111 protein-coding genes and 6 pseudogenes (2 of these 117 cut by a window edge) are annotated in these 113,059 nt (G+C 63.8%); 67 read left to right on the top strand and 50 right to left on the bottom strand.

The window, feature by feature from the left end; translation table 11 throughout:
* The 4 genes from Q4G14_RS05145 to Q4G14_RS05130 form a co-directional block, all read left to right on the top strand.
* On the top strand, window positions 1-297 hold the 3' portion of the coding sequence (locus tag Q4G14_RS05145) for an MFS transporter (RefSeq protein ID WP_303360669.1). 1,074 nt of this gene lie to the left of the window's left edge; the window shows 297 of its 1,371 coding nt (coding positions 1,075-1,371); its start codon lies off the left edge, out of view; the stop codon is at window positions 295-297.
* Window positions 294-1,181 (top strand): penicillin-insensitive murein endopeptidase, encoded by an 888-nt coding sequence (mepA, locus tag Q4G14_RS05140; protein ID WP_303360650.1) that lies wholly within the window; start codon window positions 294-296, stop codon window positions 1,179-1,181. Before Q4G14_RS05145 ends, mepA begins: the two co-directional genes overlap by 4 nt.
* The gene (locus Q4G14_RS05135; RefSeq protein WP_303360649.1) at window positions 1,154-2,038 is read left to right on the top strand and encodes an esterase-like activity of phytase family protein; all 885 of its coding nucleotides are present in this window, start codon (window positions 1,154-1,156) and stop codon (window positions 2,036-2,038) included. Before mepA ends, Q4G14_RS05135 begins: the two co-directional genes overlap by 28 nt.
* A 153-nt stretch (window positions 2,039-2,191) precedes the next feature.
* The gene (locus Q4G14_RS05130; RefSeq protein WP_303360648.1) at window positions 2,192-2,794 is read left to right on the top strand and encodes a VUT family protein; all 603 of its coding nucleotides are present in this window, start codon (window positions 2,192-2,194) and stop codon (window positions 2,792-2,794) included.
* A 262-nt stretch (window positions 2,795-3,056) separates the two neighbouring features.
* Here Q4G14_RS05130 and Q4G14_RS05125 read toward each other — a convergent pair whose 3' ends face one another.
* The 4 genes from Q4G14_RS05125 to Q4G14_RS05110 form a co-directional block, all read right to left on the bottom strand.
* A complete protein-coding gene (locus Q4G14_RS05125) occupies window positions 3,057-3,986 on the bottom strand; it encodes a DNA/RNA non-specific endonuclease (protein WP_303360647.1) in 930 nt (309 codons plus the stop codon).
* Entirely contained in the window at window positions 3,986-4,240 is a 255-nt protein-coding gene (locus Q4G14_RS05120; protein ID WP_303360646.1) for a hypothetical protein, read from the bottom strand. Before Q4G14_RS05120 ends, Q4G14_RS05125 begins: the two co-directional genes overlap by 1 nt.
* Before the next feature lie 11 nt (window positions 4,241-4,251).
* Window positions 4,252-5,793: a S8 family serine peptidase gene (locus Q4G14_RS05115; protein ID WP_303360645.1), complete on the bottom strand. Its 1,542-nt coding sequence runs from the start codon at window positions 5,791-5,793 to the stop codon at window positions 4,252-4,254.
* Between the two features lie 68 nt (window positions 5,794-5,861).
* Window positions 5,862-7,331, bottom strand: a complete 1,470-nt coding sequence (locus Q4G14_RS05110; RefSeq protein WP_303360644.1) for a tetratricopeptide repeat protein — start codon at window positions 7,329-7,331, stop codon at window positions 5,862-5,864.
* Window positions 7,332-7,517: 186 nt separating this feature from the next.
* On the opposite strand from Q4G14_RS05110, the gene Q4G14_RS05105 reads away from it, so the two are divergent.
* From Q4G14_RS05105 to Q4G14_RS05095, 3 genes are read left to right on the top strand one after another with little or no spacing between them, the layout of a single operon-like run.
* Complete coding sequence (locus tag Q4G14_RS05105) at window positions 7,518-8,597, top strand: phosphatase PAP2 family protein (RefSeq protein WP_303360643.1); 1,080 nt, start codon at window positions 7,518-7,520, stop codon at window positions 8,595-8,597.
* Window positions 8,588-8,851, top strand: coding sequence for a hypothetical protein (locus tag Q4G14_RS05100; RefSeq protein WP_303360642.1), 264 nt, complete (start codon window positions 8,588-8,590; stop codon window positions 8,849-8,851). Before Q4G14_RS05105 ends, Q4G14_RS05100 begins: the two co-directional genes overlap by 10 nt.
* On the top strand, window positions 8,848-10,587 hold the full coding sequence (locus Q4G14_RS05095) for a hypothetical protein (protein WP_303360641.1): 1,740 nt from the start codon (window positions 8,848-8,850) through the stop codon (window positions 10,585-10,587). The genes Q4G14_RS05100 and Q4G14_RS05095 overlap by 4 nt, the downstream gene beginning before the upstream one ends.
* Window positions 10,588-11,293: 706 nt before the next feature.
* Here the strand turns inward: Q4G14_RS05095 and Q4G14_RS05090 are convergent.
* From Q4G14_RS05090 to Q4G14_RS05060, 7 genes are all read right to left on the bottom strand, one after another.
* Window positions 11,294-11,932, bottom strand: coding sequence for a membrane integrity-associated transporter subunit PqiC (locus Q4G14_RS05090; protein ID WP_303360640.1), 639 nt, complete (start codon window positions 11,930-11,932; stop codon window positions 11,294-11,296).
* A gap of 4 nt (window positions 11,933-11,936) precedes the next feature.
* Window positions 11,937-13,997, bottom strand: a complete 2,061-nt coding sequence (locus Q4G14_RS05085; protein WP_303360639.1) for an intermembrane transport protein PqiB — start codon at window positions 13,995-13,997, stop codon at window positions 11,937-11,939.
* Window positions 13,998-14,021: 24 nt separating this feature from the next.
* Entirely contained in the window at window positions 14,022-14,669 is a 648-nt protein-coding gene (locus Q4G14_RS05080; protein ID WP_303360668.1) for a paraquat-inducible protein A, read from the bottom strand.
* Window positions 14,670-14,713: 44 nt separating this feature from the next.
* Window positions 14,714-15,388, bottom strand: a complete 675-nt coding sequence (locus Q4G14_RS05075; RefSeq protein ID WP_303360638.1) for a paraquat-inducible protein A — start codon at window positions 15,386-15,388, stop codon at window positions 14,714-14,716.
* A gap of 135 nt (window positions 15,389-15,523) precedes the next feature.
* Window positions 15,524-17,314, bottom strand: a complete 1,791-nt coding sequence (locus Q4G14_RS05070) for a sensor histidine kinase (protein WP_303360637.1) — start codon at window positions 17,312-17,314, stop codon at window positions 15,524-15,526.
* A 36-nt stretch (window positions 17,315-17,350) separates the two neighbouring features.
* A complete protein-coding gene (locus tag Q4G14_RS05065) occupies window positions 17,351-17,941 on the bottom strand; it encodes an RNA polymerase sigma factor (RefSeq protein ID WP_303360636.1) in 591 nt (196 codons plus the stop codon).
* Complete coding sequence (locus tag Q4G14_RS05060; RefSeq protein WP_303360635.1) at window positions 17,938-18,090, bottom strand: NepR family anti-sigma factor; 153 nt, start codon at window positions 18,088-18,090, stop codon at window positions 17,938-17,940. Before Q4G14_RS05060 ends, Q4G14_RS05065 begins: the two co-directional genes overlap by 4 nt.
* A gap of 103 nt (window positions 18,091-18,193) precedes the next feature.
* On the opposite strand from Q4G14_RS05060, the gene Q4G14_RS05055 reads away from it, so the two are divergent.
* Window positions 18,194-18,997, top strand: a complete 804-nt coding sequence (locus tag Q4G14_RS05055) for a response regulator (RefSeq protein ID WP_303360634.1) — start codon at window positions 18,194-18,196, stop codon at window positions 18,995-18,997.
* Window position 18,998: 1 nt separating this feature from the next.
* On the opposite strand, the gene Q4G14_RS05050 is transcribed toward Q4G14_RS05055, so the two are convergent.
* The 4 genes from Q4G14_RS05050 to Q4G14_RS05035 all read right to left on the bottom strand — a co-directional run bounded on the left by Q4G14_RS05050 (window position 18,999) and on the right by Q4G14_RS05035 (window position 22,094).
* Entirely contained in the window at window positions 18,999-19,883 is an 885-nt protein-coding gene (locus Q4G14_RS05050) for a YihY/virulence factor BrkB family protein (RefSeq protein WP_303360633.1), read from the bottom strand.
* Between the two features lie 69 nt (window positions 19,884-19,952).
* On the bottom strand, window positions 19,953-20,663 hold the full coding sequence (dnaQ, locus tag Q4G14_RS05045) for a DNA polymerase III subunit epsilon (protein ID WP_303360632.1): 711 nt from the start codon (window positions 20,661-20,663) through the stop codon (window positions 19,953-19,955).
* A complete protein-coding gene (gene coaE, locus Q4G14_RS05040; protein WP_303360631.1) occupies window positions 20,656-21,243 on the bottom strand; it encodes a dephospho-CoA kinase in 588 nt (195 codons plus the stop codon). Before coaE ends, dnaQ begins: the two co-directional genes overlap by 8 nt.
* Entirely contained in the window at window positions 21,240-22,094 is an 855-nt protein-coding gene (locus Q4G14_RS05035; RefSeq protein WP_303360630.1) for a shikimate dehydrogenase, read from the bottom strand. The genes coaE and Q4G14_RS05035 overlap by 4 nt, the downstream gene beginning before the upstream one ends.
* A 487-nt stretch (window positions 22,095-22,581) precedes the next feature.
* Here Q4G14_RS05035 and Q4G14_RS05030 point away from each other — a divergent pair, with 487 nt between their 5' ends.
* From Q4G14_RS05030 to Q4G14_RS05000, 7 genes are all read left to right on the top strand, one after another.
* Window positions 22,582-23,028: a CopD family protein gene (locus tag Q4G14_RS05030; RefSeq protein WP_303360629.1), complete on the top strand. Its 447-nt coding sequence runs from the start codon at window positions 22,582-22,584 to the stop codon at window positions 23,026-23,028.
* A gap of 121 nt (window positions 23,029-23,149) precedes the next feature.
* On the top strand, window positions 23,150-24,421 hold the full coding sequence (rho, locus tag Q4G14_RS05025; RefSeq protein ID WP_303360667.1) for a transcription termination factor Rho: 1,272 nt from the start codon (window positions 23,150-23,152) through the stop codon (window positions 24,419-24,421).
* Between the two features lie 11 nt (window positions 24,422-24,432).
* On the top strand, window positions 24,433-25,686 hold the full coding sequence (gene mnmE / locus Q4G14_RS05020; protein WP_303360628.1) for a tRNA uridine-5-carboxymethylaminomethyl(34) synthesis GTPase MnmE: 1,254 nt from the start codon (window positions 24,433-24,435) through the stop codon (window positions 25,684-25,686).
* Between the two features lie 11 nt (window positions 25,687-25,697).
* A complete protein-coding gene (gene mnmG / locus Q4G14_RS05015) occupies window positions 25,698-27,554 on the top strand; it encodes a tRNA uridine-5-carboxymethylaminomethyl(34) synthesis enzyme MnmG (protein ID WP_303360627.1) in 1,857 nt (618 codons plus the stop codon).
* Window positions 27,551-28,138: a 16S rRNA (guanine(527)-N(7))-methyltransferase RsmG gene (gene rsmG / locus Q4G14_RS05010; protein WP_303360626.1), complete on the top strand. Its 588-nt coding sequence runs from the start codon at window positions 27,551-27,553 to the stop codon at window positions 28,136-28,138. Before mnmG ends, rsmG begins: the two co-directional genes overlap by 4 nt.
* Window positions 28,135-28,917, top strand: a complete 783-nt coding sequence (locus Q4G14_RS05005) for a ParA family protein (RefSeq protein WP_303360625.1) — start codon at window positions 28,135-28,137, stop codon at window positions 28,915-28,917. The genes rsmG and Q4G14_RS05005 overlap by 4 nt, the downstream gene beginning before the upstream one ends.
* 1 nt (window position 28,918) lies before the next feature.
* Complete coding sequence (locus Q4G14_RS05000) at window positions 28,919-29,794, top strand: ParB/RepB/Spo0J family partition protein (RefSeq protein ID WP_303360624.1); 876 nt, start codon at window positions 28,919-28,921, stop codon at window positions 29,792-29,794.
* Here Q4G14_RS05000 and Q4G14_RS04995 read toward each other — a convergent pair.
* Genes Q4G14_RS04995 through rph form a run of 5 tightly spaced genes read right to left on the bottom strand, consistent with a single transcriptional unit; the run spans window position 29,736 to window position 32,981 of the window.
* A complete protein-coding gene (locus Q4G14_RS04995; protein WP_303360623.1) occupies window positions 29,736-30,146 on the bottom strand; it encodes a YbaN family protein in 411 nt (136 codons plus the stop codon). The two genes, Q4G14_RS05000 and Q4G14_RS04995, sit on opposite strands and share 59 nt — an antisense overlap.
* Window position 30,147: 1 nt before the next feature.
* The gene (gene hemW, locus Q4G14_RS04990) at window positions 30,148-31,305 is read right to left on the bottom strand and encodes a radical SAM family heme chaperone HemW (RefSeq protein ID WP_303360622.1); all 1,158 of its coding nucleotides are present in this window, start codon (window positions 31,303-31,305) and stop codon (window positions 30,148-30,150) included.
* The gene (locus Q4G14_RS04985; RefSeq protein WP_303360621.1) at window positions 31,302-31,676 is read right to left on the bottom strand and encodes a RidA family protein; all 375 of its coding nucleotides are present in this window, start codon (window positions 31,674-31,676) and stop codon (window positions 31,302-31,304) included. Before Q4G14_RS04985 ends, hemW begins: the two co-directional genes overlap by 4 nt.
* The gene (gene rdgB, locus Q4G14_RS04980; protein WP_303360620.1) at window positions 31,669-32,274 is read right to left on the bottom strand and encodes an RdgB/HAM1 family non-canonical purine NTP pyrophosphatase; all 606 of its coding nucleotides are present in this window, start codon (window positions 32,272-32,274) and stop codon (window positions 31,669-31,671) included. The genes Q4G14_RS04985 and rdgB overlap by 8 nt, the downstream gene beginning before the upstream one ends.
* Entirely contained in the window at window positions 32,271-32,981 is a 711-nt protein-coding gene (gene rph / locus Q4G14_RS04975; RefSeq protein ID WP_303360619.1) for a ribonuclease PH, read from the bottom strand. The genes rdgB and rph overlap by 4 nt, the downstream gene beginning before the upstream one ends.
* 72 nt (window positions 32,982-33,053) lie before the next feature.
* On the opposite strand from rph, the gene hrcA reads away from it, so the two are divergent.
* From hrcA to Q4G14_RS04930, 9 genes and pseudogenes are all read left to right on the top strand, one after another.
* Window positions 33,054-34,109, top strand: a complete 1,056-nt coding sequence (hrcA, locus tag Q4G14_RS04970) for a heat-inducible transcriptional repressor HrcA (protein ID WP_303360618.1) — start codon at window positions 33,054-33,056, stop codon at window positions 34,107-34,109.
* A 6-nt stretch (window positions 34,110-34,115) separates the two neighbouring features.
* Window positions 34,116-34,646: a nucleotide exchange factor GrpE gene (locus tag Q4G14_RS04965; protein ID WP_303360617.1), complete on the top strand. Its 531-nt coding sequence runs from the start codon at window positions 34,116-34,118 to the stop codon at window positions 34,644-34,646.
* Window positions 34,647-34,731: 85 nt separating this feature from the next.
* Window positions 34,732-35,313, top strand: a complete 582-nt coding sequence (gene gfa / locus Q4G14_RS04960; RefSeq protein WP_303360616.1) for an S-(hydroxymethyl)glutathione synthase — start codon at window positions 34,732-34,734, stop codon at window positions 35,311-35,313.
* Window positions 35,314-35,415: 102 nt separating this feature from the next.
* The gene (locus tag Q4G14_RS04955) at window positions 35,416-36,543 is read left to right on the top strand and encodes an S-(hydroxymethyl)glutathione dehydrogenase/class III alcohol dehydrogenase (RefSeq protein WP_303360615.1); all 1,128 of its coding nucleotides are present in this window, start codon (window positions 35,416-35,418) and stop codon (window positions 36,541-36,543) included.
* Between the two features lie 76 nt (window positions 36,544-36,619).
* Window positions 36,620-37,261: an ATP-dependent Clp protease proteolytic subunit gene (locus Q4G14_RS04950; RefSeq protein ID WP_303360614.1), complete on the top strand. Its 642-nt coding sequence runs from the start codon at window positions 36,620-36,622 to the stop codon at window positions 37,259-37,261.
* 163 nt (window positions 37,262-37,424) lie between these two features.
* On the top strand, window positions 37,425-38,258 hold the full coding sequence (gene fghA, locus Q4G14_RS04945; RefSeq protein ID WP_303360613.1) for an S-formylglutathione hydrolase: 834 nt from the start codon (window positions 37,425-37,427) through the stop codon (window positions 38,256-38,258).
* A gap of 139 nt (window positions 38,259-38,397) precedes the next feature.
* A pseudogene (locus tag Q4G14_RS04940) lies at window positions 38,398-39,569 on the top strand (PQQ-dependent dehydrogenase, methanol/ethanol family); the annotation flags it as partial.
* Between the two features lie 10 nt (window positions 39,570-39,579).
* Window positions 39,580-40,164, top strand: coding sequence for a c-type cytochrome, methanol metabolism-related (locus tag Q4G14_RS04935; protein ID WP_303360612.1), 585 nt, complete (start codon window positions 39,580-39,582; stop codon window positions 40,162-40,164).
* Window positions 40,165-40,196: 32 nt separating this feature from the next.
* On the top strand, window positions 40,197-40,922 hold the full coding sequence (locus tag Q4G14_RS04930; protein ID WP_303360666.1) for a transporter substrate-binding domain-containing protein: 726 nt from the start codon (window positions 40,197-40,199) through the stop codon (window positions 40,920-40,922).
* Between the two features lie 106 nt (window positions 40,923-41,028).
* Here Q4G14_RS04930 and Q4G14_RS04925 read toward each other — a convergent pair whose 3' ends face one another.
* Genes Q4G14_RS04925 through Q4G14_RS04915 form a run of 3 tightly spaced genes read right to left on the bottom strand, consistent with a single transcriptional unit; the run spans window position 41,029 to window position 43,305 of the window.
* A complete protein-coding gene (locus Q4G14_RS04925; RefSeq protein ID WP_303360611.1) occupies window positions 41,029-42,195 on the bottom strand; it encodes a YncE family protein in 1,167 nt (388 codons plus the stop codon).
* A gap of 28 nt (window positions 42,196-42,223) precedes the next feature.
* Window positions 42,224-42,775 carry an SRPBCC family protein gene (locus Q4G14_RS04920; protein ID WP_303360665.1) on the bottom strand — a complete coding sequence of 184 codons (552 nt, stop codon included), beginning with the start codon at window positions 42,773-42,775 and terminating at the stop codon, window positions 42,224-42,226.
* Window positions 42,776-42,783: 8 nt separating this feature from the next.
* Window positions 42,784-43,305 carry a DUF3280 domain-containing protein gene (locus tag Q4G14_RS04915; RefSeq protein WP_303360610.1) on the bottom strand — a complete coding sequence of 174 codons (522 nt, stop codon included), beginning with the start codon at window positions 43,303-43,305 and terminating at the stop codon, window positions 42,784-42,786.
* 257 nt (window positions 43,306-43,562) lie between these two features.
* Here Q4G14_RS04915 and Q4G14_RS04910 point away from each other — a divergent pair.
* The 7 genes and pseudogenes from Q4G14_RS04910 to Q4G14_RS04880 all read left to right on the top strand — a co-directional run.
* Window positions 43,563-43,940 (top strand): annotated as a pseudogene (locus Q4G14_RS04910) (branched-chain amino acid ABC transporter substrate-binding protein); the annotation flags it as partial.
* A 54-nt stretch (window positions 43,941-43,994) separates the two neighbouring features.
* Window positions 43,995-44,905: pseudogene (locus Q4G14_RS04905) on the top strand (YVTN family beta-propeller repeat protein).
* Window positions 44,906-44,977: 72 nt separating this feature from the next.
* Window positions 44,978-45,298: pseudogene (locus Q4G14_RS04900) on the top strand (hypothetical protein); the annotation flags it as partial.
* A 60-nt stretch (window positions 45,299-45,358) separates the two neighbouring features.
* Window positions 45,359-45,976 carry an ATP-binding cassette domain-containing protein gene (locus Q4G14_RS04895; RefSeq protein ID WP_303360664.1) on the top strand — a complete coding sequence of 206 codons (618 nt, stop codon included), beginning with the start codon at window positions 45,359-45,361 and terminating at the stop codon, window positions 45,974-45,976.
* Complete coding sequence (locus Q4G14_RS04890; protein ID WP_303360609.1) at window positions 45,973-46,668, top strand: ABC transporter permease; 696 nt, start codon at window positions 45,973-45,975, stop codon at window positions 46,666-46,668. The genes Q4G14_RS04895 and Q4G14_RS04890 overlap by 4 nt, the downstream gene beginning before the upstream one ends.
* Window positions 46,665-47,300 carry a hypothetical protein gene (locus tag Q4G14_RS04885; RefSeq protein WP_303360608.1) on the top strand — a complete coding sequence of 212 codons (636 nt, stop codon included), beginning with the start codon at window positions 46,665-46,667 and terminating at the stop codon, window positions 47,298-47,300. The genes Q4G14_RS04890 and Q4G14_RS04885 overlap by 4 nt, the downstream gene beginning before the upstream one ends.
* Before the next feature lie 35 nt (window positions 47,301-47,335).
* Entirely contained in the window at window positions 47,336-48,772 is a 1,437-nt protein-coding gene (locus Q4G14_RS04880; protein ID WP_303360607.1) for an amidase, read from the top strand.
* 11 nt (window positions 48,773-48,783) lie between these two features.
* On the opposite strand, the gene Q4G14_RS04875 is transcribed toward Q4G14_RS04880, so the two are convergent.
* From Q4G14_RS04875 to Q4G14_RS04855, 5 genes are all read right to left on the bottom strand, one after another.
* Window positions 48,784-49,632, bottom strand: coding sequence for a hypothetical protein (locus tag Q4G14_RS04875; RefSeq protein WP_303360606.1), 849 nt, complete (start codon window positions 49,630-49,632; stop codon window positions 48,784-48,786).
* A 39-nt stretch (window positions 49,633-49,671) separates the two neighbouring features.
* Window positions 49,672-50,970, bottom strand: coding sequence for a glycosyltransferase family 2 protein (locus Q4G14_RS04870; RefSeq protein ID WP_303360605.1), 1,299 nt, complete (start codon window positions 50,968-50,970; stop codon window positions 49,672-49,674).
* 18 nt (window positions 50,971-50,988) lie between these two features.
* Window positions 50,989-51,993, bottom strand: a complete 1,005-nt coding sequence (locus Q4G14_RS04865) for a glycosyltransferase family 2 protein (protein ID WP_303360604.1) — start codon at window positions 51,991-51,993, stop codon at window positions 50,989-50,991.
* Window positions 51,994-52,102: 109 nt separating this feature from the next.
* Window positions 52,103-53,269, bottom strand: coding sequence for a nucleotide sugar dehydrogenase (locus Q4G14_RS04860; protein ID WP_303360603.1), 1,167 nt, complete (start codon window positions 53,267-53,269; stop codon window positions 52,103-52,105).
* 357 nt (window positions 53,270-53,626) lie between these two features.
* The gene (locus Q4G14_RS04855) at window positions 53,627-54,562 is read right to left on the bottom strand and encodes a LysR family transcriptional regulator (RefSeq protein ID WP_303360602.1); all 936 of its coding nucleotides are present in this window, start codon (window positions 54,560-54,562) and stop codon (window positions 53,627-53,629) included.
* 713 nt (window positions 54,563-55,275) lie between these two features.
* Here Q4G14_RS04855 and Q4G14_RS04850 point away from each other — a divergent pair.
* Genes Q4G14_RS04850 through Q4G14_RS04825 form a run of 6 tightly spaced genes read left to right on the top strand, consistent with a single transcriptional unit; the run spans window position 55,276 to window position 62,602 of the window.
* On the top strand, window positions 55,276-56,709 hold the full coding sequence (locus Q4G14_RS04850; protein ID WP_303360663.1) for an ABC transporter substrate-binding protein: 1,434 nt from the start codon (window positions 55,276-55,278) through the stop codon (window positions 56,707-56,709).
* Window positions 56,710-56,768: 59 nt separating this feature from the next.
* The gene (locus Q4G14_RS04845; protein WP_303360601.1) at window positions 56,769-57,743 is read left to right on the top strand and encodes an ABC transporter permease; all 975 of its coding nucleotides are present in this window, start codon (window positions 56,769-56,771) and stop codon (window positions 57,741-57,743) included.
* A gap of 12 nt (window positions 57,744-57,755) precedes the next feature.
* Window positions 57,756-58,595 carry an ABC transporter permease gene (locus Q4G14_RS04840; protein ID WP_303360600.1) on the top strand — a complete coding sequence of 280 codons (840 nt, stop codon included), beginning with the start codon at window positions 57,756-57,758 and terminating at the stop codon, window positions 58,593-58,595.
* 13 nt (window positions 58,596-58,608) lie between these two features.
* The gene (locus Q4G14_RS04835; RefSeq protein ID WP_303360662.1) at window positions 58,609-60,195 is read left to right on the top strand and encodes an ABC transporter ATP-binding protein; all 1,587 of its coding nucleotides are present in this window, start codon (window positions 58,609-58,611) and stop codon (window positions 60,193-60,195) included.
* A complete protein-coding gene (locus Q4G14_RS04830) occupies window positions 60,192-61,583 on the top strand; it encodes an FAD-binding oxidoreductase (RefSeq protein ID WP_303360599.1) in 1,392 nt (463 codons plus the stop codon). Before Q4G14_RS04835 ends, Q4G14_RS04830 begins: the two co-directional genes overlap by 4 nt.
* The gene (locus Q4G14_RS04825) at window positions 61,580-62,602 is read left to right on the top strand and encodes a histone deacetylase family protein (protein WP_303360598.1); all 1,023 of its coding nucleotides are present in this window, start codon (window positions 61,580-61,582) and stop codon (window positions 62,600-62,602) included. Before Q4G14_RS04830 ends, Q4G14_RS04825 begins: the two co-directional genes overlap by 4 nt.
* A 201-nt stretch (window positions 62,603-62,803) precedes the next feature.
* On the opposite strand, the pseudogene Q4G14_RS04820 reads toward Q4G14_RS04825, so the two are convergent.
* From Q4G14_RS04820 to Q4G14_RS04810, 3 genes and pseudogenes are all read right to left on the bottom strand, one after another.
* Window positions 62,804-63,066: pseudogene (locus Q4G14_RS04820) on the bottom strand (mandelate racemase); the annotation flags it as partial.
* A 58-nt stretch (window positions 63,067-63,124) separates the two neighbouring features.
* Window positions 63,125-64,192, bottom strand: a complete 1,068-nt coding sequence (locus Q4G14_RS04815; RefSeq protein WP_303360597.1) for a hybrid-cluster NAD(P)-dependent oxidoreductase — start codon at window positions 64,190-64,192, stop codon at window positions 63,125-63,127.
* Window positions 64,189-65,424 (bottom strand): aromatic ring-hydroxylating dioxygenase subunit alpha, encoded by a 1,236-nt coding sequence (locus Q4G14_RS04810; protein ID WP_303360596.1) that lies wholly within the window; start codon window positions 65,422-65,424, stop codon window positions 64,189-64,191. The genes Q4G14_RS04815 and Q4G14_RS04810 overlap by 4 nt, the downstream gene beginning before the upstream one ends.
* A gap of 117 nt (window positions 65,425-65,541) precedes the next feature.
* On the opposite strand from Q4G14_RS04810, the gene Q4G14_RS04805 reads away from it, so the two are divergent.
* Window positions 65,542-66,417 carry a LysR substrate-binding domain-containing protein gene (locus tag Q4G14_RS04805; RefSeq protein ID WP_303360595.1) on the top strand — a complete coding sequence of 292 codons (876 nt, stop codon included), beginning with the start codon at window positions 65,542-65,544 and terminating at the stop codon, window positions 66,415-66,417.
* 297 nt (window positions 66,418-66,714) lie between these two features.
* Here the strand turns inward: Q4G14_RS04805 and Q4G14_RS04800 are convergent, their stop codons facing one another.
* The 5 genes and pseudogenes from Q4G14_RS04800 to Q4G14_RS04780 all read right to left on the bottom strand — a co-directional run bounded on the left by Q4G14_RS04800 (window position 66,715) and on the right by Q4G14_RS04780 (window position 71,230).
* The gene (locus Q4G14_RS04800; protein WP_303360594.1) at window positions 66,715-66,969 is read right to left on the bottom strand and encodes a proline racemase family protein; all 255 of its coding nucleotides are present in this window, start codon (window positions 66,967-66,969) and stop codon (window positions 66,715-66,717) included.
* Window positions 66,970-66,979: 10 nt separating this feature from the next.
* Window positions 66,980-68,119, bottom strand: coding sequence for an FAD-binding oxidoreductase (locus Q4G14_RS04795; protein ID WP_303360593.1), 1,140 nt, complete (start codon window positions 68,117-68,119; stop codon window positions 66,980-66,982).
* Window positions 68,116-69,006, bottom strand: a complete 891-nt coding sequence (locus Q4G14_RS04790) for a dihydrodipicolinate synthase family protein (RefSeq protein WP_303360592.1) — start codon at window positions 69,004-69,006, stop codon at window positions 68,116-68,118. Before Q4G14_RS04790 ends, Q4G14_RS04795 begins: the two co-directional genes overlap by 4 nt.
* A gap of 11 nt (window positions 69,007-69,017) precedes the next feature.
* A pseudogene (locus tag Q4G14_RS04785) lies at window positions 69,018-70,498 on the bottom strand (aldehyde dehydrogenase).
* Between the two features lie 21 nt (window positions 70,499-70,519).
* Window positions 70,520-71,230 carry a GntR family transcriptional regulator gene (locus Q4G14_RS04780; protein WP_303360591.1) on the bottom strand — a complete coding sequence of 237 codons (711 nt, stop codon included), beginning with the start codon at window positions 71,228-71,230 and terminating at the stop codon, window positions 70,520-70,522.
* Window positions 71,231-71,445: 215 nt separating this feature from the next.
* Here Q4G14_RS04780 and Q4G14_RS04775 point away from each other — a divergent pair, with 215 nt between their 5' ends.
* From Q4G14_RS04775 to Q4G14_RS04755, 5 genes are all read left to right on the top strand, one after another.
* Window positions 71,446-72,297, top strand: a complete 852-nt coding sequence (locus Q4G14_RS04775; protein WP_303360590.1) for a glycine betaine ABC transporter substrate-binding protein — start codon at window positions 71,446-71,448, stop codon at window positions 72,295-72,297.
* A gap of 80 nt (window positions 72,298-72,377) precedes the next feature.
* Window positions 72,378-73,454, top strand: a complete 1,077-nt coding sequence (locus Q4G14_RS04770; protein ID WP_303360589.1) for a glycine betaine/L-proline ABC transporter ATP-binding protein — start codon at window positions 72,378-72,380, stop codon at window positions 73,452-73,454.
* Between the two features lie 5 nt (window positions 73,455-73,459).
* Complete coding sequence (locus Q4G14_RS04765) at window positions 73,460-74,305, top strand: proline/glycine betaine ABC transporter permease (protein ID WP_303360588.1); 846 nt, start codon at window positions 73,460-73,462, stop codon at window positions 74,303-74,305.
* The gene (locus tag Q4G14_RS04760) at window positions 74,302-75,195 is read left to right on the top strand and encodes a proline/glycine betaine ABC transporter permease (protein WP_303360587.1); all 894 of its coding nucleotides are present in this window, start codon (window positions 74,302-74,304) and stop codon (window positions 75,193-75,195) included. Before Q4G14_RS04765 ends, Q4G14_RS04760 begins: the two co-directional genes overlap by 4 nt.
* Window positions 75,196-75,589: 394 nt before the next feature.
* Complete coding sequence (locus tag Q4G14_RS04755) at window positions 75,590-76,306, top strand: peptidoglycan peptidase (RefSeq protein WP_303360586.1); 717 nt, start codon at window positions 75,590-75,592, stop codon at window positions 76,304-76,306.
* 237 nt (window positions 76,307-76,543) lie between these two features.
* On the opposite strand, the gene Q4G14_RS04750 is transcribed toward Q4G14_RS04755, so the two are convergent.
* The 9 genes from Q4G14_RS04750 to Q4G14_RS04710 all read right to left on the bottom strand — a co-directional run bounded on the left by Q4G14_RS04750 (window position 76,544) and on the right by Q4G14_RS04710 (window position 85,648).
* Window positions 76,544-77,809: an amidase gene (locus Q4G14_RS04750; protein ID WP_303360585.1), complete on the bottom strand. Its 1,266-nt coding sequence runs from the start codon at window positions 77,807-77,809 to the stop codon at window positions 76,544-76,546.
* A complete protein-coding gene (locus tag Q4G14_RS04745; protein ID WP_303360584.1) occupies window positions 77,806-78,474 on the bottom strand; it encodes a DUF2848 domain-containing protein in 669 nt (222 codons plus the stop codon). The genes Q4G14_RS04750 and Q4G14_RS04745 overlap by 4 nt, the downstream gene beginning before the upstream one ends.
* 11 nt (window positions 78,475-78,485) lie before the next feature.
* The gene (locus Q4G14_RS04740) at window positions 78,486-79,766 is read right to left on the bottom strand and encodes a TRAP transporter large permease (RefSeq protein WP_303360583.1); all 1,281 of its coding nucleotides are present in this window, start codon (window positions 79,764-79,766) and stop codon (window positions 78,486-78,488) included.
* Window positions 79,763-80,275 (bottom strand): TRAP transporter small permease subunit, encoded by a 513-nt coding sequence (locus tag Q4G14_RS04735; protein WP_303360582.1) that lies wholly within the window; start codon window positions 80,273-80,275, stop codon window positions 79,763-79,765. The genes Q4G14_RS04740 and Q4G14_RS04735 overlap by 4 nt, the downstream gene beginning before the upstream one ends.
* 48 nt (window positions 80,276-80,323) lie before the next feature.
* Window positions 80,324-81,358, bottom strand: a complete 1,035-nt coding sequence (locus Q4G14_RS04730) for a TRAP transporter substrate-binding protein (RefSeq protein WP_303360661.1) — start codon at window positions 81,356-81,358, stop codon at window positions 80,324-80,326.
* A gap of 24 nt (window positions 81,359-81,382) precedes the next feature.
* The gene (locus Q4G14_RS04725) at window positions 81,383-82,201 is read right to left on the bottom strand and encodes a putative hydro-lyase (protein WP_303360581.1); all 819 of its coding nucleotides are present in this window, start codon (window positions 82,199-82,201) and stop codon (window positions 81,383-81,385) included.
* A 95-nt stretch (window positions 82,202-82,296) separates the two neighbouring features.
* Window positions 82,297-83,181 carry a LysR family transcriptional regulator gene (locus Q4G14_RS04720; protein WP_303360580.1) on the bottom strand — a complete coding sequence of 295 codons (885 nt, stop codon included), beginning with the start codon at window positions 83,179-83,181 and terminating at the stop codon, window positions 82,297-82,299.
* Between the two features lie 105 nt (window positions 83,182-83,286).
* Window positions 83,287-84,549, bottom strand: a complete 1,263-nt coding sequence (locus Q4G14_RS04715) for an SLC13 family permease (RefSeq protein WP_303360579.1) — start codon at window positions 84,547-84,549, stop codon at window positions 83,287-83,289.
* A 184-nt stretch (window positions 84,550-84,733) separates the two neighbouring features.
* On the bottom strand, window positions 84,734-85,648 hold the full coding sequence (locus Q4G14_RS04710; RefSeq protein ID WP_303360578.1) for a LysR family transcriptional regulator: 915 nt from the start codon (window positions 85,646-85,648) through the stop codon (window positions 84,734-84,736).
* 94 nt (window positions 85,649-85,742) lie between these two features.
* Here Q4G14_RS04710 and Q4G14_RS04705 point away from each other — a divergent pair, with 94 nt between their 5' ends.
* Both Q4G14_RS04705 and Q4G14_RS04700 read left to right on the top strand, forming a co-directional pair.
* Window positions 85,743-86,816 carry a tartrate dehydrogenase gene (locus Q4G14_RS04705; protein WP_303360577.1) on the top strand — a complete coding sequence of 358 codons (1,074 nt, stop codon included), beginning with the start codon at window positions 85,743-85,745 and terminating at the stop codon, window positions 86,814-86,816.
* Between the two features lie 6 nt (window positions 86,817-86,822).
* Window positions 86,823-88,076, top strand: coding sequence for a glycerate kinase (locus Q4G14_RS04700; protein WP_303360576.1), 1,254 nt, complete (start codon window positions 86,823-86,825; stop codon window positions 88,074-88,076).
* Here the strand turns inward: Q4G14_RS04700 and Q4G14_RS04695 are convergent.
* On the bottom strand, window positions 88,036-88,719 hold the full coding sequence (locus Q4G14_RS04695) for a GntR family transcriptional regulator (protein WP_303360575.1): 684 nt from the start codon (window positions 88,717-88,719) through the stop codon (window positions 88,036-88,038). The two genes, Q4G14_RS04700 and Q4G14_RS04695, sit on opposite strands and share 41 nt — an antisense overlap.
* Window positions 88,716-89,378, bottom strand: coding sequence for a GntR family transcriptional regulator (locus tag Q4G14_RS04690; RefSeq protein WP_303360574.1), 663 nt, complete (start codon window positions 89,376-89,378; stop codon window positions 88,716-88,718). Before Q4G14_RS04690 ends, Q4G14_RS04695 begins: the two co-directional genes overlap by 4 nt.
* A gap of 150 nt (window positions 89,379-89,528) precedes the next feature.
* Here Q4G14_RS04690 and Q4G14_RS04685 point away from each other — a divergent pair, with 150 nt between their 5' ends.
* The 8 genes from Q4G14_RS04685 (at window position 89,529) to Q4G14_RS04650 (ending at window position 97,898) form a co-directional block, all read left to right on the top strand.
* Window positions 89,529-90,482: a tripartite tricarboxylate transporter substrate binding protein gene (locus Q4G14_RS04685; RefSeq protein WP_303360573.1), complete on the top strand. Its 954-nt coding sequence runs from the start codon at window positions 89,529-89,531 to the stop codon at window positions 90,480-90,482.
* 59 nt (window positions 90,483-90,541) lie between these two features.
* Entirely contained in the window at window positions 90,542-91,114 is a 573-nt protein-coding gene (locus Q4G14_RS04680; RefSeq protein ID WP_303360572.1) for a tripartite tricarboxylate transporter TctB family protein, read from the top strand.
* A gap of 11 nt (window positions 91,115-91,125) precedes the next feature.
* The gene (locus tag Q4G14_RS04675) at window positions 91,126-92,649 is read left to right on the top strand and encodes a tripartite tricarboxylate transporter permease (RefSeq protein WP_303360571.1); all 1,524 of its coding nucleotides are present in this window, start codon (window positions 91,126-91,128) and stop codon (window positions 92,647-92,649) included.
* Window positions 92,650-92,672: 23 nt separating this feature from the next.
* The gene (gene araD / locus Q4G14_RS04670) at window positions 92,673-94,409 is read left to right on the top strand and encodes an L-arabinonate dehydratase (protein WP_303360570.1); all 1,737 of its coding nucleotides are present in this window, start codon (window positions 92,673-92,675) and stop codon (window positions 94,407-94,409) included.
* Between the two features lie 11 nt (window positions 94,410-94,420).
* On the top strand, window positions 94,421-95,320 hold the full coding sequence (locus Q4G14_RS04665; RefSeq protein WP_303360569.1) for a dihydrodipicolinate synthase family protein: 900 nt from the start codon (window positions 94,421-94,423) through the stop codon (window positions 95,318-95,320).
* A 3-nt stretch (window positions 95,321-95,323) separates the two neighbouring features.
* Window positions 95,324-96,049 carry a ribonuclease activity regulator RraA gene (locus tag Q4G14_RS04660; protein ID WP_303360568.1) on the top strand — a complete coding sequence of 242 codons (726 nt, stop codon included), beginning with the start codon at window positions 95,324-95,326 and terminating at the stop codon, window positions 96,047-96,049.
* 1 nt (window position 96,050) lies between these two features.
* Entirely contained in the window at window positions 96,051-97,568 is a 1,518-nt protein-coding gene (locus Q4G14_RS04655) for an aldehyde dehydrogenase (NADP(+)) (RefSeq protein ID WP_303360567.1), read from the top strand.
* A 165-nt stretch (window positions 97,569-97,733) separates the two neighbouring features.
* Entirely contained in the window at window positions 97,734-97,898 is a 165-nt protein-coding gene (locus Q4G14_RS04650) for a hypothetical protein (RefSeq protein WP_303360566.1), read from the top strand.
* Between the two features lie 280 nt (window positions 97,899-98,178).
* On the opposite strand, the gene Q4G14_RS04645 is transcribed toward Q4G14_RS04650, so the two are convergent.
* Window positions 98,179-98,946: an HpcH/HpaI aldolase/citrate lyase family protein gene (locus tag Q4G14_RS04645; RefSeq protein ID WP_303360565.1), complete on the bottom strand. Its 768-nt coding sequence runs from the start codon at window positions 98,944-98,946 to the stop codon at window positions 98,179-98,181.
* 222 nt (window positions 98,947-99,168) lie between these two features.
* Here Q4G14_RS04645 and Q4G14_RS04640 point away from each other — a divergent pair, with 222 nt between their 5' ends.
* From Q4G14_RS04640 to Q4G14_RS04575, 14 genes are all read left to right on the top strand, one after another.
* Window positions 99,169-99,942 (top strand): urease accessory protein UreD, encoded by a 774-nt coding sequence (locus Q4G14_RS04640; RefSeq protein ID WP_368661313.1) that lies wholly within the window; start codon window positions 99,169-99,171, stop codon window positions 99,940-99,942.
* A 10-nt stretch (window positions 99,943-99,952) separates the two neighbouring features.
* A complete protein-coding gene (locus tag Q4G14_RS04635) occupies window positions 99,953-100,255 on the top strand; it encodes an urease subunit gamma (protein WP_303360563.1) in 303 nt (100 codons plus the stop codon).
* Window positions 100,256-100,264: 9 nt separating this feature from the next.
* The gene (locus Q4G14_RS04630; RefSeq protein ID WP_303360562.1) at window positions 100,265-100,822 is read left to right on the top strand and encodes a HupE/UreJ family protein; all 558 of its coding nucleotides are present in this window, start codon (window positions 100,265-100,267) and stop codon (window positions 100,820-100,822) included.
* 3 nt (window positions 100,823-100,825) lie between these two features.
* Window positions 100,826-101,140, top strand: coding sequence for an urease subunit beta (locus Q4G14_RS04625; protein ID WP_303360561.1), 315 nt, complete (start codon window positions 100,826-100,828; stop codon window positions 101,138-101,140).
* Window positions 101,130-102,833 carry an urease subunit alpha gene (gene ureC, locus Q4G14_RS04620; RefSeq protein WP_303360660.1) on the top strand — a complete coding sequence of 568 codons (1,704 nt, stop codon included), beginning with the start codon at window positions 101,130-101,132 and terminating at the stop codon, window positions 102,831-102,833. The genes Q4G14_RS04625 and ureC overlap by 11 nt, the downstream gene beginning before the upstream one ends.
* 7 nt (window positions 102,834-102,840) lie before the next feature.
* Window positions 102,841-103,320, top strand: coding sequence for an urease accessory protein UreE (locus Q4G14_RS04615; RefSeq protein WP_303360560.1), 480 nt, complete (start codon window positions 102,841-102,843; stop codon window positions 103,318-103,320).
* Complete coding sequence (locus Q4G14_RS04610; protein WP_303360559.1) at window positions 103,292-103,972, top strand: urease accessory protein UreF; 681 nt, start codon at window positions 103,292-103,294, stop codon at window positions 103,970-103,972. Before Q4G14_RS04615 ends, Q4G14_RS04610 begins: the two co-directional genes overlap by 29 nt.
* The gene (gene ureG, locus Q4G14_RS04605) at window positions 103,969-104,589 is read left to right on the top strand and encodes an urease accessory protein UreG (protein WP_303360558.1); all 621 of its coding nucleotides are present in this window, start codon (window positions 103,969-103,971) and stop codon (window positions 104,587-104,589) included. Before Q4G14_RS04610 ends, ureG begins: the two co-directional genes overlap by 4 nt.
* A gap of 233 nt (window positions 104,590-104,822) precedes the next feature.
* Window positions 104,823-106,106 carry an urea ABC transporter substrate-binding protein gene (urtA, locus tag Q4G14_RS04600; RefSeq protein ID WP_303360557.1) on the top strand — a complete coding sequence of 428 codons (1,284 nt, stop codon included), beginning with the start codon at window positions 104,823-104,825 and terminating at the stop codon, window positions 106,104-106,106.
* 57 nt (window positions 106,107-106,163) lie between these two features.
* Entirely contained in the window at window positions 106,164-108,077 is a 1,914-nt protein-coding gene (gene urtB / locus Q4G14_RS04595; protein ID WP_303360556.1) for an urea ABC transporter permease subunit UrtB, read from the top strand.
* Window positions 108,078-108,080: 3 nt separating this feature from the next.
* Window positions 108,081-109,304 carry an urea ABC transporter permease subunit UrtC gene (urtC, locus tag Q4G14_RS04590; protein WP_303360555.1) on the top strand — a complete coding sequence of 408 codons (1,224 nt, stop codon included), beginning with the start codon at window positions 108,081-108,083 and terminating at the stop codon, window positions 109,302-109,304.
* Complete coding sequence (gene urtD, locus Q4G14_RS04585) at window positions 109,301-110,041, top strand: urea ABC transporter ATP-binding protein UrtD (RefSeq protein WP_303360554.1); 741 nt, start codon at window positions 109,301-109,303, stop codon at window positions 110,039-110,041. The genes urtC and urtD overlap by 4 nt, the downstream gene beginning before the upstream one ends.
* A gap of 3 nt (window positions 110,042-110,044) precedes the next feature.
* Window positions 110,045-110,752, top strand: a complete 708-nt coding sequence (gene urtE / locus Q4G14_RS04580; protein WP_303360553.1) for an urea ABC transporter ATP-binding subunit UrtE — start codon at window positions 110,045-110,047, stop codon at window positions 110,750-110,752.
* 55 nt (window positions 110,753-110,807) lie between these two features.
* Window positions 110,808-111,764: an acetamidase/formamidase family protein gene (locus tag Q4G14_RS04575; RefSeq protein WP_303360552.1), complete on the top strand. Its 957-nt coding sequence runs from the start codon at window positions 110,808-110,810 to the stop codon at window positions 111,762-111,764.
* Between the two features lie 152 nt (window positions 111,765-111,916).
* On the opposite strand, the gene aroQ is transcribed toward Q4G14_RS04575, so the two are convergent.
* On the bottom strand, window positions 111,917-112,357 hold the full coding sequence (aroQ, locus tag Q4G14_RS04570; protein WP_303360551.1) for a type II 3-dehydroquinate dehydratase: 441 nt from the start codon (window positions 112,355-112,357) through the stop codon (window positions 111,917-111,919).
* A gap of 18 nt (window positions 112,358-112,375) precedes the next feature.
* A protein-coding gene (locus Q4G14_RS04565) for a 3'(2'),5'-bisphosphate nucleotidase CysQ (RefSeq protein ID WP_303360550.1) crosses the window boundary here: on the bottom strand, window positions 112,376-113,059 show its 3' portion. It continues 129 nt past the right edge of the window; only the last 684 of its 813 coding nucleotides appear in the window; the start codon falls outside the window, past its right edge; the stop codon is at window positions 112,376-112,378.

Raw genomic sequence — 113,059 nt, 5'->3', positions numbered from 1 at the left:
CTGCCCGACCTGATCTTTTTCGGCTGCGGCGTGGCGATTGGCGGCGCGGGCGGCGTGCTGCAATCGGCCAGCCGCACGATGATGGTCCGCCACACCACCGAAGAACGCGCCACCGAAGGATTCGGCCTTTACGCCCTGTCGGGCAAGGCCACCGCCTTTGCCGCCCCGTTCCTGATCGCCGTAACCACCGACCTGACCGGCAGCCAGCGGATGGGAATATCTCCGCTGATCGTGATCTTCCTGTTGTCGCTGTTGCTGCTAATCTGGGTCAAAGCAGAAGGAGAGGACGCCCCGTGATCCGCAAACTGTCCCTGATCGTCGCCGCCCTGATCGGGCTGGCCATCCCCGTCGCGCCAGCCGCCCATGCCGACCCGCTGGCCAAGGATGTGTTCGGCAGCTTTCGCAGCGCCAATGCCGGGCCAAAGGGCGCCATCGGCAGCTATTCCCGCGGCTGTGCCTCGGGCAATGTGCAGCTGCCCGAAAGCGGGCCGACATGGCAGGCCATGCGGCTGTCGCGCAACCGCAACTGGGGCCAGCCCGAACTGATCGACTTTCTGGTGGGGCTGTCGCGGGCGGCCACGCAGGTCGGCTGGCCGGGGCTGTATATCGGCGATCTGTCGCAGCCGCGCGGCGGGCCGATGGTGTCGGGCCACGCCAGCCACCAGATCGGGCTGGACGCCGACATCTGGATGCTGCCGCCGCAATCGCTGCGCCTGTCGCCGCAGCAGCGCGAAAACATCTCGTCCGTGTCGGTGGTGGCGCAGAACGGCCTTGGCATGTCACGACATTGGAGCGCGGGCCACGCCGCCCTGATCCGGGCCGCCGCCATGGACCCGCGCGTGGACCGCATCTTTCTGGACGCGGCCATCAAGGTCGAAATGTGCCGCATGAACAACAATCGCGGCGCATGGCTGCAAAAGCTGCGCCCGACGCCGAACCACGATTATCATTTCCACGTGCGCCTGCATTGCAACAGCGGGTCGTGCAACAATCCGGCAACCCCGGTGGCGCAACTGTCGGGCAATGACAACGGCTGCGGCGAGGCGGCGCAGGAACTGCGCTATCGCGCCAACCCCTCCACCCGCCCGCGCGGCACGCCGAACCCGGATTACCGCCACCCCCGCACCTTCCGCCTCAGCGAGCTGCCGCGCCAATGCACCAACGTCGCTGGCGCGCGCTAGGCCTTGCGCTGGCGCTGGCGGCCCTGCCCGCCAGCGCATCGGCACAAACGCTGGATCACATCGGCACATGGGTCTGGCGGGTTCCGGGCGACACAGATTTCGGCGGCTTTTCCGGTATCGAGCTGACCGCGGACGGGACCGGCTTTCACGCCGTCACCGACCGGGCGCATCTCTATTGGGGCACCATCCAGCGCAACGATAACGGCCAGATCACCGGGTTCAGCATCACCGGCCGCACCCATCTGACCGACAGCCGGGGCAACCCGCTGCCACCCGGACGGCTGGGCGATTCCGAAGGCATCGCCATCGCCCCCGATGGCACGATCTGGATCAGCTTCGAGGGCCTTGACCGCATCGCCGCCTATGCCACGCCGCAATCACGCGCCACCCGCATTCCGCCGCCGCGCGCGCTGGCCGATCTGCGGATCAATTCCGGGATGGAGGCGCTGGCCATCGCCCCCAACGGCGCCATCATCGCGGTGCCGGAACGATCCGGCCACCCCGACCGGCCCTTTCCGGTGCTGCGCTGGCAGAATGACGCATGGGACGTGCCCTTCACCATCCCGCGCCGGGGCCGGTTTCTGCCGACCGGAGCCGACATCGGCCCGGATGGCCGCCTTTACCTGCTGGAACGCGACTTTCGCGGCCTGCTGGGCTTTTCCTCACGCATCCGCCGCTTCAACCTCGATGGCACGGGCGAACAGGTGCTGCTGGAAACCCGCCCGCTGCAATATGACAACCTCGAAGGCATCAGCGTCTGGAACGACGGCACCGCCCTGCGGCTGACCCTGATCGCGGACGACAATTTCAACATCCTGCAACGCACCGAAATCGTCGAATACCGCCTGACCGAATAACCCCGCAGGCTTCCTGTTTGCCCAAATACGCATCTTGGGGCGATCCCGCACCACCAGATCAGCCTTGACACAGCACCCCGCGCCCGCGTATGCGCCGCGCTTGCCCGCCCATGGGCCGAGTTGTTCCGCCACCTTGTCAAAACGGAAATCCGCATGACCCGCTTTTTGCCCGGCATCATTGCCATGGCCATCATTGTGCTGGCCGCCAATATCCTCGTTCAATACCATATCGGCGCCTATCTGACCTGGGGCGCCTTTACCTATCCGTTCACCTTTCTGGTCACCGATGTGATGAACCGCGTCTATGGCCCGGCTGCCGCGCGCCGGGTTGTCTATGCCGGCTTCGTGACTGGGGTGTTCTGCTCGTTCATCGCCTATGGCTTTGACCTGACCACCGTCCGCATCGCCATCGGATCGGGCCTCGCCTTCCTTTCTGCGCAATTGCTGGACGTGGCGGTGTTCAACCGGCTGCGCGACGGGGCGTGGTGGCGTGCACCGCTGACCTCGACCACGCTGGGGGCGTTGCTGGATACGGCGCTGTTCTTTACCATCGCCTTTACGACCGCCCTGCCCCATGATGCCAACACCGGCTGGGCGAACGAGGCCGCGCCGCTGCTGGGGTTTGGCCCGGATGCGCCGTTCTGGCAATCGCTGGCCATCGCCGACTGGCTGGTGAAAATGAGCCTCGCCCTGCTGGCTCTTGTGCCATTCCGGATCATCGTGCGCAATTTGTTGCGTCGGCAGCAAGAAACCTGATTGACAGATTCTCGATCTGTGGCACCCTGTCCTTGCAACGGCAACTTATTGAAAGGAGGTGGTCCAGTGTCGAGAGTGATATTGGAGAGAGGTGTCGGAACAGTCAGGGGGGCCGTGGCCTGAGGGCAAACCCAAAGGTCGTAAACCCTGATTGGGACGGGGCGGACTTCCATCCCTAACCGGACCATCTCCGTGGATCTCGCGGGCCGTTCCTCCTCGGGCGGCCCGTTTCCTTTTGGACGGTCCCAACGCGGACGGGCGATTATCGCATCAGATAAAAATCACCAACCCCGGCCAAGCGGATTTCCAGATCGGGCGATGCCCCGGCCATCACGTCGCGTTCCGCCCAAGGCGTCAGATCAAGGCCGGTTTCAGCGGCAATGGCGGCGACGGGCACCTGACTGTCGTGGAAATCGCCAAAGACAAAGCGCCCGCCCGACGGGCGCGGCAGGTAATCCATTTGCGACCGGCGATAGCCGATGGTGGTCAGCTCGCCCGAATGGGCATGGACAAAGGCAATCACCTTCCAGAAGGCGGTCGGAATGCGACGGTTGTAATAGACCGGATCATCGGGCGACAGCACCGGGCCGGTGACAACCGACACCCGCATATTGCTGCGGTCGGTATTGTCCAGAACGTAATCCTCCAGCCGCAACCAGATGCCGCCGTTGAACCCCTGCCGCTGCGGCGCGACATTGGTGATGTGAAACGTGTCGGCATCGGCCTGCCGGGCGGTGTCGCGGTCGCCCCAGTTCGGGTCTTCGCGCCGGGTCATGTGGCCACGGCTGAACAGGCCCTGCCCCTGATGGCCATAGGCTTCGCGCAGGTTCTGGTATTCGGGCGCGATGCGCGGATCGCGTCGCCATGTGTTGCTGCGCGGAATGGTGCGATCGGATTGGCTGCCGTCGATATTGCAGGCACTGAACAGCGGCAGCGCCCGCGATTGCGACATGCGCACGGAAAAATGCGTATAGCGCAGCTCGGTCGGGTCTTGTCCGGGCGACAGCGCCTCGGGGATCAGCGGCACCAGATCGCCCGACCAGCGCCCCGCACCGGGCAAGGGCAAAGGGTCAGCCGCCTGAACAAAGGCCGGGTCATAGCCGCCACGCCCGGCATAACTGTCCAGCGGCAGTTGCGATTCCGTCACGCGCAGCGCGTCCAGCCCGCTATCTGGGCCGAAACGGCGGGTCATCAGCGGCGCATCGCCTTGTGCGGCGGGTTCAGGGACAGGATCTTTTCCTGCGACAGCCGCCAATGCGCCAATTCGCCGGCGCAGCGGCGCACCTCGCGGGCGGGGCCTTGGACGCGGATGGTGCCGGGCAGGATTTCCTCGGCCGGCAGGGGGCTGAGATGATCCAGCACCTCGGCCGTTTCCTCGCGCGAGGGGTCGCAGTCATCGGAATAGACCAGCACATAGCTGTGGATGTTCTTGCGTTGCGCCTTCATCACCTTTCCCCTTAACCGATCAGCCCTGCCCCTTCGTATCTGTTGCCGAACCCGATCGGCACTGCATGGCTGTTCGCCATTCTGATAATGTCGTCGGATCGCTGTTGGTTTCGGTCCGCCGACAAAATTTCCGCATTGGCCGACAGCAACCGCGCAAACAGCCCGGCCACCGCCGGACAGGCCATCGAGGTGCCGTCCATCACGCCTTTCGAGGTCTTGTTCACCCAAGATATAATACCGACGCCCGGCCCGATAAAGTCTACTTCTGGCCCGATATTGCTGAAAGAGGCGAAAAAGCGGCCATTCACCGGCGCCGGATCGTCGGCGACATTGCGGCGGGTGGCCGCGCCCTCGGGCCATGCGTCCAGCATCCCGCCCGCCGATACCGCCACCACCACGCCGGATCGCGCCGGATAGGATACCGGCGACATGTAATCATTGCCGGTGGCGGCGATACAGACCACGCCCATGGCCCGCGCCCGCCGCACCTCGCGCGAGATGGCGATGGGTTCGGATGCCTGCCCCAGGCTGAGGTTGATGATGTCGCAGCCATCCTCGACCGCCTGACGGATGGCGCGGGCGATGGAAAACTCGCTGGCGCCACCGGCATCCTTTTCGAACACGCGATAGGAATGCAGAACGGCGGCGGGGGCCACCCGCGCCACGATCCCGGCGACATGCGTGCCATGCCCGCTGCCATTGTCGAACCATTCATCCGCCGGTTCCGACCCGGTGGTGTTCAGCCCTTTTTCAAGGTTCAGCCCCTGCGCCGGATCAACGCCGGTGTCGATGATGGCCACCCGCACCCCCTGCCCGTCCGCCGGCTGCGCCGGGGTCAGCATCCGGTCCAGCGAATCGTGGAAATCCCCCGCCAGCGAGGTCAGGGCGATGGTCAGTTCCGTCGCGCCGGTTTCGCGCACCGCAACCGATTCCGCGCCACCCGGCCAATGGCCGGAAAAAGGCTGACAGATTACCGCGTCGATCACGCTTTGCCCGGCGGGCAGCGGGGTGCGATAGCGCCCGTCCTCATCCGTCACCACATCCGAAATGCCAAAGCCCCGGCGGGCATCCAGCACGATCACCAGCGACACCCCCGCCACCGGCTGGCCGGTTTCCGCATCGACGCAGCGCAGGTCCAGCTCCTTTGCCGAACGAAAGGCCGCTGGCCGGGCCTGACGGCGGATCAGATGCGCCGCCTCGGGCCACAGCGGCACCAGCCGCAATTCGCGCCGCACCCGCAGGCCGGGATAGTTGCGCTGCAATTCCTGCGCCTGATCGGCGGTCATGGCGACCAGCGATGCCTCGTTTTCGCCAATGGAATCAATCAGGCGGATGCGCCCGACATCGGTATCCATCATCCGCAGCGGCGGGCGCAGCGCCGGGACCGAGCCATCATCGCTGCCCCGTGTCAGGCTGCCCATCGGGCGCAACCCGCGCCTGTTGAACAGGCTGTGGTGCATCGACCGGAACAGGCGAAAGCTGGTCGTGTCCATGCTGTCGTTGAACACATTGTCATCGGGAACGATCACATAACGGGCGGTCTTGCGCGGCATCCTCGGCTCCTTGCTGCAACCACAAGGCTACACGGCTTTGCCCCGCCCACGCCAGAGGGGATGCCCGCCTAGATCAACCCCGAGCGGGTGATCGCCAGCATCCCGGCATTGCGCAGTGAATCGACCGGATAATCATCGCCGGCCATCAGATCCAGGGTGAAATCCGGCTCGATCTCCTTCAGCTTTAACAGCGCCTGCCGCGCGCCGTCTTCATCGCCCTGATGATACAGCAGCGCCGCCAGAAACCGCAGCGCCGGGCGGTTGTCGGGGGCCATCTCATGCGTGGCGGTAAAAAAGCGCCGCGCCCCGTCCAGATCGCCATGCCGGAACGACGCCGCGCTGCGTCTTAACAGCCATGTCGCCGGGTTCAGCGCCGACAGCGCGCTGTTCATGCCGTCGCTGGCGAGGCTGGCGGCCTCTTGATGGCGGTTCAGATCGCTCAGCACCAGCGAATGGGCAAACATCGCCAGCGGGTTCAGCGGATCGGCCCGCACCGCCTGTTGCACCAGCCAGTATTCGGTTTCCTTGTGGTTGCGATAGGATGCGATCACCGCCGCCACCGCCAGAACCGTGGCGTTATGCGGCGCCAGTTCCAGCGCGCGGCGGGAAAATTCGTCGGCCTCGTCCAGCGTGCGCGCCGGATCGCTGGTCAGCCGTTCAATCAGCAGGGTGTTGCGGATATAGGCCCGCAGCGACAGCGCCACGGCGGGCCTGAACTGGTCATAGGTGCTGGCCAGCACCTGATCGGCCAGCATCAGCCGCGACCGGGAATAGCTGAAAATATCCCCCAGCGGAAAGCGCCGCGTCTGGTTCAGCGCATCCGCCGCCTCGGCCGCCTTGAGGATCGCAAAGGTAATATCGGCGGCGCACAGATGCATCTGGATACGGCTGCTGCCGGTTTCGATATGGAACGGCTGGCTCCAGATCACCTGCCCGGTGGCGGTCTGCACCAGCGACACCGACAGCATGGTGCGGCCAGCCCCGCGCAGCGCCCGCACCCGCAGCGCCAGATCGGCCTGCATATCGCCGCCGCTGCCCGGCTGCACCACGATCAGCGGCGTGATGTCCGAGGCGCGGACGGCGGCCTCGATCATCAGCATTTCGGCCAGCAGCGCGGCATCCGGGTCGGCCGAAACGGCAGGCTGAACGATCAGCCGGGGCGGGCCGACCGGCAGCGGATCGGCCAGACCCGTGGCCCGGCTTTCGAAATGCATCCGCGTGTCGCGCAGCCAGTCTTCGAATTCGGGGTCGGGAATATCCAGATCCGCCGCAAATTCCAGCGGGCGACCATCGGGACCGGGCCGGGGCGTCAGATCGACCGTCACGCTGTTTGGGTCCAGCCCCACCCAGCCCGGCCCCGACAGCAACACATCGCGCCGGTCATCCAGCGCCAGCCGGATTTCACGCAAAAGTTGTCGGATGCTGGCCGCGCCCTGTTCCGGCCTGCTGCGGCTATACAGCAGATCCTGCACATGCGCCCGGGTCTGCCGCAGCCCGCGCGACACACCCAACACCGCCAGCAACCCGCGGCCCTTCATGCTGCGAGGCGTCCGTTCACGTCGGTCCGAACCAACCATGGTCACAGAACCGATAAGCCCGAGCGTCAGGTGTGTCACAATTGATAAAAGTTGTTGCGAGCGTCGCCGCATGCTATTGATGCGCCGCAAAGAAGGCCAGCATAATCAATGCCAAGGCCCGTTCCTGGGGGCAGGGCAGGTGCATATATGTCGATCCTGAACGCGAAAAATGCGAAAAACGCCAAGAATGCAAAAAATGCCAAGGCATTGGGCGATGATGCCCTTGCAGACAGCCTGCTGGCCGAAGCCTTGCTGCGCGCCCGTGATGGCATTGTCGGATCGGTTCAGATCACCGGACAGACCCCCGGAACTCCGGCTCTGAATCAGGGCGAACGGCTGGCGCGTCTTTCTGCCGATCATCGCGGTGCGGTTGTGATCGCCGAATTGCTAGAGGATATGGCCTTTGAATCCGATCCCGGCGCGGGGTCGCCCGTGGCGGGTGCCGCCCGCTGGCTGCGCCGGACGGCGGCGGGCGGTCTGGCACCGCTGGCCGAATTCATCGCCCCCAAAGCCACGGATTTCCAGCGCGCCATTCCCCTGGTCGGGGGATATGCCGATCTGCGCGACGACCGCATGGCCGAGATTCTGGCCCAGACCACCGACCTGAGACCGTTCTTTGCCACGATCCTGCCACTGGAAGCCGAACGCAGCCGCCGCATCGGCGACCTGCTGTCGATCGCGCTGGATCTGTCGGATTGCACGGTGATGCGGGTCAAGCTGGCATTGGGCTGCCCGCGACCCAACCAATTTTCCAACCGGATTCAGCCTGTTATCAACACGCCCGCCCATGGCGCCTTTCCATCGGGCCATGCGACGCAGGCCTTTCTGCTGGCCACGCTGCTGACGCTGCTGGACGATCCGGGGGCTACGCTGGCCGCCGACAGCCAGTTGTTCCGCATGGCCAGCCGCATCGCCGTGAACCGCACCGTCGCCGGGGTGCATTACCCCGCCGACAGCGCCGCCGGGGCGATGCTGGGGGTGGTGCTGGGGCGCTATCTGGCGGCGCGGGCGGATCAGGCCGGACAGGCGGGCGGCGTTCGGATGGACGGCAACGGCTGGGGGCAGGGCGACCAGCCGCGCGATTTCCACCTGGGCGAGTTTGCGCAGATGATGACCGGCAACGACCCTGCCGCCGCATTCACCCCCGCCAGCCCGGTGCGCCCCGCGCCGCTGTGGGGCTGGCTGTGGGCGCAGGCGCGCAAGGACTGGTCCGACAGATGGAGCTGAAGCCCGGCGCCACCCTGACCTTTTCCCCGCCGCAGCCGGCATTTGCCGGTCACGCGCCGGGCATGTCGCCCTATGTGCATCGCTGGCTGGACCTGCGCCACAGGCTGACCGATCCGGGCGGCGATGCCGCGCCCGTTTCCGCCCAAACCGAAGCCGCACTGCGCGATCTGATCGACAGCGCGCTGGGCCTTGATCGGGGAGACGGCCGCTTGGCCCCCGGCAGCGATCTGACCGCAACCGGGTCCGCGCCGTGATTGCGCAGGCCATCGTTTCGGCCTTTTCCGCCTTTCTGGCCGATCCGGGCGGCCTGTTGCCCGCCGATGCGTCAAGCGATGATCCGGGGAATGAAAGCTGGGGCACCGCCAGATCGGGCGATTTTCTGAGCGATGCGGCTCTGCCCGATGATCCGACCCGCGCGGCGATCATCGCGGTGATCGACGACGCCATTCCCTTTGCGCATCAGATGCTGCGGGCGGGCGATCACAGCCGGGTTGCCGCGATCTGGGCGCAGGATGCCCGGCCCGGCCCCGGCGGCGGGCTGCCCTTTGGCCGCGAATGGCGCGGGCAGGGGATCGACGCGCTGCTGGCCCGTCTGCGCGACGGCACCCTGCCGGACGAAGATTCGCTGTATCGCACCGCCGGAGTGCTGGATTACGGGCGCGGGCTGCGGCCCTCGGCCGGTTATACGGGCGGGCATGGCGCGGCGGTGGCGATGCTGGCCGCCGGTTTCGCCCCCGATGACCCGGCGGGTCGCGATCATCCGGTGATCGGCGTCAGCCTGCCCTCGAAACTGACCGAGGACAGCATGGGCGTTTCCGCCCCGCCTTATATTCTGGCGGCGATCCTGTTCGTGGTGCTGCGCGCGCGCCAGCTTTGCCGCCAGACCGAGGAACGGCGCGGGCTGGCACCGGGCACGGTGCGGATGCCGCTGGTCATCAATATCAGCTATGGCCTGACTGCCGGGCCGCGTGACGGTTCTAGCCTGCTGGAGCGGTTCATGGATGCGCTGTCACACTCTGGGCCGCACGATCTGGGACCGATCCGCTTCGTGCTGCCGATGGGCAATCACCGGCAGGCGATGCTGTGCGGGCGGCTGCGGCGCGGGCAGGGACTGACATGGCGGCTGCAACCGGGCGATCACACCGACAGCGCCGTAGAGATTTGGGGGCCGCGCCTGCCCGCACCTCCGACGCGCCCCTTTGTGCTGCATCTGGCCGCGCCGGGCCAGCCGCCCGTGCCGACCAGCTTTACCGCCGATGGTCAGATCAGCCTGCTGCGCGACAGCACCGGGGCTGAAATCGCCCGCGCCTATTACATGGTGCAGCGCAGCGGCGATGGCCGCATCTGGCGCGAGGGGATCATTCTGATCGCCATGCCGACCAGCCCCGACAGGCCCGGCGCCCCCTGGGCACCGCCGGGCGACTGGCAAATCCGCATCGACCCGCAGGCCCGCAACGGCATTTACGAGATCAGCGTGCAGCGCGACGAAGCCGTGCCCGGCTATCCGCGCGAGGCACGGCAAAGCACGCTGATCTGCCCGCATTACCAGATTTTTGACGACACGGGCCGGATGCTGCCCGACGATCCGCCGCGCGGCCGGTCACGAGTGCGGCGGCGGCAGACGCTGAACGCCTATGCGGGCGGCACGGAAATACTGCGGGCAGGGGCGGCGCAACTGCATGGCGGGGCAGGGACCGGCTCGATCTACAGCGGGCTGCTGAGGCGCGGGCGCAACGGCGACATTCAGGCCGTGGCAGACCGCAGCGGCGCGGTGTCGGGCATTGCGGTTGCCGGGCGCGACAGCGGATCGCTGCGCATCACATCAGGCACTTCGCTGGCCGCGCCACAGCTTGCGCAATGGCTGGCGGGGCAGATGGCAGCCGGCTTGCGGCCTGCGACTCGGGATGTTGTTATTGCATATGCTGCATCGAAATTCCCGCCTGCCACGGTGCCGGTGCTGCCATACCGACCGAAATTTCCCGAATACTGACGCAGGATCGCGCAGACATAACAGTCGTATGACACCATCTGCGCGAAATTTTTTCGCTTCCCCTGCATTTTTCACGCCCAGCGGCCGGTTTTTTCACGCTGCATTCACGCCCACCGTTCACAACAGCATTCATGGCAAAAGACGGAACGCGGCCAAATCGCCAAGGCCCATACCGTCACAGACATCAGGGGGGTCGGATGCCATGACGGATCGGAGAGAGGATAATGTTGTCATTGCCGCCCTCAGGGCGTTGTGCGCGGCTCCTGGGGGGATCGTCAGCGATACGGCGACGCGCGCAGCGGGGCAACCACGGGTGGCATATACCGGACAGACGGGGGCATGTGTCGCCGCCGACCGCCCGGATCTGAACGATTACCGCAGGGTTATGCGGGAAAATACCGTGCTGACCGATCACGCTGAAATGTTGGCTTGTGCGCTGGGGGCCTGCCCAAATTGTTGGGGCACGATTCCAGATTGTGAAGATTGCGGCGGTGTCGGTCGGCCGGGGGCCTTTAACCCCGACCCGGATATGTTCGCCAGATTTGTCAGGCCGGTCATTAACCGGATGAATCTGGCTGCCTCTGGCCGGGGCGCAAAGCGGCGGCCCGGTAAAAATCGTCCTATGGGTTATTCCGCGTAATCAGTGCCTCCTCAACCATTTCACCCACAGGACAGGGGCGGGCGGCCAGCAGGTCGCCCGTTTCCGTTACAGCAACGGCGGCAGGTCGAACGGATCGGTGGCCGCGGGGCGGCGGGTGACAAAGCTGCTGCCCGGCCCGCCCAGCGTGGCGATCTGCCGGGCCAGTTGCGTGATTGCCGCCGATTGCGCCAGCGAAACCGCCCCCGGCCCCGACCCTGACAAGGGCACCACAATATCAAAGCTGCGCGCGTGATTGCCGCCCGCCGCGCCGGTTTCATCCGAAACGTAATAGCTGCCCGCCAGACGATAGGTGCCGTTTGCCTGCGCCAGTGCCCGTTCCACGCGCACGTCGATCTTGCGGTCGGGCGTGGTCATCAGGGGCCACGGCTCGGCGATGACGGTGGCACCGGACAGTTCAGAAATCGACCGCGCCAGCACCAGCGTAAAGGCGCGCTGCGGATTGTCGGCCCAGATATTGCGCGGATTCGACCGCACCGCGCCATCGGGCGTCTGCCACGCGATTTCATCATGCGCCGCATATTCGGGCAGGGAAACATCGCGCAATTCGGCGGCACCCAGCCTGTTGGGCAGTTCGCGCGCAGCCGTAGGCGGATCGACCAGATAGCGCGCGGTCTTTTCCGGGTCGGAACAGGCAGCCAGCAGCATCAGCAGCGCGACCAGCGGGGCAAGGGCGGTTCGGATCATGCGGTCATCGTCCCAGAATAAAGGCGCGGGGGTTGCGTTCAATGGTGCGCGCCAGCGAACCGAACGCCGCCGTCGCCCGGCGCAGTTCGCGCAGCATCGTCACCGCTTCGGTATTGAAGGACGAGCGGTCGCCATAGGCGGCGATCACCGCCTCGGCCCGTCCGGCGGTCTGTTGCAGGCGCTGGACAAGCTGCGGCAGGTCGCGCACGGCCACCGCCACTTCGTCCGCCGCGACACGGGCCGACCCAAGCGCGGCATTCAGGCTGCCTGCGGCATTGCCATCGCGCAGATCGTTCAGCAGCCCGGACGCCGCCTGCAAGGTATCCGACAGATGGCGCGGCAGTTGTTCGGCATCCTCGGACCCCAGCATCACGCGCAGATCCTGCAAGATACCCTCGGCCTGCGCGCTGATTTCGGCAAAGTTGAATTCCTCGATCCTGGCCGCCGCACGGTCCATCTTTTCGATCATGTCAGGCGCGTTCGCCGCCGCCTCGCGCAGCGATTGCGCCGCAGCGGATGCCTCGGACAGCAGGGTGTTCAGATTGTCCACCGCGCCGCTGCCTTTGAAATCCTGCACCATGTCGCGGATGTCAGAGGAGGTGCTTTGCGCGTCATCCAGCGTGCGGCGCAGGGTTTCGGGGATGGCGCGCGTATCGGGACTGCTGGCCAGATGAGTGATGCTGTTCATCATGTCAGTGGCGGATTTCAGCACCTCTTCGATGGGCAGATTGCCGATGCGCGACAACATCCCCTGCGCCGTATCGCTGAAATCCGACAGATCGCCGGAAACCGAGGGGATGATCGGGTAAGGATCGCCCGCCATATCCAGGGCCAGAGGCTGCTGCGGGGGTTCGGGCAGTTGGAACAGTTCGATCATCAGCGAGGCGCCAAGAAAGCCGGCACTGGCCGGGCGGGCGCGCAGGCCCTGTTCCACGGCGGATGCGATGAACGCCGTCACCTGATCGCCGGTCGCATCGGGGGCCAGACCCAGACGGGCAGGCGACAGCGCGACCGTGACCTGCTGGAACACCTCGCGCGCCTGACCGGGCTGATCGGTCCTGACCCGGACCGACAGATCGGTCACACGCCCGACGCTGAGGCCCTGAAACTGCACATCGGCCCCGCGCTCCAGCCCGCGCACGCCCTGTTCCAGCAGCAGCGTGAACCGGGGCTGGCCGGATTCGTCACCGGCAAAGATATTGCTGCGCGCCGCGTCCTCATCAGCGTTCAGCGCAAAGACATGGCCGCGTTCGACCGGCCTGCCGCCGCTGACGAAAGTGCCGAACTGGATGCCCCCCTGCAACAGCGACGCCAGCGAGTTGACCCCCACCGACACCCCTTGCGTGCCAAGGCTGACCGATACGCCGCCGCTGTCCCAGAACACGCTGGCCGTGGTCAGCCGCCGATCATGGGGCGCCTCGACAAAGACATCGGCCTGCACGCCCTCGCCATCGGGCGAGATGCGCAGGTTTTCCATCCGCCCCACGGGCAGGCCGCGATACATGACCGGCGCGCCTTCGGACAGGCCCTCGGCATCGTCGGTCTGCACGATCACCCATGTGCCCTTGGCGTCGTCGCGCGTCAGCGGTGCGCGGTCCATCCCGATGAAATCGCTGCGGGGTTCGGTGACATCGGCATCCCAATAACCTTCGATAAAGGCCCCGGTCAGCACCGTATCCAGCCGGGTGATCCCCCGCGCCGTCACCTGCGGGCGCACGATCCAGAATTCGGCCTGATCGTCGATATATTGCGCCAGATCGCGGTCCACCCGAATATCGACGATGACGGATGACAGGTCTTCGGTAAAGCGCACCGCCTCGACCTTGCCGACGTTGATTTCACGGAATTTCAGCGGGGTTTCGCCCGGATTGATGCCGGTGGCGTCGCGAAAGGCCACATGGATCAGCGTGCCCCGGCCCATATAGCTGTTCCAGCCGATAGCCAGCGTCACGATCAGCGCAAGGATCGGCACCAGCCAGATGATGTTCACCCCCGCCTGCGCCGCACGACGGGCAGTGCGGCGAACCGGGCTGGCAGGTTGCAGGGGGGGAGGTGTGTCGGTCATGCAGGTCCGCGCGGGTTGTCGGTGTCAGGTGCTGCGGGTTCGCAGCGGCAAACCACGCCAGATCAGTCGCGGATCAAAGCTTTGCGCCGAAAGCATGGTAAACGCAACAGAAAGCGCGAAACAGACCGCCGCCGGGCCGGGATGGATCGAGGCGACAAAGCCAAGCTGCACCAGCGCCGACAGGATCGCCACCACGAAAACGTCGATCATCGACCAGCGGCCGATAAATTCGACCACCTCGTAAATCTTCAGCCGCAGATGCGCGTCATGCACGGTGGCAGGGCGCCCCGCCACCAGCGCCAGCCAGGCGATGGCGATGAACTTGCCAATCGGCACGATGACCGAGGCAACAAAGACGATGATGGCAATGTCGTAATTGCCATGTTCGATCAGTTGCACCACGCCGCCAAGGATCGTCGCCTCGCCGCTGCCTTTCAGCCCGGCAAAGGTGCGGGTGCTCATCATCGGGTAAAGGTTGGCGGGGATGTAAAAGATGATCCCGGCGGCCATCCACGCCCAGACGGCGGCCAGCCCGCGCCGGTCGGGCCGCACCAGCGTGGCGTGACAGCGGCTGCACTGATCCTGATCCATCGGCCAGACGCGCCCGCAACTGCGGCACCCGATCAGCCCGGCGCGGCGCGCGGTCATCACCGGCGCGACGGCATCGGCCATATCCGGGCCGCCATCGTGGTCATGGTCATGGGGCAAGCTATCGCTCATCCGCGATCACCGGGGGCAGGCAGGGCGTTGCCCTGTTCGATGGCATCCCAGACGGTGGTCTGGCACATGAAGGCGCGGGCAGCGACATTGACAAAGATCAGCCCGCAGAACGCCCAGAAGGCCGGGCCAAGATGCACGCTGGCCAGCCCCGCCACCTTGACCAGCGCGACCGATGTGCCGATCACGAAGATTTCCGCCATCGACCACGGGCGCAGCGCCTCGGCCATGCGGAAGGCGTCGGCGGCATGGGCATGGGGCCGGTGCCCCTGCGCCAGCGGCATCAGCGTGTATAGCAGCAGAAACGACCGGAACACCGGCAGGGCGATAATCATCGCCAGCACTGCCAGCACCAGCGGCAGCAACACCCCGTCGGCAAAGGCCAGTGCCACCCCGAACAGCGATGTGGCATTGCCGATCCCCATGCGCGAGATTTCCAGAAACGGAAAGAACACCGCCCCGATCAGCAGCACGATCGAGGTAAACGACAGCGCGATCAACTGCACAAAGGCCCCGGCGCGCGGCCGGGCCAGCACCGTGTTGCAGCGGATGCAGCGGGCGGTTTCGCCTTGATCCAGATCCTCTTCGATATGCAGCGCATCGCAGCGGGGGCAGGCGATCAGCCCCCGTCCGGTCGAAAGATCATAAGTCGGGTTCGCCTGCGTCGCATCCATGCCGCAAACATAGCTGCGCCCGTGCCGCAATCAAGCCGGGCTTTGGTGTGTTTTTTCTGCCATCTGACATCCGGGGCCAGCAGCGGCATCGCCAAGGCCCGGCCGCGCCGCCGCAACTGACGGCAGCCGCCGTGGTTAATGCCGCGATCCTTCGCGCGGGGTCGAGGTCAGCACCACCTTGCGCAGATCACCCGCCTCGGGGGTGTTCTGGGTATCGACGCGGAACAGCAGGCGCAGGAAATAGCGGTGGCCTTCGATGCCGGTTTCAGCCTCGCCGTCAAGCTGGGCTGAAAATGCCTCGATCAACTGACTGCCAAGACCAGTGCTTTCGGCATCAATGATCGCATCGCCCATGGTGTTTTCAACCGAAAACAGCGCCCGGCCCGGTTCCGGCACCGACAGCGTTACCCGCACCGTGGCCGCATCCGCGCCGGGGGGAACGCCCGCATATTTCAGCGCATTGGTCACAGCCTCGGTCGCCAGCAGCGACAGGGGCACCGCCTGATCGGGCAACAGCGTCAGCGGCTGAAAATCGGTTTCCACCTTCAGCGCGGTGCCCGGCGCGACCGAGATATTCACCATCTGGTTGATGATGTCACCGATCAGCCGGTCGGCGTTCACGGCATCCAGATGTTCAGCCTGATACAGATTGCGATAGATCGTCGCCAGCGCCGCCACCCGGTCCTGAACGGATCGCAGAACCCGCTTGGCATCTTCGTGGTCGATCATCCGGCTTTGCATGTTGATGATCGAGGCGATCAATTGCAGGTTGTTCTTGACCCGATGGTGAACCTCTTTCAACAAGACGGTTTTTTCGGCCACCGCCTCTTCCATCGCTTCTTCGTCGCGGATCAGAATGCGGGCCATATTGTGAAAGGTCTGGCTGACATCGGCGATTTCTGCCGGGGCGTCGCGCAGCACCGGCGGCGGGGCATCGCGGTTGCCGATGGCAAACCGGCGCATCTGCCCGCGCAATTCGCGGATATGGCGCAGAACCAGCCGGTAAACGGCGAAATAGGACACCAGCAGCGACACCGCCCACAGCGCAATCGGAATGGCGATGGCGGCCAGGCGCGTTGTCTTGAACCCGGCAATACCGGCGGTCTGCGGGCTCCAGCTGCCAAGGGCGTAAACGAGACCGGGCACCACGGTGACGACGGTAAAGGCACGCTCTTCGCCGGTGCTGGTGACATCGCGGAAGGTGGCGTCGGTATTGCCCAGCAGATCAGTCAGCGCCATGCCACGCGGCAGAATGCCCGACACGTCCTGATCGAAGGGCCGATCCAGCGTCAGCACATCGCCACGGACGGAAAAGGTCAGAATGCGGGCACCCTCGGTGCCGAAATTCAGCGAATGGGTGGAATACAGCAATTCCTTGGACAGGCCGACGACAACATAGCCGATCAGTTCGCGGTCGTTATACAGCGGCTGCGCCACCACGACGACAGGACGCCCGGTAATGCCGCCACGTTCCAGCGAGGTGACAACGGTGCCGGGACTTTGCAGGAAAAGCTGGTAAGCCTCTGATCCGCGAAAGTCGATCGGCCCCGTCGCATTCGACGAAGCACAGCCGGACATCCCCGACAGTGGCACATAGGCGGCAGAAATGAACGTCGCGCTGCGTTCGACAAAGCCGCGCATCACCTCGCTGCACGCGGCGGGGCTGGCGATGGTTTCCAGCACCGCCGGACCCAGCGCATCGGCGGCCCCCAGCGCACCTTGCAGCAGCGCGCGTTCCCCCGCTGCCGCCGAAGCGGTGCGGCCCAGCAGCGCGATTTCGGCGCTGCGTTCAGCCTCGCGCAGCAGATGCAGGGTCTGCACCAGCGAAATCAGCCCCAGCGGCAGAATGGCCACCGTCAGCAGGGTGGCCAGACGAAAGCCCAGACCCTTGGTGAATTCCAGCCTTTCGCGTAACGCCCTTAACACGCCAGACCGTCCCCCGTCTTTTGTTGCGCCCTGCGGTCAGCGGCTGACGGGCTGGTTCGTGGCCATTACCGCCAAGGTCGCACGGTCGGTCATTTCCAGTTCCTCGCCCTCGTCCAGCTGCAACAGCTCGGCCAGGCGGCGGCGGCCCCGGTTTGCGCGGGATTTCACCGTGCCGACGGCCACGCCGGTCATACCAGCGGCTTCTTCATAGGAAAAGCCCGAGGCCCCGACAAGGATCAACGCCTCGCGCTGTTCGTCGGGAAGCTGGTCAAAAGCGCCACGGAAGTCGCGCATGGCCAGACGGCCATCATGTTCCGGGCGGGTGGCCTGACGGGCGGCGTGAATGCCGTCGCTGTCAGACACCTCGCGACGGGTTTTACGGCGGGCGGAATAGAAATTGTTGCGCAGAATGGTAAACAGCCACGCGCGCAGATTGGTGCCGGGCTGGAATTTATCCATATTCGTCCACGCCTTGACGATGGTGTCCTGCACCAGATCGTCAGCCGCGGCCCCTTCGCGGGTCAGCGACAGCGCAAAGGCGCGCAGCGCGGGCAGATGTTCCACCAGCTCATCACGCGGGTCGGCGGCGTTCGCGGCCTGATCCGGCCGTCGGGTCGTTCCGGTCATGCCTGATCCTGTTCCCGCAATTGCTGAAGAAGCTGAAGCAGTTTGTCGGGAACCTGCTGCTGCACATCCTGTTCATAGGTGCGGCGCAGATTTTCGTCGATCTGCTTTTCAAGGGCGACCCGCCGCCGTTCATCGCGTTTGGTTGGCATAAGTTTGTTAGTCCTGAAATTCTTGTGCGCACCTTGCCCAACATGTAGGAGCCTGCCAAGGTTCCCGACGGACCACAAAATTCTCAACAGGGGTCAAAGCACCATGTCTTCCGCAGATCTTGCCCAGTCCATCGGACGCGAACTGCCCTATCTTCGCCGCTATGCTCGCGCCCTGACCGGCAGCCAGACCGCTGGCGACAATTATGCGGCCGCGACGCTGGAGGCAATTCTGACCGACCGTTCCGTGATCGAGGGCGAATCCGACATGCGGATCGGTCTGTTCCGCACCTTTCACGCCATCTGGCAATCCAGCGGCCAGCCGGTGGAAAACAGCCTGGGCGACAGCCGCGAGGCGCGGGCACAGGCGCATCTGCGCGGCCTGACGCCCAATTCGCGCGAGGCGCTGTTGCTGAAAACCATCGAAGAGCTGCGCTATGACCAGATCGCGCGGGTGATGCAGATCGAACAGCCCGAGGCCGAGGAACTGATCCAGATCGCCCTGAACGAAATGGGCCGGGCGATCCGTGGCAAGGTGATGATTATCGAGGATGAAACCATCATCGCCATGGACCTGAAAGGCATCGTCCAGACCATGGGTCACGAGGTAACGGGCGTGGCCCGCACCCATACCGCCGCCGTCGAACTGGGCGCGGCCAAGCGGCCCGATCTGATCCTGGCCGATATTCAGCTGGCTGACGGGTCGTCGGGCATTGATGCCGTGAACGATCTGATGGGCACGCTGGGCGATGTGCCGGTGATCTTTATCACCGCCTTCCCGGAACGGCTGCTGACCGGCGACCGGCCCGAACCGGCCTTCCTGATTTCCAAGCCCTATTCCGAGGAACAGGTGCGGTCTGCGGTATCGCAGGCGATGTTCTTTGCCTCGACCGAGGGGATGGACGCCTGACCTAGCCCTGCTTTGCCGCCGCCAATGCGCTTTGCCGGGCCTGACGGGCGGCACTGATGCGGCGGCGGCGGGCGATCTCGACATTGATGAGCGCGCCCAGCAGCACGGAAAACCCGGCCAGATAGAACCACATCAGCAAGGCCACCACCGCACCGATCGAACCATAGATGCGGTTATAGCTGTTAAAGCTGCTGAGATAGGCCGAAAACGCCATCGAGGCCGCCGCCCATGCCAGTGCGGCAAACAGCGCCCCCCATGTAAAGATCGGTGTGCGCGGGGTTTTGACGTTGGGGCCATAGCGATACAGGATGCCAATGGCCACGATCACGATCATGAACATCGCCACCCAGGGCAGGGCCGTCACCAGCCATGCCCGCAGCGGGCCAAAGGTCATGAAGTTGATGATGATCGGCACGATGACGATGGTGGCCAGCCCCATCAGCACCACGCCGACGATGGCCAGCGTCAGCCCATAGGCCAGAATAAACCCAAAGATCGTCGAATGCGACCGCACCCCATGGGCGGCGTTCAGCCCGCGCACCAGCGCGTCGATGCCCGCGCGGGCGGCAATGGTGGCGATCATGAACGATACGAAAGACGCCCAGCCGATATTGGTGCGCCCCGCTGACAGCAGGGCGTTGATTTGCGTATCCAGAATATCCTGCGCGCTGTCGGGGATGAATTCATGCGCGACATTCATGTATTCGTTGATGACATTGGGATCGAACCACAGGCTCCACAATGCGATGATCGCGGCAAGGCCGGGGAACACCGCGAACATGGCGTAAAAGGCCACGCCCGCCGCGATCAGGCCCATATGAATCTTGTCGATCCGTTCGCCGATGGCAGCGATGAACGCCCACAGATCACGCAGCAGATTCAGCACCTGTCCCCCGTTCCGGCTGTTGCCGCCAAGATGCGGGCTAATGCCGGGGGGCGCAACCCCGGCGCGATCCTAGCCGGGCATCCATCGCCGCCAGATCGCGTTTTCGCCCAGCTTGGACACGAATTCGGCATGGGCAGCGGATTCGGATTCGGTCAGGCGCGGGGGCAGGGGGGACGGGCGTGGGCCGGCGGGCATGGACGCGACTGGCGCGGCGATGGTCTGTTCTTCGGATTTCTGCGGCTGCGGCGCGAGGATCAGGTCGGGCTGGCGGCCACCGATCAGTTCCAGATAGACTTCGGCCAGCAGGTGGGTGTCGATCAGCGCGCCGTGCAGGTCGCGGTTGGAATTGTCGATGCCAAAGCGGCGGCACAGCGCATCCAGCGAATTGCCCGCGCCGGGGAATTTCGCCCGCGCCATGGCCAGCGTGTCGATCATCCGGCCATTATCGAGCGGCGGCTGACCAATGCGGCGGAACTCGGCATTGATGAAGCCAAAGTCAAATCGGGCGTTATGGGCGATCAGCTTGGTGTCAGGGCCGATAAATTCTATCCAGCGGGCGGCGATCTGGGCGAATTTCGGCTTGCCGCGCAGAAAATCATCGCCAAGGCCATGAACGGCGAATGCCTCGGCCGGCATTGGGCGTTCGGGGTCGATGTATTCGTGAAAATGTCTGCCGGTGGGCAGGTGGTTCAGCAACTCGATCGCGCCGATTTCGACGATGCGATCGCCCTTGTCAGGTTCGGTGCCGGTGGTTTCGGTGTCGAAAACGATCTCACGCATGGGTAATGTCTTGCAGGATCGCATCCACAGCGGCAAGGGCGGATTCGGGCGTATCGGTCGGGATGACCCAACGGGCACGGGTGCGGCGTTCGGCATCGGTCAACTGGCGCGACAGGATCTGGTTCAGCATCGCCTCATCCATGGTGCCGCGCGACAAGACGCGGGCGCGCTGGGTTTCTGCATCAACGGATACGGTGGCCGTGCCATCCATATCCGCATCAGCGCCCGTTTCGAACAGCAGCGGGATGTCGAACAAGGCCACCGGCGCATCAGGATGGGCGGCCAGAAACCCCGCCCGGTCATGGCGCAGCAGCGGGTGAACCACGGCTTCGAGCCGGGGCAAAAGCGCCGGATCAGCCGCCAGTGCGGATTTCAGCGCAGCGCGGTTGATGCTGCCGTCGTGGGCCGCAGCGGCAGGGACCAGCGTGATGACAGCGGCGACGGCGGCCCCTTGGGGGGCGTAAAGGCGATGCACGGCGGCATCGGCATCCCACACCGGCACGCCGCGATCTGCAAACATCCGGACAGTGGTGGATTTGCCCATGCCGATGCCGCCGGTCAGACCCAGACGGAAGGTCATGACAGCGCGGCGTCGCGGGCGGCCTGGTCGATTTCGGGCCGGGTGCCGAACCAGCGTTCAAAACCGGGCGCCGCCTGATGCAGCAGCATCCCCAGCCCATCGACGGTGATGCAGCCGCGCGCCCGCGCCTCGGACAGGAAGGGAGTGTCGAGGGGGGTATAGACCAGATCGGTGACAAGGGCAGCCGGATCGAGCGCGTCCAGCGGAACCCGCAGCGCTTGTTTGCCATCCATCCCCAGCGAGGTGGCGTTCACCACGGTTGCCGCGCCATCCAGCATGTTTCCGGCCTGCGCCCAATCGTAAACGACGATGCGCGCGCCAAATTCAGCCTTGATCTGTTCCGAGCGGATGCGCGTGCGATTGGTAATCCGCAATTCCTGCACCCCGGAATCCAGCAGCGAGGCGACCACGGCCCGCGCGGCCCCGCCCGCACCCAGAACCGCCGCCGGGCCTGTGGCCGGGTTCCAATCGGGCGCATTCTGGCGAAGATTGGCAATGAAACCGTAACCATCTGTATTATCGGCATGAATCTTGCCATCGGGGCGAAAGATCAGGGTGTTTGCCGCGCCGATCAGCGCCGCGCGGTCGGTGACGACATCGGCCAGCGTCAGCGCCGCCTCTTTATGCGGAATGGTGACATTGACGCCGACAAAGCCGGTGCGGGGCAGGATGCGCAGCACCTCGGCCAGATGTTCGGGCAACACATGCAGCGGCACATAATGGCCGGGGATGCCATAGCGCGCCAGCCAGTGCCCGTGCAGACGCGGCGAACGTGAATGCGCAACCGGCATCCCGATGACGCCTGCCAAGGGGATGGCGGGCGATGGCGTGGTTGATTCGTCGTCGCTCATGCTTGGGTGGCCGCCATGTGATCTGATCGTGGTCAGATTAGACGGCGTAAGGTTTTGGGGAAAGGGGGTCTGTGGCCAATGTGCCTCATCTGTTGCACAGACGGCTCGGTTTTTTCGGCCTGTGGATAAGTCGGTGGGGAAAGCCGCGTGGCGTGCGGGGATCAAACCCGGTGCGGCAAGGGGCTGAGGATAACAGGGCAGGTCATAACGGGAACGCGAGGCAGTCTTCCACAGGTGGACAACCAGGCAGACCAACGATGGCTGGCTGTGGATAGGGACATCATGGCGATTTTATCCACAGGGTTATACATAGTTAATTTATTGATATTTAAAGAATTTAGAAGGTGTCGTGGGAAATTTTTAGCGGTTCCCGTAATCGGGGATAAGATCGGGTGAACGGCAGTCATCCCGTTATCCCCAAGACCTATAACATCATCATTCCTTTCTTCTTCTTTTTATTCTTTAAGAGAGCGAAACGGAGGGTCGGATGAGCAGTCTGCTGGCGACGATATATCCTTGGGTGAAATCCCTGCATGTGATGGCAGTCATCGCCTGGATGGCAGGGTTGTTCTATCTGCCGCGGCTGTTCGTCTATCATATCGAGCGCGGGCGGCAGAGCGGTGAACCGGCGGACAGCTTTGTCATCATGGAGGACAAGCTGCTGCGGATGATTATGCGGCCCGCGATGGTCACGGCCTGGCTGGCGGGGCTGACGCTGGTGCTGACGCCGGGCATTGTCGTGTGGTCGATGGCATGGCCATGGGTCAAGGCTGCCGGGCTGCTGGGGATGACCGGGTTTCATCTGTGGCTGGAACGGCAGCCTGCGGCGATTGCCGCCGGGCGCGGGCTGAGCGGGCGGGGGTATCGGATCGCCAATGAATTGCCGACGCTGTTCATGGTTGCCATTGTGCTGGCGGTGATCGTCAAGTTCTGAACCGTTGACTTGGACGGGTTTGACGTCTATAGGCAGTCGACCCCGGCCGTCCGGTGCGGGATTTTCCTTTGACATGACATGACTGCACGGGCCGTTAGCCTGTGCGATTGCGGGTAAGATGATGAGTGCCGAACGGCTGAACCTGTCCGATCTGAAAGCGAAAAGCCCGGCTGAGCTGCTGGCATTGGCTGAAGAATGGGAAATCGAGAACGCCTCGACCATGCGTAAGGGCGAGATGATGTTCTCGCTGTTGAAAGAACATGCCGAAGATGGCTGGGACATCGGCGGCGATGGCGTGCTGGAGGTGGTGCAGGACGGGTTCGGCTTTCTGCGGTCGACCGAGGCAAACTATCTGCCCGGTCCGGATGATATTTACGTCAGCCCCGACATGATCCGGCAGCATTCCTTGCGCACGGGTGACACGGTTGAGGGCGTGATCCGCGCGCCGGGCGAGAATGAGCGCTATTTCGCGCTGACCAGGGTGGAACGGATCAATTTCGAAGACCCAGAGAAGGCGCGCCACAAGGTGGCCTTTGACAACCTGACGCCGCTTTATCCTAATGAACGGCTGAAAATGGAGATCGAAGATCCGACGATCAAGGATCGCTCGGCCCGGATCATTGATCTGGTTGCGCCTATCGGTAAGGGGCAGCGGTCGCTTATCGTGGCGCCGCCGCGGACGGGTAAGACGGTGCTGTTGCAGAACATCGCCCATTCGATCGAGCGCAATCACCCGGAATGCTATCTGATCGTTCTGCTGATCGACGAGCGGCCGGAAGAGGTCACGGATATGCAACGCTCGGTCAAGGGTGAGGTGGTGTCCTCGACCTTTGATGAACCGGCAAGCCGTCACGTCGCCGTGTCGGAAATGGTGATTGAAAAGGCCAAGCGGCTGGTCGAACACAAGCGGGATGTGGTGATCCTGCTGGACTCGATCACTCGTCTGGGGCGCGCGTTCAACACTACCGTGCCGTCTTCGGGCAAGGTTCTGACCGGCGGTGTGGATGCCAACGCCTTGCAGCGGCCCAAGCGGTTCTTTGGTGCGGCGCGGAACATCGAGGAAGGCGGGTCGCTGACCATCATCGCTACGGCGCTGATCGACACCGGTAGCCGCATGGATGAGGTGATTTTCGAAGAGTTCAAGGGCACTGGGAACAGCGAAATCGTGCTGGATCGCAAGGTTGCCGACAAGCGTGTGTTCCCGGCCATGGATATTCTGAAATCCGGCACGCGGAAGGAAGAACTGCTGGTCGATGCCAAGGATCTGCAAAAGACCTATCTGTTGCGGCGCATCCTGAACCCGATGGGCACCACCGATGCCATCGAGTTCCTGATTTCCAAGCTGAAGCAGACCAAGACAAATTCAGAATTCTTCGATTCGATGAACGCCTAGACGGGGCTGGAATGGATACGATTTTTGCTGAAGCCACCCCCGCCGGACGCGGGGGTGTTTCCATTATAAGGATCAGCGGGCCGGATGCGCGGCAGGTGGCCGAGGCTCTGGCTGGTCCGTTGCCCGAACCGCGCCGGGCTGAACTGCGGGCGCTGCGGGAAGGTGGCGAGATGCTGGATCAGGCTTTGGTGATCCGGTTCGATGCCGGTGCCAGTTTCACCGGCGAAGCTGTTGCCGAACTGCATCTGCATGGTGCGCCGGTGGTTGTCAGGCGGCTGGAGGCAGCTTTACTGCGGCAGGGTTTACGGCGCGCTGAAGCGGGCGAGTTTACCCGCCGTGCTTTTCTGAACGGTCGTATCGACCTGGCGGCGGCCGAAGGTTTGGCTGATTTGTTGGAGGCCGAGACAGAGAGCCAGCGTCGTCAGGCGATGCAGGCTGCTGGTGGGGCCTTGGGGGCCAAGACGGAAAGTTGGCGGCAGTTGCTGATCCGGGCCGGGGCTTTGGTCGAGGTCAGCGTTGATTTTGCGGATGAAGATGTGCCAGACGCGGTTCCGGCAGAGGTCTTTGATCTGCTGGATGAGCTGCGTGATGATATCGCCGCAGAGATATCGGGATTTCCGGCGGCCGAACGTTTGCGTCAGGGATTTGAGGTGGCAATCGTCGGGCCGCCGAATGCCGGAAAGTCCAGTCTGTTGAACAGGATTGCGCGGCGGGATGTGGCTTTGGTCTCTGATCTGGCGGGGACGACGCGTGATATTATCGAACTGCGGCTGGATCTGAAGGGGTTGGCGGTGACGTTGCTGGATACGGCGGGGTTGCGGGATACCGATGACCAGATCGAGGCCATGGGCGTTCACCGTGCCCGCGAGCGGGCAGAGGCTGCTGATCTGCGGATTCACCTTTCTGATACGGGTGAGCCGGATTCAGATCTTTATCGCGACGGCGATCTGGTGGTGCAGGGCAAGGCTGATCTGGGTGGGTTTGGTGTGTCCTCGCACAGTGGGCAAGGGATTGCAGAGATGCTGGATGATCTGCATCGGGTTTTGTCTGACCGGGTTGCTGATGCCGGGCTTGCCAGCCATGCCCGGCAGGCCGAGGCGCTGATTGAAGCAATGGCAGCGTTACATAATTTACGTGGCTTGCCGCCGGAAATGCTGGCAGAAACGATCCGGCAGGTGTCACTTTCCCTTGATCGGCTGGTTGGCCGAATCGGGGCAGAGGATTATCTGGATGTTATCTTTTCATCCTTTTGCATCGGCAAGTGAGGCTGTTTCACGTGAAACATTATGATGTGATCGTTATTGGCGGTGGTCATGCTGGCATTGAAGCCAGTGCCGCAGCTGCGCGTATGGGTGTGACCGTTGCGCTGATTACCATGCGCAAGGATGACATCGGCACCTTGTCCTGTAACCCGGCCATTGGCGGTTTGGGCAAAGGCCATCTGGTGCGCGAGATTGATGCGATGGACGGGGTGATGGGTCGCATCGCAGATCGCGCCGGTATTCAGTTTCGCCTTTTGAACCGCAGCAAGGGGCCTGCTGTCCAAGGTCCACGGGCGCAGATGGACCGCGCCTTATACCGGCAAGAGGCGCAGCGGGTGATGCAGGAACAGCCGGGGCTGACCATTATCCATGACGAGGTAACCGGTCTGCTGGGGGCGGATCGCGTGCAGGGGGTGTCGCTGATGCAGCAGGGGGAGCTGTCGGCTGATGCGGTGGTTCTGACGACTGGCACATTCCTGAACGGTGTCATCCATATCGGCACGGAAAGCCGGTCGGCGGGGCGGTGGGGCAATGATGCCTCTGTCGGTTTGGCTGCCGATCTGCGGCGTTTTGATCTGCCGCTTGGTCGCCTGAAAACCGGCACACCGCCGCGGCTGGATGGCAGAACCATCGACTGGGATGCGGTCGATCTGCAACCCGGCGACAGCGATCCGGTGATGTTTTCCTATCTTAGCACAGCCCCTGTGGTGCGTCAGATTTCCTGCGGTGTAACCCATACCAACGCCACAACGCACGAGATCATCAGGGCCAACCTGTCCCGCTCGGCCATGTATGGCGGCAAGATTTCTGGCCGTGGGCCGCGCTATTGTCCCTCGATTGAAGACAAGGTGGTGCGCTTTGCCGAAAAGGAATCGCACCAGATTTTTCTGGAACCAGAGGGGCTGGACGATCACACGGTGTATCCGAATGGTATCTCGACCTCGCTTCCGGCCGATGTGCAACTTGATTATGTGCGCAGCATCCGGGGGCTTGAGAATGTTTCGATAACCCAGCCGGGATATGCGGTTGAGTATGATTACGTTGACCCGCGCGCACTGGAACCCACCCTCAGGGTGAAATCTGTGCCCGGTCTTTATCTTGCCGGGCAGATCAATGGCACCACCGGCTATGAAGAGGCGGCAGCCCAGGGGCTGGTCGCTGGCCTGAATGCGGCGCTTGCCGCGCAGGGCAGGGCGGGCGAGGTTTTCAGCCGGACGGACAGCTATATCGGTGTGATGATTGATGACCTGACGACGCGTGGCGTCAGCGAACCTTATCGCGTTTTCACCTCGCGTGCGGAATTCCGGCTGACTCTGCGCGCCGATAACGCAGATCGGCGCCTGACGCCGCGCGCAATCAAGATCGGTTGCGTCACGCCGCAACGTGCGTCGGCTTTTGAACAGCGCGAAGACCTCTATCAGCGGGCACGCTCGCTGGCGGATGAGGCTATCTTCACGCCGAAAGAACTGGCAAATATGGGCTTTCATGTCCGGCAAGACGGTCAGAAGCGATCTGTTTTCGCTTTGCTGGCGACCCCGGATCTGGTTGGCGACCGCCTTTCAGACCTATGCCCCAGTCTGGCTGATATGCCCGCCAAAACGCTGCAACAGGTCAAAAATGATGCGCTTTATCATCAATATATGGAACGCCAGTCCCGCGATGCTGCACTGCTGCGCCAGGATGAGGCAGTGGACCTGACAACCATCAGTGATTACAGCAACATCCCCGGCCTGTCTGGTGAATTAACGGCGAAACTGTCCGACACGCGCCCGCAAACACTGGCCGCCGCCGCCCGGATCGAGGGGATGACCCCTGCTGCGCTGACACTTTTGCTGGCCCATAGCCGCGCCGCCAAACGGGCAAGCAGATGAGTGTTTCACGTGAAACAAGTGAACGGCTGACGGCTTATGCCACCCTGCTGCGCAAATGGAATGACCGCATCAACCTGATCGCACCTTCTACCGTGCCCGATCTGGAACGGCGGCACATCGATGACAGCCTGCAATTGGCCCAACTGGCCCAGCCAACCGGCGGCCTTTGGGCAGACCTTGGCAGCGGCGGCGGCCTTCCCGGTTTGGTGGTGGCAATCGCCAGTGCTGAAACGGCAACGCGATTCGTTCTTGTCGAAAGCGATCAGCGCAAATGCGCCTTCCTGCGATCTGCAATCCGTGAACTTGGCCTCGAAAACACCACGGTCAAGAATACGCGCATCGAAAGCCTGTCTCCGCTCAATGCCGATTATATCAGCGCCCGCGCGCTTGCCCCGCTTGACCGGCTTGTGCCATATGTAGGGCGGCACCTGAAACCCGGCGGACAGGCGTGGCTGATGAAGGGCGAAAACTGGCAGGCGGAACTGGCAGCCGCAGGGCTGGATCCCGCGACACAGATCACACCCTACGCCAGCGAAACCCAGCCGGGTGCCGCCATTCTCAAGCTGAGCGGGATACCGACATGACCAACCGTATCATCGCCATTGCCAACCAGAAGGGCGGTGTTGGCAAGACCACGACAACCGTCAATCTGGGCGCTGCACTGGCCGACGCCGGGCACGAGGTGGTGCTGATTGACCTTGATCCGCAGGGAAATGCCTCAACCGGCCTTGGCATCGGCCCGGATCAGCGTCAGGTCACAACCTATGATCTGCTGGCTGGCACCACCGATCTGGACAGCGCCGCCCGTGCCACCAGCATGCCTCGGCTGTCGATCGTGCCTGCGACGGCGGATCTGACCTCAGCCGATGTCGACCTGTCGCAAACCCCGGATCGTGTGCGCCTGCTGCGCCGCCAGATCGCAGCGGCGCGGGGCAACCGGATCGTGCTGATCGACTGCCCGCCTGCGCTTGGCCTGCTGACGGTGAATGCGATGGTCGCTGCCGATGCCATCCTTGTCCCGCTTCAGGCCGAATTTTATGCGCTCGAAGGTCTGTCCCAGCTTTTAGCCACGGTGCGTCAGGTCCGCCAAAGCGCCAACCCTGAACTACGCATCAATGGCGTGCTGTTAACCATGTCCGACGGCCGCAATAACCTGTCCCAACAGGTCGAGGCCGATGCCCGCGCCACCTTGGGCGATCTGGTCTATCAGACCGTCATCCCCCGCAATGTCCGCGTGTCCGAGGCGCCGTCTTTTGCACAGCCGGTCCTGCATTACGATCCGCAATCCAAAGGCAGTCAGGCCTATCGCGATTTTGCCCGCGAATTTGCCGCCCGGCTGCATCTCAACTTGCAAGAGGCCTGATATGTCCGAATCCAAACCTGCCAAACGCGGTCTCGGTCGTGGCCTGTCGGCGCTGATGGCCGATGTCGATCTGGTGAATGATACCTCGACACCCGCACCGGATCGTCGGCAGATCCCAATCGAACAATTGACGGCCAACCCCGATCAGCCGCGCCGCCAGTTCGACGCCGAGGCGCTGAACGAGCTTGCCGAATCGCTCAAGGCGCGCGGTGTGCTGCAACCGCTGATCGTCCGGCAGCACCCCAATGATGCGGGCCTTTACCAGATCGTTGCCGGCGAACGCCGCTGGCGGGCGGCGCAGATTGCGCAACTGCATGAATTGCCGGTCATTATCCGCGACCTGTCCGACACCGAAGTTCTTGAAATTGCGCTGATCGAAAACATCCAGCGCGCCGATCTGAACCCGATGGAGGAAGCGGCCTCATTCCGTCAATTGATGGATCGCTTCGGTCACACGCAGGAACAACTGGCCGAGGCACTGAACAAAAGCCGCAGCCATATCGCCAACCTGCTGCGCCTGCTCAATCTTCCCGATCCGGTGCAATCCTACGTCCGCGAAGGCAAGCTGACCGCCGGCCATGCCCGCGCCCTGATTACCGCACCCAACCCGGTGCAGATGGCGCGTCAGGTCATCGACCGCGGACTGTCCGTCCGCGAGACCGAGGCTATGGCCCGGAAGAAATCCGAACCATCAGCCCCACGTTCGCCCCGTCTGGAAAAGGATGCCGACACCCGCGTGCTCGAGGCTGACCTGTCCGCGCATCTGCGTATGAAGGTGCAGATCAATCATCACGGGCAGGATGGCGGCCAGATGGTGATTACCTATCGCGATCTGGATCAGCTGGATCAGCTGTGCCGGATGCTGGCGCTTCACTGACGCGTTCGGGGCGGCTTATCAGAAAAGCCGCCACCGCCAGACAGATCGCCGCCTGAACCGCAACGATCCACAGCGCCATCCCGACCCAGGCCGAAAAGCCGACGCCGACCGTCATCGCGCTGATTGCCCAGACCTTGGCAAAACGCGGCACGACGCCGTTATCTTCCCAGTCCCGCACCATCTTGCCATAGCGCGGATCGTTGCGGATCTTTTCCCGCAACGCCGGCGAACTGCGGGCAAAGGCCCATGCCGCGACCAACAGAAACGGCACCGTTGGCATAACGGGCAGGGCGGTGCCAATCGCCGCCAATCCGACAAACAGCCAACCTATCCCCAGCCAGACCCGCCGCATCCTAAGCCGCCAACTCCCGCAAAATCGCATTCAGCACCGGCCGCCCGTCATCCGTGGCCCGCAGCCGCGCCCCGTCGATCTTAACCATGCCAAGGCCGGTCAGTTCCGCGATACGATCCGCATCCAGCGGCGTGCCCGCCAGTCTGGCATAACGGTCCATATCCAGCCCCTCGGCCAGACGCATCGCCATCAACAGATATTCCGTCGCCTGATCGGACCGCCCCAGCATGTCGCGCGCAGATTCCCCGCTGCCCGCGGTCTCGACCGCTTCCAGCCAGTCCCCCGGCGCGCGATGCGCCTCTGTCGCAGCCCGGCCATGCGGCCCGGTCAACCGCCCATGTGCGCCCGGCCCAATCGCAGCCCAGTCACCCTGCCGCCAATAGATCAGATTGTGCCGACTTTCCGATCCGGGCCGCGCATGATTGGAAATCTCGTAACCTGCCATATCGTGTTTACAACAAATTTCTTGCGTTTCCAAATACATATCAGCAGAAACATCATTATCCGGCAAATCGCGCAAACCACCTGCCGCATGTCGTGTGCCAAAGGCCGTGCCCGGCTCGATCGTCAGTTGATACAAGGACAGATGATCCACCGCCATGCTCAGCGCCTCATGCAATTCGGCCCGCCATGCCGCGCGCGTCTGCCCCTGCCGCGCATAGATCAGGTCAAAGCTGACGCGGCCAAACACCCCCCGCGCCACGTCAAAGGCCGCGCGCGCCTCTGCAACGCTGTGCATCCGGCCCAGACGGCGCAGATCACCGTCATTCAGGGCCTGAATCCCCATCGACAGCCGGTTCACCCCGGCATCGGCATAGCCGGCAAACCGCCCGCGTTCGACACTGGTCGGGTTCGCTTCCAACGTGATTTCGATGTCATTGGCAAAGCCCCAGCCCCGCCGCGCCGCCGCAATCACCGCATCCACCGTTTCCGGCATCATCAGCGAAGGCGTGCCGCCGCCAAAAAAGATGCTGTTCAGCACCCGTTCCGGCATTTCAGCGGCCTGTCGTTCCACCTCGGCCACCAGCGCACGCGCCCAGCGCGTCTGATCCACCGCCGCCGCGACATGGCTGTTGAAATCGCAATAGGGGCATTTGGCGGCGCAAAATGGCCAGTGGACATACAGCCCAAATCCGCCCGCGCGCCAGTCTTCGGTCATGCCCGCAACGCCGTCACGTCGATTTCGATCTTCATTTCAGGCCGGATCAGCCCGGCGACGATCATGGTGGCAGCCGGGCGAACCTCGCCCAGCCATGTGCCCAGAACCGGTGTGATCTCGTCCACCAGCGCCGCATCCGTCACGACATAGCGCACCCGCACCACGTCACCCATCGCAAAGCCCGCCTCGCGCAGCGCCGCGTCAATCGTGGCAAAGGCATTCTGCGCCTGATCCGCCGCACTGTCCGGCATCACCATCCGCGCATAGTCATAGCCCGTGGTGCCCGAGACAAAGCACCACTGCCCCTTCACCACTGCCCGGCTATAGCCCATCGCGGCTTCAAACGGCGATCCGCTGCTGATCCTACGCAAGCGCTGCCTCCAGCTTGCGAAAGGCGTCGGCGCGGTGGCTGATGCGGTTCTTTTCCTCGGGCGGCATTTCCGCATAGGTCACGTCATGGCCATCCGGCACGAACATCGGGTCATAGCCATGCCCTTGCGCCCCCCGCATCGGCCAGACCAGACGACCCGGCGCAATGCCTTCGAACACCTCGTGATGCCCGTCCGGCCACATCAGCACCAGCGTGCAGCGGAACTGCGCCGTGCGGGGTTCCGCCGCGCCCGCGGCTTCCAGCTCATCCCAGGTCCGCGTCATCGCCTGCACGAAGTCGCGCCCGTCCGGCGTTTCCGCCCAATCGGCAGTGTAAACCCCCGGCGCGCCGTTCAGCCCGTCCACGGTAATCCCGCTGTCGTCAGCCAGAACCGGCAACCCGGTCGTGGCACAGGCCGCCCGTGCCTTGATTAACGCATTACCCAGAAAGCTGTCCTCGGTCTCGTCCGGTTCATCCAGCCCCAATTCGCCGGCGCTCGTTACCTCGACACCAAAGGGGGCCAGCATCGCGCGGATTTCCTCCAGCTTGCCGGCGTTATGGGTGGCGACCACCAGCTTTTGCCCCGCCAGCCGCCTCATAGCGCGGCCTTTTGTGCGGCAACCAGCCCGGCGATCCCGGCTTCGGCCAGATCCAGCAGCTTGCCCATCTCGTCGCGCGTGAATGTCGCGCCTTCCGCCGACATCTGCACCTCGATCAGCCGCCCCGCGCCGGTCATGACGAAATTGCCATCGGTCCCGGCCTCGCTGTCCTCGGCGTAATCCAGATCGACCAGCGGCTGCCCGGCATAGATGCCGCAGGATACGGCGGCGACGTGATCGACAATCGGATCGCTGCTCAGCAGACCCGAGGCCAGCAGCTTGTTCACCGCCAGCCGCAGCGCCACCCAGCCCCCGGTGATCGAGGCGCAGCGGGTGCCGCCATCGGCCTGAATCACATCGCAGTCAATGGTGATCTGCCGCTCGCCCAGGGCGCGCCGGTCCACGCCCGCGCGCAGCGACCGTCCGATCAGGCGCTGGATTTCCACCGTGCGCCCGCCCTGCTTGCCTGCCGCCGCCTCGCGCCGCACCCGCGACCCGGTGGCGCGGGGCAACATCCCGTATTCCGCCGTCACCCAGCCCTGACCCGAACCTTTCAGCCAGCGCGGTGTGCTTTCCTCGATGGTGGCGGCGCACAGCACATGCGTATCGCCGACGCGGATCAGGCATGACCCTTCGGCGTGGCGCATCACCCCTGTTTCGATTGAAATCGGTCGCAGTTCGCTTAAATTCCGGCCAGAGGGGCGCATGGGTCAGTCCTTTTGCTGTCTGGCTTTCAGATACAGGCCCGCCCCGCCACGACGCAACCCTTTGAGGCCCTGTTGAGCCAGCCGCCGCAGCTTTCCGAACTCAACGACCGCTCGCGCGAGGTATTTCGCCGCGTGGTCGAATCCTATCTCGAAACGGGCGAGCCGGTCGGTTCGCGCACCCTGACCCGCGCGCTGTCCGAACAGCTCAGCGCGGCGACGGTGCGCAACGTGATGCAGGATCTGGAATATCTGGGCCTGCTCGACAGCCCGCATGTGTCCGCCGGGCGGATGCCGACACAGCTTGGCCTGCGGCTGTTCGTCGATGCCATGATGGAGATTGATCCTGTCGATCCCACCGACCGCGCTCGTCTGGATCAGTCGCTGGCCGATGGCGATGCCGACCCCGGCCCGCTGCTGGACCGGGTGTCAACGGCGCTGTCGGTCATCACGCGCGGCGCGTCGCTGGTGCTGACCCCCAAACGCGAAGCCCCGATCCGCCATATCGAATTTGTCAGCCTCGCGCCTGACCGGGCGCTGGTTGTGCTGGTTTTTGCCGATGGCCATGTCGAAAACCGCATCTTCACCCCGCCCGCCGGGCAAACACCCTCGTCCCTGCGCGAAGCGGCGAATTTCCTGAATGCGATGACCGAGGGGCGCACCCTGTCCGACCTGCGCCACCATATCGCCGCGCAGATGACCCTGCGCCGGGCCGAACTGGATGCTCTGGCTGCGGCGCTGGTCGAATCCGGTCTGGCGCAATGGGAAAGCGCGGTGGCCGATCCGCGCCTGATCGTGCGCGGCCGCGCCAACCTGCTGCGCCAGCAGGCGGCCGACATCGACCATATCCACGAATTGTTCGAGGATCTGGAACGCAAGCAGGACATCGTGCGCTTTCTGGAACTGACCGAACAGGGCGAAGGTGTGCGCATCTTTATCGGGTCCGAAAACAAACTTTTTTCACTTTCGGGTTCCTCTCTGGTGGTTTCACCTTATATGAATGCCGACCGAAGGATCGTGGGTGCGGTTGGGGTCATCGGCCCGACGCGGCTGAACTATGGCCGCATCGTGCCGATCGTCGATTACACTGCGCAACTGGTTGGCCGTGTGCTGTCCGGCCGCAAGGGATGATGAACAATGAACGAACAGAGCGAACCCAATCTGGACGAAACCTTTGACGACCCGCTGGCCGATCCGGCAGGCGACATCGACCGGCTGACGGCGGAACGCGACGAGTTCCGCGACAAGTTCCTGCGTGCGCTGGCCGATGCCGAAAACGCCCGCAAGCGCGCCGACAAGGAACGCCGCGATGCCGAACAATATGGCGGCACCCGTCTGGCCCGTGACCTGCTGCCGGTCCATGATGCGCTGTCACGCGCGCTGGATGCCGCCGGCGAACAGGAACGCGCCGCCGTGCCCGCCCTGATCGAAGGGGTCGAACTGACCCTGCGCGAATTGTCCAACGTCTTTACCAAACACGGCATCACCATCATCGCCCCGCAGATCGGCGACCGTTTCGATCCCAACGATCACGAAGCCATGTTCGAGGCACCCGTGCCGGGCACCCGCGCCGGTGACATCATTCAGGTGATGGATCAGGGTTTCCGCCTGCACGACCGGCTGTTGCGCCCGGCCAAGGTCGGCGTGTCCTCGACCCCGGCCAGCTAGGCCGGGCTACAACCTTCGGCTAGCTTGCCGTTTGGTGCCGCTTGGGTCCAACCTCTGCCTGCAACGGTCTAGCGGAGGTAGGACCATGACGGATACTGCGGGAATCAAGATTCACCCGGCGGTCGATAACGGCATCGCGCCGGAACAGGCCGGGTTTTCGGGCGGTGAACTGAAATGCCATTGCGCGACCGATCCGGTGCGCGTGAAAATCGGCGCGCAGACGGCGCATAACCACGTTTGCGGCTGCACCAAATGCTGGAAGCCGGAAGGCGCGGTATTTTCACAGATCGCGGTCGTGTCGCGCGACGCCGTTACGGTCGTTTCCGGCGCTGAAAAGCTGGAAATCGTCAACAAGGACGCCCCGATTCAGCGTTACGCCTGCAAAGGTTGTGGTGTTCATATGTATGGCCGGATCGAACGCGAGCATCCGTTCCACGGTCTTGATTTCGTCCATACCGAATTGTCGGACGAAACCGGATGGGCCGCGCCGGGCTTTGCGGCCTTTGTCAGCTCGATCATAGAATCCGGCGTCGATCCGTCGCGCATGGACGGTATCCGCGCCCGGCTTGGCGAAATCGGGCTGACGCCTTACGACGCGCTGAACCCGCCGCTGATGGATGCCATCGCGACCTGGACGGCAAAGCGTTCCGGCGCGCTGCCGGCCTGATATAACGACATCACGATTTGGGGACTGGTGTGATCCGCTGGTTCCCGAACGACAACACGCTGGCCCTGCTGGGCACATTACCAAACTAGGAGAGATGAAACCATGAGAACCCGCGCCGCCGTCGCATTGGAAGCCGGTAAGCCCCTTGAAATCATGGAGGTCAACCTCGAAGGCCCCAAGGCCGGCGAGGTCATGGTGGAAATCAAGGCCACCGGCATTTGCCACACCGATGAATTCACCCTGTCCGGCGCCGACCCCGAAGGCGTGTTCCCCTCGATCCTCGGGCATGAAGGCGCGGGCGTCGTGGTCGAGGTCGGCCCCGGCGTTACCAGCGTCAAGCCGGGCGATCACGTCATCCCGCTTTATACGCCGGAATGCCGTCAATGTGCGTCCTGCCTGTCGGGCAAGACCAACATGTGCCACGCCATCCGCGGCACGCAGGGGCAGGGGCTGATGCCCGACGGCACCAGCCGCTTTTCGATGCTGGATGGCACCCCGATCAAGCATTACATGGGCTGCTCGACCTTTTCGAACTTTACCGTTCTGCCCGAAATCGCCGTTGCCAAGGTGCGCGAGGATGCGCCCTTCGACAAGATCTGCTATATCGGCTGCGGCGTGACCACCGGCATCGGCGCGGTGATCTATACCGCCAAGGTGCATATCGGGGCCAAGGCGGTGGTCTTTGGTCTGGGCGGTATCGGTCTGAACGTGATCCAGGGCCTGCGTCTGGCCGGGGCCGACATGATTATCGGTGTCGATCTGAACCCGGCGAAAAAGGAAATGGCCGAACGGTTCGGCATGACCCATTTCATCAATCCCAAGGATGTTGAAAATGTCGTGCAGGAAATCGTCAACCTGACCAAAACCCCCTTCGACCAGATCGGCGGCGCGGATTATTCCTTCGATTGCACCGGCAACGTCAATGTCATGCGGCAGGCGCTGGAATGCACCCATCGCGGCTGGGGTCAGTCGATCGTCATCGGCGTGGCGCCTGCGGGTGCGGAAATCAGCACCCGCCCGTTCCAGCTGGTCACGGGCCGGGTGTGGAAGGGTTCGGCCTTTGGCGGCGCGCGCGGGCGCACCGATGTGCCGAAAATCGTCGATTGGTATATGGAGGGCAAGATCGAGATCGACCCGATGATTACCCACACCCTGACCCTGGACGAGATCAACAAGGGCTTCGATCTGATGCACGCAGGTGAATCCATCCGCTCGGTCGTCCTTTACTGATCCTTTACCTCTGCTTAGGTAAGAAGCGGCGGGGCCTGCGGGTCCCGCCGTTGCCATGACAAAAAGGAGGCAGGCGATGCGCCACCAGTGGCTCGACAGTGACGACGAAGACGATGATGACGACGACCGCCGTCAGGACAAGGGCGACAAGGATGGCGGTCTTGGCCTGCCCGAAGGCGACAAGATCGGCAAACTGTATTTCAAATCGCGCACGGTGATCGTTGCCGGGCCGATCAATGACAAGCTGGCGCAGCGCACCGTCGCGCATCTGCTGGCCCTGGCCGAAGACGGTGACAAGCCGATCAACATGCTGATTTCCAGCCCCGGCGGGCATGTGGAATCGGGTGACATGATCCACGACGTCATCAAGTTCATCCGCCCCACCGTGCGCACCATCGGTTCGGGCTGGGTGGCCTCGGCGGGCGCGCTGATCTTTGTGGCGGCGAAAAAGGAAAACCGCTTTTGCCTGCCCAATACGCGGTTTCTGATCCACCAGCCTTCGGGCGGGATCGGCGGCACCTCGTCCGATATGATGATTCAGGCCGAACAGGTCCGCCAGATGCGCGACCGCCTGAACCTGATCTTCGCCGAGGCAACCGGCCAGAGCGTGGAAAAGATCGAACAGGACACGCAGCGCGATTTCTGGCTGAACACGCAGCAGGCGCTGGATTACGGCCTGCTGGGCCGTGTCATCAACAGCGTTGACGACCTGAAATGACGGTGCGGGGCAGGGCGGTTTCCGCCTTGCCCCTGCCTGCCGCCCCGTCCCTTTGTGGCAGAAGCGTCTTTTCACCCTTGCCTGCCACCGGCGGCCCGCGTTTCCTGCGCCTGTCCATGGACCGGCGATCCCCGGTCCCGATCCGGCACAGAAAGGGAAAGCCATGAGCCTTGAGACGATTTCCGAAAACCGCAGCTTTGGCGGCACGCAGGGCGTTTACCGCCACAAATCGCAGGCCACCGGCACCGATATGACCTTCGCCGTGTTCCTGCCCGAAGAGGCGCAGCATGGCCGCGTGCCGGTGCTGTGGTATCTGTCCGGCCTGACCTGCACGCATGAAAACGCCATGACCAAGGCCGGTGCGCAGGAATGGGCGGCCGAGGCCGGGATGGCGCTGATCTTCCCCGACACCAGCCCGCGTGGCGAGGGTGTGGCCAATGACGATGCCTATGATCTGGGGCAGGGTGCCGGGTTCTATGTCAATGCCACGCAGGATCCGTGGAAGCCGCATTTCCAGATGTGGCACTATATCGTCCACGAACTGCCCGAACTGGTTGGCGACAATTTCGCTATCGACCGCGACGCTATGGGCATCACCGGTCATTCCATGGGCGGCCATGGTGCGTTGACCATCGCCATGACCCACCCCGACCGTTACCGTTCGGTTTCGGCCTTTGCGCCGATTGCCAATCCGACCGAATCGGATTGGGGCCGCAAACAGTTGTCGGCCTATCTGGGCGATGACCGCTCGGCCTGGCAGGCGCATGATTCCACCCTGCTGATGCGCGACCGCGGCTATCCCGGCGAGGTGCTGATCGACCAGGGCAGCAACGACCAGTTCCTGGACCTGCTCAAGCCGGAATCGCTGGCACAGGCGATGATGGCGCGCCGCCAGCCGGGGCAGTTCCGTATGCAGCCCGGCTATGACCACAGCTATTTCTTTGTGCAGACCTTCATGGCCGATCACATCCTGTGGCACGCCGAACGTCTGGGCTGACCTGCCAATCTTTCCCAAACCGTCCCGCCGAAATATCCCATACTTCAGGGAGCAACCGGCGGGGCGACGGATTGACGCATCAGCATCCGCTGCAAAAGATCGTGAACAGGACAGCCCGGCCCGAGGAGGCCGGGGACCGATCAACCGCGAGAACGTCGGCAATCTGCGTGTGGCATGGTCCTTTTCGACCGGCGTTCTGCGCGGTCACGAAGGCAATCCGCTGGTCATCGGCGACATCATGTATGTCCCACGCCTTTCCCCAACAACCTCTTTGCGCTGGATCTGAACGACAACGGCAGGATCCTGTGGCGCCATGAGCCGCAGCAGGACCCGGATGTGATCGCGGTGATGTGCTGCGATACCGTCTATGTGGACAATCAAGACCGGCGATCCCTTGGTCGGCGAAACCAACACCGCCACCGTGATGCCGGTCGAGGACAAGGTGCTGGTCGGTGTGCGCGGCTATATCGCGGCCTATAACCTGTCGCATGGCTCGCTGGCGTGGAAGGCGTTTTGCACCGGGCCGGACGATGAAATGCTGGTCGATCCCGAACAGACCATGGCTTTGGGCAAGCGCATTGGCGCCGACAGCAGCCTGAACAGCCGGGAAGGCGATCAGTGGAAGATCGGCAGCGGCAACCCCTCGACCTGGAACCCGTCGCAGCGTCCGGGCGACAACAAATGGTCGATGACGATCATGGCCCGCGATGCTGTGATACCGGCATGGCCAAATGGTTCTATCAGAAAACGCCGCATGACGAATGGGACTATGACGGCGTGAACGAAACCATCCTTGTGGATCAGGAAATCGACGGGCAGATGCCCAAGCTGCTGGTCAACTTTGACCGCAACGGCTTCGCCTATACGCTGGATCGCGAAACCGGCGAACTGCTGGTGGCCGAGAAATTCGACCCGGCGGTGAACTGGGCCACGCATGTCGATATGGACCCCGACAGCGAAACCTATGGCCGCCCGCAGGTGGTTGCGGATTATTCGACCTCGCATAACGGCGAGGATGAAAACCCCACCGGCATCTGCCTCGCCGCCCTTGGCACCAAGGACAAGCAGCCGGCAGCCCTATGTCGGCGCCACGCTGTCGATGTATCCAGCCCCTGACAGCCATGGCGGCATGGGCAACTTTATCGCCTGGGATGCGGTGGCCGGTGAAATCAAATGGTCTCTGCCCGAGCGGTTCTCGGTCTGGCGGCTGGCCTGACCAATCCGAACGAAGGTCTGGGCGCGGTCGGCGGCTATTCGGTGCTGTCGGATTACACCGAACTGGGCGGTCAGCTGACCGTGTTCGAACTGCCCGGCACGCGCGGTGCCGGGCACCGTGCCCGAGGAAGACAAGAATCAGGTCGAGATGCGGGCCAATGCCGCCGGTTCCGCCGTGGCCACCGGCGCGGACGAGGTGGCCCCCGGCCAGACCTTCAGCACCACATCGCATCGCGGCAATCCGGCCAGCATGGATCTTGTGCCCGACCATATGGAAAACGGCCGCTGGTGTAACGCCGAAGGCATCCCGGTGCCCCGGATCGAGGAAGACGGCACCGTCGATTGGGCGACCTTTTCCGGTTTCCGCCGCTATAATTCCGAATGCCACCAGTGCCATGGCCCGGATGGCGAAGGCTCAAGCTATGCCCCGCCGCTGAAAAACTCGGTTCTGGTGATGGATTACTGGGATTATCAGCAGGTCGTGACCTCGGGGCGGACGGTGATTAATGCGGCGGCCAATCAGGTCATGCCCGCCTTTGGCACCACCAAGAATGCGTGGTGTTATGTCGATGACATCTATGTTTATCTGGTTGCCCATGGCAGCGACATGATTCCGCGGGGCCGCCCGGCCAAGCGCGCCGACAAGCCCGACGAATACACCGAATTCGAAACCACCTGCATGGACAGCTGATGCCCATCTTGCCTGTGCGCCGGGGTGCCGCAATGGCTGCTGCCGCGATCTTTGCGGCGGTGGCGCTGCCTGCGGGGGCGCAATTCGTGCCCGACATGCGCTCGACCACGCAGTTTCGCGTCTGCGCCGATCCGGCCAATGCGCCGATGTCGATGCAGGATGGCAGCGGCTTTGAAAACCGCTTGGCCAAGTTGATCGCCGACAAGATGGGCCTGCCGGTTGCCTATACATGGTTTCCGTCGGGGATGGGCTTTATCACCCGCACCCTGCGCGCGGGGAATTGCGATGTCGTCATGGGCTATGCTCAGGGGGACGAGCTGGTTCAGAACACGAGCCATTATTACACCTCGGTCTATGGCATCGTGGCGGGCACGCCGCCTGCCTCGATTCTGGCACGCGCCGGGATGGCCAAGGATATGTGCGGCGTCGATCTGTTCGTCGATCACCGGGTCGAAGACCCGATCGGCGGGCTGCTGGATCAGGTGCGGTCGGGCGATCTGGCGGCGGCGGTGATCTGGGGGCCGGTCGCCGGGCCGCGCATCAAGGGCGATGCCGACCTGCAATTCACTCCGCTGCTGAAAGAAACCTCCGGCCCGCGCATGTATTACCGCATCACCATGGGCGTGCGTCAGCCGGAACAGGAATTCAAGCGCGAGTTGAACAGCATCATCCGCCGCGATCAGGACGAAATCACCTCCCTGTTGCGCGATGCCGGTGTGCCGCTGACCGATGATTACGGGCGCGAGATGCTGCCATGATTCGCCGCCGCCTTGCCCTTGGCCTGCTGCTGTCGCTGCTGGCCGGGGCAGGACCGGCGGCGGCGCAGCCGGTGCCCGAACCCGACGCCTTTCGGGGCGAGCCTTATCACGCCCCGGTTCCGGCCACGCTGGCGGGGGCGCAGGTGATCGACGGCGCGCAGGCGCTGGTCCTGCATGAACAGGGGGTGCCGTTTCTGGATACCATGCCGCGCCTGACCCGTGCCTGCGGGCACCTTGTGGCGTCAGCCCCGGCATCTGACCATTCCCGGCGCGGTCTGGCTGTATGATACCGGCTATCAGCGCCTGTCCCCGGCGGAACAGGCGCGTCTGGAAACCGGCCTTGCGGCAGCGGCGCGGGGCGATACATCGGCGCCCAAGGTGATATTCTGCCGCGCCGATTGCTGGCAAAGCTGGAACGCGGCCCGGCGGGCATCTCGATTTCGGCCCGGATGGTCAGCGATGCCGCGTCGATGATCTGCACCAGATCCGATTCCCATGCCGCCAGCACCACGCCACTGTCATCGGGCAGCGTGGCGATGCCCTCGGGGTAATCGCCCACCGGGATCGTGGCGGTGACGCGCAGCGTGTCGGGGTCGAACACCGTCACGCTGGCTGCATATTGGTTGGTGACAAAGCCGCGCCCGCCCGCAAAGGCCACGCCATAGGGGTGGCTGCCGGTCGCCACCTGCCCGACCAGCCGCCCGGCCTGCGGGTCGATCACCGACAGGCTGTTGCCCTGCACATCCGCCGTCCACAGCCGCCCGCCGTGAAAGACGACGGCAAAGGGATGCGCGCCGGCCGTTTTCACCTGCGCCAGCCGCTGGCCGGTTGCGGCGTCAAAGATGCTGACCTGATCGTCGTCGCGATCTGCCGTCGCCACCAATGCGCCATCGGGGCCAAGCGCGACGCCCGCCGGGGCCGCGCCGGTTTCCGCGACCCAGACCGGGCGCAGATCCGCATCCAGCCGGGCCAGCCTGCCGCCATACCAGTCGGTGACGAACAGCCCGCCATCACCGCTGGCCGCGATACCAAAGGCCCCCGCGCCCAAGGCGGCAGAGCCGGTAATCTGCGCTGCTTCGTCCAGCGCGCTCAGCACTCCGGTTTCTGCGGCGATGACCCATGCCCGGCCCGATGCCGGGTCATAGGCGACCGGCGCAGGCCCGCCCTCCAGCGGCAGGCTGGCCACGATACTGGCCCGGTCCAGATCAATGACGCTGACCACCCCGGCATTCTGCGAGGTGATGAACGCCAGATCCCCGACAGCCGCCGCCACCGGGGACCCGCAATCAGCGCGCGCAGGTTCACTCGGCCTTGCCGAACCGTTCGGACAGCGCCTCGATCCCGGCCTGATAGATGGCGTTGACGGCGGCCTCGGCGGTTTCGTCATTCAGGTTTGGCGGCGGGTCGTTATTGGGAAAGCCGCGATAGAAACCGGCCTTCCACACGACCTCGGCCTTGCCGTCCTTGTCCTTGACCTGAAGCGTCGAGGAATAGTTCGTCACCGGCAGAACCGCGACATCCACCGCTTCGATCATGTATTTGTAGCTGCGCTTGTCGGCGTCGAAACCGATCAGCTTTTCGGTAATGGTCGGATCGCCGCTGTCGGCATTCAGATGCAGGACGCGGGTGGATACCTCGGGCACGTCCACCGATCCGTCGCCGGTGATTTCGGTGCTGGCGACGGCGGGGTGCCAGCCCATATCCTCGAACTTGCCGATGGCTTGCCATACTTCGTCAGGGGTGGCGTTCAGCACCACGCTGTGTTCGGTGCGCAGCCGCACCGGCCCATGGGCCTGCGCCACGCTGGCAACCAGCATCGCCCCGGCCAGCCCCGCGGCGAAAAGTCGTGTCATCATCTTGGTTACTCCTCCCGGAAAATGATGTTCTTCAGCAAATAGCGAAAGCCGCGCTGCCATGAATCGTCGGTATTGCTGCGAATATCGACCGAACCGCGGCGCAGGGTCTGGCCGGTTTCGGCGTCGCGCAGATGCAGGTTCAGCGCCAGAATCAGGTTGGATACCTTTTGCACCTCGGCGGTGATGGTGTAATCGGCCCCCCTATCATGCGCGATGGCGCTGTCGCGGCCATTGGATCGCGTGGGGTTTTTCATTCCGGCCAGCAGATCGGCATCGGGTTCGCGGATATGAAACCCGCGCTGGGTCAGGTTTTGGGCGATATAGGCACTGGTTGCCGCGATGCGGGCGGTTTCATCGGCGCGCACGCCGTTGATCGCTCCCTCGGTCGAGGTGTCGATCAGGTGAATGCCGAACCAGGCGGCAATGCCCGGTTCGGGCACAGAGCCGGCCACCGGCACGCGCAACGGGTCCGCTGCGGCAGTCAGGGCGGTCAGGATCAGGCTGGCGATCACAGCGATCAGACGCATCAGGTTTTGCATGATGCAACCATGCGTCAGCGCCGCGCGGCGCGTCCATACGACAAAGGGCTGATCCAAATCTTCCCGAACCGGCGGGAACAATATCAGGCTTGCCGGGCGTGGATTTTTTCGCCGAACATCCGGGCAAGGGTAGAGAGATGCACAGATTTCCGATCGACACCACCGGCCGCTTTATGGGGCAGGATTTCGAGGCGGTCGAGGTGACGGCCAGCCCCGATACCGCCGCCGCCGAAATGGAGGCGCGCAGTTGGCACCCCGCGATGGAGGCATGGGGCGCGACCCGGTTCCAGAACCGCTTTGAACGTCTGGCCAACCGCAATATCCGCGAGGTCGATTATCAGACATGGCCGGTGCTGCGCATGATCGGCGAGGCGGCGACGCGCACCAGCCGGGCCGATCCGGGGGTGATCCGCGACTATATCCTGTCGGACAGTTTCGACGTGGCGGGCTTCAAGGGGCAAAAGCTGACGGTTCGTGACCGGGATCATCAGGTTCGCCAGCCGATCCTGCTGACCACGGGGCTGCTGATGACCGGCGTCAGCCCGCAGGATCAGTATCTGCACCAGACCAGCGCGCTGGATACCATGGGCACCGACCGCCCCGAAACCACCTGTCAGTTCTGAAAAGGGGAACGCATGAAACTGCCATAGGCCATTGTGCTGACCATCTCCACCGCCATGGCCAACCGTATCTTTGTGACCAACGAACGCGGCAATGACGTGACCGTGCTGGATGGCACCACGCATGAGGTGATCGCCATTTCCCCGCCGGCAACCGTCCGCGCGGCATCACCATCAGCCCGGACGGCAAGGAACTGTATGTCTGCGCCAGCGATGACGATCTGGTGCGGGTGTTCGATCCCGAAACCATGCAGGAAACCCATACGCTGCCATCCGCTCCCGACCCGGAGCTGTTCGTGCTGCACCCTTCGGGCAACCCGCTGTATATCGCGAACGAGGATGACAACCTTGTCACCGTGGTCGATGTGCATGAACGCCGGGTGCTGGCCGAAATTCCGGTGGGGGTCGAACCCGAAGGCATGGGTGTTTCCCCCGATGGCCGGGTGCTGGTGAACACCTCGGAAACCACCAATATGGCGCATTTCATCGACACCGGGACGTTTGAAATCACCGCCAATGTGCTGGTGAACAGCCGCCCCCGCTTTGCCGAATTTACCGCCGACGGGTCGAAACTGTATGTCACCAGCGAAATCGGCGGCACCGTCAGTGTGATCGACCCGGCCACGCAGGAAATCACCAAAAAGATCACCTTCGACATCCCCGGCGTTCTGCCCGAGGCGATCCAGCCCGTCGGCCTGCGCGTCATCCGCGACGGCTCCAAGGCGTTTGTCGCGCTTGGCCCGGCGAACCGGGTGGCGGTGATCGACGCGCAGACGGATGCGGTCATCGACTATCTGCTGGTCGGCCAGCGCGTCTGGCAACTGGCCTTCGATGCGGACGAGCAATACCTGTATACCACCAACGGCAATTCCAACGACATTTCGGTGATCGACGTGGCCGCGAACCGCGTCATCAAATCCATCCCCGTGGGGCAGCAGCCCTGGGGTGTGGTTGTCGCGCCCAACTGAAAGGAAAATCAAAATGAAAACCAATCTGACCCGTGCCTTTGGCGCGCTGATGCTGTCGTCTCTGCTGGCCGTGCCCCGCTGATCCTGTCATCGGGCCAGCCGGTGGCAGGCGGCGAATACAAGCTGAAATCGGGCGGCTATTACCGCCTTGCCATTCAGGCCGACGGCACGCAGGAGCTGTCGCTGTCGGGCGGTGATTTCTTTCGCGCCATCTGGGTGAACGAGGTGGTCATCAACGACATCGAAATCCGTCCCATGGGCATCCACAGCCTTGAATTCGACGCTGCGGGCGAGGCGCGGATCAGCTTTGTCGCCATTCTGCCGGGCCGTCATGTGCTGTCGATCCCCGGATCGTCGGGCGACACGATGCAGGCGGTGTTCCATATTCAGTGATTGAAACCGGCGCGGTTGCGGCCCACCATTGCCGCCCGCGCCATTGCATGTGAACGGATCATGATGCCCGGCCGCTTTGCCGCGCTTCTGGGGGTGAACGGCGCGGGCAAGACGACGCTGTTTTCGCTGATTACCCGGCTTTACGACAATACCTCGGGCCGCATTCAGGTGGCGGGGTTCGATCTGCGCCGCCAGCCCGCGCAGGCTTTGGCCCGGCTGGGGGTGGTGTTTCAGTCGCGGGCGCTGGATGCCGATCTGACCGTGGCGCAGAACCTGACCTATCACGCCAATCTGCACGGTATTGCCGAAGTGCTGGATCAGGTCGGGCTAAGCGACCGCACGGGCGAAAGGGTCGGCGCGCTGTCGGGCGGCCAGCAGCGCCGGGCGGAAATAGCCCGCGCCCTGATCCACCGCCCCGCCCTGCTGTTGCTGGACGAAGCGACCGTGGGGCTGGATGTGAAATCGCGGGCCGAGGTGCTGGCCCTGACCCGCATGCTGATCGCCGATCAGGGTGTTCCGGCGCTGTGGGCCACGCATGTCATGGACGAAATCCAGCCCGAGGATGACCTGTTCATCCTGCACCGGGGCCGCCTGCTGACACAGGGCCGGGCGGCGGATATTGCCGGGGATCAGGGCCTGACCCGCGCCTTTCTTGACCTGACCGGGGTGGCCGCATGACGCCCGCGCCGTTTCCGCCGCGCGCATGGGCTACCGCCTTTGCCGGGATCACCCGGCGCGAGATGCTGCGCTTTGTCCAGCAGCGCGGGCGGTTTCTGGCGGCGCTGGTGCGGCCGCTGGTCTGGCTGTTCATCTTTGCCGCCGGGGTCCGCGCCGTTCTGGGCCTGTCGATCACGCCCCCCTATCAGACCTATGTGCTGTACCAAGTCTATGTGACCCCCGGCCTTGTCGCGATGATCCAGTTGTTCAACAGGATGCAATCCTCGTTGAGCATGGTCTATGACCGCGAAACAGGCGCCATGCGGACGCTGCTGGTCAGCCCGTTTCCGCGTTGGTTCCTGCTGGGGTCCAAGCTGTCGGCGGGGGTGCTGGTGTCGATCATGCAGGCCTATGTCTTTCTGGCCATCGCCTGGCTGTGGCGGGTCGAACCGCCGCTGTGGGGCTATGTTGCGGTGCTGTTGGCGCTGATCCTGTCGGGGCGGATGTGGGAATCCTCGATGCTGCTGCATGACATCTGCGCGCTGAACCCGTTCACCCATGCGGTCGAACTGATCCGCTTTGCGCTTTACCTTCAAGTCAACTGGCTGCCGCTGGCGGTGGTTCCAGGCTGTTTGGTGGTCTTTTTCGACGGCGCGGTGTTCATGTATGATCCGGCCAAGGGGCTGTGGATGCGCCGCAAGAGGGGAAGATGAAATATCTGGTGATTGCCGCCGCTGTGATGGTGGCCAGCAGCGCGCAGGCGCAACCGGCGCATGACGCCGCATGGCCCTGTATCCAGCGCAAGCAACCGTCGCTGTCGCTGGCGCAGGACTGGACCGGCCCCGTGCTGGATCAGGCGGCGCAGGAACTGGCCCGCGATCCGGCGATCCGCGCGCTTGCCGCGCAACGGGTGCTGCGCCGCATTCCGATCGAACAGGCGGAAACCATGATCGCCGGTTTTGCGGCGGATGCCGGAACCGATGCCACCCGCCTGACCGCGCTGGTGCAGGCTGTGTTCGACCTGATCCAGCCCGAACGCGCCGCCATGATCGAGGGCATCGCCCGCTATGGCGTCAGGCTGGTCGAGCTGACACAAAAGATCAACGACCGCCGCGCCGCCATGGCTGCACTGGAATCCGCCGATCCGCCCGATTTCGACGCCATTGACGCCGAGAAAAAGGCGCTGGACTGGGACGAGCGGATCTTCAACGAACGCTGCCAGTCGCTGACCTATGTCTGCGAAACGCCGGTCATCATGGAGCAGCGCGCCTTTGCTCTTGGCCGTGCGATTGCCGGGCATCTGGATCAGCCGGCGCAAGGCGCGGCGGCAGGCAGCGATGGCTGAGCCGGTTCGGGGCGCAAGGGTTCGGGGCGCGTCCGATGACTGACCCCGCGCTGCTATCCGCCACTCAGGCGATGGCCGGAATGGCCGCGGGCCGGTTCAGCGCGCAGGATCTGGCCGCCGCCTGCCTTGACCGGATCGCGGCGCTGAACCCGGTGCTGAACGCCATCGTCGCGTTGCGCCCGCGCGATCAGATCATGGCCGAGGCCCGCGCCGCCGATGCTGCCCGCGCCGCAGGCGGTCCGCTGGGTGCGCTGCACGGCCTGCCCATGGCGATCAAGGATCTGGCGGCCACGCGCGGGCTGGTGACGACCTGGGGCAGCCCGATCTATCGCGACCATATTCCTGCCCGCGACGATCTGATGGTGGCGCGGATCAGGGCGGCGGGGGCGATCATCATCGGCAAGACCAACACCCCCGAATTCGGCCTTGGCTCGCATAGTTTCAACGAGGTGTATGGCACCACCCTGAACCCGTGGGACCGCGCGCGCAGCGCGGGCGGATCGTCGGGTGGGGCGGCGGTGGCGCTGTCGGCGCGGATGCTGCCGCTGGCCGATGGCAGTGACATGATGGGCAGCCTGCGCAACCCGGCGGCGTGGAATGCGGTCTATGGGTTCCGGCCCAGCTGGGGGCTGGTGCCCACCGACGGGCCGGGCGACCGCTTTATGGCGACGCTGGCCACCAACGGGCCGATGGGGCGCAGCCTGCGCGATCTGGCGCTGTTGCTGGATGTGATCGCCGGGCCTGACCCGGCCACGCCCTTTGGCCGCCCCGCCGATGATTTCCGCGCCGCGCCGGACGCCGCCCCGCCGAGGGTGCTGCGCATTGGCTGGCTGGGTGACTGGGGCGGCGCCTATGCCACCGAACCCGGCATCCTGCCCTTGTGTCAGGCGGCGCTGACCCGGATGCAGGATGAACTGGGGGCCGAGATCATCCCTCTGCCGCCACCCTTTCCCGCCGCGCAACTGTGGCAAAGCTGGACCGGACTGCGCGCCTTTCTGAACGCCACGGGCCGCCGCGCGCTGGCCGATGACCCGGCCCTATGGGCGCAACTGAAACCGGAAATGCAGTGGGAAATCGAACAGGGCCGTCACCTGACGCTGGAGGCGCTGCATCAGGCCAGCCTGATCCGCACGCAATGGTATCAGCGCCTTGCGCGGCTGTTTACGCAGGTTGACCTGATCGCGCTGCCCTCGGCGCAGGTCTGGCCGTTCCCGGCGGACTGGCGCTGGCCGCAGCAGATCGGCGACCGGCCGATGGACACATATCACCGCTGGATGGAGGTTGTCGTCCCCGCCTCGCTGGCTGGTCTGCCCACGCTGTCGGTGCCGGTGGGTTTCGGCGGGCCTGCGAACCGCCTGCCGATGGGGATGCAGATCGCCGGCCCGGTCGGGGCCGATGCCCGCGTGCTGAGCCTTGGCCAGCGATGGAACCGGATCGAGGATTATTCGTTGCGCCTGCCGCCCGCGGCCTGATCTGGCCCCGCTCAGCCCGCCGCGAGGTCGATGAAATCGACATCGGCGAGGTTGCGCAATTCGTGCAGATGCGCCTGATAAGCCGCTGATAATTCCTGCTTGCGCGCGGCATTGAACGGATCAAAGGCGGGCCATTTCGGCCCTTTGGGATATTGCCGCACGGCGGCAAACACATCGCGCCGTTCAACCGTGCGGGTCTTGCTGAGGTCATACAGCGACCGCACCGCCCTGTGCGAAAAGCCGGGGCGCTCAGAGCCGTCAGGAATGGTGAAATCCGCCGCCGGAATACCCGTCGCCGCCGACAGCAGCGCCGCTTCGCGCCCGCGCAACGCCTCGTTCTGATAGACGCAGATGCGCGACGCCGGAAAGGCCAGACGCAGCCGCCCGATCAGATCGACCCAGTTCACCGGGTGGTTCTGGGGATCGTAGAACCGCACGAAGGGCTGATACGATATGGATTTCAGCGTTTCGCAAAACAGCGAGGGCAGAAACGACACATAGTCGCGCAGCCCGAACCAGATGTCCGGCGCGTTCAGCCCGAAATACTGCGCGACCTTCTGGCTGCGCTGGGCCGCCTGCGGGTAAAGCCCGCTGGGGCTGAGCGCGCCCTGAACCAGACCCGGGATGTTTTCATCAAAGATCAGGTTCATCCCCGGCACCGGCGCATGTGGCTGGCCGTGGTCGCCGTCATAGACCAGCGGGCGGGTGTATCGCGCGCGGAACTTTGTCAGCGGCATATAGCAATAGCCGGCCTTTTTCAGAACATCATTCGAATGTTCCAGCGCATTTTGCAGAAAGGTGGTTCCGGTCTTGTGGGCACCCAGCCAGAGGATCGGTTTTTTCGTCGTTTCTTGGGTCATCGTGCTTTCGGGCGCGGCCTTGTGCGGCAGCAATAAAATTCAGGACAAATCGTCGTCAGACGGCGTGCGCCGCCGCAATTCGGCGACTTCGGCGCGCAGCAGCCGCAGCTCTTTTTGCAAGATGACCATGGCGGCCATCAGGTCGGTGTTGTCAATCTTGTCGGCACTGTCGCGCGGCGCGGCATCGCGGGTGTTCGACCTCAGCCCGAAGCGTTCCGACAGATAGCGGCCCGTCATCGCCGCCGTTTGCCGTGGCCCCGAGGCGCGCAGGTGATACCAGCCGCGCGACAACAGCGTGCCGCCGGGTGCAGCACCCGGCAATCGGGCCGGGGTCTGACCGCCGGTCCAGCCTGCGGCCCTGGAAAACCCGGCAAAATCCTTGCGCCCAAGCTGTTCCAGCATCTGCACGCTGCGCCCGCGCCCGTTTGCGTGGCCAAAGGCGGCAATATCGTCGGTGCTGTATTGCGCGGCGATCGGCACCAGCCGGTCGAACAGCAGTTTCTGCATCTCGCCTTCAGCACGCTGGCTGACCCATGACAGTTGCGCTGCCGTCCAGCGCAGCAATTCGTCCTTGTAGCCGTCATGGGCATCGTTCTGGCGCAGCCAGTCGTGGATGATGTCGTGGTGATAAAAGATCCGCAGCAAGCGTTCGTCCACCGTGGCCATGGTCTGACCCGCGCGGGCGACACGATGCTTGCACAGCCGTTCCGGCAGCAGCACGATCCGTTCGCCGCCGATGACCGAGGCCCAGTGGAAGGGGTTGTCCTCGAAAAAGAAATCGCCGACCGGAAAGCGCAGGTTGATCCGCTCGACCAGATCGCGGCGATAGATCTTGCGCCATGGCACGGAAATAAAGCGCAGCATCTGTTTGCGCGTGGCGTCGGTCAGATCAAGCGCGGTCCGCCGGGGAAAGGGCTGCCAGCGGTCGGTTTCCGCCGGTTCATGTTCGCTGCCGTCGGATTCGTCCAGCAGGGTATAGCGGCACATCGCCAGATCGCTGCCGGTCGATTCCGCCGCCTGCCACAGCTTTTCGAACATGGTCGGATCATACAGATCATCGCCATCGGCAAAACCGATATAATCGCCCGTCGCCACGTCCATCCCCGCATTGGCGGCCGAGGCGACGCCGCCGATGGTGTTGCGGTCGAACAGGATCGGGCGGATGCGGCTGTCGCGGGCGGCATATTCGCGGATGATGTCGGGGGTGGCGTCGGATGACCCGTCATCCACGACGATGATTTCGATGTCATCCAGCGTCTGGCCGATCACGCTGTCCAGACTTTGGCGGATGTATTTTTCGATATTATAGGCGGTAACGATGACCGAAACTTTGGGCATGGCGGTTTCCGTTTCCCCTCAGGCAATCATCTGGCTGACCAGCGCACGGGCAAGGCCCGGCGCGTGTTTCGTGCGCATCCGGGCCAGATCGTCCAGGCTGATGCGGGCGATCAGATCGGCGAACCCGTCTTCCAGTTCCAGCCGCAGATCGCCGGTCAGGCGTGGGCGCGCCCAGACGACCAGCCGGTGCGCCAGCCCCCAGAAGTGATGCGCGTAACGCCGCCGCAGGTGCGGATGCTGTTCCAGCAGGTCCAGCAATTCGTTCATCGCGGTAAAGACCTGAAGCCGCTGGCGGTCAAAGCGGTTGGTCAGGTTCCCGCCCGAGGGATGCACGATATGGGTGCAGATCACCCGGTTCACTACCATGATCTGGCGCGCGAACATCAGCGAATACCAATGGCCCAGCACGTCATTATGCACCTTGGTGCAGCCAAAGCGGATGCCGGTTTCGCGGAAATGCGCGGTGCGGATGATCTTGTTCCACGGATAATTCGTGAACCGCAGCAGGCGCGGCGCCTGTTCCAGCGTGATAACCGCCTCGTCGGTGCCGTTCAGGGCTTCGCGCAGGATCGCTTCGTCGTCATGGCCCATGGCGGTGAAGGTGGCGGTTTCCTCGCGTTCATAGCGATAGGCGAACATGGCGGTGTCCACCTGAGGCAGGGCGTCCATGCGGGCCAGCGCGGGGGCGATCACCTCGGGCATCAGGTCGTCGTCGGCGTCGAAAAAGAGGGTATAGCGCCCGCGCACATGATCCCAGCCCTGATTGCGGGCCAGACCGGCACCCCGGTTGCCGGGGCTGGTCAGGGCGGTCACGTTATCGTGCCGCTGCGCCAAAGCCGCCAGAATACCGGGGCTGTCATCGGTCGATCCGTCATCGACAAAGATCACCTCGACCGTCAGGCCGTGATCGTGCAGCGACAGGATCTCGGCCGTCAGCTTTTCCAGATGCGGCGCGGCGTTGAACACGGGCACGACAAAGCTGATGTCCGGCGCGGCACCTGCGCCATCGGGGCTGTTGGTCAAGACTCGCTCCTTGTCAGCGGCGGCAATGCAAGGCCCGGCAGGCCCGCCTGATCGGGGCCTTGTAAACCGACACAGCGGCTGTTTCCAGTGCCCCGATTCCCGCCCTTGTTCAGCTGACCCCGAACAGATCGCGGGTGAACAGCTTGTCGGCCACGTCTTCCAGTTCCGGCGACAGGCGGTTGGCGATAATCAGATCGCAGTCGCGCTTGAACGCATCCAGATCGCGTTCGACGCGGGAATGGAAGAAATGATCGTCCTCCAGCACGGGTTCATAAACGACACATTCGATGCCGCGCGCCTTGATCCGCTTCATGATGCCCTGAATCGAACTGTCGCGGAAATTGTCGGACCCGGCCTTCATCACCAGCCGGTGAATGCCGACCACGCGCGGTTTGCGGGCGATGATCTGTTCGGCGATGAAATCCTTGCGGGTGCGGTTGGATTCCACCACCGCCGCAATCAGGTTCTGCGGCACATCGGCGTAATTGGCCAGCAATTGCTTGGTGTCCTTGGGCAGACAATAGCCGCCATAACCGAATGAGGGGTTGTTGTAATGCGTGCCCACACGCGGGTCCAGGCTGACGCCGGTGATGATTTCGCGCGTGTCCAGCCCGCGCGCCACGGCGAAACTGTCCAGTTCGTTGAAAAAGGCCACGCGCATCGCCAGAAAGGTGTTGGAAAACAGCTTGATCGCCTCGGCCTCGACCGGGCCGGTGAACAGCACCGGCATGTCCTTTTTCTCGGCGCCCTCGACCAGCAGTTCGGCAAAGCGATGTGCCTCGGGTCCGTGATCGCCCACCACGATGCGCGAGGGGTGCAGGTTGTCATGCAGCGCCTGACCTTCGCGCAGGAACTCGGGCGAAAAGATGATGCGGTCGGTGCCGAATTCCTCGCGCACGCGGGACACAAAGCCCACCGGGATGGTCGATTTCACCACCGACATGGCCTCGGGCGCGTGCCGGCGAGCCAGCGCAATCACGGCTTCAACGCTGGAGGTGTCAAAACGGTTGGTCTTGCTGTCGTAATTGGTGGGCGTGGCGATGACGATAAAATCGGCCCCCGCCATCGCCTGCGCCGGATCGGTGGTCGCGGTCAGGTCCAGATCGCGCCCGGCCAGAAAGGCACTGATGTCGGCATCCTCGATGGGCGAGACGCCCTCGTTCACCTGCGCGGCGCGATCCGCGTCGATTTCCAGCGCGCTGACCTGATGCCGCTGCGCCAGCAGCACAGCCATTGACAGCCCGACATAACCCAAACCTGCTACACAAATCTTCATGACACACCTTCTGACTTTGATCGCCGCATAGAGCATTTGCACGAAACTTGCCAGAGTGCCCGCCCTGCTGACGTCATCTCCGGCGGGCCGGGGCAGTTGGCGCATCGACCGGATGTGACGGCGAACCAGATGCAGCCCACGATGTATTCTGGCCGCCAGCCCGCCACGGAATTGATCGACATGGCGCGCCGCCACGGCACAGCGCCTGTGAATATCGACCGTCGATCCGGCCCGGAAGAAGCGGCCTGATCCGCCTCCGTTGTCTGCTTGTCAACGTTCGCCTGTTCAAGATCATCTTGTTTTCGACTCTCAAGCAGAACCTGGACGAAACGGAAAACCTTTATATGAAAACGCCTTCTAGATCATTTCAGGATAGAGTTTCAGCAACTCATCCAGCAGATCCACGAATTTCTGTTCCGGCGCGGTAAGCTGGCTGAAGGTGTTGCAGACCAGATAGACATCCGCGCCCAGCGGCTGCTCGACAAGCCGGAGGGGCCAGAGCTGACCGCTTTCGACCTCTTTGGTGATCGAGTCTACTGGCAGGATGCCGATGCCCAGGCCCACAACGATCATGCGCCGGATTTCTTCCGTGTCATGGCTTGATCCGCTGATCCTGCGACCTAGCCCCAGGCCATCCCTCAGCATGACCATCGGTTCCAGCCCCATGCCCTCGGCGGCACAGGTGAAGGTGACGAACGGCTCCTGCACCAGCTCGCGCGCCGAGACCTCGGTTCGGCCGAACAGCGGGTGTTCGGCGCCGCAAAACACGCCGAATTCTTCACGAAACAGATGGCGGCATTCCAGATTTATCATCGGTTTGGTCAGCAGACAAATGCCGATCCCGGTCTTTTCCTGGGTAATCCGGCGCACGATTTCCAGAGAGTTCTGCACTTCGATCCGCCAGGTGATCGAGGGGTGGCGCTGATGATACAGCCGCAGCGCCTCGTCCACCAGCGGTGAGCGCAGATGGCTGATAATGCCAAGGTGAAGCTCTCCGAACTCTTCATCGTTGCGTCCTTTGGAAAGGATACCGATCCGATCCACGCTGCGCAGCATTTCGGCGCATTCTTGATAGATCTTTTCGCCGCGCAGGGTCAGGGCGAAATGCCGGCTGCCGCGAAAGACAAGCTGGCAACCCAGTTGTTCTTCCAGCTTCTGCAAGGCAAGGCTTACGGAGGGCTGGCTCATGTTCAGCTTTTTGGCGGCGCGGGTGATCCCTTTCTCTTCGGCGATGACGCAGAAGTTGCGCAGCAGGTTCCAGTTCAGATCGGCGAGGGCGGGCCGGGTCGGCATGGTTTTGGCCATATTGGATGAGGTCGTGCCATGGCAGCTTGCACTGACACGGGCGACGAGAAAAGGCCGTTATCCGCGAAACACCGGATAACGGTCGTATGGGCTGTCATGGCCCGGCTGGAAACGTGCAACATACGAAATGATTGATGGCTTGATGGGGCGGGATTGGCATCTTGATGAATTTGGGTCACCCAAAACCGCAACAAGGCGCGAAGGCGCAGCCATCCCGGCGGCCCTGCCGCGCCATTATCCGGCGGCAACAGGCCCGGCATGATTTTGACAGCCGTGCTTTTGCCGCGACCGTTTTCTGTGACCAGATCAGGTGTCCCGTCGCCAGTGACAGATCGTCCAGCGCGGTCAGCGTCGCGCTGCGTCAGGCAGATGATGGTATGGGGCAGCCCCCCGGACATGTGGATCGAGCCGTGCACTAAAATTGGGCAGCTCCGCAAGGGCCGGATCTCCGCTTATCATAGCGATAGCTTTGGCCTATTTGTCGGAAAGTTGAGTTCTTCGTATGCTGTTTTACCGAAATTCTGTGGTTGCCGTCTTCATCGCAGACAGGAAGCGCGTAAAATTTCAGACAGGGAAAGACGATAATGAACCGATTCCTACTTGCAGCGGTCACTGCCATCCTGCCATGGGCATCAGCCTCGGCCGAGCCGGTGCAGGGTGGGCGCGCCAATGTCGTGGTGCAGCCCGAGCCGCCCAGCCTGATGTTGGGTTTGGTCCAGAACGCACCGACGCAAATGGTGGCCGGCAATATCTACGAAGGGTTGCTGCGCTACGACACGGATCTTCAGCCAATGCCATCGCTGGCCAAGAGCTGGACCGTTTCGGACGACGGGCTGACCTATACGTTCAATCTGGAAGACGATGTCAAATGGCATGACGGCGCGCCTTTTTCGTCAGCGGATGTTGTGTTCAGCGCAGATGTGTTCCTGCGCGAAAACCACCCGCGTTTCCGCGCCATCCTTGAACATCTGGCTTCGATCGAGGCGCCGGATGACAATACCGTCGTCTTTACCCTCAAGTCGCCGTTCGGACCGTTCCTGAACGCCTTCGAGGTCGGCACGATGCCGATCATTCCCGAACATATCTACAAAGGCACCAATTTCCAGACCAACCCGGCCAATAACACGCCCATCGGCACCGGGCCGTTCAAGCTGGATGAATGGGTCAAGGGATCCTACATCAAGCTGGTAAAAAATGCGGACTACTGGGACGAGGGTAAGCCTTATCTGGATGAGATATACTGGCATGTGATCCCCGATGCAGCCTCGCGCGCCGTGGCGTTCGAGACGGGTCGTGTTGACATTCTTCCCGGCGGCTCGATCGAGAATTTCGACGTGCCGCGCATCGCCGCGCTGGACAATACCTGTGTCACCGAATCGGGGTGGGAATTTTTCAGCGTCCAGTCCTGGCTGTGGCTGAACAATCGCGAGGATTCGCCCCTTGCCAGCAAGGAATTGCGACAGGCGGTTATGTATGCCATTGATCGGCAGTTCATCATCGACGCCCTGTGGAACGGCATGGGCAGCGTTCCAAACGGTCCTTTTGCCGCTTCGACCAGGTATCGTGATGACTCTCTTGAGCCATATGCCTATGATCCTGAAAAGGCGAGGGAATTGGTCGCGGCCTCGGGTTATGGCGGTGAGGCGCTGGATCTGGTGCCGATGCCCTATGGCGAGTCCTGGATGCGGCTGTCCGAGGTGATCCGGCAGAACCTGTCCGATGTCGGCATCAATGTGAGCATCGCTGCGACCGATGTCGCGGGCTGGAACCAGCGTTTGTCCGAGTGGGATTTCGACATCTCGCCCACCTATCTGTACCAGTATGGCGACCCGGCGCTGGGGGTTTCACGCGTTTACGTTTCCAGCAATATCGCCAAAGGGTCGCCCTTCAACAATGTCGAGGGCTATGCGAACCCCGAAGTGGATAAGCTGTTCGGGCAGGGCGCGAATACGATTGATCAGGACGAACGCACAGCCGCCTATACCGAAGTGCAGAAGGTGCTTTCCGAGGATGTGCCCGTCGCCTGGCTGATGGATATGTCCTTCCCGACCATCACTCGCTGCAATGTCAAAGGGTTGGTGACCACCGGAATAGGTCTCAATGACGGTTTCAAGAACGCCTATATCGAAAGGTGATTGGACAGGCCCGGCGGTCATCGCGTCGGGCTTTTCAATTCTGGTAAAGAGGCTTTCCGATGAAAATCGTCACCCGTATCGTCGGACGATTGGTCAAGGCAGCCATTGTGCTGCTGGCCATTCTCGTTTTGAATTTCCTTCTTATTCATGCCGCCCCCGGTGATCCCGCGACAGTCATGGCAGGAGAGGCGGGCGCAACCGATGAACTGTTCTTACAGCAATTGCGCGAGAAGTTTGGTCTGGATCAGCCACTCTATGTGCAGTTATGGCGTTATGTCAGCGATGTCGTGCGGCTCGATCTGGGCTATTCCTATCGGCAGCAAATGCCGGTGCTGGACCTGATCCTCGACCGGCTTCCGGCGACACTGCTGTTGACTGTGGCAGCTTTCGTAATCTCTTTGGTCTTTGGCATTTTCGCCGGAGTGCTGGCCGCCAGCCGTGTCGGGCACTGGTCGGATACGGTCATTTCGGCACTGGCGTTGCTGTTTTACGCGACGCCACTGTTCTGGGCGGCGCTGATGGGGGTGTTGCTGTTTTCGGTTACGCTGGGCTGGCTGCCGCCCTTCGGGTTCGAGACCGTTGGCTCGGGCTATACCGGGATGGCGCGGGCACTGGACATTGCCCGCCACCTGATCTTGCCGGCGTTGTCGCTGGGGTTGTTCTTCACTGCCGTCTATTCGCGGATGACGCGGGCCTCAATGCTGGAAGTCAGCCAGATGGATTTTGTCAAGACGGCCCGCGCCAAGGGGCTTGCGCCGGGGGTGATCCAGCGCCGTCACGTCCTGCGCAATGCACTGCTGCCCATCGTCACGCTGGCCGGGCTTCAGGCGGGCCAGCTTGTTGGCGGCGCGGTGCTGACCGAAACTGTATTCGCCTGGCCCGGCATCGGTCGGCTGATGTTCGAGGCGCTGACCCAACGCGATTACAATGTGCTGCTGGGGGTCTTCTTCGTATCGGCTGCGATGGTGATCGTCTTCAACATGATTACCGACCTCATCTACGGGGTCGTCGATCCCCGCATCCGCGCACAGTGAAGGGAGACGACGATGAAGGACTTCTGGCATCGCTTTGCAAGCAATCGCGGCGGAGTTATCGGGCTGGTGTTGCTGGCTGTGGTCGTCATCGTGGCGCTGACCGCGCCGCTGCTGTTTCCTGGCAGTCCCTGGCAAATGGCGCAACGGCCGTTTCTGCCGCCGTTTGAGAACACCGATTTCCCGCTCGGCACCGATACTGTGGGACGCAATGTGGCCGCCGGGCTTGCGTATGGCGCACGGGTATCGCTGCTGGTCGGGCTTGTTTCTACCCTTGCCGCATTGCTGATGGGTATTCCAATCGGTGCTTTGGCGGGCTATTTTGGCGGATGGATAGATGACGCGCTGATGCGCATTACCGAATTCTTTCAGACTGTTCCCAGCTTTGCGCTGGCCATTGTCATCGTGGCGATCTTTCAGCCTTCGGTCGTGTCCATCACTCTTGCCATCGCCGTTGTATCCTGGCCGCCTGTCGCGCGGCTGGTCCGAAGCGAGGTGATGTCACTGCGCAAGCGCGAATATGTCGAGGCGGCAATTCTTCAGGGCCTTCCCGCCAGCCAGATTATTACGCGGCAGGTGCTGCCCAATGCGGTTTCCCCGATAATCGTGATGGCCTCGCTGATGGTGGCCTCGGCGATCCTTCTGGAAAGCTCGCTGTCCTTTCTTGGGTTGGGCGATCCGAACATGATGAGCTGGGGTTACATGATCGGGGCTGCTCGGACAGTGATCCGGCAGGCGTGGTGGCTGTCCTTCTTTCCCGGCGTTGCCATCCTCATCACCGTGCTGGCCCTGAACCTGATCGGGGAAAGCCTGAACGACGCCCTCAATCCGCGCCTGTCGCGCCGCCGCTCTTGACGGGAAGGGGATGATGGAACCGACACTTTGCATCGAAGAGCTGACGATCGACCTGCCGAAAGGCGCGGATCGTCCGTATGCGATCCGTGATGTCTCGCTGAATCTCTATGCCGGGCGCACATTGTGTGTCGTGGGTGAATCCGGGTCGGGAAAATCGATGTCTGCCAATGCCGTGATGGGACTTTTGCCCAAGGGGATCATTATTGGCGGCGGGCGTATTGTCTTTCAGGGCCGTGACATCACCGACCTGACCGAAGAGCAATTCCAGGAACTGCGCGGGCAGGCCATCGCAATGATCTTTCAGGAGCCGATGACCGCGCTGAACCCGTTGATGCGCATCGGTGCCCAGATTGCTGAAGTGTTCGAGGCGCATGGCAAGCTGACGCCGCCCGAGCGTGCTGCCCGCGCGCTGCACCTGCTGCGCGAGGTGGGCATTCCCGATCCCGAAAAGGCGCAATATGCCTATCCGTTCCAGCTTTCGGGCGGCCAAAGACAGCGCGTGGTGATCGCCATGGCACTGGCGCTGGAACCAAAGGTGCTGATTGCGGACGAGCCGACGACTGCGCTGGATGTCACCACCCAGGCGCAGATCCTCAAGCTTATCAGGGAATTGCAGGACCGGCACGGCATGGCAGTGATGTTCGTCACCCATGATTTTGGTGTGGTTGCGGAAATCGCCGATGATGTGGCGGTTATCGAGCTTGGGGAACTGGTTGAACAGGGCCCGGCCTCGAAGGTTCTGAGCGATCCCGATCATCCTTATACCCGCCGCCTGATCGACGCTATTCCGTCGGTCGAATTGAACGCGGCCCAGACGCAAGAACAACCCATCTTGCGGGTGCTTGATCTGGTCAAGGAGTTCCGCACCGGCGACCGGGTGGTCAGGGCCAGTGACAATGTCTCGGTCGATCTGATGCGGGGCGAGACATTGGGCATCGTAGGCGAATCCGGTTCGGGCAAGTCCACGCTGGGCCGGGCTATCGTGCAGTTGATGCAGCCTGACAGCGGCAGCATTCAGATGGACGGAAAGGACATATCCAAATTGCGCGGGGCGGCATTGAGGGCACATCGCAAGCGGATCCAGATGATCTTTCAGGACCCTTATGCCTCGCTGAATCCGCGTGCCAGAATCGGCCGCATCCTGACCGAGGGGCCGATGGCGCATGGCAAGACCCGTGCCGATGCGATTGCCCGTGCCCGGCAATTGCTGCTGCTGGTGGGGCTGAAGGAAAGTGCGATGGATCGCTTCCCGCATGAATTCTCGGGGGGGCAGCGTCAGCGGATCGGTATCGCACGGGCATTGGCGCTGGAACCAGAAATCATCGTCGCCGACGAGGCGGTTTCCGCGCTGGACGTGTCGGTTCAGGCGCAGGTGCTGGACCTGCTTGATGAACTGAAGCAGTGTCTGGGATTGACGATGATCTTCGTCACGCATGACCTGCGCGTGGCGGGCAAGATCTGTGACCGCATCGCGGTGATGCAAAAGGGCAGGATCGTTGAACTGGGGTCGGTCGATCAGGTTTTCCTGCATCCGCAGGAGGACTATACCCGCAGCCTTCTGGACGCTGCGCCGGGATTGCAACTGGAACGGCTGGTATGAGTGACCTGATCCAGTCACTGGCTGCGATCGTTGGTGCGTCGCATGTGCTGACCGGCGCCGATACCGCCCCTTGGGATCGCGACTGGACCGGGCAGTATCAAGGCAAGCCGCTGGCGGTTGTGCGTCCCGCTGATCGCGATCAGGTCGCGGCGCTGCTGCGGCTGGCGAATGATCGTAACCTGCCGGTTGTGCCGGTTTCGGGGAACACCGGGCTGAACGGCGGCGCTTTGGGGACGGGGGCCATTGTCATTTCGCTGGCCCGGTTGAACCGCATCCGTGAAATCCGCCCGAACGCCCGCATGGCGGTGGTCGAGGCCGGGGTAATTGTCGACAGCCTGAACGCTGCTGCCGAGGAACATGGGCTGATCTTTCCGCTGGCGTTTGGTGCCAGCGGCTCGGCGATGATCGGCGGGGTCTTGTCTACCAATGCCGGGGGCGCGAATGTCCTGCGCTATGGCAACACCCGTGACCTGTGCCTTGGGCTTGAGGCGGTTTTGCCTGACGGGCAGATACTGGATCTGATGCAGGCGCTGCACAAGAATAATTCCGGCTTTGATCTGCGTAACCTGCTGATTGGGGCCGAAGGGCAATTGGGCATCATCACCGCTGCTGTGATGAAGCTATATCCCCGCCCGGTCGAGCGTGTGACGGCGATGGTCGCAATGCCTGCGCTGGAACCTGCACCTGCGCTGCTGAACCTGCTTCAAGATGCCTCGGGCGGGGCGGTCGTCGCCTTTGAATTCATGCCCCGCAGTTTCATCGAGGGCCATTTGGCGCTGAAATCCGGCGCTCGGGAACCGTTTGATGCGCCGCATCCGGTAAACCTGCTGGTAGAGCTTACTGCGACCTATACCGGCGGATTGAGAGAGGTGCTGGAAAAAGTCCTGGCTGAACGGATGGAGGCGGACGAGGTCTCGGATGCCGTTATCGCCCAGAACGAGGCACAGCGGCGCGAGATGTGGGCACGGCGCGAGGCTGCCGCAGAAATCGCGTTCGCACGCCATCCGGTGCTGGATACCGATATTGCCGTGCCCATCGACGGCGTGGCGGATTATCTGCACAGGATTGAACCTCGTTTGCGGGACATTGACCCCGGTTGCGAGGTTCTGTCGGTTTCGCATTTGGGCGACGGCAACATTCACTATACCTGCTGGCCTTCCAGGGATGACGTTGTGTTGATGACCGAATTGCGGGCCGAAATCGACGCGCTGGCAATAGAGATGAACGGAACGTTTTCGGCAGAGCACGGCGTGGGGCTGTCCAAGCTGCTGCCGATGGCGCGTTATAAGGATCCGGCGGCGCTTCAGACGATGCGCGCTATAAAGGCGGCGCTTGATCCGCGAGATATTCTTAATCAGGGAAAAACCATTCCAGCGGAGGACGCGTGAAGGCAATTTTTGACGACCGCCAGCGATTGCATGACCCACAGTTTCGTTTGTCGGACGGCAAGGTCATCCTGAATCCCGACCGGCCCGAGCGGGTCGAAGAATTGTTGCGCGGGGTCAAGCTGGCAGGACTGGAACTGACCAAACCTACAGATCACGGTATGGCCCCGTTGGCGGCGATCCATACGCCACGCTATCTGTCATTCCTGAGGCGGATATTCGATCAGCGCAGCAAAACGGTTCCCGATCTGGCAGAGGTCGTTCCCGGTCGCATCAGCCCGGATCGGTCCGTTCACTATTCCTACGACCCTGAGGCGCAGATCGGGTTCCATAACAGCGACACCTCCTGCCCGATCTCGGCGTATAGCTGGGAGGCGATCTACTGGTCCGCACAGACGGCATTGAGCGGAGCAGACCTGATCCTTGGAGATCAGCGCGCAGCTTATGCGCTGTCGCGCCCCTCGGGCCATCATGCCTATCGAGAGGTTGCGGGTGGGTTCTGTTTTCTGAACAATTCCGCCATCGCTGCCGAATATCTGCATGCCCACGGCCATCGTGTTGCGATTGTGGATATCGACGTGCATCACGGCAATGGGACGCAAGGCATCTTCTATGACAGTGACGAAGTTCTGACCGTTTCCATCCATGTTGATCCGGCCGAATTTTATCCCTTCTATGCGGGGGGCACACAGGAATGTGGAACAGGGCGCGGGACGGGTTACAACCTGAACTTGATCTTGCCGCGCGGCACCGGAGACGCGACTTACATGGCCACTCTGGATCGCGCGCTGGAACAGGTTTCTGCTTTCGGGGCGTCAGTCATCGTGGTGGCGCTTGGGTTGGATGCGCATGAAGGCGATCCATTCCAAGGGCTTAAGATCACTACGGAGGGATTTGCAAGGATCGCCGAGTTGCTGGGCAGCCTTGGTATTCCCGTTCTCTGTGTCCAGGAGGGCGGCTATATGCAGCCCAGCCTTGGTGATAATCTAGAGAGCTTTCTCGGCGGATTACAATCGACCTGAAATATTCTACTCTGGTCGCGGCAAGGGTAATGAAGCACGGAATATATCAAGCGATATTTGAACTTTATGCTTTGAATGCCAGGTGATGCTGACAGGTTTGCGCAGATTTCGGTTCTTGCGCATCGGTATTATAGGCCCCGGCAAAGACGTCCCGTAATGTCTGCCCATCGGGTCATGGGTTTGGTGTGGTTGTGCTTGCAAGAGCAGCCCGTCCATCCGGCGGCTGCAACGGGTTCGCGCCGATCAGGCCCGGCGCCATTTCGGCCAGCGCCGCGCGGGCGCCAAGCGCATGGCTGGGCGTATAGGTCGGGCCGACCGGGCAGGCCTCGCCCAGCCCGCCAAGCCGCTGCGGGCGATGATCTTGACCAGCGTGGTCTGCAAGGACCAGACCAGTCGAACTGGCGAATCTGCCCGCTCTTGACCGGCAGGTGCAGCGCATGAAGGTGGACCCCGGCAATCTTCATGTTTTGGACCTGTGATGCGAAGGGGGGCGGGCTTCAGGGACCGTGTGCCCCTAACGCGTCACAGGTCGATGGTAACGTTGCCGATGGGCCGCGAGCAGCAGGCGAGGATATAGCCTGCCTCGACATCCTCGTCGGTGATGCCACCGTTATGGACCATATGGACCTGACCCGAGAGTTTCTGCACTTGGCAGGTGCCGCAGATGCCCATGCCGCAGCCTGAAGGGATGGGGATGCCCGCCGTGCGGGCGGTGGCGAGGATCGTGTCGGTCTCGGCGGCGTGGGTGGTGATGCCTGAGGTTGCGAAGGTGATCTCTGCCAGCGCATCCTGTTGCGGCACCACGTCCTCGGGCACCGCCTCGGCCTCGGCCGGCGGGCCGCCGAAGCTTTCCTGATGATAGCGGGCCATGTCGTAGCCCAGCCCGTGCAGGATGTCGCGCACCGCCTGCATGAAGGGCTCGGGACCGCAGCAATAGACGTCGCGTTCCAGATAGTCGGGCGCGATCAGCCCCAGCATCAGCTGGTTGAACATGCCGTGAAAGCCGGTCCAGGGCCGATAGGGGTCGGGTTCCTCGACGATCCATTTCAGATCAATGCCGGGCGCGCGGGTCGCCATGTATTCCAGCCCCTCGCGGAAGATGATCTCGGAGGGGCGGCGGGCGCAGTTGACGAAGACGATATCGGGGTCGCGCCCGGAATCATAAAGAAAGGTCGTCATCGACATCATCGGTGTAATGCCCGAGCCGGCCGAAATGAACAGGTATTTCCCGGCCGGATCTTGCATCATCGAGAATTTGCCCGCCGGTCCCCTGGCCTTGATGCGCATCCCCGGACGCAGGTGGTCGAACATCCAGCGCGTGCCGATGGACGCTTTCTGCGCCTTGACCGTCACCGTCAGCGAGGTCGGCCGCGAGGGCGAGGACGAGATCGTATAGGTGCGATGCAGCGGCCCTCCGGGCAAAGGTAGTTCCAGCGTCAGGAACTGCCCCGGTTCAAAGCTGAACAGCGCGCCCGAAGGACTGCGAAAGCAGAAGGTCATGACATCCGGCGCCTCGCGCAGGAAGGATACGCATTCCAGATCTTCGGCGTCTGTCCAGAATGCCAGTGCCGGTTTTGCGACCGCGTTCACTCGGCGGCCATCCGGCTGGGGCCAAGCGCGCGTTCCATGGTATCGGCATACCAGTCCACGAACTGGCTTACACCGCTTTCCCAATAGTCCGAATAGGGTCCGGGAACGAAAGCAGGAGAGTTGATGCCGCGCTGGTTCGCCTCGACCACCTCACGGTCTTCGTTGTTGGTGGCGATCCAGACCTCGGTCAGGCGCTTGAGGTCGTAATCCACACCCTCGACCGCATCCTTGTTCACCAGCCAGGTGGTCGTCACCTCGGTCTCGGTCGGGCTGATCGGCATCACGCGGAAGGTCATGGAATGGTCGGGCAGAAAGTGGTTCCAGGTCGAGGGATAGTTGAACAAAAGCAGCGTGCCCGCGTCGGGGATCGAGACCCGGCCGAGATGCCTGGCAACGGGTGCCTTTCCATCCATCGTATAACTGACCGCATCCCCTTCCAGAGGTGCACGGGCGAGACGATATTGCCCGCGGTCGCCAAGCAGGAACTGCGATCTTATGCCGGCAGCTTCGAGCCGGTCGAAATGTTTCTGCACGCGCTCGGAAATGCTGCCGTCGGGATTTACGCCGGCAATATCGGGGTCCAGCGAGAAGGTCTTGCACAGCGAGGGATGGTTCGCGCTGCAATGATAGCATTCGCGGTTATTTTCCCAGACCAGCTTCCAGTTGCCTTTTTCGATGATCGACGAGGTATAGGCCACCTTGGCATCGCTGAGGTCGTGAATATCCAGATAGGGGGCGGCATCCGCCGCGAATGCGTCGAAATCCGGCGGATTATCGGACAGGCAGATGTAAACAAGACCAGCCACCTGCCGCAGCGCCACGCTGCGCAGCCCATGCTGCGAGGGGTCGAAATCCGCGTTCATCTTGTCGGCCCAGAGCAGCTTGCCGTCCAGATCATAGGTCCATGCGTGGTAAGGGCAGACCAGTTTGGCCACCTTGCCCTCGCGCACCTTGCAGATCTGCGAGCCGCGATGGCGGCAGGAATTGTGAAAGGCACGGATTGCACCGTCGCGGCCCTTGACCACGATCACCTCGTAGGTGCCGATCTGCATGGTGATGAAACTGCCCGCCTTGGCAAGCTGGCAGGCCGGAAGGGCGTAAAGCCATTCACGATACCAGATGTTTTCCAGGTCGAACTGAAAGATCTCGGGCGAGGTATAAAAGGGCTGTTCCAGCGCGTATCCGGGCACGCGCCGGGCGAGCAGGTCATGGATATTCGGATGGCTGGTCATGGTTGGCTTCCGTGCTGACGTTGGACTGTTGCACTTTTCTGTCCGAACAGGATTCTTGACAACGGCATAAAAATTCACCTTGGCTTATTTCAGATAATCCATAACTGGCTGACGATCATGCCCAGACCCTATGACTTTTCGTCGATGACCGCGCTGATCTGTTTTGAGGCCGCCGCGCGCAACGCTGGCTTCAAGGCGGCTGCACAAGAAATGAACGTCACCCCGGCTGCCATCAGCCATCAGATCAAGGCGCTTGAGCAGGATCTGGACTGCGCGCTGTTCATCCGTCGGCATCGCGGAGTGGAACTGACCGAGAAAGGCGCCTTCCTGCTGATCGCGCTGCAACGTGGCTTCGAGACGATCTCGGATACCATCGGCCAATTGCGCGACCGTCGCGACACCGTGGACGTCACCATCCGCACGACCACGGCGGTCAGCGCATTATGGCTGACGCCCAAGATCACGGCGTTCTGGAAGACCCATCCCGGCATCACGGTTTCGCAGATCATCACCGATGTTGCCAAGGCCACAAGCCGGCACGATCTGCACATCGGCTATGCCGTGTCCGCAGACATTGGCACATCGCGAGAGATTTTCCGCGACAGGATTCTTGCCTATGGCACCCCGCGCTTTGCTGCGGAACACGGCATCACCCGCGTTGAAGATCTGCTGCATGCGCCGCTGATCCACATGAACCATGACGAAAGCTCCTGGACCAGCTGGACCGACTGGTTCCACGAATTGGGGCAGCCTTCGCCATCCGGGCGCGGCCTGTTCGTCAACAACCACATGATCGCCTTGCAGGCGGCGGCAGACGATGTTGGTGCGGTGCTTGGCTGGGAAGGGCTTATGGATCGTGCCCTTGCAGACGGCAAACTTGTCAATCTGGTGCCGGAAAGCATCCCGTCACCAGTGGCCTTCGCGCTGAGGATCAATGACCGGGCCTCGGCCAAGGCCCGCTTGTTTGCGGATTGGCTTGTGGCGAACTCATAATATCTACGGCATCAAAGACGCCGCCGACCCCGCAGCGTTACCGTCTTTTGTGCGATGGGTGAAGAAAATTGACCCTGAGGTTATCTCCGACCGGGCTGCGCGCCCTTGATCCCGTGGCAAGGATGCGACGTCTCAGACGCGGGAAAACCAGATATCGTTCAGGCGATAGCCCGGCGGAAACGGATTGTCCGGCTCCACCCCACAACAAGAACCCCGGCCATCCAGAGGCGCCCCGGCACCTCGGCCACGACCGCCAGCGATCTGCGCGCTGTTACGGGGGCGGGGATGCGACCCATATCACCCTTGCATGGGTGCTGACGACGCAATCATGCGATCGGGACGTATCTGGCTTTCCTGCCAGCAGGATGGTGCTGTGGCCGGTAATCCGCGCGCCTTGAACATCAGGGCGGTGCGTATCCAGTCGTGGTCGCGCAGGAACAGGCCGCGGTGCCTGAAGATCGGCAGATGCGGCAACTGCGGCCACCGGCAGTGACCCGGACCGGGTGGGTTGCCGGTGGTGTGGTTGTCGATAGAGAAAAAGCGGTGACGCATGACCCTGATCTTATTCGATGCCGGCCCTGTGTTCGCGAATCGCCAGCGTCGCCTTGGCGCCAATCGTCAGAAAAGGCTGCGGGGGCAGCTTTTTCGGGGCCGGAAAGTTGCGATAGATGCGGGTCAGGTCGGTCGGGATGCCCATGATTTCTTCTGCGGCGGCAAGGCCCGAGGCGGTCGCATTCGATGCGCCCAGCCCATTGCAGCCACAGGCGGCAAAGATGCCCTTTTCAACCTCACCCCAGGCCGGGACGCTGTTGAGCGTCACCGCCATCACGCCGCCCCAGCGGTATTGCATCTTTACATCCGCCAGTTCCGGGAAGCGGTGGGCGAACTTTGTGTCATGCACATGTCCGGCGCGGCGCAGCGTGTTTTCGCCGACATTCATGCCGGGGTTGTAAGTATAGCGTGCGCGCACCAGCAGCCGGTCGCCATCGGTCCCCGAGACGCGGCGCAGAGTCGTTCCCATGGGCGAGGATGGCGTCGCCGCCCAGTCCCGGAACCCGCCAAGGCGGTTCGGAGAGAAAGGCCCGGTCATCGAGGCATAGGTATAGACGTGCAGCAACCGGCCTCGGAAAAAGCCGAAACGCTCGGCATAGCCATTATTGGCCAGCACGATCCGCCCCGCCTGAACCGAGCCGACAGGGGTTTTTACCAGCCAGCCTGCGCCATTTGGCTCGAAGGTCATGGCGGGTGACTGTTCATAGAGCGTGACATTGCCCGTCAGGGCATCGGCCAGATTGCGGATATAGGCGGCGGGCTGCACTATGACGGTTCCCGGCATGAAGATCGCCGAGCTGAAGGCCTGCGAGCCGGTCACATCCGCGATCTCGGAACGGTCCAGCAGGCGATAGGCCTCGCCCAGTTGGTCCAGTTGTCTGGCATAGTCGAGAATGTGGTGATCGCCTTGGGGCGACATGGCGACGTTGTAGCGCCCGCACATCTCCAGAACCTCGCGCGGCCAGGCCTTTTCCTGCGCCAGCCGCCGCGCTGCCGAAAGGCCGGCGAAACCGGCGCCGATCACCGCGATGTCCGCAGTGATCGCCTGTTTCAGCGCCGGATTTGGCCTGCGGGGCGGCAGCATGGCCACCCAGCCCGACAGGCCCGGATGCCGGGGCAGTTGGCCTTCGGTGATGCTGTGCGCGGTCACGATTGCGCCTCGTATTCGATCAGCCCGCCAAGCGCAGCCCGCAGCACCTCGCGCTTTTCGGCGGAAAGCGGGCTGAACGGACGGCGCGGGTTGCCCGCGCCATAGCCGGTCATCTCGGCTGCGGCATAGACCGATTGCCCATAGTCGCCCTGCCAGATCAGGTTCATCGCCGGTTCGAGCGGGCGCCACAGCTCTCGCACCTTGTTCCAGTCCCCTGCCGCGGCGGCCCTGACCACGGCGACGCAAGCCTTTGGCGCAAAATTCGCCCCGCCCCAGATCAGGCCCGGCACCCCGGCCAGCAGCGCATAGGGCATCAGCGGATCGGCACCGTTCATCATCGGCAGGCCGGTGCGGATCAGATCGGTCTGTTGCACCAGATCGCCGCTGCTGTCCTTGATGGTGACGAAATTCGGGATCTCGGCCAGCCGGCGGAACAGGTCTGGCGTGATGGCAACGCCCACGACATGAGGCACGTTGTAGCCGATGATCGGCAATCCGCCCTGCGACGCGGTTTCATAAAAGGCGAAAACATCGTCGTCGCTGGTCGGACCTTCGAAGAACGGCGGCAACAGCATCACGCCGTCGGCACCGTGCCCGGCGGCGTGGCGGGTGCGGGCAATGACATCCTCGATCATCAGCGCCGAGGTCTGCACGATGACCTTGGCACGGCCGTTGATGATTCTGGTGCCACGGGCCACCAGCTCGTCGGATTCCTCGCGCGAGAGATAGGCATGCAGCCCGGTGCCGGAACTCAGCACAAAGCCTGACACGCCGGCGGCGATATAGCGTTCAAGATGGTCCTCAAGCCGGTCGAAAGCGACGCGACCGTCCCGGTCAAAAGGAGTCGTGACGGCCAGGTTGAGGCCGGGAAAGGCAAAATCGGTCATGTCGGTGATCCTTAGTTCAGGTCGAGCCAGATGGTTTTCAGCTGGGTATACTGGTCATGGGCATGGATCGAATTGTCGCGCCCGCCGAAACCCGACTGCTTGTAGCCGCCAAAGGGCGTGGTGATGTCGCCTTCGCCAAAGCTGTTGACTGTGACCGTGCCGGCACGCAGCATCCGCGCCCCGCGCAGCGCCCGCTTGCCGTTGGCGCTGAAGATGGACGCGGCCAGCCCGTATTCGGTATCGTTGGCCACCGCGATGGCCTCGTCAAAGCTGTCCACGACGATCACGGTCAGGATCGGGCCAAAGATTTCCTCGACCGCCAGTCTGGAATCGCGGGCGGTTTCAACCACGGTCGGTTCGATGAAGCCCGGCTTGACGATCTTTCCGCCGGTCAGGATGTTTTCCGATTGCGCAGGGACAGATAGTTGCTGACCTTGGCGAAATGCGCCGGGCTGACAAGTGCGCCGATGCGGGTGCCGGGATCCAGCGGGTCGCCCACCAGCCAGGTCGCGGCCTCGGCGCGGACCTTTTCCAGCAGCTTGTCCCTGATGCCGCGCTGCACGATCAGCCGCGACCCTGCGGAACAGTTCTGCCCCATGTTCCAGAAGGCGCCGTTGACGACATGGGCCGCCACCGCGTCCAGATCCTCGGCATCGTCCAGCACCACGCAGGGGTTCTTGCCGCCCAGTTCCAGCACCACCTCTTTCAGGTTGCTGTCGGCGGAATAATGCAGGAACCGCCGCCCGGTCACGGTCGATCCGGTAAAGCTGACCATATCCACGTCCGGGTGCCGGCCCAGCGGCTCGCCCACGTCCGAACCCGAACCGGTAACGATGTTCAGGACGCCCGCCGGCAACCCGGCTTCGGCCGCCAGTTCGGCCACCCGCAGCGTGGTCAGCGTGGTTTCTCCGGCGGGTTTCAGCACCACAGTGCAGCCAGCGGCCAGTGCCGGGCCGATCTTCCAGGCCAGCATCAGCAGCGGAAAGTTCCACGGCAGCACCAGCCCGACCACGCCTACCGGCTCGCGCAGGATCATGGCGATGTGACTGTCGGACGCGGGCGACACCTGGTCATAGATCTTGTCGATCAGTTCGGCGTGCCAGCGGATGACGTGGATGGTTTCGGGCACATCGACCGTTTCGCAGTCATAGATGGTCTTGCCGGCATCCAGGCTTTCCAGCACCGCCAGTTCGCGGGCGTTTTCCTCCATCAGCGCGGCAAGGCGCAGCAGGATTGCCTTGCGTTCGCCGGGATGGAGACGCGACCAGCGGCCGTCGTCAAAGGCGGTGCGGGCGGCGGCCACGGCGACATCGACATCTGCGGCGGCGCAGGCGGCGATTTCGGCCAGCGGCTTGCCCGTTGCCGGGTTGGTGGTGGTGAAGGTCTTGCCCGACAGCGCGGGCCGGAATTCGCCGTCGATAAAGGCCAGCGCCGGCAGGTGCAGCCCGGCTGCGATGGCGTGATATTCCTGGGTGGTCAGCAGATCGGTCATGATTTCTCCCTGATGACGAAGTCAACTTGTCGAGGGTATCTCCATCCCCTCCGGGACGGCGTAAGCGGCCATGTTGCGCCGCGACAATTCGAGATGCGCCTGCACGACACGCCCCGCAGCTTCGGGATCGCGGCGCTCGATGGCGTCGATGATCTGGTCGTGCTGGGCGGCTGCAATCTCGATTTCGCTGCGTTCGGAAACATCGTCGCGATAATAGGTCCGGCCGACCCGCGCATGGTCGATCAGCAGCCGCCGCAGGCTGGGCAGCAGATAGGCGTTTCGGGCAATCTTGCCGATTTCGAGATGGAAGGCGTCATTGGCAAAGATACGGGCATCCAGATCGCGCCCCAGGATCGCGGCGCGAAATTCCTGCTGGATCCGGCGCAGCGTGGCGATTTCGGCAGGCCGGGCATTTTCGGCCGCCAGCCGGGTCGAGGCAATGTAGATCATTGGTGCGACAAGATAAAAGTCGCGCAGGGCGTGATAGCTCATCGACGTGGCGCGGGCGGGGCGATTCGTCTCCAGCTGGATATAGCCTTCACCCGCCATCTGCCGCATCAGTTCGCGAACAGGGGGGCGTGAAAGGCCGAACTCATCGGCCAGTTCCTGTTCGTCGATCACGGCGCCGGGGGCGATTTCCATCAGCAGGATCCGTCGCCGCAATTCCAGGGCAAGAACCTGTTTCTTATCAAGATTAATCACGTTGGGTTCGGCTGCGTCGGGTTTCCGCATCGGCATGACAAGACCTCCATTATCACCTGTAGACAACCTGTACGCCATTCGTCGGATATCGTCCTTCTTGAATTATTTATAGACAGAATGTCTAATGAAAGATAGCGTGTCAATATAATCTTCGAAGGCAGAGCAAAGGCTCAGTCCGGCCACGCGGTTTCTTCATGGATCGGGCCAGAAACGAAGCCCGGTCAGGCAATCAAAGGGGAGTGTATATGAAACGACTGATAAAGGCTGTTGCTGCGGCAGCCATGCTTGGGATGGGCGCCTTTGCCGCGCAGGCGCAGGACAAGACGATCAAACTGGGCACGATGGCCTGGGAAGACATGGTGCCGATCGCGGTTGTGACCAAGAAAGTTCTTGAAGACAAAGGCTACACGGTTGAACTGACCGAGTTTTCCGAATGGGGCATCGCCTATGCCGCGCTGACCCGCGGCGATGTGCAGGTCATGGCCTCTCAGGTTGACTTTGTTACCCATGATTATTGGGAAAGGAACAAGAACCGGCTGGAAAAGCTTTCGGTCGCGTCGCATGGCCTTTATCAGGGCCTGGCGGTTCCTGATTATGTCGACATCGACTCCCTCGAAGAACTGAACGACAATGCCGACAGGTTGGGCGGCAGGATCGTCGGCATCGAACCCGGCGCAGGGTTGATGCGTGAAACGACTGATGCCATCGAAAAATATGGCCTGAGATTGCAGTTGGTCGAGGGTTCGACCGCCGGCATGACAGCGGCGCTGAAATCGGCGGTGGACCGGCAAGAACCGATTGTCGTCACGCTGTGGACGCCGACCTGGATGGCCGAGCAATTCGGGATGAAGTTCCTGGCTGATCCCCAGGGCGTCTTCGCGCCGCCCCAGTCCTATAACCTGATCGCGCAAAGGGGCTTTTCCGAAGCCAACCCCGAGGCGCGCGAAATCCTGTCCGGGATCTTTCTGCCGATTGCCGACATCGCGGCCATCAACTCGGCCGTTGCAGGGGGGCAGACCATGGATGCAGCGATCCAGTCCTGGATCGACAGCCACGGTCTGCTGCTCGAACGCTGGTCGAACATCAAAAGCTATTGAAGCCACGCTTGGGCCGCCGGTGATCTCTGGCGGCCCGGCCATCTGTCATCTCGGAGAAACGGACAGTGACCACAGGGAGCATGAATGCCGGGGAAATCCTGCTCGACTGCCAGTCGGCATGGAAGATCTTTGGCGAACGGGCATCGGCCGCGATGGACGCGGTTCAGCGCCGCAACCTCGGCAAGCGCGAAATTCTTCAGGAATTTAACTGTGTCGTCGGTGTGGCCGACGCCAGCTTTCAGGTCAGACGCGGCGAAATCTTTTGCATCATGGGTCTGTCGGGCAGCGGCAAATCCACCTTGGTCCGTATGCTGAACCGGCTGATCGAGCCGACCAGCGGGCAGATCAAGGTCAAAGGCCACGACATTGGTGCCATGAGCGATCCTGACCTGCGTGACTTGCGCGCCAGGCATATCGCCATGGTTTTCCAGAGCGTGGCCTTGCTGCCCAACCGCACCGTTCTGGAAAATGCCGCCTTCGGTCTGGAAGTGCGCGGTATTCCCAAGGCCGAGCGTAATCAGGCCGCCAAGGCTGCATTGACCAAGGTGGGGCTGGCCGATTGGATCGAGCGTTACCCCTCGGAACTGTCGGGCGGTATGCAGCAACGGGTCGGTCTGGCGCGTGCGCTGACCTCTGACCCCGAGATCATCCTGATGGACGAGCCGTTTTCCGCGCTGGACCCGCTGATCCGGCGGCAGTTGCAGGACGAATTCCGCCAGTTGACCAAAGAACTGGGCAAGTCTGCGATTTTTATCACTCATGATCTGGACGAGGCGATCCGCATCGGTGACCGCATTGCCATCATGAAAGACGGCGTTATCATCCAGACCGGCACCGCCGAAGAACTGATCCTGAACCCGGTGGACGACTATGTTGCCGAATTTGTCGCCGGCATCTCGAAGCTGCATCTGATCAAGGCGCATTCGGTCATGGTCCCGCCCGCCGATTTCCGGCGGGAGCATCCGGGCATCGGGATCGAGAGCCTTCCCACCACCTCGCCTGAAACAGACATCGACGGCCTGATCGACCTGATGACCAGCCACCGCGGTGCCGGGCTGGCCGTGCTTGAGGCGGGCGGGACAGTGGGCGTGGTGACGCCGACCAGCCTGTTGCTGGGGGTCAAGGGATCGCAAGTCCCTGACACCGGGAGGCATTGATCGGCATGAATCCCGCAACGATCGCCAGCAACTTCGACCGCATCGTCGATGATGCGCTGTTCTGGGTCACTGACCATGCCGCCTTCCTGTTCGACGGGTTGCGGCTTGCCTTCGAGATTTCTTACGGCGCGGTATTCTGGGCACTCGGGGGGGCGCCGTGGTATGTCACCATGGTTCTTCTGGGCCTTGCCGGATGGCGCCTGATCGGTGCCGGTGCCGGGCTTGCCATCGCGGCGGGCCTTGCGGTCTGCGTGTCCATGGGGCTTTGGTCCGAAACCATGAGCACATTCGCCCTGGTGCTCAGCGCGACCTGCCTGGCCCTGTTGGCCGCATTGCCCATCGGCATCCTTGCCGGGTTCAATCCACGGCTCAATCGCGCTGTCGAGCCGGTGCTGGACCTGATCCAGACCATGCCGCCCTATATCTATCTGCTGCCCGCCATCGCGCCTTTGGGTTTTGGTCCGGCGACGGCACTGGCCGCGACGCTGATCGTTGCGATGCCGCCGGCGATCCGGCTGACGGCGCTAGGTATTTCCCGCACCCCGGCCGAGTTTCTGGAACTGGGCCAGTCTCTGGGTATGAAACGCAGCCAGATGTTCTTCAAGATCCGTCTGCCCTTTGCCGTTCCAAGCATCATGGCCGGCATCAACCAAACCCTGATGATGGCTTTCGGCATGGTGGTCATCGCGGGTATCGTCGGATCTGGCGGGCTGGGGCAGACGATCTATGACGCGATCCGCACGCTGGACATCGCCAAATCCATCGACGCCGCCATTGCGATCGTGATCCTGACCATGGTCATCGACCGGCTGACCCAAAGCATGGCGCAACAGAAAAGGAGCCGCGCATGAGCGTGCCGTTTTCCGTCGGCATTTGGCTTGCGCCCCTGGTGGACTGGCTGAATACCAATATGCACTGGCTGTTTGATATCATCGGACGCACCGTCGAGGCCGTTCTCGGCGCGTTTCAGTCGCTGCTGCTTTATCCGCTCGCCATCGTGGTGATCGTGCTGGTCACGGTCGCCCTGCTTCCCGGCCTGCGGACGGCGTTGCTGGCCTTTTTGTGCCTGGGCTTCTGCTGGCTGATGAACCTGTGGTCGCAATCCATGCAGACGGTCGCGCTGGTCTTTACCGCGGTCACGGCGGCGGTGGTGATTGCCGTGCCGTTGGGGATCATGGCGTCGCGTCGGCCGCGTCTTGAGGCGGCGCTGCGCCCGATCCTCGATATCATGCAGACCGTGCCGCCATGGGTCTATCTGATTCCGGCGGTGATCCTGTTCAGTCTGGGTCAGGTGCCGGCGTTGCTGGCAACGGTCGTCTATGGCATCCCGCCCATGCTGCGGCTGACCACACTGGCCTTTCGGCAGGTGCCCAAGGACTTGCTGGAACTGGGGCAGGCCATCGGTGCGCCGCGCAGCATGATTCTGACCCGGATTGAATTTCCGGCTGCCTTGCCGACGCTGGTCGTCGGCCTGAACCAATGTATCCTTTTGTCGCTGGCAATGGTGGTGCTGGCCGGGCTGGTCGGCGCAGGAGGGCTGGGTGCCGAGGTCACGCGCGGCCTGACGCGTATGGAAATGGGCCTTGGCCTGCGCGCCGGCCTGGCCATCGTTGCCATTGCCCTGCTGTTTGATCGCGTATCACGCTCTGCCTTGCAGCGCCCGTCAAGAAATCGCGCATTCAGGATCAGGCTCCAACGGGTTTACCCGTTCCTTACGGTTCAGCCCCCGCAAAGAGCCTGACCGATGAGAATACAAAGCGGCGGCTGCCGCTTTTCCACGAGCCAGCACAAACCACGAGTTGATGATCTGCGCATTTCAGGCGGCGTCGTCAAAGGCAAAGGATGACACTGGCGAGGTGCCCAGATGCTATGCCTGCCAACGCGCTTTGCGAACGATGGGGCAACGGGGTAAACAGGATATTGCTTTCGGGCAGGCCGACGCGCTTGGAAAGGGTGTTGTGGACGAGGGCGTTTTCCTCGAAGACTTCGTTCCAGACCACGAGACCGCTTTACGGTTCAGCAGCAGCGTGAAGCAGAGAATTATGACGTTCGGCTGCCATGCCGCCTTAAGCCCTTTGCGTTCACTTGGTCCCAAGCTAGGGTTTGCGCGACGAACATGAACGACAGGGAACTGAATGAAACGCACGCTCTTGGCCGCTTGCGTGGTCATTGCATGGTATGCGCCAGCGTTGGCGCAAGATGACAATTCCTTGGCTGGGCCAGAGCCTGGGTCGTCGGACTATTCCGCAGGTGTCGAGGAAGCCGCATGGGACTGGCTGCCGGGAGATTTGGTTTTCCGCAACGGCCTCAATAGCTTTGACGACCTCGTCCGGGATGCTGAATCCGGGGAATGGGCATCAGTGGCTGTGCTTCGCCCTTCCAGTGGCGGCCCGGTCGCGATCTACGTTGATGAGCAGATCGGCGTGACGGAAACGCCTCTGGATTATTTCATCAACGGGGTGCCGTATGCGGTCTTTCGTGTCACCGGCATGGATGCTTCGCTGACGAACAGCTACGATTCCGGGCCAATGGCGACATTTGCCGGAATTGTGGCGATGGAAATGCCGTATGATGCTGATATGATGCTTGAAAATGGTAAGTTCTATAACGCGGAGTTACCATTTGCAGCGGCGATGAATGCTGGCGTAGTGCTTGCATCACCAAAGCCTCTCCGAGATTTGGCAACGATGGAAACGCCGCTTGGACAAGCCCTTTTGAAGGGCAGGATAGGGCATTACCCCTGCATTGAAGCCACGGATGATGAGATGTGCTGGGGCTGGATGAGAAATCTTGCCATCGTAACGCCAGAGATGATCGTCTCGTCTGATGCTGTCAAACAGGTCTATCCCTGACCGGCAGCTTGGTCCCGCTTAACTGACGCTGATCCGCCGCGCCCGCCGGAATTTTGGCATCGATATTTCCCCGACCGACGATCCTGACCAGTGTGCTATCGGCGAGAACATGGCCGCGCTCTCCGTATGCTGCGTGGTTGAAGCGTTGAAACTCCACCCCGGATGACACCACGTCCGCAGGCGCTATCCGATCTGGGATTTGCCGCATTTATCCGGCAAATCCTCTCTCTTTCATGCTTAATCCACAAAACCAATCCGCCCCGCAGCCGCCAGCAAGGCGGCGTCCTGCCCTTTGCGGCCGACCAGCATGGTCATGGACCAGGGCGGGTTCAGGCCGGGGGTTGGTAAGGCAATCGCACAACCATCAGCCAGATTGACCAGCGACGGGTTGCGCAGCATGGCGGCGTTCAGGCGGTCGAAGTCGTTTTCGATGTCGGCAATCAGTGGCGGCAGCGCCATCAGGGTTGGTGTCAGCAGCGCATCAAAGCCTGTCATTGCGGTGTCAAATCGCTCAACGATTTTGGCCCGCAAGGCATAGGCGTCGTCGATCTGCGCTTGGGTCAGGGTTTCGGCAAAGCGGATACGGGCCAGCACGCGAGGATCGCCAAGATCGGCCAGCCGGTCCAGATGGTCGGCATAGATCCGATGCGCCTCGACCGAGACGATGATGCGGTTCAGCCCGATTTCCGCGCCCAGCCAGCCAAGATCGAGCGGTTCAAGGCGATGGCCCAGACGGACAAGCCGGGCCTGTTCGGCGTCGAACAGGGCGTGAACCTCGGGCGTCAGGGCGTCGGTGAATGCGCCCTCGGGCACGGCCAGCGTCAGCTTTTGCGGCGGGTCGGCCTGCAAGGGGCGATCCGCCATGATCTCCAGAATCTGCCGCAGCAGGCCCGGATCGCGGGCAATCGGGCCGGGCGTGTCATAAGTCGGTGCCAGCGGATGCACGCCCGCCCCGTCAATCAACCCCTGACCGGGCTTCATTCCCCACAACCCGTTCGCCGCCGCCGGTATCCGCAGCGAGCCGCCTGTGTCGGTGCCGATCGCCGCGTCAACCAACCCCATCGCCACCGTCACCGCACCGCCCGAGGTCGAACCGCCCGGCATCACCCCCGGCACCAGCACGCTGGAGGGGGTGCCGTAATGCGGGTTCAGGCCGACACCGGAATAGGCAAATTCGGACATGGTGGTGCGACCGAACATCAGCGCCCCGGCCTTGCGCAGCCGGGCAACCGCGACGGCATCCGTTTGTGCGGGCGGGTTTTCCAGCAACAGTCGGGATGCGGCACTGGTGATCTGTCCTGCCTCGTCGAACAGATCCTTGACGGAAATCAGCGTGCCGAACAGGGGCATATCCTCGCCCGCATCATGGCGTGCTGACAGATGCGCAGCCTCGGCGTTGATACGTTCGGGCGAAAACTCGGTGAAAAGACTGCGGCGGGTGTCGGCGGGCAAAGCCTCGGTGCGGGTGATGGCTGCCTGAACCTTGTCAAGAAAGCGGGTCATGCGATGTCCGGCAGGGCTGTGGTTTCGTATTCATGGCTGATCTGCCGTCCTGTTACCGGATCTGTCATGGTCATGCGGAACCGCGTTGCAGGGCGCACACCGCCCTTTGCGCCAAGGGTGCCGCACATCATCAGCACGGGGCCGTCCTGCGCCAGATCATCCAGCGCAGCACCTGCGATCAGGTTGGCCAGGGGGCGGATCGCTGCCAGCGTGCCGGATTGATAGGCCACCCATTCGCCGCCTTCCTTGATCCAGCTTTCCAGCCGGATATCGTCCAGCCGGTCGCTGATCTCGTCCCACGGCCATAATTCTGCGGCGCAGGGCTTGGGGCAGACCTGTTTCGACATGGCAACCGAATATGCCTCAAGCGCGCGGTCGGTATGGTCCGAGCCAAGCCCCAGATAGCGCTGCCCGTCTGCCTGCACGATCAGCGGCTCGACCTCGCCCGAGGATGCGTTGCCCACCACCTGAATCCGCGCATCATGGGTCAGCAGCGTGGCCGAGGCGCGATAGAACAGCGGCGTGACCGAGGGCGGCTTGACCCCAAGCGCGGCCAGTTCCTCGATATGATGGGCGATGGCGGCGGCGTCGCGCCCGGTCCAGCCAGCGACAACCAGATGGGCAGGGGCAAGCGCCAGCGGCGTGCCGTTAACGATGAATTGCATGTGTTATCCTTTCAGAAAGCCGAGGGCAGCCAAAGCGCCAGACCGGGCAGCGCGATCAGCGCCGCGATCATCAGCACCATGACCAGCACATAGGGGATCACCCCCGTAATCACGTCGCTGATCGGGCCACGCTTGCGGGCGCCTTGCACGACGAACAGGTTCAGACCGACGGGCGGGGTAATCAGCGCCATTTCAATCAGCACGATCAGCAGGATACCGAACCACACCTTGTCATAGCCAAGGCCCGCCATGATCGGCACGACAATGGGAATCGTGGCGACCATCAGTGACAGGGTTTCGATGAAAAAGCCCAGCACGATATACAGCGCGATCACCAGCAGCAGCGTGCCGAACGGCGTCAGCCCCGAGCCTTGGATCAGCGCCGACAATTGCCGCCCAAGCCCGGCAGAGGTCATGGCAAAGTTCAGGAAATAGGCCCCGACGATTACCAGCATAATCATGGCTGAAATGCGGATCGTGCCTTGCAGGGCTTCGGATATGGCGGCAAGGCTCAACCCGCCGCCGAACATCGCGATCAGCACCGCCATCACAACGCCGATTGCCGCGGATTCGGTGGGCGTTGCCCATCCCGCATAGATCGAGCCGATGACCACCGCGAACAGGAACAGGATCGGCAGCAATTGGGCAAGGCTGCTCAGACGGTCGGTCCAGGTGAAACGGCGCGACGGACCGCCAAGGTTCGGGCGTGCCATGCACAGCAGCACGGTCACGATGACAAAGGCCAGCGCCATCGCCAGACCGGGGATCAGCCCGGCAAGGAACAGTTGCGGGATCGAGGTTTCGGTCAGAAAGCCGTAAACGATCAGGTTGATCGACGGCGGGATCATGATGCCCAATGTGCCACCTGCCGCAATAGCACCCGAAAACAGCCTTGGGTCATAGTTCAGCCGCTCGGCCTGCGGCATGGCGACGGTTGCCACGGTTGCGGCGGTGGCCACCGATGATCCCGAGGTGGCGGAAAACATCGTTGCGGTGGCGATATTGGCATGGATCAGCCCGCCGGGCAGCCATGACAGCCATTTATCCAGCGCGGCATAGGTGCGTTCGGCCACGCCGCCGCGAACCAGCACTTCGCCCAGCAGGACGAACAGCGGGATGGCGATCAGCGTGGACGAAGCCGAAGACGACCACACCATCTGCCCCAGCCCGCGCAGCAGCGGGAATGAGGAATAGAACTCGGCCACGCCGATGCCCAGCAGGAACATGACGATACCGACAGGGATCGACAGCGCCATCAGCCCCAGCAGGGCAATGCCAACGGTCCAGATCATTGTTCCACCTCTGATCCGATGCCGATGGCGGCGTCAAAGGCTGTGCGTTGACCGGCAATCATGTAAGACAGCGCAATCAGCGTCAGCAGCGTTGCGGTTATGGCGAACCAGACCCAGCCCGCGAACCAGATCCCTTGCGGAATCCACAGCGGGGTTTCCAGCGGCGTGTTGGCGCGCGCCCCGCGTTGCAGCGTCTTTTCCAGCACCGGCCAGCAGTGAACGGCAATCAGCACCACAACCGCATTGGTGACGATCATGGCGAACAGATCCATCGTGATCTGCCCACCCTGCGCCAGCTTGTGGCGCAGGAAATCAATGCGGACATGGGCGCGTTCCAGCAGCGCAAAGGACAGCCCCCAACTGGCGACCGCCGCCACGACATAGCCCGAAATCTCGTCCGAGCCACCCAGCGATCCCATGTTCAGGGCACGCATCAGCACATCGGTCAGGATGAACAGGATCGTCGCGATCAGAACCACCCCAAGGATCAGCGCGACACAGCGATTCATGCGCCGCAACAGGGCGTGCAATCTTGTCATCATGGCGGCGGTCTTTCCTTATTGGCCGACGCTCAGGCCGACAGTCTGGCCGACCGTTTCGTTCCAGCGAGCCGCCCAGTCATCGCCCGCGCGCCGCGCCCAGTCGGGCAGAACCTCGGTGGTCAGGATGCCGCGGGCGGTCGCGATGTCATCCTCGCTGGCTTCGACCAGCACCATCGAGGCGGCCTGACCCCGCGCGCATTCGCCGCTGCCGGTCAGGCAGGCCAGATCGCCTTGCAGCCCGCCTTCGGCTGCGGCCCATGCCGGGGCTTCCAGACCCTCGGTCACAGCCGCTTGCAAGGCTGCCTGCTGATCCGCGCTCAAGCCGTCGAAACGATCCGCGTTCATGGCGATCACCACCGGGTCCCAACCGCCCAGAGGCAGGGTCAGCAGATGGTCCGACACTTCCCACCAGCCTGCCGAATAGCCCGAACCGGCCCCCGTCACCGCGCAGTCGATCACCCCGCGTTCCAGTGATCCGGGAACCTCGGAAAAGGCGATATTGATGCCTTCGGCCCCCAGGGCTTCAAGGAATTTGGTGGTCATCCGGCCCGAACCGCGCACCTTCTTGCCACGCAGGTCGGCCAGCGATTGCACGTCGCCCCGGCAAAAGACGATCTGCGGCGGATAGGGGGCGATGCCCAGCAGTTGCGCGTCAAAGCGGTCGCGCATGATGTCGGCAACCATCGGGCGGGCCGCATCGACCATTGCCCTGGCCTCATTGGCGGAATTGGCGACCAGCGGGACATCCAGCCCTTCCAGCTCGGGCGCGTCGCCGACGGTGTAATCGGCCACGGTCGAGCCGATGTCGAACACCCCATCGCCCAGCATACGGAACACATCCGCGCCCGCGATGCCCATCTGGTCAAAGCTGGTCAGTTGCGCGCTCATGTCGCCGCCGGTCAGTTCGGGCAGGCGTTCGGTCCAGAACGGAGTTTCGAACTGCTGATACAGCGGCAGGTTGCTCCAACTGCCGACGACGGCGAATTCCTCGGCTGCGGCGGGCAGGGCCAGCAGCGTTCCGGTCATCAATGTGGCAAGGGCCTTTTTCATCATATCTCTCCTGTTGGTTGGTTTTTATCGGGGGTGTCCGGGGGCGGTCAGGGCGCGTGTGGCACGCCCCGCCGGAATATCGGTGACAAGCATATGTCCGGGGGCATGGGTGATGGCAAAGGGCAGCCTGGCGGCCTCTAGCACAGCCTGCGGGGTCACGCCGCAGGCCCAGAAGACCGGCATGTCACCGGGGTGAATATCCGGCGCGTCGCCATAATCGGGGCGTGTCAGATCGGTGATGCCGATCTGCGCCGGATCGCCCAGATGCACCGGCGCCCCATGCGCCAGCGGAAAGCCGTTGCAGATAATTGCGGCCTCGATCGCGTCGGCGGCGGGCATGGGGCGCAGGCTGACGACCAGCGGCCCGGAAAAGCGTCCGGCGGCACGGGTCTGGATAGTGGTGCGATACATCGGCACATTGCGCCCCGCCGCCTGATGGCGCAGCGGAATACCCGCGCGCATCAGCGCATCTTCAAAGCTGAACGAACAGCCCAAAGCAAAAGACACCAGATCATCGCGCCAGATGGCGGCAACATCGGTCGGTTCATCCGCCAGCCTGCCATCCTGCCACACCCGATAGCGTGGCAGATCGTGGCGCAGGTCGATCCTCTCGCCCAAGGTTGGCAGCGACGGATCGCCCGGCGCACCCACCGCCAGCAGCGGGCAGGAACGTGGGTTCTGCTGGCAAAAGCGCAGGAAGTCGGTGGCGTCAGCCGCAGGCAGGATCACCAGATTGGCCTGCAACGCATCGCCGCCCAGACCAGTGGTTGGCCCGGAAAACCCGCCCTGACGGATCATGGCACGCACAGCTTGCGGATCGGACAGATCGACGGATTGTTGCAACGCCAGTATCCCCCTTTGTGACAACAAACAGTCTGCTGGCGGGATTTTCGCGGATCAATAGTTCAGTTATCGCCGATAATGATCTGATTTTGCGATCAGTCGTATGCGTTTCTTATGGCGGCTGCGGTGACTTCGCGCCCGATTTCCTCATTCCTTTCGGGCATATGGCAGATCACGAATTCCAGATCCGGCAGCCGGGCCTCGGGGGTGACGGGGATTTCGGTCAGCCCGGTATGGGGCCATGTCCTGACAATATCATGCGGAATCGTGCCGATGCCGAATCCCTGTCCAACCAGATGCAGCATCGTCGCCAGCGAGGCCGAACCATGCACCGCCGCCGCAACCTGTCTGCGGCCCGGCGACAAAAGCTGCACGACCCGGCGATAGGGGATCGTGGCCTTGGGAAAGGACACGATGGGCAGGGCTGCCAGATCGTCGATTCCGGCGGGGTGCGGCAGGGTGAAATGCTGCGGTGACACGAACCAGCCCAATGTGACTGGCGGCAGAGGCGTCAGATGAGTGCCGCGCGGGGCAAGGTCGCGCATCAGGATGACGACATCCAGTTCATCCCGCGCCAGCTCTGCGGCAAGCTGTTCCGAGGTATCGACGGATATATCAAAGCGCAGCAGCGGATGGCGGCCGCGCAGATCCGTCAGCATCCGGGCCAGGATCGTGTGGGTGATGGTTTCGACGACGCCAAGACGGACGACGCCCGCCATCACGCCTTGGGTCAGCTCATCCAGAATACGGTCGCGCTGCGTGACCAGCAGTTCGGCCTCGTCGCATAGCCGCCGCCCGACGGCGGTCAGGCGCACCCCGCGCCCGTCGCGTTCAAAGATGGTGATCTTCATCCGGTCTTCCAGATGCCGCACCCGGCGCGAGATGGCGGATTGCGCCAGCCCCGTCGCCTCGGACGCGGCGCGAAAGCCGCCGTGACGCACGATTGCACGGATGATCTCAATGTCGCGAAAACCGAACATCCGGGGTTCCCTGGCAGGGCTGATCCCATTCTGGACAGCCCTGCCCGATATACCGGCCGTGATGCGGCCGATAAAGCCCTTTGCGTGACGGGGGACAGCCCGGCGTTACGGAAAGAACGGGAACAATATCGGCAGCAGAATCATGGCGACGATGGTGGACACCGCGATCAGCGGCAGGCCCGCGCGGGCATAGTCCTTGAACGAATACTGCCCCGGTCCCAGAACCATGACATTGGCAGGCATCCCGATGGGGGTGGCATAAGCCAGCGAGCCGCCAATGACGATGGCCATCAGCACCGCCCTTGGATCGGCACCGATGCTGTTCGACAGCGACAACCCGATGGGCACCAGCAGCGCGGTTGTGGCGGTGTTGGACATAAAGTTCGTCAGCGCCACGGCGATCAGGAAAATCACCAGCATGATGACGAACATCGGCGTATCCGGCCCGATCAGATGCAGTACGGTTTCCGCGACGATGGTGCCCGCGCCGGTCTGGTCCATCGCGGTCGCCAGCGACAGGATGCCGCCAAACAGAAAGATCGTCCGGGCGTCGATGGATTGATAGGCCTGCGTTTCGGTGATGACCCGCAGCAGGATCAGCGTAATCGCCCCGATGGCCCCGGTAATATGCAGCGGAATACCGATCTGGCGTTCGAACATCATACCGACAACTGTCGCCAGCAGCACGACCAGCGCGGCGATGCCCTTCCATGGCGGGCTGTCGGTGTGGTCGATGCGGGCGTCGGCCTGAGCCTCTTGGATGTGATGGTCGGGCAGCAGGCGATAGCCGATGGTGGCCATGAACAGCACCCCCGTCAGCAGCATCGGCAGCCCGATATAGCCATATTCGAAAAAGCCAAAGCGCAGGCCCATCGGTTCCAGCGCGGCTTGCGCGATCATGTTGCCGGGCGCGCCGATCAGGCTGAGATTGCCGCCCATGGCGGCCGCGAACACGATGGGCAGCAGCAGACGCGACCGGGCAAAGCCAGATTTCGCGGCAATGCCGATCACCACCGGGATCAGCACGGCAGCGGTGCCGGTGTTTGACAGAAAACCCGACATTGCCCCGGTAATCAGCATGATCGCCACCACCAGCTGCCGCTCGGTCCGGGCAAAGCGCGTCACCAGCCCGCCAATTTGCGCGGCCATTCCGGTCTGAAACAGCGCGCCGCCGATGATGAACATATCCACGAACAGGATGACGTTGTTGTTGACGAAACCGGCGAATGCCGTGCGCGCATCCAGAACCCCGGTCAGGGCAAGGGCGACGCAGACGATCATTGCGGTCAGCGCCAGCGGGATGCGTTCCCACACGAACATGATGATGGCGAACAGCAGTAACAGCAGGGTAATTGTGGCGGGTTCCATCGACCTCTTCCCTTATCGACGATGCCATCGGAGCCATGGCCAGCCAGCGCCTTGCAGGCGCGATGATTGGGAAATCCTCCTCCTCAGGCGTTCCCGGCGGCCCGGATCGGGACCACGGGGCAAGCGTGACCGGGGCGGGGTCATCGGATCAATTCGCGCAGGATTATATAAATATTTGCCGCAATCAGGCGCTGGATTCGATCCGGGCCAGATTGGCGTTCAGAGCCGCCAGCACGGTATCGCGGCGCGGGTCGCGGGTGCCTTGCGCCCATGCGGCGGCAAGGATCAGCTTTTGCCGGGTGCTGCCCTCGGGCAGGGACAGCGGCACGAACACCACCCCCGGCACGGCGATGCGCGATACCCAACGCGGCACGATGGCCAGCCCCGCGCCGGTGGCGACAAGGCTGACGATGGTGTGTTTTTCCTCGGCCACCTGCGCGATCCGCGCGGTCAGCCCGGCATCGGTGAACAGCCGGATGGTCAGATCATGCGAATGCGGGCGCGAGCGGCGGTCGGGCACGATCAGCGGCGCATCGGCCAGATCGTCGATGGTCAGACCGGCGCGGTCTGCCAGCGGATGCCCTTGGGGCAGCGCGACAACGGCGGTTTCAAAGAACAGCGTCTGGAACCGGATCCTGGGGTCGCGGATGTCGGGCGGGCGGCAAAAGGCAAGGTCGATCCCGCCGCTGAGGATCTTGGGCAGCAGGTGGATGGTTTTCTGCTCGATCAGCTGCACCTCGATTTCGGGGTGGTGCTGGCGCAGCAGTTGCAGCAGTTGCGGCATCAGCCCGTTGGCGGCGCTGTCGATGGCCCCGATGCGCAGCGCCGGGCTTTCGCTCTGCCGCACGTCGCGGATGCGCTGATCCAGCAGATCGGCCTGCGCCAGCAATGCGCGGGCATCGGGCAGGATCGCCGCCCCCGCCGCCGTCAGCGCCACGCTGCGCGTGGTGCGCAGGAACAGGCGCGCGCCAAAGCGATCCTCTAACAGTTTGATCTGACGCCCAAGCGAGGCAGGCAGCATATCCAGCGCCTGCGCCGCGCGCCCGAAATGCAGCGTGTCGGCGACGGCCAGAAAGCATCTGATCTGCTGGATGTCCATATCGGTTTATTATTGCGCATCTGTATATAATTCAATGCGGATTGAGCGCGCCAGCCCCAAGCCGCTAGCCTGAGCGAAATCAGGAGGATCAGTCATGAAAACCTACAAGATCGCCGCTATTCCCGCCGATGGTATCGGCCCCGAGGTCATCGCCGCCGGTTTGCAGGCGTTGGAGGCGCTGGCCCGTCGTGACGGCGGGTTCGAACTGGACGTGACGCATTTCGACTGGGGGTCGGACCGCTACAAGAAAACCGGCGCGCTGATGCCGGATGACGGGCGCGATCAGTTGCAGCCTTTTGACGCGATCTTTTTCGGCGCGGTCGGCGCGCCGGATGTGCCCGATCACATCACGCTGTGGGGGCTGCGCCTGCCGATCTGTCAGGGCTTTGACCAATATGCCAATGTCCGCCCGACGAAAATCCTGCCGGGCATCCAGTCACCCTTGGCCGATGTCGGGCCGGGCGATCTGGATTGGGTGATCGTGCGCGAAAACTCCGAGGGCGAATATGCCGGCAATGGCGGGCGCACGCATAAGGGGATGCCCGAAGAAGTCGGCACCGAGGTGGCAATCTTTACCCGCGTGGGTGTGACGCGGATCATGCGCTATGCCTTTAAGCTGGCGCAATCGCGCCCGCGCAAGCTGCTGACGGTGGTGACGAAATCCAACGCGCAGCGGTTCGGCATGGTGATGTGGGACGAAATCGCAGCCGAGGTTGCGCAGGAATTTCCCGATGTGACATGGGACAAGATGCTGGTCGATGCGATGACCGTGCGCATGGTCAAACAGCCGCAAAGCCTTGATACCATTGTCGCCACCAACCTGCATGCCGATATCCTGTCCGATCTGGCCGGTGCGCTGGCGGGCAGCCTTGGCGTGGCCCCGACCGGCAATATCGACCCGGAACGCCGCCATCCGTCGATGTTTGAACCGATCCACGGTTCCGCCTTTGACATCACCGGCAAGGGTATCGCTAACCCCGTCGCGACCTTCTGGACCGCAGCTATGATGCTGGATCATCTGGGCGAGGCCGCCGCCGCCGAACGGTTGATGCGCGCGGTGGACAAGGTATGCGCCGATGGTATCCTGACCCCGGATGTGGGCGGCCGCGCCACCACGCAGCAGGTCACGGATGCGGTCTGCGATGCCATCCGCGGTGAAAACATCTGAGAGGCCATGATGCGCAACTCCGGGGACTTGCTGCTGCATCTGTTCCGCGCCGCCGTGGACAGCGCCGATCCGGCCAGAGTGCTGGCGGCGCATCTGCCGCCGCGCCCTCGGGGGCGTGTCGTGGTGGTGGGGGCGGGAAAATCGGCTGCCGCCATGGCCCGCGCGGTCGAGGCGGTCTGGCCCGATGTGACCGGCGTTGTCGTGACCCGCTATGGCCATGCCGTGCCGACCCGCCGGATTCAGGTGATCGAGGCGGCCCATCCCGTCCCCGACGACAACGGGGCAAAGGCGGCGGCACGGATACTGGATGCGGTGCGGGGGCTTGGCCCGGATGATCTGGTGCTGGCGCTGATCTCGGGCGGCGGCTCGGCCTTGATGAGCGCACCGGCGCCGGGGCTGACGCTGGCGGACAAGATGCAGGTCAACCGGCTGCTGCTGGCCTCGGGCGCGCCGATTTCGGTGATGAACCGGGTCAGGCGGCGGCTGTCGGCGGTCAAGGGCGGGCGGCTGGCGCGGGCCGCTGCACCCGCGCAGGTGGTGACGCTGGCGATTTCCGATGTGCCGGGGGATGATCCGCTGGCGATTGCCTCTGGTCCCACGGTTTACGATGCGGATGACGCCGATCTGTCCGATGTGGCGGCGATGCTTGGCCCAGACCTGCCCGATGCCGCCCGGCAATTGCTGCTGACCCCGCCCAAGGCGCAGCCGCTGTTCAAGGCCGATTACCGCCTGATCGCCACGCCGCTGATGGCGTTGCAGGCGGCGGCGGATGCGGCGCGGGCGGCTGGCGTCACGCCCCTGATCCTTGGCGATGCCATCGAGGGCGAGGCCAGTGCCGCCGGTCAGGTCATGGCCGGGATCGCCCTGTCGGCAGCGGCGCATGGGGTGCCGGTGGCAGGCCCGGCGGTGCTGCTGTCGGGGGGTGAAACCACCGTGACCATTGGCGCGGTCAAGCCCGGCAAGGGCGGCCGCAATACCGAATTTCTGCTGGCCATGGCCTTGGCGCTGGATGGCCGCCCCGGTATTCACGCGCTGGCCGGTGACACCGACGGCATCGACGGGACCGAGGATGCGGCGGGCGCGATCATCACCCCCGACACGCTGGCCCGTGCCCGCCTTGCCGGGCTGGACCCGCGCGCGGTTCTGGCCGCGCATGACAGCTATTCCCTGTTCGACGGGATCGGTGATCTGGTGAAAACCGGGCCGACGCTGACCAATGTCAATGACTTCCGTGCGGTGCTGATTTCGGCGCCTGACTGAAATATTCCGGCATTCTGCTGCGCAGTTCGGGGGCGATGGCAATCGACTGCGACAGATGCCGGGCCATGGCCGCAACCGCGCCTGCCACATCCTGCGCCTTGATCCGGTCCACGATCTGCCGGTGATCCGACAGGATCTGCATGGTCTTGTCACCCACCGGCAGATGCAGGGCGCGGATGCGGTCGATGTGCATGCTTTCGCGGCGGATCACGGCATGAACCGCCATCATGTTGGCCGCCTTGAACAGTTCCTCGTGAAAGCGGCTGTCCAGTGCCGCGAAGATCGCCAGATCAGCGGCTGCGTGCTGTTCTTGCAGGCTGATGATGCCGTCAAGGCAGGCGATCAGCCCCGAGGGGGCCGAAACGGCCAGTTCAGCCACGATGGCCCGTTCCGTTGCGCTGCGCAGAAAATGCGCCTGCCGGGCCTGTTCAAGGTCGATCAGGCTGACCATCGTGCCCGATTGCGGTTGCACGACCACCAGACCATCGGATTGCAACTGGATCAGCGCATCGCGCAGCGGGGTCGAGCTGACACCATATTCGCGCAGCAACTCGGGCCGGGACAAGGGCCTGCCCGGCGGCAGTTCCAGCGACAGGATGCGGCGGCGCAGATCGGCCTCCATCTCGTTCTGGTAAAGGGTCATCGGGCTGCCTCATCGGTCAGATAGTCCAGCGCGATCAGGCCGCTGTCGATATGTTCCCGTGCAAGGGCCACGGCACGGTCGGGCAGGCGATCGCCAATGGCTTGCAGGATCGCCTCATGCTGGGCGATAGGCCGCGCCAGACCGCCACGCAGCATCCCGCTTTGAAAGCGGCTGCGGTCCAGATGGGCCTTTTTCGCGTGGATGACCTCCCATATCTCGGGCAGGCAGGCCGCCTCGAACAGTGCCTGATGGAAGGCGTCATCGGCCAGAATGAAGGCAGCGTGGTCGTTGCGGGTCTCGGCCAGCTTTTGTTCCAGAACCGCTGCGCGCGCCGCAGTGAGGTCAGGCATCGCATCCGAGGCCAGTCGGCGGATCACCGGCAGTTCCAGGTTTTCGCGCAGGAAATGGCCCAGCCGGACCGCGCGCGGCGATATATGCGATACAAAGGTGCCGTGCTGGGGCGCGACTTCGACAAGACCATGTTCGGCCAGCCGCAGAATCGCTTCGCGCAATGGGGTGCGGCTGACACCGAATTGCGCGCACAGGTCGCGTTCGTTCAGGGGGGCGCCGGGCGGCAATACGGCAGTAACGATCATCTGACGCAGGGCATCATGCAGAACGGCGCTGCGCAGCGGTCGTCTTTTGGGTCCGGTTTTCATTGCCTTGCCAGTATTTGCACGATCCTTTGCCTGTCATCTGCCACGATGGCGGACCGGACAACAAGGATAAACCTCTTGCCTTTGATGCGCAAATATATTAGCGCACCAGATGGAGGGTGGCCACATGGCCGCAAACAGGAGGAGGATTTCATGAAACACCCGCTGCTAGCCGCGCTGATGGGCGCTTTGACGCTGATCCCGGCCCATGCGCTGGCCGAGACCGCTTGGCCCGAGCGCACGATCAACGTGATTATCGGGGCCAGCCCCGGCGGTGACACCGATTTCAACGCCCGCACCATGGCCAAGTATTTCGAACAGATCACCGGCCGCACGATGGTCATCACCAATATGCCGGGCGGCGGGGCGACCATCGCCACCTCGGCGGTCAAGGATGCCGAGCCGGATGGCTATACCATGCTGTTCGGCCATACCGGTCATCTGATCGTGACCGAAGTATCCGGTCTGGCCAATTACGGTATCGCGGATTTCGATATCTGCTGCATTCCGGCCATAGATCAGGGCGCGGTATTCGTGACCAGCCAGCGGTCGGGGCTGGAAACCGTGGCCGATGTTCAGGCAGCGGAACCCGGCAGCATCACCTTTGGCACGGAACTGGGCGGTTATTCGCATCTGCAAGGGCTGGTGTTTCAGGCCGCGACGGGCACTGAACTGAACATCGTCGATACCGGATCGGCTTCGGAAAAAGTCGCCAGCCTGCTGGGCGGGCGGATCGACATTGCGGGGATCTCTTACGGGGCGATTCAGGATTATGCGACCTCGGGGCAGATGCATGTGCTGGGCCAGCCCAATGCCGAGCGGAACCCGTTTCTGGGCGACATCCCGACCTTTGCCGAACAGGGCGTCGATATGGTGATGCCCAATCCCTATATCATTGCCTTTCCCAAAGGCACCGATCCGGCAATCGTTGCCAGGATGAACGAGGTGATGCAGCAAATCGCCGAAACTCCCGAATATGCCGCCGATCTGGAGCAGGGTTTCAAACAGCCCGTTTCCTTCCTGCCGCATGACGAGGCGCTGACCCGTCTGAACCAGATCCGCGACACCTACATGCCCTATCGCGACGCCTTGCAGGCAAGCCGCTGATCGCGAAACGGCGGCGTATCCGCGCCGCCGTTCCAACCGGCACAAGGGGGAGGGGAGCCATGCGCCACAAGGATATGATTGTCGCGCTCGCCATGCTGGGGGCGGGGGTTGTGTATATGGGCATGTCGATGGGCGTGCCGAACCGGGACGGGGTTGACGCCTCGACCGTGCCGACGCTGCTGGCCATGATGATGATCGGGCTGGGGCTGATCGAACTGTTCGCCGTGCTGCGCAAGTGGTGGGCACCGCTGCAAAACACCACCACCGTGATGGGCGACCCGGCCGAGGCTGTCGCAGCGGGGCACGGCCCGATTGGCGATGCGGTGGTTGCGGCCGAACACCGGGCCGAGACGGAAACCGCATCGCGTCCCGGTTCGGACATGATGACGGTCGGGCTGACGCTGGTGCTGATTGCGGCTTATGTCGCGGCATTGGGGCGGATCGGATTTCCGCTGGCGACGCCGCTTTATCTGTTTGCGCAGTTCATCGTGCTGACCCCGCGCGGCATTCGCACGCCCTATGCCGTTTATGCCGTCATTGCGCTGGCGGCATCTGCGGTGATTTTCGCCACCTTTCGCTATGGCTTCGGGCTGATGCTGCCGGCTGGTCCGCTGACCGCGCTGCTGCCGTAAGGGGGGGGACAATGCTTGATCTTCTTGCAACCGGATTTCTGAACGTCCTGTCGCCGCAGGTGTTCATGCTGATCGTGATCGGCGTCGGCGTTGGCATCGTGTTTGGCGCGGTGCCCGGCCTGACCGCCGTCATGGCCATCGCGCTGTGCCTGCCGATGACCTATGGCCTGTCGCCCGGCGCGGGCATGGCGCTGTTGATCGCGCTGTTCGTGGGGGCGACCTCGGGCGGGTTGATTTCGGCAATCCTGCTGAAAATCCCCGGCACACCGTCTTCTATCGCCACCACCTTCGACGGCGCCCCGATGATGGAAAAGGGCGAGGGTGCCAAGGCTTTGGGCGTGGGCATCGTGTTTTCCTTTATCGGCACGCTGATTTCCATTGCCGCGCTGATGTTCATTGCGCCGTGGCTGGCGCAGGTGGCGCTGTCTTTTGGCCCGCATGAATATTTTGCCATCGCAGTGTTTTCGCTGACGCTGATCGCCACGCTGTCGTCGGGTTCCATGGCCAAGGGCGTGTTCGCCGGGGTGCTGGGCTTTGCCGTGTCCACGGTCGGCATCGCGCCGGTGGATGCGACCACGCGCTTTACCTTTGGCCGGGTCGAGCTGAACGCGGGCTTTTCCATCCTGACCGTGCTGGTCGGCATGTTCGCCGTGGCCGAGATCATCAAGGTTGCCGAAGGCGCCAGGACCGCCGATCCCAATGACGGCCGGGCGCGGATGGTGCGCATCAAGGGCTTTGGCTTTTCGCTGGCCGAATTCATCGGGCAGATCCCCAATGCCATCCGGTCTGCGCTGATCGGTCTGGGCATCGGCATTTTGCCGGGGGTCGGGGCGGGAACCTCGAACATCATTTCCTATATCGCGGCCAAAAAGCGGTCCAAAACGCCCGAACAATTCGGCAAAGGCACCATCGAAGGCGTGGTCGCGTCGGAATCCGCCAATAATGCCGGGATCGGCGGCGCCATGGTGCCGCTGCTGACGCTGGGCATTCCGGGCGATGCGGTGACGGCGATCCTGCTGGGCGGGCTGATGATCCACGGTATCCAGCCCGGCCCGATGCTGTTTCTGACGCAAGGCCCGCTGGTCTATACGATCTTTGCGGCGCTGATCGTGTCCGCTGTCGTGATGCTGGTGCTGGAGTTCTGGGGGCTGCGGATTTTCATTCGCCTGCTGGCGATCCCGAAACATATCCTGCTGCCGATCATTCTGGTGCTGTGCGCCGTCGGGGCCTTTGGTCTGGCCAGCCGGGTCTTTGACATCTGGACGATCCTTGCCTTTGGCGTGCTGGGCTTTGCCTTCGTCAAGGCGGGAATGCCGACCGCGCCCTTTATCATCGGCTTTATCCTTGGGCCGATGGCGGAAACCAGTTTCCGCCGCGGGCTGCAACTGTCGCGCGGGGATTGGACCGGATTCCTGACCAACCCGATTTCCGGCACCTTCCTGACCTTGGCCGCGCTGTCGATCATCTGGCAGCTGTGGGTCGAGTTCCGGCCCCGCCAGGCCAACAATCTGATGAAAGCCGGGGGCGAGGAATGACTGCCGCCGCAAAGGAAAAGACCATGACACACAGAAAAACCCCGCAGGATCTGCGGTCCGCCCGCTGGTTCGCGCCCGACGATCTGCGCAGCTTTGGCCATCGGTCGCGGATGATGCAGCTTGGCTATTCCGAGGCCGATTTCATGGGCAAGCCGATCATCGGCATCCTGAACACATGGTCCGAACTGAACAGTTGTCACGCCCATTTCCGCGAACGCGCGGCGGATGTGAAGCGCGGCGTTCTGGCGGCGGGCGGCTTTCCGGTGGAACTGCCTTCGCTGTCGGTGGACGAAAGTTTCACCAAGCCGACCTCGATGCTGTATCGCAACCTGCTGGCGATCGAGACCGAGGAACAGATCCGTTCGCACCCGCTGGATGGTGTGGTGCTGATGGGCGGTTGCGACAAGACCACGCCGGGGCTGGTCATGGGGGCGCTGACGGCGGGCGTGCCGATGATCTATCTGCCCGCCGGGCCGATGCTGCGCGGGAATTATGCGGGCCGCGCGCTGGGGTCCGGGTCGGATGCGTGGAAATACTGGGACGAGCGGCGGGCCGGCAATATCTCGGACGCCGAATGGCAGGGGCTTCAGGGCGGTATCGCGCGTTCGCCCGGCGTCTGCATGACCATGGGCACCGCCAGCACCATGACCGCGATCACCGATGCGATGGGGCTGACCCTGCCGGGCGCATCCTCGGTGCCGGCGGTGGACAGCGGGCATCAGCGCATGGCCTCTGACTGCGGGCGGCGGATCGTCGATATGGTGTGGGAGGATTTGACCCCGGATCAGATCGTCACCCCGGCATCGGTGCGTAACGCGGCCATCGTGGCGATGGCGACGGGCTGTTCCACCAATGCCGTCGTTCACCTGATCGCCATGGCCCGACGCGCGGGCGTCGATCTGACGCTGGACGATCTGGACGCGCTTGGCCGCGAAACGCCGCTGATCGCGAATGTCCGCCCCTCGGGTAAAGACTATCTGATGGAGGATTTCTTCTATGCAGGCGGTCTGCGCGCCCTGATGGCGCAGATCAGGGACCGGCTGGATCTGTCCGCGCTGACTGTCACCGGCAAGACCATGGGCGAAAACCTGACAGGCGCGCAGGTCTATAATGATGATGTGATCCGCCCGTTAAGCAATCCGGTCTATCACGAAGGCTCGCTGGCGGTGCTGCGCGGCAATCTTTGCCCCGATGGTGCGGTTATCAAACCTGCCGCCTGCGATCCGAAATATCACGTCCACCAAGGCCCGGCGCTGGTGTTCGACAGCTATCCCGAAATGAAGGCCGCCATCGACGATGAAAATCTGGATGTGACGCCCGACACGGTGCTGGTGCTGCGCAATGCGGGGCCGCAGGGTGGGCCGGGCTTTCCCGAATGGGGGATGCTGCCGATCCCCAAGGCGCTGATTAAACAGGGCCATCGCGATATGCTGCGGATTTCCGATGCGCGTATGTCGGGCACCTCTTACGGGGCCTGCGTGCTGCATGTCGCGCCGGAAAGCTATGTCGGCGGGCCGCTGGCGCTGTTGCGCACCGGCGACATCGTGCGGCTGGATCTGCCCGCGCGGCGGCTGGACATGCTGGTGGACGAGGACGAGCTGAAGCGCCGTCAGGCCGCATGGACCCCGCCACAGCCGAAATTCGACCGTGGCTATGGCTGGATGTTCTCGCGCCATGTGACGCAGGCCGACAAGGGCTGTGATTTCGATTTTCTGGAACGCGGTTTTGGCAAGGCCGCAGGCGAGCCGGAGATTTTCTGATGGGGGATAAAATGACACTCGATCAAGCCCTGACGGGCATTTCGGGCATCCTTGTGACGCCTTATGACGATGCGGGCGAGGTCGCGCCCGTGCGGCTGGCCCCGATCATTGACCGCGCCCTGACGGCGGGGCTGCATATGCCGGTGGTGAACGGCAACACGGGTGAATTCTATGCCCTGACCACGGACGAGGCCTGCACCATGGTGGCCGAGGTCGCCGGGCTGATCGCGGGCCGTGCGCCGCTGTTGGCCGGCGTCGGGCGCGGCTTGCGCGATGCGCAGCGGCTGGCGCGGGCATCCGCCGATGCCGGGGCGGCGGCGCTGATGGTGCATCAGCCGCCAGACCCTTTCGTCGCGCCGCGCGGGATCGTCGATTACCTGAAGGCGGTGGCGGATGCCTCGGGGGGGGTGCCGATGATGCTGTATCTGCGCAATGACGCCATCGGCACCGGGGCCATTGCCGATCTGTGCGCCGTGCCGGGGGTCAAGGGGGTGAAATGGGCCACCCCCAACCCGATGCGTCTGGCCGAGGCCAGGGCCGCCTGCGATCCGTCTATCGTCTGGGTCGGTGGTCTGGCCGAGGTCTGGGCACCGACATTCTATGCCGTGGGCGCGCGGGGGTTCACCTCGGGGCTGATTAACGTCTGGCCTGAACGCTCGCTGGCGATTCATGCCGCGCTGGAAGCGGGCAACTATGCCGACGCAAATGCCCTGATCGCCGATATGCGCGCGTTCGAGGACATCCGCGCCGAGGAAATGAACGGCACGAATGTCACCGGGGTCAAGGCGGCCCTGATCGCGCAGGGGCTGGATTGCGGCCCCACCCGCGCGCCTTCTGCCTGGCCGCTGACCGATGCGCAGCAAGCCAGGCTGACAACCTTCATGGCCGCGAACGGCCTTACCCGAGGATAAGCGATGAGTGATTACACCCTTTCCGATGAAACCCGCGACCGGCTGAAAAAGGTCTCGACCGCCTCGGTTGCCACGGCGCTGTATAAGCGCGGCCTGCGCAACCAGTTCATTCAGGGCGTGGTGCCCGTCGCCCGCAAGCCCGAAAACATGGTCGGGCAGGCCTTCACCCTGCGCTATATCCCCGCGCGCGAGGATCGGAACCCGATCACCGTATTCCGCAATGCCGACCATCCGCAGCGGGTCGCGGTGGAAACCTGCCCGCCCGGTCATGTTCTGGTGATGGACGCCCGCAAGGATGCCCGCGCCGCCACTGCCGGTTCGATCCTGATAACCCGGCTGGCGCTGCGTGGTGCGGCGGGTGTCGTGTCTGACGGCGGCTTTCGCGATGCCGAGGGGATCGGCGCGCTGGACATGCCCGCCTATTGCGCCCGCCCCTCTGCCCCCACCAACCTGACCCTGCACGAGGCGCTGGACATCAACATCCCCGTCGCCTGCGGCGATGTTGCGGTGTTCCCCGGCGATGTGCTGGTCGGTGACGGTGATGGCGTGATGGTCATCCCCGCCGATCTGGCCGACGAGATCGCCGAGGAATGCACCGGCATGGAAAGCTATGAGGATTTCGTGCTGGAACAGGTTCAGGCCGGTGCCGGGATCATCGGGCTGTATCCCTCGACCAAGGACGAAAACCAACAGAAATACGCCGAATGGCGGCAGAAAACGGGGCGCTGAGATGAGCTTTACACCGCATGGAAAACATCTGATCGCGGGCGAATGGGTTGGCGGCGACCAGAGCTTTGCATCCGAACCGGCCCACGGCCCGGCGCATGATTTCTCGGTCGGGACGGTGGAACTGGTGGATCGCGCGGCCCGTGCCGCCGAGGATGCCTTTTGGTCCTATGGCTATGCCCCGCGCGCGGCCCGTGCCGATTTCCTTGACGCCATCGCCGATGAAATCGAGGCCCGCGCCGAGGCGATCACCCAGATCGGCACGCAGGAAACCGGCCTGCCCCAAGCGCGGCTGAACGGCGAACGCGGGCGCACGACGGGCCAGTTGCGCCTGTTCGCCGACCATATCCGCAAGGGCGACTATCTGGACCTGCGCCACGACCCGGCGCTGCCCGACCGCCAGCCGCTGCCGCGCCCCGATCTGCGGATGATCCAGCGCCCGATCGGCCCGGTGGCGGTGTTCGGCGCCTCGAACTTTCCGCTGGCCTTTTCGGTGGCGGGCGGTGATACGGCGGCGGCGCTGGCGGCCGGTTGCCCGGTCGTGGTCAAGGGCCATTCCGCCCATCCCGGCACCGGCGAGATCGTGGCCGAGGCGATCCATGCCGCCATTGCCCGCTGCGATATGCCCGCGGGCGTGTTCAGCCTGATTCAGGGCGGACGCCGCGATGTCGGGCAGGCGCTGGTTCAGCATCCGCTGATAAAGGCGGTCGGTTTTACCGGGTCGCTGGCCGGGGGCCGGGCGCTGTTCGATCTGTGCGCCGCCCGCCCCGAGCCGATCCCGTTCTTTGGCGAGCTTGGCTCGGTCAACCCGATGTTCGTCCTGCCTGCCGCCACCGCCGCGCGCGGGGCCGACATCGGCACCGGCTGGGCCGCGTCGCTGACCATGGGCGCGGGGCAGTTCTGCACCAATCCCGGCATTGCGGTGGTCGGCACCGGCGCCGATGGCGATGCCTTTGTCGCCGCCGCCAAGGCCGCGCTGGCCAAGGTTGGCCCGCAGGTCATGCTGACCGACGGCATCGCGCAGGCGTATCGCGATGGCCAGCAGCGGTTCGAGACCCGCAACAGCGTCACCCCCTTGCTGTCCACCCAAAGCGAGGGGCGCGAGGCGAACCCGAACCTTTATGAGACCGACGCTGCCAGCTATTTGCAGGATCACGCCCTGGGCGAAGAGGTGTTCGGCCCGCTTGGCCTTGTGGTCCGGGTGGCGGATGCGTCCGAGATGCTGGCACTGGCGCGCGGGTTCGAGGGCCAGTTGACCGCTACCGTCCATATGGATGCAGGCGACACCGATCTGGCCCGCGCCCTGCTGCCCGTGCTGGAACGCAAGGCGGGCCGGGTGCTGTTCAACGGCTTCCCCACCGGGGTCGAGGTCGCCGATGCCATGGTCCACGGCGGCCCCTATCCCGCCAGCACCAATTTCGGCGCAACCTCGGTCGGCACCCTGTCGATCCGCCGTTTCCTGCGGCCGGTCAGCTATCAGAACATCCCCAAGGGCGTGATGCCCGACGACTTGCAGGGCTGATACGGGTGGCCGCCCAAGGGCGGCCACTTTCCCCAAAGCTATGAAGGTCTTGGGTGGCGGGGCAGGGACCTTGCGCACACAGGTTGCGAATGCGGCATCCATCGCACCCCTGAAACACCGAGGGGCGTATCTATACCCGGCCCTGTGCCACGCAGGCGGGTAAGCATGGCTTCAGCAAGGTTTTTCTGTGCGGACCTGCGGTTCGTTGATGACCGCCGCGCGTTCCGGTCGATCCGCGACGGCTGGCAGGCGATGCACGGACCGCCCGGTTCGCCGCTGTCTTGCCTTGGCACCGCCGTGTTCGGCAGCCACCAGCGACTTTTCCGGTGAGTTCAGGCTGGCAATGGGTGAGTGATGGGCGAAAACGCCTTTGGCTGCGGCAGCGCGTCTTTGAGTTTGGGCAGCGTGATGTCGGGATCTTCTGCTCAGGCAGTTTCTCGAAAAAGGTTCGGTGCGGGGCAAGCCTTCCATGGCCTCTGGTCCCGACCGTCATGGCGCTGACATAGTCCGGCCTTCCAGCCAGAAGGAAAGCACAATCCGCACCGCGACGGAACCTCAGGCGGTGCCGTGGGCAACCAAGATGCGTTATCCTGATCGAAGACCGTTCTGTTCAGCCCCGATAGCGCCGCGCCAGATCGCGCAGACCCTGCGCCAGCGTGGTTACGTCGATGCCGACGCCGACGAAATTCGCCCCCGCCTCGACGCATTCGGCGACAAAGCCGGGGTCGGTGGACAGCATCCCCGCCGAACGCCCTGCGGCGCGGATACGGCGCAGCGCATCCGTGACCGCCGCACGCACCTTTGGGTGGGATGATTGCCCGGCGTGGCCCATGTCGGCGGCCAGATCGGCGGGGCCGATGAATACGCCGTCAAGGCCGGGCACGGCCAGAATATCGTCCAGCGCCGCCAGCCCGGCCACCGATTCCACCTGCACGATCAGGCAGATCTGGTCATTCGCCGTGGCCACATAATCCGGCACCGCCCCCCAGCCCGAGGCCCGCGCCAGCCCCGCCCCCACGCCACGGATGCCCTGCGGCGCATAGCGGGTGGCGCGCAGGGCGCGTGCGGCCTGTTCGGCGCTGTCCACCATCGGGATCAGCAGCGACTGCACCCCGATGTCCAGTGCCTGCTTGATCCGGGCCGGGTCGTCGTCGGGCAGGCGCAGCACTGGCGCAGGCGCTTTACCGGCCAGCACCGCCACCTGTGCCGACAGGCTGCGCAGATCATTGGGCGCATGTTCGCCGTCGATCAGCAGCCAGTCGAAATCCGCCGTCGCCGCGATTTCCGCCGCATAGGGATCGGCAAGGCCCAGCCAGATGCCGTGCAGCACCTCGCCCCGCGCCAGACGTTGTTTCAGGATGTTAAGCGGTGCGGGCATGGGAAACCTCTGGTGACAGGGGCAGCTTAGGCCGTGGCGCAGAGGGTGCAAGAGGGGGCGCAGGGGGCCGGGCGTCTCATTTCTGCCTGTCAGACGGGCAATCTGCCTGTTTTGCAGCCTTTTGCCGGGCGGATGCGCATTTCCCGCAGTGATAAGGCGCGTGCCCGGCTTTTGGTCGGCACCGCCGCCGCTATTGCTGGGGGCATGTTGGACACCGCCCCGATGCAGCGCAGTTTTGGTCAGGCCCGTGTTGCCCTGTCGGGGGGGCGGCTGGCGGCGCTGCATCAGGCCGGCTCGGCCAAGGCGATGCTGCGGCTGCACGGCCAGCCCGAGGTGGTGTTTCTGAACACATCCGGCGGGCTGACCGATGGCGACCGGCTGGATCTGTCGCTGACACTGGCGCAGGGCACCGCAACCGCCACCACCCAAACGGCCGAGCGCGCCTATCGCGCCAGCGGCCCCCCGGCGCGCGTCACCGTCAGCCTGACGGCGGGGCCGGGCGCGCGGCTGAGCTGGCTGCCGCAGGAAACCATCCTGTTCAATGATGCGCGGCTGCACCGGCAGACTACGGTCGATCTGGCCCCGGATGCGGCCTTTCTGGGGCTGGAGACGATCATTCTGGGCCGCGCCGCCATGGGCGAAACCGTGCGCTGCCTTGATCTGACCGACCGGCGGGTGATCCGCCGCAATGGCCGCCCGCTGCTGGTCGATCCGCTGCGGCTGACCGATGCGGCGCTGGACCGCGCGACTGGTGCCCTGCTGGGCGGGGCGCGGGCGATGGCGGTGCTGATGCTGGTGCAGGACGGCGCCGCCGATGCGCTGGCCCCGGTGCGCGCCGTGCTGAGCGAACCCGGCGTCAGCGCCGCCGCCTCTGCCTGGGACGGGCGGCTGGTCGTGCGGGCGGTTGCCGCCGATGGCTGGCCGCTGCGGCGGCAGATGATCCGGCTGATTGAAACCCTGCGCCCCGGCGGCGTGCCGCGCGTCTGGCAGCTATGAAAGGCCCCCGATGAACCTGACACCTCGTGAAAAAGACAAGCTGCTGGTCAGCCTTGCCGCCATGGTCGCGCGCGGACGCCTGCAACGCGGCGTCAGGCTGAACCACCCCGAGGCGATCGCCCTGATTACCGATTTCGTGGTCGAGGGCGCGCGCGAGGGGCGCAGCGTCGCCGATCTGATGGCGGCGGGCGGGCAGGTGATTACCGCCGATCAATGTATGCCCGGCATCGCCGCCATGATCGAGACCGTGCAGGTCGAGGCCACCTTCCCCGACGGGACCAAGCTGGTCACGGTCCACCATCCCATCCGATAGGAGATTGCAATGAAACGGCTTTTCACATCCGCTGCCTTTTTGATGCTGCCGCAGGTGGCGCTGGCCCATCCCGGCCATGATGCGGGCACGCTGGCCGCGGGGATAGCGCACCCTCTGGGCGGGGCGGATCACGTTCTGGCCATGGTCGCGCTGGGTGTGCTGGCGGCGCAGCTTGGCGGGCGCGCGGTCTGGCAACTGCCCGCCACCTTTGTCGGCGCGATGCTGGCGGGCGGGGTTGCCGGGGCGGCGGGCCTGCCCTTTGCCGGGGTCGAGCCGGTGATCCTTGCTTCGGTCATCGTGCTGGGGGTGCTGGTGGCACTGGCGCTGCGCCTGCCGATGGCGGTGCTGCTGGCGGCAGTGGCGGTGTTCGGGGCCGCGCATGGCTGGGCGCATGGGGCCGAAGGCCCGGCCACCGGGCTGCTGGCCTATGCGGCGGGCTTTGCGCTGGCCACGGCGCTGCTGCATGGCGCGGGCATTGCGGCGGCGCGTCTGGCCCCGGCGCTGGTGCTGCGTCTGGCGGGGGCGGCGACCGGGCTGGCCGGGGCCGCGCTGGCAATGGCGGGCTAAGCAATGATCCCCGGAGAAATCATCCCCGCCCCCGGCACCATCACCCTGAACGCCGGGCAGACGGCCATCGCGCTGATGGTCGCCAATACCGGCGACCGCCCGGTGCAGGTCGGCAGCCATTACCACTTTGCCGAAACCAACGCCGGGCTGACATTCGACCGCGCCGCCGCGCGCGGGATGCGGCTGGACATCCCCGCAGGCACCGCGATCCGCTTTGAACCCGGTCAGCAGCGCGAGGTGCGGCTGATCCCCTTTGCGGGGGCGCGGGCGGTCTGGGGCTTTAACGGTCATGTCATGGGGGCGCTGGATGCCGGTTGAAATCACCCGTGCCGATTACGCGGCGCATTACGGCCCGACCACCGGCGACCGCGTGCGCCTTGGCGATACCGATCTGGTGATACAGGTCGAACGCGACCTGACCACCTATGGCCAAGAGGTCAAGTTCGGCGGCGGCAAGGTGATCCGCGACGGTATGGGCCAAAGCCAGATCACCCGCGCGGACGGGGCCGCCGATACGGTCATCACCAATGCGCTGATCCTTGACCATTCCGGCATCTACAAGGCCGATATTGCGCTGCGCGACGGGCGCATTCACGCCATCGGCAAGGCGGGCAACCCCGACACTCAGCCCGGTGTGACCATCATCATCGGGCCGGGCACCGAAATCATCGCGGGCGAAGGGCGGATCATCACGGCGGGGGCCATCGACTGCCATATCCACTTTATCTGCCCGCAGCAGGTGGACGAGGCATTAGCGGCGGGCACCACCACCATGATCGGCGGCGGCACCGGCCCGGCGCATGGCACGCTGGCCACCACCTGCACCCCCGGCCCCTGGCACCTGCGCCGCATGTTCGAGGCGGCCGACAGCCTGCCGATGAACATCGGCCTGTCGGGCAAGGGCAATGCCTCGCGCCCGGATGCGCTGGTCGAACAGATCCGCGCCGGGGCCATGGCGCTGAAACTGCACGAGGACTGGGGCACCACCCCCGCCGCCATCGACTGTTGCCTGACCGTTGCCGACCGCCACGACATTCAGGTGATGATCCACACCGACACGCTGAACGAATCCGGCTTTGTCGAAAACACGCTGGCGGCCATCGGCGGGCGCACGATCCACGCCTATCACACCGAAGGCGCGGGCGGCGGCCATGCCCCCGACATCATCCGCGTGGTGGGGTCGCAGAACGTGATCCCGTCCTCGACCAACCCGACGCGGCCCTATACCGTCAACACGATCGAGGAACATCTCGATATGCTGATGGTCTGCCACCACCTCGACCGCGCCATCCCCGAGGATGTGGCCTTTGCCGAATCCCGCATCCGGCGCGAAACCATCGCGGCCGAGGATATTCTGCACGATCTGGGTGCGTTCTCGATCATCTCGTCCGACAGTCAGGCCATGGGCCGGGTGGGCGAGGTCGTCACGCGGACATGGCAGACCGCGCACAAGATGAAGGTGCAGCGCGGGCGTCTGTCGGGCGAGACGGGCGAAAACGACAATCTGCGCGCCCGCCGCTATGTGGCGAAATACACCATCAATCCGGCGGTGGCGCACGGGATTTCCGCCCATGTGGGCAGCGTCGAGCCGGGCAAGCGCGCCGATCTGGTCATCTGGCACCCGGCGTTTTTCGGGGCCAAGCCGGATATGGTGCTGATCGGCGGGCAGATCGTGGCGGCGCAGATGGGGGATGCGAATGCCTCGATCCCGACGCCGCAGCCGATGGCGATGCGGCCCATGTTCGGCGCATTGGGGCGTGCCTGCCAGTCGGCGGCGGTGCATTTCGTGTCGCGCGCCGGGGCGGATGCGGGGTGCTGCGACGGGCTGGGCAAGGCCGCTCTTGCCGTCAGCGACACCCGTGGCATCGGCAAATCCGACATGCGGCTGAACGATGCCACACCCGCCATCGAGGTGGACCCGGAAACCTATCAGGTGCGCGCCGATGGCGAGCTGCTGACCTGCGAACCGGCGGGCGAACTGCCGCTGGCGCAACGCTATTTCCTGTATTGAGGTGGTGATGACCCAGACCGCGAAAACTGTAACGAACCCCGTCGATCTGGGGGTGGCCGACAGCGTGCTGCCCCCGGATCATGGCCGCGAGGTGGCGGGCCGGGTGGTGCTGGATTACGACGCCCGCTGCCTGCGCCGCAAACGCCTGACCACCGACAGCGGCGCGGCCTTTATGGTCGATCTGCCGCAGACGGTCAGCCTGTCGGGCGGTATGGCGCTGGCCCTGACCGATGGCCGCGCCATCGAGGTGGCCGAGGCTTACGAGCCGGTTTTGCACATCACCGGCGATCTGTTGCGGCTGGCATGGCATATCGGCAACCGCCATTGCCCGTGCCAGATCGGAACAGATCATCTGGTGATCCGCGCCGATCCGGTGCTGGAACAGATGGTGCTGCAACTGGGGGGCAGCGTCACGCGCAGCTTTGCGCCGTTTTGCCCCGAGGGCGGGGCCTATGGCCATGGCCGCACCTTTGGCCACAGCCACTGACGCCGCCACTGACGCCGCCGGGTCGGCCCGGCTGCTGGCGGTGCAACTGCTGTCGCCTGCCTTTCCGACCGGGGCGTTCGCCTATGCGCAGGGGCTGGAATGGGCGATGGATCAGGGCATGATCCGGGATGCGGACGGGCTGGCGTGCTGGCTGGGCGATGTGCTGGCCCATGGGGCGGGCTGGTCGGATGCGGTGATCCTGTCGCTGGCGCTGCGCCCCGGGGCCGATCATGCCGCGCTGGACGATCTGGCCCGCGCGCTGTGCCTGTCGTCGGAACGGCTGACGGATACGCTGGAACAAGGCGCGGCCTTTGCCCGCACTGCGGCGGCTCTGACCGGCGCGCCCGCCTCTGCCGCTGCGCTGCCGGTGGCGGTGGGGCGCGCGCTGTCGGGCCAGCCGCTGCCGCGGGCCGAGGTGATCGCGCTGTATCTGCACGGGCAGGCGCTGAACCTGACGCTGGCGGCGGTGCGATACCTGCCGCTGGGGGCGGATCAGGGGCAGGCGCTGCTGCACGGGCTTGGCCCGGCGATCCTGCACCTGTCCGCCCGCGCGGCGGATGCGGGCGAATCCGATCTGGGCACCTGCGCCATTGGTGCCGAAATTGCGCAGATGCGCCATGAAACCATGCAAACAAGGATCTTTCGGACATGAGCAATGGCCCCTTGCGTGTCGGCATCGGCGGCCCCGTCGGTGCGGGCAAGACGACGCTGACCATCGAACTGGCCCGCCTGCTGGCCCCGCGCCTGTCGATGGCGGTCATCACCAACGACATCTACACCCGCGAAGACGCCGAGGCCGTCACCCGCGCGCAGGTTCTGCCCTCGGACCGGGTGCGCGGGGTTGAAACCGGCGGCTGTCCGCATACCGCCATCCGCGAGGACGCCAGTATCAACCTTGCCGCCGTCGCCGATCTGAGCGCGGCGCATCCTGATCTTGACCTGATCCTGATCGAATCGGGCGGCGACAATCTGGCCGCGACCTTTTCGCCGGAACTGGCCGATCTGACGATCTATGTGATCGACACCGCCGCCGGGCAGGATATTCCGCGCAAACGCGGCCCCGGTCTGGCGCGATCCGATCTGCTGGTGGTGAACAAGACCGATCTGGCGCCGCATGTCGGCGTGGATGCCGCACTGCTGGAATCGGATGCCCGCGAATCGCGCGCGGGGCGGGCGGTGGTCATGGCGGCGCTGCGCCACGGGCAGGGCGTGGCCGCGATTGCGGATTTCATCGCCGTTCAGGGCGGGCTGGTGCTGGCCCCGGCGTGACGGTTTTGCTTAATCGCAGGGCAGCGCGGCCCGCTGCCGCCCCGCAAACGGGCAGCCGGCGTCCGGCGGGGCCGAAACGCCCGCGCAGCATTGCCGCCGCTGCCCGCCCCGGTTTTTCTGCATATGCGAAGGCCGCGACAGGCGGCTGCCACGGTTAAACAAAACGCCGCGCACAGACTGCGCCGCGCCGGTTCCGGCAGCGGGTGGACCCATGCGGCCTGAAAGGGAACAAGATGCGGAAAGCAAGGGCAATTCTGGGCGGCTCGGCCATGGCGCTGGTGCTGGCGGGCGCGGCACTGGCCGATGACGGCACCATCAAGATCGGCGTGCTGCATTCGCTGTCCGGCACGATGGCGATTTCCGAAACCACGCTGAAGGATACCGTCCTGATGCTGGTGGAACAGCAAAACGCCAAAGGCGGCGTTCTGGGCAGGCAGATCGAGGCGGTGGTCGTCGATCCCGCCTCGGACTGGCCGCTGTTCGCCGAAAAAGCGCGCGAGCTGATTTCCGATCAGGGCGTGGATGCCATCTTTGGCTGCTGGACCAGCGTCAGCCGCAAGGCGGTGCTGCCGGTGGTCGAGGAACTGAACGGCCTGCTGTTCTATCCCGTGCAATACGAGGGCGAGGAATCGTCGAAAAACGTCATCTATACCGGCGCGGCCCCGAACCAGCAGGCGATCCCGGCGGTGGATTACATGGCCGATGAGCTGGGCGTGGAAAAATGGGCGCTGCTGGGCACCGATTATGTCTATCCGCGCACCACGAACACGATTCTGGAAAGCTATCTGGCGGGCAAGGGCGTCGCTGGCGGCGATATTTTCGTGAACTATACCCCCTTTGGGCATTCTGACTGGTCGCGGATCGTGGCGGATGTGGTTGCGCTGGGGCGCGACGGCAAGCGGGTGGGCGTGGTGTCCACCATCAACGGCGATGCGAATGTCGGCTTTTACAAGGAACTGGCGGCGGCGGGTATCAGCGCCGATGACATCCCCGTCATGGCCTTTTCCGTCGGCGAAGAGGAACTGTCGGGGCTGGATACCGCCAATCTTGTCGGCCATCTGGCGGCGTGGAACTATTTCGAAAGCGCCGACACGCCCGAAAACGCCGCCTTCATTCAGGGCTGGCAGCAGTTTACCGGCGATGCAAGCCGCGTGACCAACGACCCGATGGAGGCGACGATGATCGGCTTTCAGGCGTGGGTCGCGGCGGTGGAAAAGGCCGGCACCACCGACACCGATGCGGTGCTGGATGCCATCGTCGGGGTCGAGGTGCCCAACCTGACCGGCGGCACCGCCACCGTGCTGCCCAACCACCACCTGACCAAGCCGGTGCTGATCGGTGAAATCCGCGAGGACGGCCAGTTCGATATCGTCAGCCAGACCGACCCGGTTCCGGGCGATGCCTGGACCGATTACCTGCCTGCCTCGGCCGTGCTGACCTCGGACTGGCCGGGCAAGGGCTGTGGCATGTGGAACAGCCAGACCGAAAGCTGCGTGCAGATTCAGTCGAATTATTGACGCGATGCGGGGCGGCCCTGCGCCGCCCCGATGAATGGCTGGACGGGGGCGAAACCTATGCGACATGTTCTGTTCTGTTTTCTGGTGATGATCGCAGCGTGGTCTGCTGCCCCTGCTCAGTCACAGGATCTGGGCGCGGTGATCGACCGGCACCGCGACCAGATCGCCAATCCCTCGCGCCAGACCATCGCCCCGGTGATCGAGGCGCTGGCCGAGACCGGGCCGCAGGGGGCGGCTCTGCTGGCGGCATGGGCCGACCGGCGGCTGGGGCAGGCCGATGACGGGCGGCTGGTCATTATTCAGGGCGATGTGCTGCGCGATGCCGTGACCGGGGCAGAGGTGCCGGGGCAGGCCCGTGCGCTGCGGCCCAATTCAGGCGTGCGGGGGCTGATCGCCGGGGCGCTGGTGGCCGGGCAGATCGCCGATCCCGACCCGGCCCGCCGCGCGGCTGCGCTGGATGCCATCGCCCGCGACGGCAATGCCGATCATCTGGCGGCGCTGCGCGCGGCCCCGCCCGACCCCGACCCGGAACTGGCCGCCCGCAAGCTGCGGCTGGAACGGCTGCTGACCATCCGCTTTGACCCCGACAGCGCCGCGCGGGTGGCGGCCATCGGGGATCTGTCCGGCTCGACCGGGGCTGATTTTCAGGGGGCGCTGAATCCGCTGCTGGCCACCACCCGCTTTGCCGGGCTGACCTTGCCGCAGGGGGCCAATATCGCCCGCAGCCTGACGCCGGGCGACGATCTTGCGCGCGATGAAGCCTATGCGCTGCTGGTGCGTGGCGGTCTGGCGCAGGCCCCGCTGAGCGGCGCGGATCAAAAGGCGGCGCTGGCGGCGCAGATCCGCGACGGTATGGTGGGGGGCGTGCCCTTGGCCGATCTGTCCGACCCGGCGGCCCGCGACCGCGCCTGGTCCGCGCTGGAGCGTCAGGGCCTTGTGCCGCTGGCCGCCACCACGGACGAGGTGGACGCCGCGCTGGCCCGCCACGTCTTTGCCGACATCTATGCCGAACCCGACCCGGCCGTGACCGCAGCCGCGCAATCGGCGCTGAATGCCATCGCGCTGCGCCAGAATGCGCTGACCGGCGTGGATCTGGCGCTGGATGCGCTGTCGCTGGCCTCGATCTATTTTCTGGCGGCCATCGGTCTGGCGATCACCTTTGGGGTGATGGGCGTCATCAACATGGCGCATGGCGAATTCATCATGATGGGCGCCTATACCGGCTATGTCGTGCAGGGGCTGATTTCCGACCGCACGCTGTCGCTGATCGTGGCGCTGCCGGCGGCTTTCGCGGTGACATTCGCCGCCGGGGTGGTGCTGTATCTGCTGGTGATCCGCCATCTGGCCCGCCGCCCGCTGGAAACGCTGCTGGCCACCTTCGGGGTGTCGATTGCGCTGCAACAGCTGGCCAAGAACATCTTTGGCACGCAGGCCCGCCCGCTGACCGCGCCCGACTGGCTGCAAGGCTCGGTCGGGTGGGGGGAAATCGTCGGCATCTCGTCCATCCGGGTGGCGATCTTTGTGCTGGCGCTGATCTTTCTGGCGCTGTTTCTGTTCATCATGCGCCGCACCCGGCTGGGGCTGGAGGTGCGGGCCGTCACCCAGAACCCCGGCATGGCCGCCAGCATGGGCATCAATCCGGGGCGTATCGCCATGATGACCTTTGGCCTTGGTTCGGGCATCGCCGGGATCGCGGGCGTGGCCATCGGCCTGTTCGCGCAGGTCACGTCGGAACTGGGGCAGGGCTATATCGTGCAATCCTTCATGACCGTGGTGGTCGGCGGCGTCGGCAATATCTGGGGCACGCTGGCGGGTGCTGCGCTGATCGGCGGGCTGCAAAAGGGCATCGAGGTTCTGAACCCGGCCAATACGCTGGCCGCGCAGACGTGGATGATCCTGTTCATCATCATCTTTATCCAGTTCCGGCCGCGCGGCATCATGCCGCAAAAGGGCCGCGCCGCCGAGGTGTAAGCCATGCTGATCCGCAAATACCCCGCCCTTCTGGCCGCGCTGGTCCTGCTGGCGCTGTTCACGCTGGCCGCCACCCTGATGTCCGAGGCCTATGGCTCGGGCGCTATCCCCACATCCATGGTCAAGACGCTGGGCAAGACCCTGTGCCTTGCGCTGGCGGCACTGGCGATGGATCTGGTCTGGGGCTATGCCGGTATCCTGTCGCTGGGCCACATGGCGTTTTTCGCCCTTGGCGGCTATATGATCGGCATGTGGCTGATGTATGCCCGCACCGGGGAAATCGTCGCCGCCACGCTGGCCAACTCGCCCATCCCGGCCAGTGCCGAAGAAATCCGCCAGGGCATCGCCGGGCAGGTGTTCGGCGTGGTCGGATCGACGGAACTGCCGTGGACATGGGCCTTTGCGGGCAGCCTGCCGATGCAATTGCTGCTGGTGCTGGCGGTGCCGGGGGTGTTCGCGTTCCTGTTTGGCTGGCTGGCCTTCCGGTCGCGCGTCAACGGGGTTTACCTGTCGATCCTGACCCAGGCGATGACGCTGGCCCTTGCGCTGTGGCTGTTTCAGAACGACAGCGGCTTTCGCGGCAATAACGGGCTGTCGGGCCTGCAAAACATCCCCGGCCTGACCGATCAGCCGCAGGCGGTGATCTCGGTCTGGTTTCTGTGGGCCTCGGCCGTGGCGCTGGCACTGGGTTTCGTGCTGGCCACAGGGCTGACGCGGGGCAAGTTCGGCAGCGTGATCCGCGCCATCCGCGACGATGAAAGCCGGGTGCGCTTTCTGGGTTATTCGGTCGAAACCTACAAGCTGACCATCTTTACCCTGACCGTCATGATCTGCGCCATCGCCGGGGCGCTGTATTACCCGCAGGCGGGCATCATCAACCCGGCGGAACTGATGCCGATCGCCTCGATCTATCTGGCGGTCTGGGTCGCCATCGGCGGGCGCGGGCGGATTTATGGCGCGGTGGCCGGGGCCATCGTGGTGTCGCTGCTGTCAAGCTGGTTCACCGGCGGGCGGGCACCCGATCTGGACCTTGGCTTTTACCGCATCCAGTGGATCGACTGGTGGCAGGTGCTGCTGGGGCTGGGCTTTGTCTGCGTGACGCTGTTCGCGCCGCGCGGGCTGTCGTCGGTCTTTGACCTGCTGGCCGGGATGCGCCGCCCCGACCGGCACGGGCGCGATCTTGGCCCCGACCTTGGCGCCTTGCAGGAAAAGGAGGCCCAGCCATGACCGCATTGCTGGAAGTTTCGGGCGTGTCGAAAACCTTTGACGGGTTCCGCGCCATCAACAACCTGTCCTTTGAAATCGGCCCCGCCGAATTGCGCGCGGTGATCGGCCCCAATGGCGCGGGCAAGACCACCTTCATGGACATCGTGACCGGCAAGACCCGCCCCGACAGCGGCGATGTGCTGTGGGGCGAAAACTCGGTCTCGCTGCTGAAACTGTCCGAGGCGCAGATCGCCCGCGCCGGGATCGGCCGCAAGTTCCAGCGCCCCACCGTGTTCGAGGATCAGTCGGTCCACGACAACCTGACCATGGCCCTGCGCGCCCCGCGCGGCCCGCTGGCGGTGCTGCGCTGGCGCCCCGATGCCACCAGCCACGCGCGCGTCGCCGAACTGGCGGCCGAGGTCGGCCTGGCCGACCATCTGCACCGCAAGGCGGGCGAGCTGTCGCACGGCCAGAAACAATGGCTGGAAATCGGAATGCTGCTGGCGCAGGAACCGCGCCTGCTGCTGGTCGATGAACCCGCCGCCGGAATGACCGTGGCCGAACGCGAGGCGACCACCGCGCTGCTGTCCCGGCTGGCGCAGACCCGCGCCGTGGTGGTGGTCGAACATGATATGGAATTCGTGCGCCGCCTGAACTGCCGCGTCACCGTGCTGCATCAGGGCAGCGTGCTGGCCGAAGGCTCGCTGGACCATGTGTCCGCCAATCCTGACGTGATCGAAGTTTATCTGGGGCGCTGAGCGATGATCGAGGCTGAAAACGTCACCCTTCACTATGGCGGCTCGCAGATCCTGCACGAGGTGTCGCTGACGGCGACACCGGGGCAGGTGACATGTGTCATGGGCAATAACGGCGTCGGCAAGACCAGCCTGCTGAACCTGCTGGCCGGGCGGCATCCCCGCTCGGGCGGGGAATTGCGGCTGATGGGCGAACGCCTTGGCCGCGTCACCGCACAAGAGATGGCGCGCCGCGGCGTCGCCTATGTGCCGCAGGGCCGCGCGATCTTTCCCATGCTCAGCGTGCGCGAGAATCTGGAAACCGGCTTTGGCTGCCTGCCGCGCGGGGCGCGCAAGGTGCCCGATGCGATCTATGACAGCTTTCCGGTGCTGGCCGATATGGCCCACCGGCGCGGCGGCGACCTGTCGGGCGGGCAGCAACAGCAACTGGCCATCGCCCGTGCGCTGGTGATCCGCCCCAGGGTGCTGCTGATGGACGAACCGACCGAGGGCATCCAGCCCAACATCATCGCCCAGATCGGCCGCGTCATCGCCGCGCTGCGCGATCAGGGCGAAATGGCCGTGGTGCTGGTCGAACAATATTTCGACTTTGCATGGGATCTGGGCGACAGCTTTACCGTGCTGGAACGCGGCAAGGTGCTGCTGCAAGGGGCGCGGGGCAGCGTGGCGCGGTCCGATGTCCACGCGCTGCTGGCCGGTTTTGCCGCCGCCTGACGGCTGACATGGCGCATCCGTTGCGCTAGGCTGGCCGCAGCAAGGGGGGAACATCATGTGCAAGGCCTGCGATTACACCATCCACGGCGCGCAGCATCACTTTGGCTGGGATAACACGATTGCCCCGGTGCTGCGGGTCGATCCGGGGCAGACGATCCGCTTCGAATGCCAGGACAGTTCCGGCGGCCAGTTCCGCCCCGGCTCGACCGTGGCCGATGTCGCAACGCTGGATTTCGGCCGCGTGAACCCGGTGAACGGCCCGGTCTGGGTCGAGGGCGCGCAGCCCGGCGACGCGCTGAAAATCACGCTGGACGCCTTTCAGCCGCGCAACACGGACGGTGGCTTTGGCTGGACGGCGAATATCCCCGGCTTTGGCCTGCTGGCCGACCAGTTCCCCGATCCGGCGCTGCATGTCTGGCGCTATGACCCGGCCAGCATGGCCCCGGCGCTGTTCGGCGACCATGCGCGGGTGCCGCTGAAACCCTTTGCCGGAACCATCGGCGTGGCCCCGGCGGAACCGGGGCTGCATTCGGTGGTGCCGCCCCGCCGGATGGGCGGCAACCTCGACATCCGCGATCTGGCCGCCGGCGCGACCCTCTATCTGCCGGTCGAGGTCGAAGGCGCGCTGTTTTCCATCGGCGACACCCATGCCGCCCAGGGCGATGGCGAGGTCTGCGGCACCGCGATCGAGGCCCCGATGGACGCCGTGCTGACCCTCGATCTGGTCAAGGGCGCCAACCTGAAAACCCCGCGCTTCACCACCCCCGGCCCCGTCACCCGGCATCTGGACGCCGCAGGATACGAGGTCACGACCGGCATCGGTCCCGACCTGATGACAGCGGCGCGCGACGCGGTGGCGGCCATGGTCGATCACCTCGGCGCCACGCGCGGGCTGGCGGCGGTCGATGCCTATATGCTGTGTTCCGTCTGCGGCGACCTGCGCATCTCGGAAATCGTCGATATGCCGAACTGGGTGGTCAGCTTCTATTTCCCCCGCATCGTCTTCGACTGATCCCGACACAGCGGCACGCCCGCATCTTTGGTCCGGAAATATCCTGGGGGGTGAGGAGGGTCAGGAAAAGGTCCAGTGGACCTTTTCCCCGACGAACGCCCGGCCCTTGGGCCGGGCTGGGGGGTAAAACCCCCGGCCTTGGGGCGCAAACCTTACCGCTGCCCCAACAGCGCCGCCAGCCGCGCCACCGCGAATTGATAGCCCTGCACCCCGCACCCGGCGATCACCGCATCGGCGCGACCGCTGACATAAGAATGATGCCGGAACGCTTCGCGCTTGTGGATATTGCTGATGTGAACCTCGATCACCGGCCCGTCAAAGCTGTTCAGCGCATCCAGAACCGCGACCGAGGTATGCGTCCATGCGCCGGGGTTGATGATGATTCCGTCCGCCGCGCCATCGCAGGCGGCGTGGATGCGGTCGATCATCTGGCCTTCGTGATTGGTCTGGAAACAGTCGGCGGACAGGCCCAGAACCTTGGCCGCATCGCGGCACATCTCTTCGACCTGGGGCAGGGTGGTGGCGCCGTAAATCTCGGGCTGGCGCTTGCCCAGACGGTTCAGGTTGGGACCGTTCAGGATCAGGATATTCATGCGTGTCGCCTCCTCGTGTCAGCGCCGTTCTAGCCCGCTTTGGGCCAGGGCGTCCATGATCTGCCCGTGCAGGCGCGGGGCCGCGATCACCAGCCCGTCCACCATCGCGCCCTGATTGTTGAACCGCATCTGCCCGCCGTGCCGGTCCGACACCGCACAGCCCGCGCGCTGCGCGATCAGCGCACCGGCGGCGATGTCCCATTCCCAGGCGGGGCGCAGCGACAGGGCTGCGTCAAAGCGCCCCTCGGCCGCCAGACACAGCCGCCACGCCAGAGACGAGCGGAACTCGCGCCGAAAACCCGGCACCTGACCGCCGCGCCAATGCTGCGGGTCCATACTGGGGCGCGAGGTCAGGATGCGCGCGCCCTCGATCCCGTGGTCGCGCGGCGCAATGGGCTGGCCGTTCAGCAGCGCGGGGCCAGCGGCGGTGGCGATATAGGTCAGCCCGCGCAAGGGCAGATGCACCACTGCCGCCGTCACCTGCCCGCCGGTGGCGACGGCCAGCGAATGGGCGAAGTCCTTTTGTCCGTCGATAAAGGCGCGGGTGCCGTCGATCGGGTCGATGATGAACACCTGCCGCGCCTCCAGCCGCGCCGGTTCCTGCTCGTCCTCCTCGGACAGCCAGCCATAGCCGGGGCGGGCGGCGCGCAGCACTGATGACAGGTGATCGTTGACGGCCAGATCGGCCTCGGTCACGGGGCC

It is taken from the genome of Paracoccus sp. (in: a-proteobacteria) (assembly GCF_030538755.1).
In the GTDB taxonomy this organism is placed as follows: Bacteria; Pseudomonadota; Alphaproteobacteria; order Rhodobacterales; family Rhodobacteraceae; genus Paracoccus.
This window is presented reverse-complemented; position numbering and strand designations above follow the sequence as displayed.

Coding starts and splice junctions, on each gene's coding strand:
- Q4G14_RS05135 (WP_303360649.1), top strand. CDS start 1,154: ATGCACCAACGTCGCTGGCGCGCGCTAGGCCTTGCGCTGGCGCTGGCG.
- Q4G14_RS05130 (WP_303360648.1), top strand. CDS start 2,192: ATGACCCGCTTTTTGCCCGGCATCATTGCCATGGCCATCATTGTGCTG.
- Q4G14_RS05125 (WP_303360647.1), bottom strand. CDS start 3,986: ATGACCCGCCGTTTCGGCCCAGATAGCGGGCTGGACGCGCTGCGCGTG.
- Q4G14_RS05120 (WP_303360646.1), bottom strand. CDS start 4,240: ATGAAGGCGCAACGCAAGAACATCCACAGCTATGTGCTGGTCTATTCC.
- Q4G14_RS05115 (WP_303360645.1), bottom strand. CDS start 5,793: ATGCCGCGCAAGACCGCCCGTTATGTGATCGTTCCCGATGACAATGTG.
- Q4G14_RS05110 (WP_303360644.1), bottom strand. CDS start 7,331: ATGAAGGGCCGCGGGTTGCTGGCGGTGTTGGGTGTGTCGCGCGGGCTG.
- Q4G14_RS05105 (WP_303360643.1), top strand. CDS start 7,518: ATGTCGATCCTGAACGCGAAAAATGCGAAAAACGCCAAGAATGCAAAA.
- Q4G14_RS05100 (WP_303360642.1), top strand. CDS start 8,588: ATGGAGCTGAAGCCCGGCGCCACCCTGACCTTTTCCCCGCCGCAGCCG.
- Q4G14_RS05090 (WP_303360640.1), bottom strand. CDS start 11,932: ATGATCCGAACCGCCCTTGCCCCGCTGGTCGCGCTGCTGATGCTGCTG.
- Q4G14_RS05085 (WP_303360639.1), bottom strand. CDS start 13,997: ATGACCGACACACCTCCCCCCCTGCAACCTGCCAGCCCGGTTCGCCGC.
- Q4G14_RS05080 (WP_303360668.1), bottom strand. CDS start 14,669: ATGGCCGATGCCGTCGCGCCGGTGATGACCGCGCGCCGCGCCGGGCTG.
- Q4G14_RS05075 (WP_303360638.1), bottom strand. CDS start 15,388: ATGGATGCGACGCAGGCGAACCCGACTTATGATCTTTCGACCGGACGG.
- Q4G14_RS05065 (WP_303360636.1), bottom strand. CDS start 17,941: ATGACCGGAACGACCCGACGGCCGGATCAGGCCGCGAACGCCGCCGAC.
- Q4G14_RS05060 (WP_303360635.1), bottom strand. CDS start 18,090: ATGCCAACCAAACGCGATGAACGGCGGCGGGTCGCCCTTGAAAAGCAG.
- Q4G14_RS05055 (WP_303360634.1), top strand. CDS start 18,194: ATGTCTTCCGCAGATCTTGCCCAGTCCATCGGACGCGAACTGCCCTAT.
- dnaQ (WP_303360632.1), bottom strand. CDS start 20,663: ATGCGTGAGATCGTTTTCGACACCGAAACCACCGGCACCGAACCTGAC.
- coaE (WP_303360631.1), bottom strand. CDS start 21,243: ATGACCTTCCGTCTGGGTCTGACCGGCGGCATCGGCATGGGCAAATCC.
- Q4G14_RS05035 (WP_303360630.1), bottom strand. CDS start 22,094: ATGAGCGACGACGAATCAACCACGCCATCGCCCGCCATCCCCTTGGCA.
- Q4G14_RS05030 (WP_303360629.1), top strand. CDS start 22,582: ATGAGCAGTCTGCTGGCGACGATATATCCTTGGGTGAAATCCCTGCAT.
- rho (WP_303360667.1), top strand. CDS start 23,150: ATGAGTGCCGAACGGCTGAACCTGTCCGATCTGAAAGCGAAAAGCCCG.
- mnmE (WP_303360628.1), top strand. CDS start 24,433: ATGGATACGATTTTTGCTGAAGCCACCCCCGCCGGACGCGGGGGTGTT.
- rsmG (WP_303360626.1), top strand. CDS start 27,551: ATGAGTGTTTCACGTGAAACAAGTGAACGGCTGACGGCTTATGCCACC.
- Q4G14_RS05005 (WP_303360625.1), top strand. CDS start 28,135: ATGACCAACCGTATCATCGCCATTGCCAACCAGAAGGGCGGTGTTGGC.
- Q4G14_RS05000 (WP_303360624.1), top strand. CDS start 28,919: ATGTCCGAATCCAAACCTGCCAAACGCGGTCTCGGTCGTGGCCTGTCG.
- Q4G14_RS04995 (WP_303360623.1), bottom strand. CDS start 30,146: ATGCGGCGGGTCTGGCTGGGGATAGGTTGGCTGTTTGTCGGATTGGCG.
- hemW (WP_303360622.1), bottom strand. CDS start 31,305: ATGACCGAAGACTGGCGCGCGGGCGGATTTGGGCTGTATGTCCACTGG.
- rdgB (WP_303360620.1), bottom strand. CDS start 32,274: ATGAGGCGGCTGGCGGGGCAAAAGCTGGTGGTCGCCACCCATAACGCC.
- rph (WP_303360619.1), bottom strand. CDS start 32,981: ATGCGCCCCTCTGGCCGGAATTTAAGCGAACTGCGACCGATTTCAATC.
- Q4G14_RS04965 (WP_303360617.1), top strand. CDS start 34,116: ATGAACGAACAGAGCGAACCCAATCTGGACGAAACCTTTGACGACCCG.
- gfa (WP_303360616.1), top strand. CDS start 34,732: ATGACGGATACTGCGGGAATCAAGATTCACCCGGCGGTCGATAACGGC.
- Q4G14_RS04955 (WP_303360615.1), top strand. CDS start 35,416: ATGAGAACCCGCGCCGCCGTCGCATTGGAAGCCGGTAAGCCCCTTGAA.
- Q4G14_RS04950 (WP_303360614.1), top strand. CDS start 36,620: ATGCGCCACCAGTGGCTCGACAGTGACGACGAAGACGATGATGACGAC.
- fghA (WP_303360613.1), top strand. CDS start 37,425: ATGAGCCTTGAGACGATTTCCGAAAACCGCAGCTTTGGCGGCACGCAG.
- Q4G14_RS04930 (WP_303360666.1), top strand. CDS start 40,197: ATGGCTGCTGCCGCGATCTTTGCGGCGGTGGCGCTGCCTGCGGGGGCG.
- Q4G14_RS04920 (WP_303360665.1), bottom strand. CDS start 42,775: ATGACACGACTTTTCGCCGCGGGGCTGGCCGGGGCGATGCTGGTTGCC.
- Q4G14_RS04915 (WP_303360610.1), bottom strand. CDS start 43,305: ATGCGTCTGATCGCTGTGATCGCCAGCCTGATCCTGACCGCCCTGACT.
- Q4G14_RS04895 (WP_303360664.1), top strand. CDS start 45,359: ATGATGCCCGGCCGCTTTGCCGCGCTTCTGGGGGTGAACGGCGCGGGC.
- Q4G14_RS04890 (WP_303360609.1), top strand. CDS start 45,973: ATGACGCCCGCGCCGTTTCCGCCGCGCGCATGGGCTACCGCCTTTGCC.
- Q4G14_RS04885 (WP_303360608.1), top strand. CDS start 46,665: ATGAAATATCTGGTGATTGCCGCCGCTGTGATGGTGGCCAGCAGCGCG.
- Q4G14_RS04880 (WP_303360607.1), top strand. CDS start 47,336: ATGACTGACCCCGCGCTGCTATCCGCCACTCAGGCGATGGCCGGAATG.
- Q4G14_RS04875 (WP_303360606.1), bottom strand. CDS start 49,632: ATGACCCAAGAAACGACGAAAAAACCGATCCTCTGGCTGGGTGCCCAC.
- Q4G14_RS04870 (WP_303360605.1), bottom strand. CDS start 50,970: ATGCCCAAAGTTTCGGTCATCGTTACCGCCTATAATATCGAAAAATAC.
- Q4G14_RS04860 (WP_303360603.1), bottom strand. CDS start 53,269: ATGAAGATTTGTGTAGCAGGTTTGGGTTATGTCGGGCTGTCAATGGCT.
- Q4G14_RS04855 (WP_303360602.1), bottom strand. CDS start 54,562: ATGCCGACCCGGCCCGCCCTCGCCGATCTGAACTGGAACCTGCTGCGC.
- Q4G14_RS04850 (WP_303360663.1), top strand. CDS start 55,276: ATGTTGGGTTTGGTCCAGAACGCACCGACGCAAATGGTGGCCGGCAAT.
- Q4G14_RS04845 (WP_303360601.1), top strand. CDS start 56,769: ATGAAAATCGTCACCCGTATCGTCGGACGATTGGTCAAGGCAGCCATT.
- Q4G14_RS04840 (WP_303360600.1), top strand. CDS start 57,756: ATGAAGGACTTCTGGCATCGCTTTGCAAGCAATCGCGGCGGAGTTATC.
- Q4G14_RS04835 (WP_303360662.1), top strand. CDS start 58,609: ATGGAACCGACACTTTGCATCGAAGAGCTGACGATCGACCTGCCGAAA.
- Q4G14_RS04830 (WP_303360599.1), top strand. CDS start 60,192: ATGAGTGACCTGATCCAGTCACTGGCTGCGATCGTTGGTGCGTCGCAT.
- Q4G14_RS04810 (WP_303360596.1), bottom strand. CDS start 65,424: ATGACCAGCCATCCGAATATCCATGACCTGCTCGCCCGGCGCGTGCCC.
- Q4G14_RS04805 (WP_303360595.1), top strand. CDS start 65,542: ATGCCCAGACCCTATGACTTTTCGTCGATGACCGCGCTGATCTGTTTT.
- Q4G14_RS04800 (WP_303360594.1), bottom strand. CDS start 66,969: ATGCGTCACCGCTTTTTCTCTATCGACAACCACACCACCGGCAACCCA.
- Q4G14_RS04790 (WP_303360592.1), bottom strand. CDS start 69,006: ATGACCGATTTTGCCTTTCCCGGCCTCAACCTGGCCGTCACGACTCCT.
- Q4G14_RS04780 (WP_303360591.1), bottom strand. CDS start 71,230: ATGCGGAAACCCGACGCAGCCGAACCCAACGTGATTAATCTTGATAAG.
- Q4G14_RS04775 (WP_303360590.1), top strand. CDS start 71,446: ATGAAACGACTGATAAAGGCTGTTGCTGCGGCAGCCATGCTTGGGATG.
- Q4G14_RS04770 (WP_303360589.1), top strand. CDS start 72,378: ATGAATGCCGGGGAAATCCTGCTCGACTGCCAGTCGGCATGGAAGATC.
- Q4G14_RS04765 (WP_303360588.1), top strand. CDS start 73,460: ATGAATCCCGCAACGATCGCCAGCAACTTCGACCGCATCGTCGATGAT.
- Q4G14_RS04760 (WP_303360587.1), top strand. CDS start 74,302: ATGAGCGTGCCGTTTTCCGTCGGCATTTGGCTTGCGCCCCTGGTGGAC.
- Q4G14_RS04755 (WP_303360586.1), top strand. CDS start 75,590: ATGAAACGCACGCTCTTGGCCGCTTGCGTGGTCATTGCATGGTATGCG.
- Q4G14_RS04750 (WP_303360585.1), bottom strand. CDS start 77,809: ATGACCCGCTTTCTTGACAAGGTTCAGGCAGCCATCACCCGCACCGAG.
- Q4G14_RS04745 (WP_303360584.1), bottom strand. CDS start 78,474: ATGCAATTCATCGTTAACGGCACGCCGCTGGCGCTTGCCCCTGCCCAT.
- Q4G14_RS04740 (WP_303360583.1), bottom strand. CDS start 79,766: ATGATCTGGACCGTTGGCATTGCCCTGCTGGGGCTGATGGCGCTGTCG.
- Q4G14_RS04735 (WP_303360582.1), bottom strand. CDS start 80,275: ATGAATCGCTGTGTCGCGCTGATCCTTGGGGTGGTTCTGATCGCGACG.
- Q4G14_RS04730 (WP_303360661.1), bottom strand. CDS start 81,358: ATGAAAAAGGCCCTTGCCACATTGATGACCGGAACGCTGCTGGCCCTG.
- Q4G14_RS04720 (WP_303360580.1), bottom strand. CDS start 83,181: ATGTTCGGTTTTCGCGACATTGAGATCATCCGTGCAATCGTGCGTCAC.
- Q4G14_RS04715 (WP_303360579.1), bottom strand. CDS start 84,549: ATGGAACCCGCCACAATTACCCTGCTGTTACTGCTGTTCGCCATCATC.
- Q4G14_RS04710 (WP_303360578.1), bottom strand. CDS start 85,648: ATGGACATCCAGCAGATCAGATGCTTTCTGGCCGTCGCCGACACGCTG.
- Q4G14_RS04705 (WP_303360577.1), top strand. CDS start 85,743: ATGAAAACCTACAAGATCGCCGCTATTCCCGCCGATGGTATCGGCCCC.
- Q4G14_RS04700 (WP_303360576.1), top strand. CDS start 86,823: ATGATGCGCAACTCCGGGGACTTGCTGCTGCATCTGTTCCGCGCCGCC.
- Q4G14_RS04695 (WP_303360575.1), bottom strand. CDS start 88,719: ATGACCCTTTACCAGAACGAGATGGAGGCCGATCTGCGCCGCCGCATC.
- Q4G14_RS04690 (WP_303360574.1), bottom strand. CDS start 89,378: ATGAAAACCGGACCCAAAAGACGACCGCTGCGCAGCGCCGTTCTGCAT.
- Q4G14_RS04685 (WP_303360573.1), top strand. CDS start 89,529: ATGAAACACCCGCTGCTAGCCGCGCTGATGGGCGCTTTGACGCTGATC.
- Q4G14_RS04680 (WP_303360572.1), top strand. CDS start 90,542: ATGCGCCACAAGGATATGATTGTCGCGCTCGCCATGCTGGGGGCGGGG.
- Q4G14_RS04675 (WP_303360571.1), top strand. CDS start 91,126: ATGCTTGATCTTCTTGCAACCGGATTTCTGAACGTCCTGTCGCCGCAG.
- araD (WP_303360570.1), top strand. CDS start 92,673: ATGACACACAGAAAAACCCCGCAGGATCTGCGGTCCGCCCGCTGGTTC.
- Q4G14_RS04665 (WP_303360569.1), top strand. CDS start 94,421: ATGACACTCGATCAAGCCCTGACGGGCATTTCGGGCATCCTTGTGACG.
- Q4G14_RS04660 (WP_303360568.1), top strand. CDS start 95,324: ATGAGTGATTACACCCTTTCCGATGAAACCCGCGACCGGCTGAAAAAG.
- Q4G14_RS04655 (WP_303360567.1), top strand. CDS start 96,051: ATGAGCTTTACACCGCATGGAAAACATCTGATCGCGGGCGAATGGGTT.
- Q4G14_RS04650 (WP_303360566.1), top strand. CDS start 97,734: ATGGCTTCAGCAAGGTTTTTCTGTGCGGACCTGCGGTTCGTTGATGAC.
- Q4G14_RS04645 (WP_303360565.1), bottom strand. CDS start 98,946: ATGCCCGCACCGCTTAACATCCTGAAACAACGTCTGGCGCGGGGCGAG.
- Q4G14_RS04640 (WP_368661313.1), top strand. CDS start 99,169: ATGCAGCGCAGTTTTGGTCAGGCCCGTGTTGCCCTGTCGGGGGGGCGG.
- Q4G14_RS04635 (WP_303360563.1), top strand. CDS start 99,953: ATGAACCTGACACCTCGTGAAAAAGACAAGCTGCTGGTCAGCCTTGCC.
- Q4G14_RS04630 (WP_303360562.1), top strand. CDS start 100,265: ATGAAACGGCTTTTCACATCCGCTGCCTTTTTGATGCTGCCGCAGGTG.
- Q4G14_RS04625 (WP_303360561.1), top strand. CDS start 100,826: ATGATCCCCGGAGAAATCATCCCCGCCCCCGGCACCATCACCCTGAAC.
- ureC (WP_303360660.1), top strand. CDS start 101,130: ATGCCGGTTGAAATCACCCGTGCCGATTACGCGGCGCATTACGGCCCG.
- Q4G14_RS04615 (WP_303360560.1), top strand. CDS start 102,841: ATGACCCAGACCGCGAAAACTGTAACGAACCCCGTCGATCTGGGGGTG.
- Q4G14_RS04610 (WP_303360559.1), top strand. CDS start 103,292: ATGGCCGCACCTTTGGCCACAGCCACTGACGCCGCCACTGACGCCGCC.
- ureG (WP_303360558.1), top strand. CDS start 103,969: ATGAGCAATGGCCCCTTGCGTGTCGGCATCGGCGGCCCCGTCGGTGCG.
- urtA (WP_303360557.1), top strand. CDS start 104,823: ATGCGGAAAGCAAGGGCAATTCTGGGCGGCTCGGCCATGGCGCTGGTG.
- urtB (WP_303360556.1), top strand. CDS start 106,164: ATGCGACATGTTCTGTTCTGTTTTCTGGTGATGATCGCAGCGTGGTCT.
- urtC (WP_303360555.1), top strand. CDS start 108,081: ATGCTGATCCGCAAATACCCCGCCCTTCTGGCCGCGCTGGTCCTGCTG.
- urtD (WP_303360554.1), top strand. CDS start 109,301: ATGACCGCATTGCTGGAAGTTTCGGGCGTGTCGAAAACCTTTGACGGG.
- urtE (WP_303360553.1), top strand. CDS start 110,045: ATGATCGAGGCTGAAAACGTCACCCTTCACTATGGCGGCTCGCAGATC.
- Q4G14_RS04575 (WP_303360552.1), top strand. CDS start 110,808: ATGTGCAAGGCCTGCGATTACACCATCCACGGCGCGCAGCATCACTTT.
- aroQ (WP_303360551.1), bottom strand. CDS start 112,357: ATGAATATCCTGATCCTGAACGGTCCCAACCTGAACCGTCTGGGCAAG.